The 80,958-nt window shown below is 66.1% G+C and carries 86 protein-coding genes; 54 read left to right on the top strand and 32 right to left on the bottom strand.

The features are described from left to right. On the top strand, positions 1 to 384 hold a 384-nt coding region (locus tag VFH65_RS24285; protein WP_353324936.1), incomplete at its 5' end, for an SDR family NAD(P)-dependent oxidoreductase. A 99-nt stretch (positions 385 to 483) separates the two neighbouring features. Here VFH65_RS24285 and VFH65_RS24280 read toward each other — a convergent pair. Together VFH65_RS24280 and VFH65_RS24275 are read right to left on the bottom strand one after the other, a co-directional pair. After that, complete coding sequence (locus VFH65_RS24280; RefSeq protein ID WP_353324934.1) at positions 484 to 1,533, bottom strand: DNA polymerase IV; 1,050 nt, start codon at positions 1,531 to 1,533, stop codon at positions 484 to 486. Then, positions 1,530 to 2,138, bottom strand: coding sequence for a TetR/AcrR family transcriptional regulator (locus tag VFH65_RS24275; RefSeq protein ID WP_353324932.1), 609 nt, complete (start codon positions 2,136 to 2,138; stop codon positions 1,530 to 1,532). The genes VFH65_RS24280 and VFH65_RS24275 overlap by 4 nt, the downstream gene beginning before the upstream one ends. A 91-nt stretch (positions 2,139 to 2,229) precedes the next feature. Here VFH65_RS24275 and VFH65_RS24270 point away from each other — a divergent pair, with 91 nt between their 5' ends. The 4 genes from VFH65_RS24270 to nrdE all read left to right on the top strand — a co-directional run bounded on the left by VFH65_RS24270 (position 2,230) and on the right by nrdE (position 6,078). Continuing rightward, entirely contained in the window at positions 2,230 to 2,772 is a 543-nt protein-coding gene (locus tag VFH65_RS24270) for an NADPH-dependent FMN reductase (RefSeq protein WP_353324930.1), read from the top strand. A 450-nt stretch (positions 2,773 to 3,222) separates the two neighbouring features. Continuing rightward, positions 3,223 to 3,465 (top strand): redoxin NrdH, encoded by a 243-nt coding sequence (locus VFH65_RS24265; RefSeq protein ID WP_192721343.1) that lies wholly within the window; start codon positions 3,223 to 3,225, stop codon positions 3,463 to 3,465. A 31-nt stretch (positions 3,466 to 3,496) separates the two neighbouring features. Beyond that, the gene (gene nrdI / locus VFH65_RS24260) at positions 3,497 to 3,940 is read left to right on the top strand and encodes a class Ib ribonucleoside-diphosphate reductase assembly flavoprotein NrdI (protein ID WP_353324928.1); all 444 of its coding nucleotides are present in this window, start codon (positions 3,497 to 3,499) and stop codon (positions 3,938 to 3,940) included. After that, positions 3,907 to 6,078: a class 1b ribonucleoside-diphosphate reductase subunit alpha gene (gene nrdE, locus VFH65_RS24255; RefSeq protein WP_353324927.1), complete on the top strand. Its 2,172-nt coding sequence runs from the start codon at positions 3,907 to 3,909 to the stop codon at positions 6,076 to 6,078. Before nrdI ends, nrdE begins: the two co-directional genes overlap by 34 nt. Positions 6,079 to 6,589: 511 nt before the next feature. Here the strand turns inward: nrdE and VFH65_RS24250 are convergent. Together VFH65_RS24250 and VFH65_RS24245 are read right to left on the bottom strand one after the other, a co-directional pair. Continuing rightward, on the bottom strand, positions 6,590 to 6,883 hold the full coding sequence (locus VFH65_RS24250) for a hypothetical protein (protein WP_353324925.1): 294 nt from the start codon (positions 6,881 to 6,883) through the stop codon (positions 6,590 to 6,592). A 173-nt stretch (positions 6,884 to 7,056) separates the two neighbouring features. Then, complete coding sequence (locus tag VFH65_RS24245) at positions 7,057 to 8,244, bottom strand: NAD(P)/FAD-dependent oxidoreductase (protein ID WP_353324923.1); 1,188 nt, start codon at positions 8,242 to 8,244, stop codon at positions 7,057 to 7,059. Between the two features lie 151 nt (positions 8,245 to 8,395). Between VFH65_RS24245 and VFH65_RS24240 the strand changes: the two genes are divergently transcribed. The 5 genes from VFH65_RS24240 (at position 8,396) to nrdF (ending at position 14,189) form a co-directional block, all read left to right on the top strand. Further along, on the top strand, positions 8,396 to 9,136 hold the full coding sequence (locus tag VFH65_RS24240) for a TetR/AcrR family transcriptional regulator (protein ID WP_353324921.1): 741 nt from the start codon (positions 8,396 to 8,398) through the stop codon (positions 9,134 to 9,136). Positions 9,137 to 9,206: 70 nt separating this feature from the next. Continuing rightward, on the top strand, positions 9,207 to 9,953 hold the full coding sequence (locus VFH65_RS24235) for a hypothetical protein (RefSeq protein WP_353324919.1): 747 nt from the start codon (positions 9,207 to 9,209) through the stop codon (positions 9,951 to 9,953). 31 nt (positions 9,954 to 9,984) lie between these two features. Continuing rightward, positions 9,985 to 11,535: an HD domain-containing phosphohydrolase gene (locus VFH65_RS24230; RefSeq protein ID WP_353324917.1), complete on the top strand. Its 1,551-nt coding sequence runs from the start codon at positions 9,985 to 9,987 to the stop codon at positions 11,533 to 11,535. A 67-nt stretch (positions 11,536 to 11,602) separates the two neighbouring features. Next, the gene (locus VFH65_RS24225; protein ID WP_353324916.1) at positions 11,603 to 13,162 is read left to right on the top strand and encodes a flavin-containing monooxygenase; all 1,560 of its coding nucleotides are present in this window, start codon (positions 11,603 to 11,605) and stop codon (positions 13,160 to 13,162) included. A 64-nt stretch (positions 13,163 to 13,226) separates the two neighbouring features. Further along, complete coding sequence (gene nrdF / locus VFH65_RS24220; protein WP_414688499.1) at positions 13,227 to 14,189, top strand: class 1b ribonucleoside-diphosphate reductase subunit beta; 963 nt, start codon at positions 13,227 to 13,229, stop codon at positions 14,187 to 14,189. Positions 14,190 to 14,427: 238 nt separating this feature from the next. On the opposite strand, the gene VFH65_RS24215 is transcribed toward nrdF, so the two are convergent. The 5 genes from VFH65_RS24215 to VFH65_RS24195 all read right to left on the bottom strand — a co-directional run bounded on the left by VFH65_RS24215 (position 14,428) and on the right by VFH65_RS24195 (position 20,213). Further along, the gene (locus VFH65_RS24215) at positions 14,428 to 16,023 is read right to left on the bottom strand and encodes an APC family permease (RefSeq protein ID WP_353324912.1); all 1,596 of its coding nucleotides are present in this window, start codon (positions 16,021 to 16,023) and stop codon (positions 14,428 to 14,430) included. A 130-nt stretch (positions 16,024 to 16,153) separates the two neighbouring features. Further along, positions 16,154 to 17,539 carry a cytochrome P450 gene (locus VFH65_RS24210; RefSeq protein WP_353324911.1) on the bottom strand — a complete coding sequence of 462 codons (1,386 nt, stop codon included), beginning with the start codon at positions 17,537 to 17,539 and terminating at the stop codon, positions 16,154 to 16,156. Between the two features lie 122 nt (positions 17,540 to 17,661). Further along, positions 17,662 to 18,711, bottom strand: coding sequence for an NAD(P)-dependent alcohol dehydrogenase (locus tag VFH65_RS24205; protein ID WP_353324909.1), 1,050 nt, complete (start codon positions 18,709 to 18,711; stop codon positions 17,662 to 17,664). Between the two features lie 115 nt (positions 18,712 to 18,826). Beyond that, positions 18,827 to 19,102, bottom strand: a complete 276-nt coding sequence (locus VFH65_RS24200) for a YciI family protein (RefSeq protein WP_353324907.1) — start codon at positions 19,100 to 19,102, stop codon at positions 18,827 to 18,829. A gap of 13 nt (positions 19,103 to 19,115) precedes the next feature. Continuing rightward, positions 19,116 to 20,213 carry an iron-siderophore ABC transporter substrate-binding protein gene (locus VFH65_RS24195; protein WP_353324905.1) on the bottom strand — a complete coding sequence of 366 codons (1,098 nt, stop codon included), beginning with the start codon at positions 20,211 to 20,213 and terminating at the stop codon, positions 19,116 to 19,118. Positions 20,214 to 20,385: 172 nt separating this feature from the next. Between VFH65_RS24195 and ctaD the strand changes: the two genes are divergently transcribed. Next, complete coding sequence (gene ctaD / locus VFH65_RS24190) at positions 20,386 to 22,116, top strand: cytochrome c oxidase subunit I (RefSeq protein ID WP_353324948.1); 1,731 nt, start codon at positions 20,386 to 20,388, stop codon at positions 22,114 to 22,116. A 22-nt stretch (positions 22,117 to 22,138) separates the two neighbouring features. Further along, positions 22,139 to 23,374, top strand: a complete 1,236-nt coding sequence (gene serB / locus VFH65_RS24185; RefSeq protein WP_353324903.1) for a phosphoserine phosphatase SerB — start codon at positions 22,139 to 22,141, stop codon at positions 23,372 to 23,374. Here serB and VFH65_RS24180 read toward each other — a convergent pair whose 3' ends face one another. Beyond that, positions 23,375 to 23,782, bottom strand: coding sequence for a winged helix-turn-helix transcriptional regulator (locus VFH65_RS24180; RefSeq protein WP_353324901.1), 408 nt, complete (start codon positions 23,780 to 23,782; stop codon positions 23,375 to 23,377). A 98-nt stretch (positions 23,783 to 23,880) separates the two neighbouring features. Here VFH65_RS24180 and VFH65_RS24175 point away from each other — a divergent pair, with 98 nt between their 5' ends. After that, entirely contained in the window at positions 23,881 to 24,786 is a 906-nt protein-coding gene (locus VFH65_RS24175; protein ID WP_353324900.1) for an NADP-dependent oxidoreductase, read from the top strand. On the opposite strand, the gene VFH65_RS24170 is transcribed toward VFH65_RS24175, so the two are convergent. Together VFH65_RS24170 and VFH65_RS24165 are read right to left on the bottom strand one after the other, a co-directional pair. Next, positions 24,787 to 25,719, bottom strand: a complete 933-nt coding sequence (locus VFH65_RS24170) for a DMT family transporter (protein WP_353324899.1) — start codon at positions 25,717 to 25,719, stop codon at positions 24,787 to 24,789. Between the two features lie 3 nt (positions 25,720 to 25,722). Next, positions 25,723 to 27,165, bottom strand: coding sequence for a PLP-dependent aminotransferase family protein (locus VFH65_RS24165; protein WP_353324898.1), 1,443 nt, complete (start codon positions 27,163 to 27,165; stop codon positions 25,723 to 25,725). A 63-nt stretch (positions 27,166 to 27,228) separates the two neighbouring features. Here VFH65_RS24165 and VFH65_RS24160 point away from each other — a divergent pair, with 63 nt between their 5' ends. The 10 genes from VFH65_RS24160 (at position 27,229) to VFH65_RS24115 (ending at position 34,323) form a co-directional block, all read left to right on the top strand. Beyond that, positions 27,229 to 27,384 carry a hypothetical protein gene (locus tag VFH65_RS24160; protein WP_353324897.1) on the top strand — a complete coding sequence of 52 codons (156 nt, stop codon included), beginning with the start codon at positions 27,229 to 27,231 and terminating at the stop codon, positions 27,382 to 27,384. A 6-nt stretch (positions 27,385 to 27,390) separates the two neighbouring features. Beyond that, positions 27,391 to 27,525 (top strand): hypothetical protein, encoded by a 135-nt coding sequence (locus VFH65_RS24155; protein WP_353324895.1) that lies wholly within the window; start codon positions 27,391 to 27,393, stop codon positions 27,523 to 27,525. Between the two features lie 81 nt (positions 27,526 to 27,606). Beyond that, a complete protein-coding gene (locus tag VFH65_RS24150; protein WP_353324947.1) occupies positions 27,607 to 28,266 on the top strand; it encodes a YczE/YyaS/YitT family protein in 660 nt (219 codons plus the stop codon). Positions 28,267 to 28,282: 16 nt separating this feature from the next. Beyond that, positions 28,283 to 28,999, top strand: coding sequence for a nucleoside/nucleotide kinase family protein (locus VFH65_RS24145; RefSeq protein ID WP_353324893.1), 717 nt, complete (start codon positions 28,283 to 28,285; stop codon positions 28,997 to 28,999). Between the two features lie 9 nt (positions 29,000 to 29,008). Then, entirely contained in the window at positions 29,009 to 29,878 is an 870-nt protein-coding gene (locus VFH65_RS24140; RefSeq protein ID WP_414688496.1) for an ABC transporter ATP-binding protein, read from the top strand. A 107-nt stretch (positions 29,879 to 29,985) separates the two neighbouring features. Continuing rightward, positions 29,986 to 30,741: an NUDIX hydrolase gene (locus VFH65_RS24135; RefSeq protein ID WP_353324945.1), complete on the top strand. Its 756-nt coding sequence runs from the start codon at positions 29,986 to 29,988 to the stop codon at positions 30,739 to 30,741. Continuing rightward, positions 30,738 to 31,385: an enoyl-CoA hydratase gene (locus VFH65_RS24130; RefSeq protein WP_353324890.1), complete on the top strand. Its 648-nt coding sequence runs from the start codon at positions 30,738 to 30,740 to the stop codon at positions 31,383 to 31,385. The genes VFH65_RS24135 and VFH65_RS24130 overlap by 4 nt, the downstream gene beginning before the upstream one ends. A gap of 11 nt (positions 31,386 to 31,396) precedes the next feature. Then, positions 31,397 to 32,401 (top strand): class I SAM-dependent methyltransferase, encoded by a 1,005-nt coding sequence (locus tag VFH65_RS24125; RefSeq protein WP_353324889.1) that lies wholly within the window; start codon positions 31,397 to 31,399, stop codon positions 32,399 to 32,401. A 26-nt stretch (positions 32,402 to 32,427) separates the two neighbouring features. Next, entirely contained in the window at positions 32,428 to 33,561 is a 1,134-nt protein-coding gene (locus VFH65_RS24120; protein ID WP_414688498.1) for a THUMP-like domain-containing protein, read from the top strand. Between the two features lie 69 nt (positions 33,562 to 33,630). After that, positions 33,631 to 34,323: an esterase gene (locus tag VFH65_RS24115; RefSeq protein WP_353324887.1), complete on the top strand. Its 693-nt coding sequence runs from the start codon at positions 33,631 to 33,633 to the stop codon at positions 34,321 to 34,323. Here the strand turns inward: VFH65_RS24115 and VFH65_RS24110 are convergent. Next, entirely contained in the window at positions 34,320 to 35,603 is a 1,284-nt protein-coding gene (locus VFH65_RS24110; protein ID WP_353324885.1) for a PQQ-binding-like beta-propeller repeat protein, read from the bottom strand. The genes VFH65_RS24115 and VFH65_RS24110 overlap by 4 nt on opposite strands. Before the next feature lie 91 nt (positions 35,604 to 35,694). Between VFH65_RS24110 and VFH65_RS24105 the strand changes: the two genes are divergently transcribed. Further along, entirely contained in the window at positions 35,695 to 36,432 is a 738-nt protein-coding gene (locus tag VFH65_RS24105) for an acyltransferase (protein ID WP_353324884.1), read from the top strand. Between the two features lie 30 nt (positions 36,433 to 36,462). On the opposite strand, the gene VFH65_RS24100 is transcribed toward VFH65_RS24105, so the two are convergent. The 6 genes from VFH65_RS24100 to VFH65_RS24075 all read right to left on the bottom strand — a co-directional run bounded on the left by VFH65_RS24100 (position 36,463) and on the right by VFH65_RS24075 (position 41,786). After that, positions 36,463 to 37,224 carry an ArsR/SmtB family transcription factor gene (locus tag VFH65_RS24100; protein ID WP_353324882.1) on the bottom strand — a complete coding sequence of 254 codons (762 nt, stop codon included), beginning with the start codon at positions 37,222 to 37,224 and terminating at the stop codon, positions 36,463 to 36,465. Then, entirely contained in the window at positions 37,217 to 37,711 is a 495-nt protein-coding gene (locus tag VFH65_RS24095) for a hypothetical protein (protein WP_353324880.1), read from the bottom strand. The genes VFH65_RS24100 and VFH65_RS24095 overlap by 8 nt, the downstream gene beginning before the upstream one ends. Further along, on the bottom strand, positions 37,711 to 38,058 hold the full coding sequence (locus VFH65_RS24090; RefSeq protein WP_353324878.1) for an MFS transporter: 348 nt from the start codon (positions 38,056 to 38,058) through the stop codon (positions 37,711 to 37,713). Before VFH65_RS24090 ends, VFH65_RS24095 begins: the two co-directional genes overlap by 1 nt. Positions 38,059 to 38,102: 44 nt before the next feature. Next, a complete protein-coding gene (locus VFH65_RS24085; protein WP_353324876.1) occupies positions 38,103 to 39,344 on the bottom strand; it encodes a glycosyltransferase family 4 protein in 1,242 nt (413 codons plus the stop codon). A 136-nt stretch (positions 39,345 to 39,480) separates the two neighbouring features. Further along, the gene (locus tag VFH65_RS24080) at positions 39,481 to 41,007 is read right to left on the bottom strand and encodes a glycoside hydrolase family 57 protein (RefSeq protein WP_353324874.1); all 1,527 of its coding nucleotides are present in this window, start codon (positions 41,005 to 41,007) and stop codon (positions 39,481 to 39,483) included. Continuing rightward, the gene (locus tag VFH65_RS24075; RefSeq protein WP_353324872.1) at positions 41,004 to 41,786 is read right to left on the bottom strand and encodes a class I SAM-dependent methyltransferase; all 783 of its coding nucleotides are present in this window, start codon (positions 41,784 to 41,786) and stop codon (positions 41,004 to 41,006) included. The genes VFH65_RS24080 and VFH65_RS24075 overlap by 4 nt, the downstream gene beginning before the upstream one ends. Positions 41,787 to 41,981: 195 nt before the next feature. Here VFH65_RS24075 and VFH65_RS24070 point away from each other — a divergent pair, with 195 nt between their 5' ends. The 6 genes from VFH65_RS24070 to mnmA all read left to right on the top strand — a co-directional run bounded on the left by VFH65_RS24070 (position 41,982) and on the right by mnmA (position 47,921). Beyond that, positions 41,982 to 42,782, top strand: coding sequence for an electron transfer flavoprotein subunit beta/FixA family protein (locus VFH65_RS24070; protein WP_353324871.1), 801 nt, complete (start codon positions 41,982 to 41,984; stop codon positions 42,780 to 42,782). 59 nt (positions 42,783 to 42,841) lie between these two features. After that, complete coding sequence (locus VFH65_RS24065) at positions 42,842 to 43,798, top strand: electron transfer flavoprotein subunit alpha/FixB family protein (protein WP_353324869.1); 957 nt, start codon at positions 42,842 to 42,844, stop codon at positions 43,796 to 43,798. Between the two features lie 132 nt (positions 43,799 to 43,930). Then, positions 43,931 to 44,767 (top strand): GNAT family N-acetyltransferase, encoded by an 837-nt coding sequence (locus VFH65_RS24060; protein ID WP_353324867.1) that lies wholly within the window; start codon positions 43,931 to 43,933, stop codon positions 44,765 to 44,767. Beyond that, the gene (locus tag VFH65_RS24055; RefSeq protein ID WP_353324943.1) at positions 44,761 to 45,594 is read left to right on the top strand and encodes a lysophospholipid acyltransferase family protein; all 834 of its coding nucleotides are present in this window, start codon (positions 44,761 to 44,763) and stop codon (positions 45,592 to 45,594) included. Before VFH65_RS24060 ends, VFH65_RS24055 begins: the two co-directional genes overlap by 7 nt. A 45-nt stretch (positions 45,595 to 45,639) precedes the next feature. Next, positions 45,640 to 46,836, top strand: coding sequence for a cysteine desulfurase family protein (locus tag VFH65_RS24050; RefSeq protein WP_353324865.1), 1,197 nt, complete (start codon positions 45,640 to 45,642; stop codon positions 46,834 to 46,836). Continuing rightward, positions 46,836 to 47,921, top strand: a complete 1,086-nt coding sequence (gene mnmA / locus VFH65_RS24045) for a tRNA 2-thiouridine(34) synthase MnmA (protein ID WP_353324864.1) — start codon at positions 46,836 to 46,838, stop codon at positions 47,919 to 47,921. The genes VFH65_RS24050 and mnmA overlap by 1 nt, the downstream gene beginning before the upstream one ends. Here the strand turns inward: mnmA and VFH65_RS24040 are convergent. From VFH65_RS24040 to VFH65_RS24030, 3 genes are all read right to left on the bottom strand, one after another. Further along, the gene (locus VFH65_RS24040; protein ID WP_353324862.1) at positions 47,918 to 48,886 is read right to left on the bottom strand and encodes a helix-turn-helix domain-containing protein; all 969 of its coding nucleotides are present in this window, start codon (positions 48,884 to 48,886) and stop codon (positions 47,918 to 47,920) included. The two genes, mnmA and VFH65_RS24040, sit on opposite strands and share 4 nt — an antisense overlap. 282 nt (positions 48,887 to 49,168) lie before the next feature. Further along, positions 49,169 to 49,357, bottom strand: coding sequence for a hypothetical protein (locus tag VFH65_RS24035; RefSeq protein WP_353324861.1), 189 nt, complete (start codon positions 49,355 to 49,357; stop codon positions 49,169 to 49,171). A 104-nt stretch (positions 49,358 to 49,461) separates the two neighbouring features. After that, positions 49,462 to 50,106 carry a sensor domain-containing protein gene (locus VFH65_RS24030; RefSeq protein WP_353324859.1) on the bottom strand — a complete coding sequence of 215 codons (645 nt, stop codon included), beginning with the start codon at positions 50,104 to 50,106 and terminating at the stop codon, positions 49,462 to 49,464. Between the two features lie 53 nt (positions 50,107 to 50,159). On the opposite strand from VFH65_RS24030, the gene VFH65_RS24025 reads away from it, so the two are divergent. From VFH65_RS24025 to VFH65_RS24010, 4 genes are all read left to right on the top strand, one after another. Continuing rightward, positions 50,160 to 51,170 carry a methionine synthase gene (locus VFH65_RS24025; protein WP_353324857.1) on the top strand — a complete coding sequence of 337 codons (1,011 nt, stop codon included), beginning with the start codon at positions 50,160 to 50,162 and terminating at the stop codon, positions 51,168 to 51,170. A 68-nt stretch (positions 51,171 to 51,238) separates the two neighbouring features. After that, entirely contained in the window at positions 51,239 to 51,733 is a 495-nt protein-coding gene (locus tag VFH65_RS24020; protein WP_353324856.1) for an SRPBCC family protein, read from the top strand. Continuing rightward, complete coding sequence (locus VFH65_RS24015) at positions 51,730 to 52,062, top strand: ArsR/SmtB family transcription factor (protein WP_353324854.1); 333 nt, start codon at positions 51,730 to 51,732, stop codon at positions 52,060 to 52,062. Before VFH65_RS24020 ends, VFH65_RS24015 begins: the two co-directional genes overlap by 4 nt. Before the next feature lie 123 nt (positions 52,063 to 52,185). Then, complete coding sequence (locus tag VFH65_RS24010) at positions 52,186 to 52,905, top strand: hypothetical protein (protein ID WP_353324852.1); 720 nt, start codon at positions 52,186 to 52,188, stop codon at positions 52,903 to 52,905. Here the strand turns inward: VFH65_RS24010 and VFH65_RS24005 are convergent. Both VFH65_RS24005 and VFH65_RS24000 read right to left on the bottom strand, forming a co-directional pair. Continuing rightward, entirely contained in the window at positions 52,902 to 54,509 is a 1,608-nt protein-coding gene (locus tag VFH65_RS24005) for a 4-coumarate--CoA ligase family protein (RefSeq protein ID WP_353324851.1), read from the bottom strand. The two genes, VFH65_RS24010 and VFH65_RS24005, sit on opposite strands and share 4 nt — an antisense overlap. A gap of 36 nt (positions 54,510 to 54,545) precedes the next feature. Then, on the bottom strand, positions 54,546 to 54,950 hold the full coding sequence (locus VFH65_RS24000) for an MmcQ/YjbR family DNA-binding protein (RefSeq protein ID WP_353324849.1): 405 nt from the start codon (positions 54,948 to 54,950) through the stop codon (positions 54,546 to 54,548). A 73-nt stretch (positions 54,951 to 55,023) separates the two neighbouring features. Between VFH65_RS24000 and ligA the strand changes: the two genes are divergently transcribed. From ligA to VFH65_RS23980, 4 genes are all read left to right on the top strand, one after another. Continuing rightward, positions 55,024 to 57,096: an NAD-dependent DNA ligase LigA gene (ligA, locus tag VFH65_RS23995; RefSeq protein WP_353324941.1), complete on the top strand. Its 2,073-nt coding sequence runs from the start codon at positions 55,024 to 55,026 to the stop codon at positions 57,094 to 57,096. A gap of 170 nt (positions 57,097 to 57,266) precedes the next feature. Beyond that, positions 57,267 to 58,514, top strand: coding sequence for a hypothetical protein (locus VFH65_RS23990; protein WP_353324847.1), 1,248 nt, complete (start codon positions 57,267 to 57,269; stop codon positions 58,512 to 58,514). A 24-nt stretch (positions 58,515 to 58,538) separates the two neighbouring features. Next, on the top strand, positions 58,539 to 58,694 hold the full coding sequence (locus tag VFH65_RS23985) for a hypothetical protein (RefSeq protein WP_353324846.1): 156 nt from the start codon (positions 58,539 to 58,541) through the stop codon (positions 58,692 to 58,694). Between the two features lie 19 nt (positions 58,695 to 58,713). After that, a complete protein-coding gene (locus VFH65_RS23980) occupies positions 58,714 to 58,968 on the top strand; it encodes a hypothetical protein (RefSeq protein WP_353324845.1) in 255 nt (84 codons plus the stop codon). A gap of 3 nt (positions 58,969 to 58,971) precedes the next feature. Here the strand turns inward: VFH65_RS23980 and VFH65_RS23975 are convergent, their stop codons facing one another. Beyond that, positions 58,972 to 59,631, bottom strand: a complete 660-nt coding sequence (locus tag VFH65_RS23975; protein WP_353324843.1) for an amino acid-binding protein — start codon at positions 59,629 to 59,631, stop codon at positions 58,972 to 58,974. 90 nt (positions 59,632 to 59,721) lie between these two features. Between VFH65_RS23975 and gatC the strand changes: the two genes are divergently transcribed. From gatC to VFH65_RS23960, 3 genes are read left to right on the top strand one after another with little or no spacing between them, the layout of a single operon-like run. Continuing rightward, positions 59,722 to 60,021, top strand: a complete 300-nt coding sequence (gene gatC / locus VFH65_RS23970; RefSeq protein ID WP_353324841.1) for an Asp-tRNA(Asn)/Glu-tRNA(Gln) amidotransferase subunit GatC — start codon at positions 59,722 to 59,724, stop codon at positions 60,019 to 60,021. Further along, complete coding sequence (gene gatA / locus VFH65_RS23965) at positions 60,018 to 61,502, top strand: Asp-tRNA(Asn)/Glu-tRNA(Gln) amidotransferase subunit GatA (RefSeq protein ID WP_353324839.1); 1,485 nt, start codon at positions 60,018 to 60,020, stop codon at positions 61,500 to 61,502. Before gatC ends, gatA begins: the two co-directional genes overlap by 4 nt. Before the next feature lie 17 nt (positions 61,503 to 61,519). Next, entirely contained in the window at positions 61,520 to 62,551 is a 1,032-nt protein-coding gene (locus VFH65_RS23960; protein ID WP_353324838.1) for an ATP-dependent 6-phosphofructokinase, read from the top strand. Between the two features lie 20 nt (positions 62,552 to 62,571). Here the strand turns inward: VFH65_RS23960 and VFH65_RS23955 are convergent, their stop codons facing one another. Next, on the bottom strand, positions 62,572 to 63,267 hold the full coding sequence (locus tag VFH65_RS23955; RefSeq protein ID WP_353324836.1) for an NAD(P)-dependent oxidoreductase: 696 nt from the start codon (positions 63,265 to 63,267) through the stop codon (positions 62,572 to 62,574). A gap of 74 nt (positions 63,268 to 63,341) precedes the next feature. On the opposite strand from VFH65_RS23955, the gene VFH65_RS23950 reads away from it, so the two are divergent. Further along, on the top strand, positions 63,342 to 63,815 hold the full coding sequence (locus VFH65_RS23950) for a MarR family winged helix-turn-helix transcriptional regulator (RefSeq protein WP_353324834.1): 474 nt from the start codon (positions 63,342 to 63,344) through the stop codon (positions 63,813 to 63,815). A gap of 24 nt (positions 63,816 to 63,839) precedes the next feature. Next, the gene (gene gatB / locus VFH65_RS23945) at positions 63,840 to 65,354 is read left to right on the top strand and encodes an Asp-tRNA(Asn)/Glu-tRNA(Gln) amidotransferase subunit GatB (protein ID WP_353324833.1); all 1,515 of its coding nucleotides are present in this window, start codon (positions 63,840 to 63,842) and stop codon (positions 65,352 to 65,354) included. Here gatB and VFH65_RS23940 read toward each other — a convergent pair. Continuing rightward, complete coding sequence (locus VFH65_RS23940; protein WP_353324831.1) at positions 65,351 to 65,971, bottom strand: TetR/AcrR family transcriptional regulator; 621 nt, start codon at positions 65,969 to 65,971, stop codon at positions 65,351 to 65,353. The two genes, gatB and VFH65_RS23940, sit on opposite strands and share 4 nt — an antisense overlap. Positions 65,972 to 66,058: 87 nt before the next feature. On the opposite strand from VFH65_RS23940, the gene VFH65_RS23935 reads away from it, so the two are divergent. Together VFH65_RS23935 and VFH65_RS23930 are read left to right on the top strand one after the other, a co-directional pair. Then, positions 66,059 to 66,799 carry an SDR family NAD(P)-dependent oxidoreductase gene (locus VFH65_RS23935; RefSeq protein ID WP_353324829.1) on the top strand — a complete coding sequence of 247 codons (741 nt, stop codon included), beginning with the start codon at positions 66,059 to 66,061 and terminating at the stop codon, positions 66,797 to 66,799. A 5-nt stretch (positions 66,800 to 66,804) separates the two neighbouring features. Then, positions 66,805 to 67,122 (top strand): DMT family transporter, encoded by a 318-nt coding sequence (locus tag VFH65_RS23930; RefSeq protein WP_353324828.1) that lies wholly within the window; start codon positions 66,805 to 66,807, stop codon positions 67,120 to 67,122. 35 nt (positions 67,123 to 67,157) lie between these two features. Here VFH65_RS23930 and VFH65_RS23925 read toward each other — a convergent pair whose 3' ends face one another. Further along, positions 67,158 to 68,279, bottom strand: coding sequence for a PQQ-dependent sugar dehydrogenase (locus VFH65_RS23925; RefSeq protein ID WP_353324826.1), 1,122 nt, complete (start codon positions 68,277 to 68,279; stop codon positions 67,158 to 67,160). Between the two features lie 138 nt (positions 68,280 to 68,417). On the opposite strand from VFH65_RS23925, the gene VFH65_RS23920 reads away from it, so the two are divergent. Beyond that, positions 68,418 to 69,245 carry a DoxX family protein gene (locus tag VFH65_RS23920; protein WP_353324825.1) on the top strand — a complete coding sequence of 276 codons (828 nt, stop codon included), beginning with the start codon at positions 68,418 to 68,420 and terminating at the stop codon, positions 69,243 to 69,245. A gap of 14 nt (positions 69,246 to 69,259) precedes the next feature. Here VFH65_RS23920 and VFH65_RS23915 read toward each other — a convergent pair whose 3' ends face one another. Further along, positions 69,260 to 69,610, bottom strand: a complete 351-nt coding sequence (locus VFH65_RS23915) for a PH domain-containing protein (protein WP_414688497.1) — start codon at positions 69,608 to 69,610, stop codon at positions 69,260 to 69,262. A 316-nt stretch (positions 69,611 to 69,926) separates the two neighbouring features. On the opposite strand from VFH65_RS23915, the gene VFH65_RS23910 reads away from it, so the two are divergent. The 3 genes from VFH65_RS23910 to ilvC are packed head-to-tail and all read left to right on the top strand — an operon-like array spanning position 69,927 to position 73,359. Then, positions 69,927 to 71,792, top strand: coding sequence for an acetolactate synthase large subunit (locus tag VFH65_RS23910; RefSeq protein ID WP_353324822.1), 1,866 nt, complete (start codon positions 69,927 to 69,929; stop codon positions 71,790 to 71,792). Beyond that, a complete protein-coding gene (ilvN, locus tag VFH65_RS23905; protein ID WP_353324821.1) occupies positions 71,792 to 72,301 on the top strand; it encodes an acetolactate synthase small subunit in 510 nt (169 codons plus the stop codon). The genes VFH65_RS23910 and ilvN overlap by 1 nt, the downstream gene beginning before the upstream one ends. A gap of 56 nt (positions 72,302 to 72,357) precedes the next feature. Beyond that, positions 72,358 to 73,359, top strand: coding sequence for a ketol-acid reductoisomerase (gene ilvC / locus VFH65_RS23900; protein ID WP_353324939.1), 1,002 nt, complete (start codon positions 72,358 to 72,360; stop codon positions 73,357 to 73,359). Between the two features lie 61 nt (positions 73,360 to 73,420). On the opposite strand, the gene VFH65_RS23895 is transcribed toward ilvC, so the two are convergent. Together VFH65_RS23895 and VFH65_RS23890 are read right to left on the bottom strand one after the other, a co-directional pair. After that, the gene (locus VFH65_RS23895; RefSeq protein ID WP_353324819.1) at positions 73,421 to 74,854 is read right to left on the bottom strand and encodes a phytoene desaturase family protein; all 1,434 of its coding nucleotides are present in this window, start codon (positions 74,852 to 74,854) and stop codon (positions 73,421 to 73,423) included. Between the two features lie 3 nt (positions 74,855 to 74,857). Continuing rightward, positions 74,858 to 75,274 (bottom strand): DUF2628 domain-containing protein, encoded by a 417-nt coding sequence (locus VFH65_RS23890; protein WP_353324817.1) that lies wholly within the window; start codon positions 75,272 to 75,274, stop codon positions 74,858 to 74,860. 76 nt (positions 75,275 to 75,350) lie between these two features. Between VFH65_RS23890 and serA the strand changes: the two genes are divergently transcribed. The 3 genes from serA to VFH65_RS23875 all read left to right on the top strand — a co-directional run bounded on the left by serA (position 75,351) and on the right by VFH65_RS23875 (position 78,536). Then, the gene (gene serA, locus VFH65_RS23885) at positions 75,351 to 76,937 is read left to right on the top strand and encodes a phosphoglycerate dehydrogenase (RefSeq protein WP_353324816.1); all 1,587 of its coding nucleotides are present in this window, start codon (positions 75,351 to 75,353) and stop codon (positions 76,935 to 76,937) included. After that, the gene (locus VFH65_RS23880) at positions 76,934 to 77,944 is read left to right on the top strand and encodes a 3-isopropylmalate dehydrogenase (RefSeq protein WP_353324814.1); all 1,011 of its coding nucleotides are present in this window, start codon (positions 76,934 to 76,936) and stop codon (positions 77,942 to 77,944) included. The genes serA and VFH65_RS23880 overlap by 4 nt, the downstream gene beginning before the upstream one ends. Before the next feature lie 73 nt (positions 77,945 to 78,017). Continuing rightward, positions 78,018 to 78,536, top strand: coding sequence for a hypothetical protein (locus tag VFH65_RS23875; protein ID WP_353324937.1), 519 nt, complete (start codon positions 78,018 to 78,020; stop codon positions 78,534 to 78,536). Positions 78,537 to 78,547: 11 nt separating this feature from the next. Here the strand turns inward: VFH65_RS23875 and VFH65_RS23870 are convergent, their stop codons facing one another. Continuing rightward, positions 78,548 to 79,732, bottom strand: coding sequence for an MFS transporter (locus VFH65_RS23870; RefSeq protein WP_353324813.1), 1,185 nt, complete (start codon positions 79,730 to 79,732; stop codon positions 78,548 to 78,550). Positions 79,733 to 79,838: 106 nt separating this feature from the next. Between VFH65_RS23870 and VFH65_RS23865 the strand changes: the two genes are divergently transcribed. Both VFH65_RS23865 and VFH65_RS23860 read left to right on the top strand, forming a co-directional pair. Then, a complete protein-coding gene (locus tag VFH65_RS23865; RefSeq protein WP_353324811.1) occupies positions 79,839 to 80,627 on the top strand; it encodes a fumarylacetoacetate hydrolase family protein in 789 nt (262 codons plus the stop codon). Further along, positions 80,624 to 80,958 (top strand): glutamate--tRNA ligase family protein (locus VFH65_RS23860; protein WP_353324808.1); only part of this gene is annotated, 335 nt, incomplete at its 3' end. The genes VFH65_RS23865 and VFH65_RS23860, both read left to right, overlap by 4 nt.

Below are 80,958 nucleotides of genomic sequence, written 5' to 3'. Positions count from 1 at the left end.
TACAGCGCTAGCAAGTACGGTCTGCGCGGCCTGAGTGAGGTGCTGCGCTTCGACCTGGCCCGGTACGGCATCGGAGTGTCGGTGGTGGTGCCCGGCGCGGTGAAAACCCCTCTGGTGCAGACGGTTCAGATCGCGGGCGTGGACCGTGACGATCCACGGGTGAAGCGGTGGACGGACCGCTTCGCCGGACACGCGGTCTCGCCTGAGCACGTCGCCGACAAGATCCTGCGCGGGGTGCGGCGCAATCGGTTCCTGATCTACACCTCGCCGGACATCCGGGCGCTGTATACGTTCAAACGCGTTGCGTGGTGGCCGTATAGCGTCGCGATGCGACAGGCCAACGTGCTCTTCACGCGTGCGTTGCGGCCGGCATCGCGGTCCTGACGTCATTTGTGCCACGTGCAGCAGCATGGCCGGCCGGTTGCTACCACTTTGGTGCCAACCTCACTACCAACGCCACCAATCCGCCATCGCACCGGGACACTAATAACCGCCTTCGGGCGGGGCCAACTCCAGCCGCACGCCGAGTAGCCGGATGGGCCGATCGAGTTCGAACTGGCCGAGCAGGTCCAGCGCCGTCCGCGTGATGATCTCCGCATCGATGCTTGGAGACGCCAGCTTGCGGATCTTTGTCCGGGTGTAGAAGGTCTTCGTGCGCACCGTCACCGCGACCCTGATGGCCACGCGACGTTCCGCCACGATTTCGGTCAGTGTCTGTTTCGCGAGATCGACGACGGCGGAATCCATTTCGGTGCGGTCGGTGAGATCGCGGGGGAAGGTGATGACGTGACTGCGTGACCGCGGTACCCAGGGTTGGGCGCTGACGTTGGTGTCGCCACCTCCCTTCGCCAGCAGCAGAATCCAGAGCCCGGTCGTCGGACCGAAGGTCGACGTGAGCAGTGTGGCGTCGGTGGCGGCAAGGTCGGCGACCGTCGTAATGCCCATTCCCGCAAGCTTTTTCGCCGTCTTCGGGCCGACTCCCCACAGGGCGTCGACCTCGCGGTCGCCCATCACCGTCATCCAGTTCTCGTCGGTGAGCATGTAGACGCCTGCCGGCTTGCCGAACCCCGTCGCGACCTTGGCCCGCTGTTTGTTGTCACTGATGCCGACCGAACACGACAATCCCGTCTCGGCGGCGATCACCTCCCGGATCTGGGTGGCGAGTTCGATCGGTTCGTCTGAATCCTCGAGGTCGGCGCCGACGTATGCCTCGTCCCAGCCCCACACCTCGACGGGGTGGCCGAGGTCGCGCAGCAGGTTCATCACCTGTTCGGACGCCTCGTCGTAGGCGTCGGTGTCCAACGGCAGGAACGTCGCGTCCGGGCACTTGCGGGCGGCCGTGCGCAACGGCATGCCTGCGTGGACACCGAATTTGCGCGCCGGGTAGGACGCACAGGTGACGACCTTGCGGGGTTCACTCGGGTCGCCGTTGCCGCCGACAATGACTGGCAGACCGGCGAGTTCGGGGCGCCGGCGCACTTCGACCGCGGCCTGAAACTGGTCGAGGTCGACGTGCAACACCCAGCGCGTCATGTCCCGCTGAGTTTGCGCGCAACGCTTTCCCACGCGTCGCCGAGAGTTTCCAGGGTCTGGCCGCGTTCGTTCAGTTGGTGATGCACGTAATCCGCATCGAGCAACGCGACGAGGGCGGCGGCCTGCGCGTCGAGGTCCCCGGTGGTGCCCGCCGCCTCCAACAGGACCAGGACGTGTCGGTAGTGCAACGTCGCCGGGGCGTTGAACCGCATCTGCGGGTCGCGGTTGGCGTCGGAGAGCAGACCGTAGTGGGCATGCACGAATCTGAGCCGGTCGCGTCCATACGCCACCAGCCGATCCAGCGGCGGTGCGCCGGGGCCCAGCGGCGGCGGACCGAACATGAACGCCTGCTGCTCGGCCTTCTCGTCCTCGTCGAGGAGCACGATCATCAGGCCGGCCCGGCTGCCGAACCGGCGGAACAAGGTGCCCTTGCCGACCCCGGCCGCCACGGCGATGTCGTCAGTGCTGACCGCGTCGGCGCCCCGCTCGGCTATCAGGCGTCGCGCAGCATCCAGAAGTAGCGTGCGGTTACGTGCGGCATCGCCTCGCTCCTGCGGCGCCTGATCCGTAAGCGGCAGCTGGTGCAGCTCGGGAGTGGCGGCCATGTCTGCAGTTTAGTTCAGACGGAATAAATCGGACCACAGTCCGGTTGGTTCGTGCGAGGATCGACCAGAGCTATGGGAAGGGAACAGGGAGATGTCCGACATCAACGTATTAGTGCTGGTGGGCAGCCTGCGTGCGGCGTCAGTCAACCGCCAGCTCGCCGAGTTGGCGGTCGACAGCGCGCCGGACGGGGTGAGCCTTCGGCTGTTCGACCGGCTCGGCGAGCTGCCCTTCTACAACGAGGACATCGACAATGAGGATGTGGCGGAGCCGGTGACCGCGCTGCGCCAGGCGGCGGCCGACGCAGACTCGACCCTCATCGTCACCCCCGAGTACAACGGCAGCATCCCTGGTGTGCTCAAGAACGCGATCGACTGGCTGTCCCGGCCGTATGGCGACGGCGCGCTGAAGGACAAGCCGCTCGCTGTCGTCGGTGCGGCGCTGGGCCAGTACGGCGGGGTGTGGGCACACGACGAGACGCGCAAGTCGTTCGGCATCGCCGGTCCGCGCGTGGTCGAGGATCTGAAGTTGTCGGTGCAGACGACCACATTCGACGGGAAACATCCGCGGGAAAACGCCGAGGTCGCCGCCAGGCTGCGCGACATCGTCGGCAAGTTGGCCGCCGAAGTCGCCTAAGCGTTTCCTCTCAAGGCCGCCGGCCGGGTCCGATCGTGACCCGCCGGCGGCTTTGCTGTTACGTCACGGTGACGGTACCAGTCGGGTTAGGTGTCGGTGCCAGCTGGTAGACCTGTCCATAGCACGCGAAACACCCCTGTGTGTGACGCGCGACACGCCGAATGGGCAATCCGCCCTGAGCTTACGACCTGGGAATTTCAAAAATGTTATTCAGAACATCTGGTATCCCTTCTGAATGTCAGCCACTAGGTGTAGTGTTTCGAACACCGACAGACCCCCACGGTTCGGAGGTCGGCCGGAGGCCAGCAATCCGGTGGTGTCGGTTCCCAGGCGCATCGGGACAAGGTCCCGGACGCCAGGAATTTCAAGGGTCTCCGGACCGCTGAATTTCAGCGATATGCAGTACTCGAGCAGTTGCCAGTCCCAGTTCGCAGAGGAGCCGTACCGCAGATGACCGTCACCGTGTACACCAAGCCCGCATGCGTGCAGTGCAACGCCACCTACAAGGCGCTGGACAAGCAAGGCATCGCCTACGAGAAGGTCGACATCAGCCTGGACAGCGAGGCGCGTGACTACGTCATGGCGCTGGGCTACCTACAGGCGCCCGTCGTCGTGGCCGGCAACGACCACTGGTCGGGGTTCCGGCCGGACCGGATCAAGGCGCTTTCGGGCGCAGTCGCAGTCACGGCGTAGGGGTATTCAGACGGGCAGGAAGGAGAAAATGATGAGCAAGGTCGTCTATTTCTCCAGCGTGTCGGAAAACACCCACCGCTTCGTCGAGAAGCTGGGCCTGCCCGCCATCCGGATCCCGCTGCACGGGCGCATCGAGGTCGATGAGCCGTACGTGCTGGTGCTGCCCACCTACGGCGGTGGGCGGGCCACCCCGGACATCAACGACGGCGGTTATGTCCCCAAGCAAGTCATCGCGTTCTTGAACAACGAGCACAATCGATCGTTGATCCGCGGCGTCATCGCCGCGGGCAACAACAACTTCGGTGCGGAATTCGCCTACGCGGGCAATGTCGTATCCGGTAAGTGCGGCGTGCCGTACCTGTATCGCTTCGAACTGATGGGGACCCCGGACGACGTTGACGCCGTCCGGGCGGGTCTCGCCGAATTCTGGAAGGACCAGACGTGCCACCAACCGTCACAGCTGCAGAGCCTGTAACCCCCGCCGCGCACAATGCGCTGCCCGGCGAGACGGATTACCACGCGCTCAACGCGATGCTGAATCTGTACGACGCCGACGGCAAGATTCAGTTCGACAGGGACCGCGAGGCCGCGCATCAGTACTTCCGCGAGCACGTCAACCAGAACACGGTCTTCTTCCACAACTACGACGAGAAGCTCGACTACCTGATCAAGGAAAACTACTACGAGCGTGAGGTGCTCGATCAGTACTCGCGCAATTTCGTCAAGAGCCTGATCGATCGGGCGTACGCCAAGAAGTTCCGGTTCCCAACGTTTTTGGGTGCGTTCAAGTACTACACCTCGTACACGCTGAAGACGTTCGACGGAAAGCGATACCTGGAGCGGTTCGAGGACCGGGTGTGCATGGTCGCGCTGACGCTGGCGGCGGGGGATACCTCGCTGGCCGAGAAGCTCGTCGACGAAATCATCGACGGCCGGTTCCAGCCGGCCACCCCGACCTTCTTGAACTCGGGCAAGAAGCAGCGCGGCGAGCCGGTGAGTTGCTTTCTGCTGCGCATCGAAGACAACATGGAGTCGATCGGCCGGTCCATCAACTCGGCGCTGCAGCTGTCAAAGCGCGGCGGCGGGGTTGCGTTGCTGCTGAGCAACATTCGTGAGCACGGCGCGCCGATCAAGAACATCGAAAACCAGAGCTCGGGCGTCATCCCGATCATGAAGCTGCTCGAGGACTCGTTCTCGTATGCCAACCAGCTGGGGGCGCGTCAAGGTGCGGGCGCGGTGTATCTGCATGCGCACCACCCGGACATCTACCGGTTCCTGGACACCAAGCGGGAGAACGCCGACGAGAAGATCCGCATCAAGACGCTTTCGCTGGGTGTGGTGATCCCCGACATCACGTTCGAGCTGGCCAAGAAGAACGAGGACATGTACCTGTTCTCGCCGTATGACGTCGAGCGCGTCTACGGTGTGCCGTTCGCCGACATGTCGGTGACCGAGAAGTACTACGAGATGGTTGACGACGCGCGGATCCGCAAGACGAAGATCAAGGCGCGCGAGTTCTTCCAGACGCTGGCCGAGCTGCAGTTCGAGTCGGGCTACCCGTACATCATGTACGAGGACACGGTGAACCGGGCCAACCCGATCGAGGGCAAGATCACCCACAGCAACCTGTGCTCGGAGATCCTGCAGGTGTCGACGCCGTCGGTGTTCAACGAGGACTTGACCTACGCCCAAGTGGGCAAGGACATTTCGTGCAACCTCGGATCGCTGAACATCGCCAAGACGATGGACTCGCCCGACTTTGCGCAGACCATCGAGGTGGCGATCCGCGGGTTGACGGCCGTGTCCGATCAGACGCACATCTGGTCGGTGCCGTCGATCGAGCAGGGCAACAACGACTCGCACGCGATCGGGCTGGGGCAGATGAACCTGCACGGTTACCTGGCGCGCGAGCGGATCTTCTACGGCTCCGAAGAGGGTGTGGACTTCACCAACATCTACTTCTACACGGTGCTGTATCACGCGCTGCGAGCGTCGAATCGCATTGCGATCGAACGTGGTACGGCGTTCAAGGGCTTCGAGAAGTCGAAGTACGCGAGCGGCGAGTTCTTCGACAAATACACCGAGCAGGTGTGGGAGCCGAAGACCGACAAGGTGCGGCAGCTGTTCACCGACGCCGACATTCGCATTCCGACGCAAGAGGATTGGGTAAGGCTCAAGGAGTCGGTGCAGGCGCACGGCATCTACAACCAGAACCTGCAGGCCGTTCCGCCGACGGGGTCGATCTCCTACATCAACCACTCGACCAGCTCGATCCACCCGGTGGCGAGCAAGATCGAGATCCGCAAGGAAGGCAAGATCGGGCGGGTCTACTATCCGGCGCCGTATCTGACCAACGACAACCTCGAGTACTACGAGGATGCCTACGAGATCGGCTACGAGAAGATCATCGACACGTATGCCGCGGCGACGCAGCATGTGGATCAGGGTTTGAGCCTGACGCTGTTCTTCAAGGACACGGCGAGCACGCGTGACGTCAACAAGGCGCAGATCTACGCGTGGCGCAAGGGAATCAAGACGCTGTACTACATCCGGCTACGCCAGATGGCTTTGGAGGGAACAGAAGTCGAGGGTTGCGTCAGCTGCATGCTGTAGGGCGATCGAAACTTGGACTGGAGTGGTTTGGAAGATGATCGAATCACAACTGACGGTTCCTGATCTGCGAAAGCGACTCAAACTAGCTGGCTTTCGAGGAAGTGTGCGCGCATTACAGGCGCTTGGACCCATTGAAAGCGCCGATATGCTATGCGCGTACCTGCGTTGCTCTAACACCAGTCCCCACGCTGTATTCATCAACACAAAGGTGATCTGCGATCACCATCATCTCACCGTGGACGTGATGGACCTTGTTACCGCGTTCAAGAATGGAAATTTTGATCGTGGTTGGAACCAATTGCCGAATGGCGACGCCACCACTGGCGTCCTAACTCGGGAAGCTGCTGCGCGTGCGCGAATCCCTGCGAGCCACTGGGCAACAAACCCGTACCGCACGGTCGGTTAGGGCTGCCAGTTGACGGCTGGAGAGCACAGACTTCGACGCCGAGTGTGGAGTTGATGCACGCGGATGCGGGGTTGGGCGTGCAATAAGTCCACACCCGACGGAGCGCTAGCCCAGTGCGTAGACGGGCAGGCGGTCGACGCGCGTGAGCACGGGATGCTTCGGCGGAACGCTCGGGCCGGTGTTGGCCTCCTCGACGGTGGCCTCCTCGACCCAGCAGATCCCGCTGCGTTCGTCGTAGTCGCCGCCGTAGAAGACGCAGCAGACGCCGATGTCGTCGGGATGGTCGCCGGCGCATTCCCAGAAGTCGTCGCTCACCGGTGCGGCGTTGGCGGTAGCGGCAAGCCCGAGGGCCAAGCCGACGGTCATCGCGGCTGTCGCCAGAAGTCGTGTGATGGTCATGCCGCTAAGCCTGCGCGGCAGGCGTGGTCACCGAAACGGGGTGCACGCCTCGAACCCGCCGCTGCGCCTACGGGATGCGGCCGCGACACCCGTTAGGGGATTAGGGGCTCGTCGAGTGGCCACTTAATGCACGCGAAACGCGATGTCGCGTGACATAAGCGGCCGCTCGGCGCCTACTTCTTGATGATGTGCTGCGGGCCTTGGGCGTTCTTGTACAGCGCCTTGAGCATCCGGTCGCGGAACGCCGCGTTGTCGATCAGCTTGATGCCCGCATTGGCCAGCTTCGGCTGCCCGAGCAGTTTGTGGAAGTAGCGTCCCCGCTTGTACTCCCGGCCCCACGCCTCTTCCATCCGTAGCGCATAGTTCGTGAAGTCGTCGGGCCCACCGTTCTGCAGCGCCGCGATCGCACACTCGCCCGCGGCGAGCCCGGATTCCAGCGCCTTCGAGATGCCCGCGCCGGATGCCGGCTTGCCAGCGCCCAGCGAGTCGCCGGTGAACAGCACGCCCGGTCGCCACGGCGGCCACGCGGTGAAGCCCATCGGCAAACGCCACGCCCGCACGCTCTTGTTCTTCTTCAGCTCCTCGATCGGCGGCAGCTCCCACTCCGGCGGCAGCGTCCGCAGAAACTCGCCGAGGAACTGGGTGGCGTTGATCGACTGCCAGTTCTTGTAACTGTTGACGTAGCCAAGGCCGATGTTGAAAACACCGCTGCCCATGGGGAACACCCAGCCGTAGCCCGGCAACTGGTCGCCCTCGAACACCAGCTTCAGGTAGATGTCGAGGCTGTCGGAATCCGGCCGGTTGGCGTGCATCTCGGAACGGATCGCGATTGCCGAGTAGCCGTTGTACTCCGAATCGATCTTCAGCGCCCGCTTGATTGGCGAGTACGCGCCGTCCGCCGCGATAACCGCGTCGCCGTAAACCTTTTCACCACTCTTGAGTGTCACACCGACGACGCGGCCACGCTCGTCGAGCTCCGGGCCCGTCACCTCCGCCGACTGCCGGACTTCGGCGCCCGCCGACTCCGCGTGCTTGAGCAGCAGGGTATCGAGTTCGGTGCGGCTGACGGTATGGCCGTGATCGGGCATGCCGGGGCGGCGCGGGAACGACAACTCCCACGCGCTTGGGCTGAACACCGTGACGCGGTTGACCCGATGGAATTTCGCGACCTCGTTGGCCAGCCCCATCTTCTGCAGGTAGCTCACCGCCCTAGCGGTCAGCCCGTCGCCGCATGGCTTGTCGCGCGGGAATTCGGCCTTGTCCAGGACCACCACCTTGGCCCCGGTCTGCGCGGCCTGCCACGCCGCGGCCGAACCCGAGGGCCCGCCACCGGCTATGACCAGGTCGTATCGCTGCGTCATAACACTCTCTCGTTGATTGGCTGTCCAGGAATAGTACCCAAGCTGGCGTTACCCATCTCGTCAGCCGAAGTTGGCAGGCCAGGACCCATGAACAGCCGTGTTGCGGCACGGTCTGAGCAGGTCAGCGACCTCTGGGCGGTACAGTGATCGGGTGCGACGAGGGTCGAGGTCACGTTCCAGCGGCGAGCCGGGTGTCAAAGTGGACGCCCGCAGCGAGCGCTGGCGTGAGCATCGTAAGAAAGTGCGGTCGGAAATCGTTGACGCCGCCTTCCGTGCGATCGACCGCCTGGGGCCGGAATTGAGCCTGCGCGAGATCGCCGAGGAAGCCGGCACGGCGAAGCCGAAGATTTACCGACATTTCACCGACAAGTCAGATCTCTTCCAGGCGATCGGCGAGCGGCTTCGGGACATGTTGTGGGCGGCGATCTTCCCGTCCATCAACCTCCCCAGCGACCCGGCCCGCGAAGTCATTCGCCGCAGTGTCGAGCAGTACGTGCGGCTGGTCGACGAGCATCCCAACGTCCTTCGCTTCCTCATCCAGGGCCGCTTCGCCGAGCAGAGCGAATCGACGATGCGCGCACTCAACGAGGGCCGCGAGATCACGCTGGCGATGGCCGACATGTTCGACAACGAGCTGAGAGATATCGAGCTCGACGCGGCGGCACTTGAACTCGCCGCGTATTCGGCGTTCGGGTCGATCGCGTCGGCCACCGACTGGTGGCTGGGTGTCGAGCCGGACAGCCCGCGCCGGATGCCGCCAGACGAGTTCGTCGCGCATTTGACGACCATCATGGTCGGTTCCATCAACGGGACATGTGAGCTGTTGGGTATCAAGATCGACCCCGACGTGCCGTTGCACGAGGGCGTCCGTCGCCGCGAGCACGTCGCCTGAGATTCAGCCTGCCTCGATTTGAGGCAATTGCCCCATGTGGCGGGGTTGGCGCGGGCCCGATCATCGGCGCATGACAAAAACACCTACACCACAAGAGGCCGCCAAGGCCGTCATCGACCGCCCAGCTTTGCCAACCGGAGACGACGAGCGATTCGCCGGCTTCGGTGTGATGGGCCTTCCCTTCAGCAGCGGCCACTACCTGGCGCTGAGACAGTTCCCGGCGGCGTCCTTCGCGCCCGCGTACGTCTCTGTGTGGCATCGCGATCCAGCCGGAAATTGGACGTTCTACGCCACGACACCGGCCGCGAACAGTTGTGCTCGCTACTTCAGTTCTGCGACAAGCAATTCCGCGGTCCAGTGTGAAATCGAAATCACCTGGGTCACACCTTGGTGGTTCCGTGCGACCATCCCCGGACTGCTCGAGTGGTCCGTTCACATGCAGTCGACATTCGGGACTCGGCTCTTGAGCACGGTCGCCGCGTGGTTGCCAGAGCGGACGTGGACCAACCCGACGATGCTCCGTGCCATCGGCAGCGTCGCTGGTGTGATGTTGCGCGCCGGTGATGTGCGGCTCACCGGGGCCGCGCCTAACGGTCAGCGGTTCATGGTCGCGCCGAAGACAATGTGGGCCGTCGCGGCCTCACGTGCCGTCCTGTGGGGTGAGGATCTCGGCCCGATCGGTCCCTTGGAACAGCAGGCGCAACTCGGTGATTTCCGCCCTCCACAACGGGGCATCGCCGTCATCACCAGCGGTCACTTCGAGAATTTCGACGCCGGTAGACACGTCGCGGCGGGTCCTACTGCGGTGATCGGCTGACCTAGTGGTGGCAGCCGGGCACAATCGGCCAATGGCGTCACCGCGCCCGGCAAGCCGGGCAGAGGTACTGGCCGCGTTGTCGGTGGCGATCGACCTCGGCCTGGGCCAGCCGGCCGAGCATGTGCTGCGCTCCGCGCTGATCGCGACCCGCATCGCCGATCGACTCGGACTCAGCAGCGCCGACCGGGACTGCACGTACTACACCACGCTGGTCATGTGGATCGGATGTCACGCCGACTCGCATGAGTACTCCCGTTGGTTCGGCGACGACATCGCGGTGCGCCACGATTCGTATCTGGTCGACTGGTCGGGCCTGCCGTACCTGAAGTTCCTCTTCAGCAACGTGGGCCGCGGCGAGCCGCTATTGCACCGCGTGACCGCGATGGCGGCGCTGTTCGCCAATGCACGCGGCCAGTTGGCCAAACTGATTCACTCGCATTGCATGTCGGCGGCCATGCTCGCCGAACGCATCGGGCTGAATGTTGATGTCCGCCAAGCGCTGGCCTTCACCTTCGAGCGTTACGACGGCGGAGGTCTGCCCACCGGTGCGGCCGGCGACGCGATACCGCTACCGATCCGGGTGGCACAGGTCGCCGACATGTTGGAGGTGCACCAGCGCGCCTACGGCGTCGAAGGGGCGATGGCGATGGTGCGTGCCCGGCGCGGTGGCCAGTTCGACCCGCAGGTCGTCGACGTGGTTCTCGCCGAACCTGACGTGATCATGGCTGGACCGCCGACCGGAGACGCCTGGGCGGCCGCGTTGCGCGAGGCACCGGATCGCGACCAACCGCTGACGGACGAGGCGCTGGACGCGTTGATCGTGGCGCTGGGTGACTTCGTCGACCTGAAATGTCCGTTCGCCCTTGGCCATTCGCGCGCGGTCGCCGAATTGGCTGCCGACGCCGCGACTTCGGCTGGCCTGGACGACGACGTGGTCGCGCTGATACGCCGCGCAGGCCATCTCCACGACCTCGGCCGCATCGGAATCTCGAACCAGATCTGGTCCAAACCGGGGCCGTTGACGGCCGCCGAGTTCGAGCGGGTGCGGCTGCATCCATATTTCACGGTGCGCATCTTGAGTCGGGTTGCCGGGCTGGAGGGGGTGGCGCAGTTGGCCGGCAACCACCATGAGGCGCCCGACGGGTCGGGTTATCCGCGTGGGCTCTCCGGCGCCATGTTGAGCGTGCCCGATCGCCTGCTGGCCGCGGCGGTGGACTATCAGTCGGCACTCGAGCCCCGGCCGTACCGCGAGCAGATGCCGGCCGATGCCGCGGCGCGGCGACTTCGCGACCGTGTGCGCGCCGGCGCGCTCGACCCCGTCGCCGTGGACGCGGTGCTGCATGTCGCCGGTCATCGGGCCGGACGGCCGAACCCGCGCCCCGACGGGCTGACGCCCCGCGAGGTCGAAGTGCTTGGCTTGATTGCGCGCGGCGCCTCCAACAAAGAGGTCGCATCCGCCCTGGTGATCTCGGAGAAGACGGCCCGCAATCACGTCGAGCGGACCTACGCCAAGATCGGGGTCTCCAACCGGATCGGGGCGAGCATGTATGCACTCAAGAATGGCCTCGCCGGTCCCGTTTGAACCGCTCGCTGACACGGTACGGTGGTGTGAAGTACCCGGTACCGGCGTTCCCAGGAAGGACCGATCCATGACCGTTGCCGAGCAGGCGGCCGAGAACACCACCCAACAGCCCGTGCACACCCGCGCGCTGATCATCGGCACCGGCTTCTCCGGCCTCGGCATGGCCATCGAGTTGCAGCGGCGGGGCGTCGAGTTCCTGCTCCTGGAGAAGGCCGACGAGATCGGCGGCACCTGGCGCGACAACACCTATCCGGGATGCGCGTGTGACATCCCGTCGCACATGTACTCGTTCTCCTTCGAGCCGAAGCCCGACTGGGAGCACATGTGGTCGTTCCAGCCGGAAATCTTCGACTACCTCAAGGGAGTGACCGACAAGTACGGCCTGCGCCGCTATATCCGGTTCGACTCGCACGTCGACCGCGCGCACTGGGACGACGACGAGCTGCGTTGGCATGTGTTCACCAAGGGCGGCCGCGAGTTCGTCGCCCAGTTCGTGGTTTCCGGCGTCGGCGGCCTGCACATCCCTTCGATTCCCGATTTCGACGGGCTCGACGAATTCGCCGGTGCCACATTCCATTCCGCGCAGTGGGACCACACCGTCGACCTGTCCGGAAAACGGGTCGCGGTGATCGGAACGGGTGCCAGCGCGATCCAGATCGTGCCGGAGATCGTCAAGGATGTTGGCGCGCTGCAGCTGTATCAACGCACTCCGGCGTGGGTGATGCCGCGGCCCAACAACCCCATCCCAGAGTGGATGCGCAACACGTTCACCAACGTCCCCGGCACCCGCGCGTTGATGCGCGCGGGCATCTATTGGATTCACGAGGCCGTCGGTTTCGCGATGACGCGGCAACCGCGGCTGCTGAAAATCGGTGAGCTGATGGGCAAATGGAACATCCGGCGCTCGGTCAACGACCGCGAACTGCGCCGCAAGCTCACCCCGAACTACCGTGCCGGCTGCAAACGGATCCTCAACTCCGACACCTACTACGTCGGTGTCGCCGATCCCAAGACGGAGGTCGTCACCGACGGCATTGCCCGGTTCACGCCGCGGGGCATCGTCACCGCCGACGGAACAGAACGCGACGTCGACGTCGTCGTCTTCGCCACCGGCTTTCATGTCACCGACTCCTACACCTACGTCGACATCAAGGGACCCGGGGGCGAGGACCTGGTGGACCGGTGGAACCGCGAGGGTGTCACCGCGCATCGCGGCATCGCCATCGCCGACATGCCGAACCTGTTCTTCCTGCTCGGCCCGAACACCGCGCTCGGGCACAACTCGGTGGTGTTCATGATCGAGTCGCAGATCCGGTATGCGGCGCAGGCGATCGCCTCGGCCGATAAGGCGGGGGCGCAGGCGCTGGCGCCGACGCGCGCCGCGCAGGACGCCTACAACAACGAGTTGCAGTCCCAGTTGGCCGGCACGGTGTGGAGTACCGGAGGTTGCCGGAGCTGGTATCTCGACGAGCACGGGGTGAACCGGACGCTGTGGAGTGGGATGACATGGCAATACTGGCTGGCCACCCGCAAGTTCAGGGCGTCGGAGTACAAATTCTTCGGTCCTGGCCGCGACACGCCAACACAAGATGTCGCGGTTCCGGCCGTTGTCGGGCCCCAGGGGTAGTGTCGGAGTAGCCGTTCAGGCAAACATACTTCTGCGGTGGAATGGGGTTCTGGTGTCCGAAGGAATGAAGCTGGTTGACCGTGTTTCGGCGATCAACTGGAACCGCCTGCAGGACGAAAAAGACGCCGAGGTGTGGGAGCGGTTGACCGGCAATTTCTGGTTGCCAGAGAAGGTTCCGGTGTCCAACGACATCCCGTCGTGGAACACGCTGACCGCCCACGAAAAGCAGCTGACGATGCGGGTCTTCACGGGTCTGACGCTGCTGGACACCATCCAGGGCACCGTCGGCGCGGTCAGCCTGATCCCCGACGCGCTGACCCCACATGAGGAAGCGGTGTACACCAACATCGCGTTCATGGAGTCGGTGCACGCGCGCAGCTACAGCAACATCTTCTCGACGCTGTGCTCCACCGCCGAGATCGACGACGCCTTCCGCTGGTCCGAGGAGAACCCCAACCTTCAGCGCAAGGCCGAGATCGTCATGCAGTACTACAAGGGCGACGAGCCGCTGAAGCGCAAGGTGGCCTCGACGCTGCTGGAGAGCTTCCTGTTCTACTCCGGCTTCTACCTGCCGATGTACTGGTCGAGCCGGGCGAAGCTGACCAACACCGCCGACATGATCCGGCTGATCATCCGCGACGAGGCTGTGCACGGCTATTACATCGGCTACAAGTACCAGCGCGGCCTGGCACTGGTAGATGACGCCACCAAGAACGAACTCAAGGACTACACCTACGAGCTGCTCTTCGAGCTTTACGACAACGAGGTCGAATACACGCAGGACCTCTACGACGAGGTCGGCCTCACCGAGGACGTCAAGAAGTTCCTGCGCTACAACGCCAACAAAGCTCTGATGAATCTCGGCTACGAAGCGTTGTTCCCGCGCGACGAGACCGACGTGAACCCAGCGATCCTGTCGGCGTTGTCGCCCAACGCCGATGAGAACCACGACTTCTTCTCGGGCTCGGGCTCGTCGTATGTGATCGGCAAGGCCGTCAACACCGAAGACGAGGACTGGGACTTCTAAGAGGCCCTATTACCAAGTCTGCGTAGCCTTCGTTCATGAGTGCCGCAGCCTTGGTCAGCATGTCGTTAGCGGTCATTGTTGTGATCGCGGTTGCCATTTCGGTGTCTGGCCGGGGGAGCTGCGGCGGCCGCGGAGGCTGCTAGGTCCTCGCCACCACCAGCTCTTCGGGCCAGCCCGAGCAGACGCAAATGTCCCCAAACGCGCGGCGTGTCGGGGACATTTGCGTCTGCTCGCGCTATTAAGTCTCGCTCCGCTCGTGGGTGTCTTCCATGACGGTGCGGCCGATTTCGCCGTAGGCCTCCGGCTTGGCGAAGCGCATCCACACCGCGTAGGCCAAGCCGATGGCGAACACCCCCAGGATGACAAACGGGAACGACTTGAACACCAGCGAGTTGGCTGCATAGCCGGCGGCGAACGCGCGGTTGTCCCACAGCGTCCACACCACCCACAACATCGCCACACCGCCGACCAGAGGGGCGATCAGTGTCGTGATCACGTTGCCGCGGTGCGTCTTTCGCACCCAGAAGTACGAGATCACCGCCGCCGAGCAAATGGCCTGCACGAGCAGAATCGCCGCGGTGCCGACCAGGGCCAGCAGACCGTAGACGTTGGTGTAGGGCACCAGCGACGGGGTGTCGACCGGATTGCCGCCTGCGTCGGGCACCTGCACCGCCGTGAACCCGGCGAACAGCAGCACCAGCACCAGCGTGACCGTGCTCTGGATCGCCGACGCGATGTGCGGCGAACCGTGCTTGAGGTGTGTCGCGCCGATGGTCGAGCGCACTTTGTCCGACGGAATCTCGCGGCCGAGTGCGTACAGGTACCGCGATGCGGCGTTGTGGAAGGCCAGCGCGCACGCGAACGAGCCGATGACGAGCAGGACCTTGTAGATGTCGAGCAGGACACCACCGAGGTTGGCGTCAACCAGGCCGAAGAAGAGCTCCAAAGGCGCTGCGCTGGTGGAGGTTTCCACCGACGCCTTGGCGCCGTTGCCGGCAAGCACCATCGCGGAGATGAAGGTGTAGAACACACCAAGACCGATCACCGCGATGAGCGTGGCCCGCGGGATGATCTTCTTCGGATTGCGGGACTCCTCGCCGTAAACGGCGGTGGTCTCGAAGCCCACCCAGGACCAGAACGCGAAGAACAACCCGAGCGCCATCGAGCCCGCGGCGGCGGCGCTGCCGAACGCGCCCTCAGGCAGGCCCTCGAATGCGCGCTGTAGCGACACCGTCTGGTTCAGCATGAAGCCGTCCGGGCCTGGGCCTTTGAAGATCACCGAGAATGCCAGCGCCAGCAGCACGACCACTTCGGATACCAGGGTCACGCCGAGAACGGCCGCGGCCAGGCTGATATCGAAATAACCGAACAGGGCGATGATCACGATCGCTGCCACACCGAACACCAGCCACGGCACGTTGACGTTGAGAATCGTGTTAACCGCGTCGTTGGCGAAGTAGGCGAAGGCGCCGATCAACGAACCTTCGAAGACGACATAGGCGAACGTGGCGAGCAGGCCGCTGGCCATGCCCCAGATCTGGCCAAGCCCATGAGAAATGAAGCCGTAGAACGCGCCTGTCGTGGTGATGTGCTTGGCCATGGCGACGTAGCCCAGCGCGAAGATGGTCAGCACGATCGTGGCGAACAGGAAGCCGGCTGGCGCGCCGAGCCCGTTACCGAAGCCCACCGCGATAGGCACGTTGCCCGTCATCGCGGTGATCGGCGCGGCGTTGGCGACCGCCATGAAAATGACCGCGACGATGCCGATCGCGCCCTTCTTCAGACCGGCCGGCGCGGCGCTAGTGGTCTCGACGGCTGCGGATTCAGTGGTCACCGCGGGCCTCCTGCTTCGGATCAGAGTGCGTGAACGGCCTGCGACGCCGCAGTCCGCAGAGAGCCTCGCACCATTAGGTCAACTCGACAACCGGAGGACACACGTTGTTAACACTGCGCTTCGGCAGGGGTCAGGATCGTGGCTCGGTGACAGGGCAGGCCTGCGTGTGTGCCTCGGCCGCCGAGGCGGGTCCGACCGGCCGGATCGCCCTGACGCGGACGCGTGCGCCGCGGTGCGGCACGAGGATGACGTGCTTGACCTTCTGTCGTTCGCCCGCGGCGGTAGTGGTGCAGAACTCCACCCGTCGCAGCACCTCGCGCAATACCACTCGCATTTCGACCAAGGCGAAGGTGGCGCCGAGACACCGGCGGTTTCCGCCACCGAACGGGAACCACGTGGTGGGGCTCAACGTGGCGCCGAGCATCCGGTCGGGGTCGAACCGGTCGGGATTGGGATACTGTTCCGCGCTGGCGTGCACCAGCCCGATCGGCGGAACCACCATCACTCCAGCAGGCAGACGGTAGCCGGCGATCCTGACCGGTTCGGTGAGGATGCGTCCGACGTCGAACACCACGGGACGGATCCGCAGCGTCTCCTTGGCCACCGCGTCGAGGTACTCGTCGCCATCGGGGTCGCCCGCCGCGCTGGCCTCGGCGGCCTTCACTGCCGTGTCGAGGATGGCCGGGTGTCGGGTGAGACGCTCCAGCGCCCAGGACAGGCCGGTCGCGGTCGTGTCGTGCCCGGCGACCAGCAGCGTCATGAGCTGGTCGCGCAACTCGCGGTCGGTCATCGTGCGCCCGTCGTCGTCGCGCACCAGCATCGCCAGCGCGTCGGTTCGCGAGTCCAGGTCGGGATCGGCGCGACGGTCCGCGATCTCGGCGTACAGAAGGCGATCGGCTTCGTCGATTCGCTGCCGCATCGGTCGCCAGGGGCGGCGTCTCTGCAGTTCCGGGTTGGCGATCGCCAGCGACGCGAACTGTCCGAGGTTGAGCAGCCGTGGCATAACCTCCCGCAATGCGGCGAGCCGGGACGGGTCGCTGGCGCCGATGACCGTTCGCAAGATCACCTCGAGCGTGATCTGCGACATCCGTGGTGCCACCGCGAAATCCCTGCCCACCGGCCAGGTCTCGACGTTTGCGGCAGCGATATCGGCCATGGTGGCCGATTGGCGCGCAACGGCTTGACGTTTGAATGGCGCCAGCATCATGCGGCGGCGCTCGGCGTGGACATCGTCGTCGACCACGAGTACCGAGCTGTCGCCGAGCATCCCCTTCAGCATCGAATTCGCTTCGCCCGCATGGAAGATACGCGGATCGCCTGCAAACACTTCTTTGATGTCGGCGGGGTTGGCCAGATACACCATCGTGCCCCCGAACGACATGCGCAGCGTGAACGCGTTGCCGTAGCGGCGCCGGCACGCCGCGATGAAATACGGCCAGTAGCGCATGAGGAGTGCGGCCTGAACCGGCTTGGGAAGTGGCGGTCCCGGTGGTAGGGCAGTGTCGGCTTCACTCATCGTCGTCAGCCTACGAGCGGCGAGTGGTTCCGCGACGGTAAATGACCAGTGAATGAGGGCCAGATCGCCGCCAAAGCGGCCGCGGCCTGGTGGCCGCTGGCCGGCGTTGACGACCCAGCGGCCTAGTTCCGCAGTGACTGCGTGTCGATGACGAACCGGTAGCGCACGTCGCTGGCGAGCACGCGTTCGTAGGCTTCGTTGATGTAATCCGGTGCGATGACCTCGATTTCAGGCTGCACGTTGTGTTCGGCGCAGAAGTCGAGCATCTCTTGGGTCTCGGGTATGCCGCCGATCAACGAGCCCGACAGGTTGCGCCGCATGAGCAGCAACGGGAATGCAGGCACGCTCATCGGATGCTCAGGAGCACCCAGTTCGACCAGCGTTCCGTCGACGGTAAGCAGGTTCAGATAGTCGCCCATGTCGAGGTTGGCCGACACGGTGTTCAGGATCAGATCGAACGAACCTGCCAGCTTGGTGAACGTCTCGGGATCCGATGTCGCGTAGTAGTGGCTGGCGCCGAGGCGCAGCCCGTCTTCCATCTTCTTCAGCGACTGGCTCAGCACCGTGACGTCGGCGCCCATCGCTTTGGCGATCTTGACGGCCATGTGGCCGAGCCCGCCCAGGCCAATGACCGCGATCCGCTTGCCAGGGCCTGCGTTCCAATGGCGCAGCGGCGAATAGGTGGTGATGCCCGCGCACAGCAGTGGGGCGGCCGCTTCCAGCGGGAGCGAATCGGGGACGCGCAGGACGTAGTTCTCGTCGACGACGATGGCGCCGCTGTAGCCGCCCTGCGTCGGCTGGCCGTCCGCACCGACAGCGTTATAGGTGTCGACCTTGCCGGTGCCGGTGCAGTACTGCTCGAGGCCGGCCAGACAGCTGTCGCATTCTCGGCAGGAGTCGACGAAACACCCGACGCCGACCCGGTCACCGACTTTGTGCTTCGTCACCTCCGGGCCGACCTCGGTCACTACGCCGGCAATCTCGTGACCCGGGACGAGCGGATAGTACGGCTGGCCCCATTCACCGCGCACGGTGTGGATGTCGGAGTGGCAGATGCCTGCGAACTCGATCTTGATGGCCACGTCGTTGGCGCCGACTGCACGGCGCTCGATCGTGGTCTTGGTCAGCGGCTCGGTGGCCGATGTCGCGGCATAGGCGGTAACGGTGCTCATGACAGCCTTCTTCGTTTTCTTTTGGCATGCGAATTCGCCGCAACGCTGCGGCCTACCGAGGACACAACGGCGTCGCGCGCCGCCTTTAATCCCGGATTTTGCTGTGAATTGCAGCCTAAAGCCCTGGTGCCCGGAATGCGCCGTTGAACGAGACCAGGTCGTAGCGGGCGGCCCCGGCCGGTGTGTACGGGTCGCGATCGACGATGTCCTGCGCTTGTTCGGTGCTGATGTCACCGGTGATCAGGACCGCACCGGACTCGTCTTCTAGACGGCCGGCCAGCAGGATGCGGCCTGCGGTGACCTCGCCCTTGAGCCATTCCAGGTGGGCGGGGCGGGTCTGGGCGACGACGTCGGCCGGCTGCAGGTACGTCGATTTCAGGACGTGGAACACCCGGGCGAGACTACTAGTTGATCGGCGCGTTGACCCACCGCAGATCGGCCAGTATGCCGCGAGCCGCGACGATTCCCTCGCCGGACTGCCACACCTCGTTGTTGACCGCGAACACGCGGTTGTCGCGAGTGGCAGACAACTTCTTCCACTCATCGCTTTCGAGCACGGCGGGTGCGCGGTCCTTGGCAGCTGGCGACGCGAACGAGATATAGACGATGTCGCCGTCGGCGAGTCGGAAGTCGGGTGAGTTGTCCAAATCGGTGTCGCTGATTCCGATCTCGATATACGGCTTGTCGGTAAACCGTTGCGCCGCAGGACGATCCACGCCGACATCGGCGAGCACGCTGCCCGGGAAGTTATCCGCGCCGTAGACCCGCATTGTGGTGTCGGTCAGCTGCACCACCGACGCCTGGAAGTGGGTGGCGTCGTTGTCCGCGCCGGTCTTGTCGGCGGCCTGGCCGAACCCGTCGATCTGTCCGTTGGCGGCATCGAGGCGTCCTGTCGCCGCGCCCACCGTGCGCAGATTCTCCTGCCACGCCGCGCCGGGTGCGCCGGTGAACACCGTCGGCGCGATCTCGGACAGGGATCCGAACGCCTGGGGCGTCAGCGCTTGCGAGCCCAGGATCAGGTCAGGGGCTGCTGCGCGGATCCCGTCCAGATCCGGTGTGCTGCGGGTGCCGACGCCGGGGACGTCGTGGATGACGGTGCCGAGATACGACGGCTGGGTGGTGGAGCCGTCGGGCAACGCGGCGGCGACGATGCGTGACTGCAGGCCCAGCGCGCACAGCGCGTCGAGTTGGTCTCCGGACAGCACCACGATGCGCTGCGGGTCGGCACGAACCTGGGTGGTGCCCGCCGCATGACGGACCTCCCGTTCCGGCGGGCCCGGGTCGAGGGGGACAGGCTCGGGTGCGCACGACTCGTCGGGTCTGCGCTGATTGCCGAGCACGCCGGCACCGGCGATCCTGGTGGTGCTGGTGATCACCGACTGCTGGGCAGGTGACGAACTCTGGCTCGGCGAGCCGCAGCCGCTGATGGCCGTCAGCGAAACCGCTGTACAAATGGCGGCAATAGCGGCCAGAAGACCCGCTCGCCGTCCGCTGATCAGCACGTCGCCGACGTTAACATCCGGCCAGCTTGCGACCGCTCGTACGGCGACCAGGACGGGGCGGGACGCGAATACGACCGTTTGTAGGACCACCCAGACTTCGGGCCCCGCCGGGAGATAGGATTCGAACACGAAGTCTGCGGGGAAGTCCCGACTGGATTGTTTGGAGGACCTGTTGGTAGCCGAAGCGCCCCCAATCGGAGAACTCGAGGCTCGCCGTCCGTTCCCGGCCAGGCTCGGGCCCAAGGGCAACCTGGTCTACAACCTGATCACGACCACCGATCACAAGCTGATCGGCATCATGTACTGCGTCGCCTGCTTCGTCTTCTTCTTCATCGGCGGACTGATGGCGCTGTTCATGCGCACCGAGCTCGCCCTGCCCGGCCTGCAGTTCCTGTCCAACGAGCAGTACAACCAGCTGTTCACCATGCACGGCACGGTGATGCTGCTCTTCTACGCCACCCCGATCGTGTTCGGTTTCGCCAACCTGGTGCTGCCGCTGCAGATCGGTGCCCCCGACGTGGCCTTCCCGCGGCTGAACGCGTTTTCCTTCTGGTTGTTCCTGTTCGGCGCGACGATCGCGATCGCGGGCTTCATCACCCCCGGCGGCGCGGCCGACTTCGGCTGGACCGCCTACAGCCCGCTGACCGACGCGATCCACTCGCCGGGCGCCGGCGGTGACCTGTGGATCATGGGCCTGGCGGTCGGTGGTCTCGGCACCATCCTCGGCGGCGTCAACATGATCACCACCGTGGTCTGCATGCGCGCACCCGGCATGACCATGTTCCGGATGCCGATCTTCACCTGGAACATCCTGGTGACGTCGATCCTCGTGTTGCTGGCGTTCCCGCTGCTGACCGCGGCGCTGTTCGGTCTGGCTGCCGACCGCCACCTGGGCGCTCATATCTACGACCCGGCCAACGGTGGCGTGCTGCTGTGGCAGCACCTGTTCTGGTTCTTCGGCCACCCCGAGGTGTACATCATCGCGTTGCCGTTCTTCGGCATTGTGTCCGAGATCTTCCCGGTGTTCTCCCGCAAGCCGATCTTCGGCTACACGACGCTGATCTACGCGACGTTGTCGATCGCCGCGTTGTCGGTGGCGGTGTGGGCGCACCACATGTACGCAACGGGCGCTGTGCTGCTGCCGTTCTTCTCGTTCATGACGTTCCTGATCGCCGTGCCGACCGGAATCAAGTTCTTCAACTGGATCGGCACAATGTGGAAGGGCCAGTTGACCTTCGAATCACCGATGTTGTTCTCGGTGGGCTTCCTGGTCACCTTCCTGCTCGGCGGCCTGTCGGGTGTGCTGCTGGCCAGCCCGCCGATCGACTTCCACGTGACCGACAGCTACTTCGTCATCGCGCACTTCCACTACGTGTTGTTCGGCACGATCGTGTTCGCCACCTACGCCGGCATTTACTTCTGGTTCCCGAAGATGACGGGACGCCTGCTCGACGAGCGGCTCGGCAAGCTGCACTTCTGGCTGACGTTCATCGGCTTTCACGCCACGTTCCTGGTGCAGCACTGGGTGGGCGACGAGGGCATGCCCCGCCGCTACGCCGACTACCTGCCGTCCGACGGCTTCACCACGCTGAACATCGTCTCGACGATCGGTGCATTCATCCTCGGCGCGTCGATGATTCCGTTCGTGTGGAACGTGTTCAAGAGCTGGCGCTACGGCGAGCCGGTAACGGTCGACGACCCTTGGGGCTACGGCAACTCGCTCGAGTGGGCGACCAGCTGCCCGCCGCCGCGGCACAACTTCACCGAACTGCCCCGGATCCGTTCGGAGCGCCCGGCATTCGAGCTGCACTATCCACATATGGTGGATCGAATGCGCGCCGAGGCTCACGTTGGGCGCGATCACCATCCGGCGGATCCCAAGCCGGTTGACCAATCCAGCTGATGGTCCGTCGCAGCGTCCACGGGTGAGCACGCCCAGGGTGTCGGTGCTGATCACCGTCACCGGACACGACCAACCGGGTGTCACCTCGGCTCTGTTCGAGGTGCTGTCCCGGCACAAGGTCGAGATGCTCAACGTCGAACAGGTCGTCATCCGCGGCCGGCTGACGCTGGGAGTCCTCGTTGCCGGAGCGCCGGAAGTGGCAGGCGGGCACCAGCTGCGCGACGAGGTCGAAGCCGCCATTCACGGTGTCGGCCTTGATGTTTCGATCGAGCGCAGCGATGACCTCCCGGTCATGCGGGAACCGTCGACACACACCATCGTCGTGCTGGGGCGGCCCATCACTGCTGAGTCGTTCGGTGTCGTGGCCCGGCAGGTGGCGGCGCTAGGCGTCAACATCGACTTCATCCGCGGCGTCTCCGACTACCCGGTGACCGGCTTGGAGCTACGGGTTTCGGTGCCGCCTGGCGCGGTGTACGCGCAGCTGCAGGCCACGCTGGCGCGGGTCGCGGTCGATGAGGCAATCGACATCGCACTCGAGGACTACAGTCTGTCGCGACGGGCCAAGCGGCTCATCGTCTTTGACGTCGACTCCACGCTGATCCAGGGCGAGGTCATCGAGATGCTGGCCGACCGCGTAGGCGCGCACGCCGCCGTCGCCGAGATCACCGAGGCCGCCATGCGCGGCGAACTCGATTTCGCCGAGTCGCTGCATCGACGGGTAGCGACCCTGAAAGGTCTGCCGGCCGAGGTGCTCGAGGAGGTGGGCGAGCAGATCGAGCTGACGCCCGGGGCGCGCACCACGCTACGCACGTTGCGGCGCTTGGGATATCACTGCGGCATTGTGTCCGGCGGGTTCCGCCAGGTCATCGACCCGCTCGCGCACGAGCTGATGATGGACTTCGTTGCGGCCAACGAACTGGAGATCGTCGACGGGAAGCTGACCGGTCGCGTGATCGGCCCCGTGATCGACAGGCCAGGAAAAGCCAAGGCGCTCAGGGACTTTGCGCAACAGGCCGGTGTGCCTATGGAGCAAACGGTGGCCGTCGGCGACGGCGCCAACGACATCGACATGCTCGCCGCCGCAGGCCTCGGGGTCGCGTTCAATGCCAAGCCCGCATTGCGTGAAGTCGCCGACGCGTCGCTGAACCATCCTTATCTGGACACCGTGCTGTTCATCCTCGGCATCACCCGCGGTGAGATCGAGGCCGCCGACAAGATGGACGGCTTGGCGCGCCGCGTCGACATCCCCGAAGAGTGATCAGCTTGAGCTCGGCCGCGCGTCGTATTCGGCGCGGGCACGGTCGACCTCGGGCATGTGCTGTTCAGCCCACGTCTTGATCTGGCCCATGACGTCGGCGAGTGACTCACCCATCGGCGTGAGCTCGTAATCCACCCGGACCGGGACCGACGGTGTCACGGTGCGGGTGAGCATGCCGTCCCTTTCGAGGCTGCGCAGCGTCTGGGTGAGCATCTTCTGGCTGACCCCGACGAGCTGGTGCGACACCTCGGAGTAGCGCTTGGGGCCGTCGGCCAGCGACTTCAGCACGAGCGTCACCCACTTGTCGGATATCCGGTCGAGGAGCTTGAAGCTCGGACACGACGCCACATACGCATCGAACTCGACCCTGGCCACGTCACGTCGTTTCTGGGCCGTCATCGTCGCCATGGCTCTCCTCCAGGTATGCACACCACTTTCAGGTGCCTACTTCCCAAGAGAGAGTACGTCGCCGACGCTGGTGTTGTCCATCACCGAAGGAGGTCTTCATGTCCGCACTACGCGCATACTCCACCAGCGTTTCGCCCGTGATCGAGGAGGTTTCACCGCCAGAGCTCGGGCCCACCGACGTTCGGATCCAGGTAGCCGCAGCCGCGGTCAACCCGGTGGACGTCGGGGTGCTGACCGGGCCAATTCGTTCGTTGACCGGGCTGCCGGACCCGGTCGGCCTCGGCTGGGACGTCAGCGGCGTCATCACCGAGGTCGGCAGCGACGTCGCCGATATACGGGCGGGTGATCGGGTGGCCGGCATCCTCCACGTCATCGGCCTCAAGCCGAGTGTCGGCACGCACGCCGACGAAACGGTTCTGCCGGCCGCAGCCGTCGCGCGTGTCCCTGGGGCGCTCGACCTGGTCGATGCCGCCTCGCTGCCGCTGACCGCGCTGACCGCTCGCCAGGCCGTGGACCTGCTCGGCCCCGCCAAGGGCCGCACTCTGCTCATCACCGGCGGCGCAGGCGCGGTCGGCGGACACGCCATCGTCCTGGCCGCCCGGGCAGGCTGGCGGGTCAGCGCCCTGGCCCGCAACGCCGACGCGGACTTCGTCGCCCGTGCCGACGCGGAACTGGTGACCGAACTGCCCGGCCCGTCCTTCGATGCCGTGCTTGACGCGGCGGTGCTGCTGTCGTCTGCCCTGGCGGCGGTCCGCGACGGCGGCTCGTTTGTCGGGGTGGCCCCCGGATCGCCGGTGGCCGCCGAACGCGGAATAGAGGTGCACACCGTCAGCGTCGAACCCGACAGCGAGGCGATCGCCGAGCTGCTGGGACTCGCGGCGGAGGGCACGCTGGAGATTCGTGTGGCCGGACGGGTGCCGTTGCGTGAGGCCGCGAAGGCGTACGACGAGGTCGCCCGTGGCGGCCAGCGTGGCCGCTGGCTCCTCATTCCGAACCCGCGCTAGCTAGTTCGTTTGGACTTCTTTGCGGCCCAAGCGAATTCGGACGGCGAGGCTGGCGCACGCAACGACGGCCGCGCCGCCGAGGATGGTTGACCACGTCAGCTGCTCGCCAAGCAGCAGGGCTGCCCAGACGATGCTGAGCACCGGCTGGACCAGCTGGACCTGGCTGACCTGCGCCATGGGCCCGATGGCCAGACCTCGGTACCAGGCGAAGAAGCCGAGGAACATGCTGACCACGGCGAGGTAACCCAACGAGGCCCACTCGAAAGGCGTCGCCGACGGCGGCTCAGCGGCCATCGAGACGGCGGCCAGCGCAATCATCAGTGGCGAGGCAAGCACCAGCGCCCAGGACACCGTCTGCCACGAGCCGAGTTCTCGGGACAGCAGTCCGCCTTCGGCATAGCCGATCGCCGCGGCGACGACGGCGCCGAACAACAACAGATCGGACCACTGCAGCTGTCCGAACCCGCCGCCGTGCAGCATTGCGAACACCAACGCGGCGAGCGCGCCGACCGCTGCCATCAGCCAAAACGACAGCGGCGGGCGCTCTTTGCCGCGGACTACCGCCATCACCGCGGTTGCCGCGGGCAGCAGGGCGATGACCACGGCGCCGTGGCTGGCCGGGGCTGTGATGAGCGCATATGACGTGAGCAGGGGGAAGCCGACCACGATGCCGCCGGCGACCACGGCCAGCCGCGCCCATTGCATGCCGGTGGGCAGGCGCTGCTTGGTCAGTGCGAGCGCGGCGGTCGCCAGCAGCGCGGCAATGACCGCCCGTGCGGAGCCGACGAACAACGCGGACAGGCCACCGACGGCGACGCGGGTGAAGATGACGGTGAACGAGAACGCCGCCACACCAAGCAGTCCCCACCACAGGCCCGCCCGCGATGACGACAGCGACGCTGCCGGATTAACCGTGACGTTGCTGTGTGTCACTCCCTAGACGACCATCGCGTGTGGTTCTGGCCCCGTCACACCCGTAACGGAACGCCATGCGCGGGCAAGCAATTCGACCGCCTCGCCGAGCTGATCATCGGGCAGCGTATACGGCACGCGCACGAATCGCTCCAGCGTGCCGTCGACGCCGAACCGCGGGCCGGGAGGAATTTCCAGCCCCATTCGTGACGCGGCCGCCGACAGCGCCGAACTCATCGGCGCGGGCAGCCGCACCCACAGCGCCATTCCGCCGGTACCGGGAACGGGACGCCAGTCGGGCAGGTGTTCAGCGAGCAGCGCCAGCAGCAGTGCGCGGCGCGCCCGCAGGATCTCGCGCCGTTCCGGCAGCACGTCGTCGGCTACGGCGAGAAGCCTTGCCGCCGCGAGCTGTTCGACGATCGCGGTACCCATGTCGATGGCTGGACGTAGGGCCGCGATGGTCGCTAGCGTGCTGCGTTCCGCGCGGATCCACCCGATCCGCAACCCGCCCCAGAACGACTTGGACGTCGAACCGATCGTCATCACCAGGTCCCGCCGTGCCGTCATCGCCGTAGCCACCGGCGGCGGAACAGGTTGATCCAGCCAGACGTCGGTCATCGTCTCGTCGATGATCGTGCGAGTGCGTGTCTCGGAGATGATGTGCGCCAAGCGTTTCCGGTCCGGCTCCGGCATCGTCAGGCCGGTGGGGTTCTGATTGTCGGGGACGAAATAGGCAAGGCCGGGCGCCAACTGGCGGATCGCGGCATGCACGGCGTCGAGATCCCAACCGTCCTGCGTCATCGCGACCGGGACAGGCCGCGCGCCCGCAGTCGTGATGGCCGACAGCGCGCCGTGATAGGTGGGCTGCTCGACCAATATCCGGTCACCGGGCTGCGCGTACGTGGCCAGGATCAAGGTAATGGCTTGCACCGCACCGGTAGTGACCATGATCTCGTCGGGCTCAGTGGGAAGACCTCGCGCGCAATATCTTTCGGCGATCGCGGCGCGCAGGGCCGGGACTCCGGTGAGCTCGTGACCTGTTTTGTGCAGGAACGGTGTGACCTGATGGACGGCTTGCGTGAACGCATCGAGCACCGCCGCGGCGGGTGCGGCCAGCGCAGCAGCGGCCAGGTTGACGGTGGCAGGTGCGGCGGGGACGGGGGCCGTTGGTGTGACAGGCAGTGCGGTGGTGCTGCGGGCGCCTCGCCTGGCGTTCAGATATCCGTCGTCGCGCAGCTGCGTGTAGGCGGCGGTGACCGTCGTGCGCGACACCCGAAGCGCGTCAGCGAGCGCCCGTTCGCTGGGCAGCCGAGCGCCGACCGGGAGCCGGCCGTCGATGATCAGCATCCGGATGCCATCGGCAAGGCCCTGGTAGGCCGGCCCGCTGCGACTGGACGTGCGCCAATTGCCCAGCTCGCGGGCCAAAAGGTCCACCTCGAGGATACGGGCACCCATTTCTATCGTCATTAGAGGCCAGTATGCGCTGACTGGCTATTGAAAGGCAAGCCAGTCTGGCGCCAATATCGAGTCATGACCACGAACTGGATATCTCGACTGGCCCAGGAACTGGCAGGGCTCTTCAGCTCGCCGGACTGGGATGGCCTCTACGTCGACGGTGATGCCGACTCTCGCCGGATGCGCAGCGACCTGGACGCGATCCGCGTCCGCTTCCCGGATCACGCGTAGGCGACCATGAGGATCAACTGGATGTTGCGGCTCGCCCAGGCGGGTGCCGCGTTGTTCCCCGAGCCGACGCGTGACGCCGACGACCGCCACAGCAGCGGCGAGCTGGACCGGATCACCGTCCGCTTCCGTGAGCACGGCTGACCGGGAGTGACCTCACGGTTCGTTCCCGCGACGCTGCGGGGTGCCGCGCTGCTGGTCGGCCTTTGCGGCTACGGGTTTTCGATGGCCGTGATGGTGCGGGCCGGTCTCGGACTGGATCCCTGGGACGTGTTCCATCAAGGTCTGGCCAACCACACACGCATGACGATCGGCATCGCGTCGGCGGTGGTCGGGGTGGCGGTGCTGTTGGCCTGGATTCCACTGCGGAACCGGCCGGGTATCGGCACGATCGCCAACGTCATCGTCATCGCGATCACGGTTGACGTGGGCATGTGGCTGCTGCCGAGCCCAACGTCGCTGGGAGTGCGCATCGCGATGATGGTCGGCGCGGTGGTGCTCAACGCGTTCAGCACGGTCGTCTACGTCGGCGCCGGGCTGGGCCCCGGTCCGCGTGACGGATTGATGACCGGGCTCGTGGTGCGCACCGGGTGGTCGGTTCGGCTGGTGCGCACGTCGATCGAGGCGACCGTGCTGGTCGTCGGGTGGCTGCTCGGTGGCACCGCCGGCGTCGGCACCGTCGTCTACGCCTTCGGAATTGGCCCGCTCGTCCAGCTTTTCGTGCGAATCACGCCGGAGCGTCTGCTGGCGGTCAGCGGCTGGGCCGCGGTTGCCGAAGCCAGCGAGTTGGGCGTGAAAGGTAGCGCCGAGCGTTACCGAGCACGCCGAAGTCGTGTCGCCACGTCGGCAGAGTTGAAGGCGATGCGCCCGACGCCGATCTGCTGATCGTCATGGGATATTGATGGAGCTGAATATCGAGGAGAACGGCTTGGTCACACCCGTGCACGAACTCGGCGACGAACGCCTGGCCTCAATTGATCTGCTGGCCCGCGACGCGAGCGCATTGGTCCGTGATGACTCTCGCGCGATTCTTGGGATCACCGGCAGCCCAGGCGCCGGGAAGTCGACGCTCGTGAACCTGCTGTTGGCGCGGATCAGGGTCGCTAACGGTGACGAATGGGTCGCGCACATCCCGATGGACGGGTTCCATCTCGCCGATGTTCAGCTGGACCGGCTGGGCGCGCGTGCCCGCAAGGGCGCGCCGGACACCTTCGACGTCGCCGGCTATGCGCACCTGCTCGAGCGCGTCAAACGGGAGACCGACACCCCGCTGTACGTGCCGGGCTTCGACCGGACGCTGGAGCAACCGCTCGCCGCGGCGCTCGTGGTGCCTCCCGCCGCGCGCCTCGTGATCACCGAGGGCAACTATCTCCTGCTCGACGACCCCCTGTGGGCACGGGCGCGTCGCGCCATCGACACCATCTGGTTCGTCGCCAGCGACGAGGACGCGCGCATCGAGCGTCTCGTCGCGCGCCACCTCCAATTCGGCAAGAACCCCGAAGAGGCACGGGCCTGGGTCTCCTCAACGGATCAGCGCAACTCCGATCTGGTTGCGAGCACCTACAGGAAGGCCGACAGAGTCATCGTCAACGGCGGCGCGGACTGGAGCTTCGCCTAGAGATTTGAGTTGAAATCGCTTGACTACGATGGGCGAGTGCCAGACGCCGAAGTAGACGCAGCCGACCCCGACCTGCTGATCGACTTCGCGAAGGTTTCATTGCGACGCGGTGGTCAGGTTCTGGTGGGGCCCGTCACCTGGTCGGTCGAACTCGACGAACGCTGGGTGGTGGTCGGGCCGAACGGCGCGGGCAAGACGTCGCTGCTGCGCATCGCCGCCGCTTTGGAACATCCATCGTCTGGCACGGCCTACGTGCTCGGCGAGCGGCTGGGCCGGGTCGACATGTCCGAGCTGCGATCGCGTGTCGGGCTGTCCAGTTCCGCACTTTCACAGCGGGTGCCCGACGGAGAAGTGGTTCGCGACCTCGTCGTATCGGCGGGTTACGCCGTGATGGGGCGTTGGCGCGAGCGCTACGACGACGTCGACTACAACCAGGCCGTCGACATGCTCGAGAGCGTGGGCGCCGAGCATCTGGCGGACCGCACGTACGGCACCTTGTCCGAGGGCGAGCGCAAGCGGGTGCTGATTGCGCGGTCGATGATGACCGACCCCGAGTTGCTTCTGCTCGACGAACCCGCAGCGGGGCTTGACCTCGGCGGCCGCGAAGAACTGGTGGCGCGGCTGGCCGACCTGGCCGCCGACCCGGACTCACCCGCGCTGGTGCTGGTGACCCACCATGTCGAGGAGATCCCGCAGGGGTTCAGCCACGCGCTGATCCTGTCGGAAGGCAAGGTCGTCGACTCGGGGCTGCTTTCGGAGGTGTTGACTGCGGAGAACCTCTCCAAGGCATTCGGGCAGTCGATCGCCCTCGAGGTCATCGACGGGCGCTACTTCGCCCGTCGGACCCGCACGCGGGCGGCGCACAGGAGGCGGACGTGACCATTCCGGAGGGCAGGAGCGATGGGGGCACCACCCGCCCGGAGGGCAGGGGGACGACCGGGGGAGAAGACCAAGATCCATTGACCCCAAGGCCCGCGGCGACGGTGATGCTGATCCGCGATACCGCCGACGGCATCAAAGTTTTCCTGATGCGCAGGCACTCCGCGATGGACTTTGTCGCGGGGGTGATGGTCTTCCCCGGCGGCGGAGTCGACGACCGTGACCGCAACGCCGACGTGGCCTGGTTCGGCCCCGGCCCGGCATGGTGGGCCGAGCGGCTTGGCGTCGAACCAGATCTGGCCGAAGCGTTGGTGTGTGCAGCCGCCCGCGAGACGTTCGAAGAGTCCGGCGTGTTGTTCGCCGGGCCCGCCGATGACCCCGACGGCATCGTCGGCGACGTGTCGATCTATCGCGAATCCCGGATGGCCCTGGCGCAAGGATCGCTGTCCTTCGGCGAGTTCCTCCGCCGGGAAAACCTGGTGCTGCGCGCGGATCTGCTACGGCCGTGGGCGAACTGGGTGACGCCGAAGGAGGAGCGCACCCGCCGCTACGACACCTACTTCTTCGTGGGTGCGTTGCCGGAGGGCCAGCGCGCCGACGGCGACAACACCGAAACCGACAAGGCCGACTGGATCACCCCCGAGGCCGCGCTCGAGGACTTCGCCGAGGAACGGACTTTCTTGCTGCCGCCGACGTGGACGCAGCTCGATTCGCTGGCCGGCCGTACCGTCGCCGACGTGCTGGCAGTGGAACGCCAGATCGTCGCGGTGGAGCCACATTTGGCCGTCCACAACGGCAACTGGGAGATCGAGTTCTTCGACAGCGACCGGTACAACCAGGCGCGCAACCGGCGATCACCATGAACGAGTTCGTCTCCATCCACACCAGCGACGAGCAGCCCGGCATCGCGACCCTGTTGCTGTCACGTCCGCCCACCAACGCGCTGACACGACAGTTGTACAGGGAGATCGTCAGTGCATCAGAGGAACTGGGCGGACGCGACGACCTCAACGCGGTGATCGTGTTCGGTGGCCATGAGATCTTCTCCGCGGGCGACGACGTGCCCGAGCTGCGCACGCTGAACGCCGATGAAGCCGCCGTGGCCAACCGGGTGTGCGCCGAGGCTGTCGACGCATTGGCCGCGATCCCCAAGCCCACCGTCGCCGCCATCACCGGCTATGCGCTCGGCGGCGGGCTGACCCTGGCCCTTGCTGCGGATTGGCGCGTCGCAGGCGACAACGTGAAGTTCGGCGCGACGGAGATCCTGGCCGGGCTGACCCCGGCGGGAGGCACGTCGCGGCTGGCGACGGCGGTCGGTGTGAGCAAGGCCAAGGATCTGGTCTTCAGCGGGCGGTTCGTCGACGCCAGGGAGGCGCTGGCGCTGGGCTTGATCGACGAGATGGTCGCGCCGGACGCCGTGTACGACGCGGCCGTGGCCTGGGCCAAGCGTTTCCTCGACTATCCACCGCAGGTACTGGCTGCCGCCAAGGCCGCGTTCGACGTTTAGGCTGCCCTGTTATGAGCTTTGAGGAAACCGACACTGTCTCTGATGTCGCCGCCGGGGCGGCTCCGGTCCCCAACCCGCATGCCACGGCGGAGGAGGTCGAGGCCGCCCGCCACGACAGCAAGCTCGCCCAGGTGCTGTACCACGACTGGGAGGCCGAGAGCTACGACGACAAGTGGTCGATCTCCTACGACAAGCGCTGCGTCGACTACGCGCGTGACCTCTTCGACGCGACCGTGCCTGCTGAGGAACTGCGTGACCTGCCCTACGACCGCGCGCTGGAGCTGGGCTGTGGGAGCGGTTTCTTCCTGCTCAACCTGATCCAGGCCGGCGTCGCCCGCCGCGGCTCGGTGACCGACCTGTCGCCAGGAATGGTCAAGGTGGCGACCCGCAACGGCGAGAACCTGGGGCTCGAGATCGACGGCCGCGTCGCCGACGCCGAGGGCATCCCGTACGACGACGACACCTTCGACCTCGTCGTCGGCCACGCCGTGCTGCACCACATCCCCGACGTCGAGCTGTCGCTGCGCGAGGTGGTCCGGGTGCTCAAGCCCGGCGGCCGGTTCGTGTTCGCGGGAGAGCCGACGACGGTCGGCAACGGCTATGCGCGGTCGCTGTCGACGGCGACATGGCGCGCGGTGACCAACGCGACCCGCCTGCCCGGTCTGACTGGCTGGCGACGCCCGCAGGCGGAGCTTGACGAGTCGTCGCGCGCCGCTGCGCTTGAGGCGGTCGTCGACCTGCACACCTTCGATCCGGCAGATCTGGAGCGGATGGCGGCCAACGCCGGCGCCGTCGACGTGTCGACCAACACCACCGAGTTCACCGCCGCCATGCTGGGCTGGCCGCTGCGGACCTTGGAGGCCGCGGTGCCACCGGGGCGACTCGGTTGGGGCTGGGCCAAGTTCGCGTTCGGCAGCTGGACCACGTTGAGCTGGGTCGACGACAACCTTTGGCGCCGTGTGGTGCCCAAGGGCTGGTTCTACAACGTCATGATCACCGGGGTTAAGCCGTCGTAGATTTCCGCGTCGAACACGTCGCGTATCTGCAAAGCGACGTGGGGGAGCGGGCGCTTCGCGAAGTCGACGGCCTCAGGCTGACCGACGCCACGCTGGTCGCCGACATCGCTTCTGCCCGTGCCCGTTTCGGTGACCACGCGGCCGTGTTGGTGGAGACCACACGGTTGCGGCGAAGGGCGGCGGCGAAATTCGCCGACCCGTCGCGATGGCTGTTCACCGACGAGGCGCTGCAGCAAGCTACCGCCGCGCCGGTTGCCGCGCATCGGGCGCGTCGGCTGGCCGGGCGTACCGTGCACGACGCGACCTGTTCGATCGGCACAGAGCTTGCGGCACTGCGAAATTCGGCCGACTACGTGATGGGCAGCGACGTCGATCCGGTGCGGCTTGCGATGGCCCGTCACAACGTCGCGGATGTGGGCCTGTGCCGGGCCGATGCGCTGACACCGGTCAGCCGCGACGCCGTCGTCCTCGTGGACCCGGCGCGACGCAGCAGGGGGCGGCGGCGGTTCGACCCTCGCGATTACACACCCGCGCTGGACGCGCTGCTGGACGTCTACCGAGGCCGTGACTTGGTTGTAAAGTGCGCTCCCGGAATCGATTTTGACGAGCTGTCGCGGATGGGGTTCGTCGGCGAGATCGAGGTCACCTCACTGGCAGGCAGCGTGCGCGAGGCGTGCTTGTGGTCGGCGAGCCTGTCCGGCGCGGGCGTTACCCGCAGGGCCACCATGCTGGATACCGGCGAGGAGATCACCGACGCCGAACCCGACGACTGCCCGGCCGCACCGGCGGGGCGCTGGATCGTCGATCCCGACGGGGCGGTGGTGCGCGCGGGATTGGTTAGGCATTACGCCGCCCGGCACGGGCTGTGGCAGCTCGACCCGGACATCGCATACCTGTCCGGTGACCGGCTGCCCGACGGGGTGCGCGGATTCGACGTGCTCGAGGAGCTCGGCTACAGCGAACGGCGACTGCGCCAGGCGCTTTCGGCCCGTGACGCCGGCGCGGTCGAAATATTGGTCCGCGGCGTCGACGTCGACCCGGATGCGCTGCGGCCTCGGCTGCGGCTGCGCGGCTCGCAACAGGTTTCGGTCGTCATCGCCCGCATCGGGTCCGGGCCCGCAAGCCGGGCAACGGCATTCATTTGCCGACCCTCACGTTGAAGCGCCACGTACCCTGGCAGTAATGCGCCGGTGCCGAACGCCGGTGCCGGCTCGCGAGGACGTCCGACGATGCGCATTCTCACGATGACTGCTTTGGTTGCCGGTGTCGTCTCCGGCTGGATCGTTGTTCCGTCGGCCGCGGCGGAGTCGGCCTGCGTCGACCTTGGCGGCGTCGTCGGGCACGACCAGATCTGCCGCGTTCATGCCGCCAACTCCACGTACACACTCGACTTGAGCTTTCCCAACGACTACCCGGATCAGGCGCCGCTGACCGCGTATCTGACGCAGGCGCGCGACGGTTTCATCAACGTCGCGGAGATGCCCGGCTCGTACAACCTGCCTTATCAGCTCGACGCGAAGGGCGTCGGCTACCGGTCTGGGCCGGCCACGGGCGGCACCCGCAGCGTGGTGTTCACGGTCTGGCAGAACGTCGGAGGCGTTCATCCGCAGACGTTCTATCAAGCCTTCAACTGGGATTTCGCCAAGCGCGTGCCGCTCACATTCGACAGTTTGTTCAAGCCGGGCACCAAGCCGCTCGACGTGATCTACCCCCAGGTCAACCGGTACCTGCAGAAGGAGCAGGGGATGATCGACGTGATACCGCCGGTCGACGGGCTCGATCCGGCCAATTATCAGAACTTCGCGCTGACCGACGACTCGATCATCTTCTTCTTCAGCCAGGGGGAGATGTTCGCGGAATCCGCGGGCCCCGTCGAGGCCACGGTGCCGCGCACGGCGATCGCGCCGCTGCTGGCCCGCTAGGGGGCGAAACCGTAGACCTGGCCGTCGCTGGTGGCGGCAACGACGCGACGGTCGTGGCCGATGGATACCCCGACGGGCCAGCCCGTCGCGTTGGGCAACGGATATCTGTTGACGGTGTGACCGTCGCCGAGGTTGACCACCGTGAGCGCCTGGCCGTTCTCGCCGTCGCGCGCCACGGTGTAGGCGACGTCGGTGCCTGCCTGGCTCGACGTGGACAGCGGTACGACGTCGTCGCGGGTCCACACCACCTCGCCGCGGTCACCGGCGTCCTTGATCGCGACGAGCTTGGCACCCGGGCCGCCGCCGGCCAAGATCACACCATCCGGTGATACCGAGGGCGGGGTCTGCGCCAAATAGTCCAGCGGCACCGACCATTTCGGTTTGCCGTCGGCGGAGTGCAGCGCCCACAGCCTTTCGTCGCGCCCGTTGACGTAGATCGTCGAACCGTCCGCGGACAGCACAGGGCTGGACAGTGGTCCACCGCCGACCGCGTCGCTCGTCCACTCCTGCGTCAGGAGCGGGCTCTGGCCGGCCCGATAGCGCAGCCCGACAAGTTTCGGGGACTCGGCGTTGGGTTCCCACAACCCGAGCACGATCATGCCGGTCGCTGCGGCGAAGGCCGGCGCGGCGGCCACCGGGCACCGAGGGCGGGCGGACCGGCAATCGGCAAGCCCGCGGTTGGAGTCAGTCGGATCGACACCGGCGACCAGGTCCAGCGGCGTGCCGACGACCGTGCCCTGATGCGCGTCGAACACGAGGACCTGACCGAGGTGCGTCACCACCAGCAGGTGTCCAGGGTCGAGAATCCTTGGGGTGGTAGGCATTCCGATAACCGGCTGACGCCAGCGGATCCACTGCGTCGGCGGGAAGGACAGCATCGCCCCTGGCTGGCCGATGTAGACGTTGTCGAATCCATCGAACAGCGGGCTGGACAGCCCGCCGCCCTGGACCAGCCGCGTGCACCAGCGCTGGCGGGCGTTGTTGTCGGCCTCCCAGACCATCAGCGAGCAGCCGCCGGGCGTTTGGGCGTTAACGGCCAGATACCTGCCCGACCCGAGGGCGACGGCGGCGCCCAAGTCACCCTTGACCGAGCGCATCCATTCCAGCCTGAGTCGGTCGGCTCCTGGCGTCGGCTCGTAGCTGCTGTTGCTCGCGTCGCCGTACTGCGCGGCCCAGCCGGATGCGGCGTGTGCCTCCACCCAGGAATCGGTGTTCTGACAACCGGCCAAAGTACCCGTGATCAGCACTGTTGATGCCAGCACGACCAATTGCCGGAACACTGGGTCCTTTCCAGTCTTGCGCTGTTCCTGTTCTACAGCCCACGTGAGGGTAACCAATTGAAGTTCGGCCGCTCGCGTAGGCTTTCCGGCCATGACGACGATGTGGGGCGCGCCGTTACACAAGCGCTGGCGGGGTTCGCGGTTGCGGGATCCGCGCCAGGCCCGGTTCCTCACGCTGGCCTCGCTGAAGTGGGTGTTGGCCAACCGCGCGTACACACCGTGGTATCTGGTGCGCTACTGGCGGCTGCTGAAGTTCAAGCTCGCCAACCCGCATGTCATTACCCGCGGCATGGTGTTCCTCGGCAAGGGCGTGGAGATCCAGTCGACCCCCGAGCTGTCGCAGCTCGAGATCGGCCGCTGGGTCCACATCGGTGACAAGAACACGATCCGCTGCCACGAGGGGTCGCTGCGCTTCGGCGACAAGGTCGTCCTCGGCCGGGACAACGTCATCAATACCTATCTCGACATCGAGTTGGGCGACTCGGTGCTGATGGCCGACTGGGTCTACGTGTGCGACTTCGACCACAAGATGGACGACATCAACATGCCGATCAAGGACCAGGGGATTGTCAAGGGCCCGGTGCGGATCGGGCCCGACACGTGGATCGCCGCCAAGGTGACGATCCTGCGCAACACCACCGTCGGCCGGGGCTGCGTGTTGGGTTCGCATGCGGTGGTCAAGGGCGACATCCCCGACTTCTCCATCGCGGTCGGTGCGCCGGCCAAGGTGGTCAAGAACCGCAAGCTGTCGTGGGAAACGTCGGCGGCCCAGCGGGCCGAGCTGGCCGCCGCGCTGGCGGACATCGAACGCAAGAAAGCCTCCCGCTAGCCTCTGCTGCCGTTCGGCGAACCCCCGCAATCAGTCCGACCAGTCGATGCCGAACACGTCGGCCAACGCCGTGCGGCCGTCGTCGGTGACCGTGAGCGCCCGTCCGCGAGGCACTCGCTTGACCCACCCTGCGCCCACGAATCGATCGAAGACCGCGCGACCCAGACCGCCCGACAGGTGATGTCGCTGCTCGGTCCAGTCGACGCAATAGCGCACGAGTGGTCTTCGGCCAGTTGGCAATTCGATGCCGATGCCGTCGAGGAAGCTCCGGCCGGGGTCCGTCAGCTCGTAGCGGATGTCGTGGCCGGGGCTGCTGAGCGCGTCGTGGCTGTCGCGGTCCGGGTCGTAGCGGCCGTCGCCGCCGATAAGCACGCCGCGCTCCAACAGGCTGCTCATCAGCGCAACGCCGAGCCTGCCGGCCACGTGGTCGTAGCAGGTGCGGGCCGAGCGCAGCCGCGCCGCACGGGTGCCCTCGCGCAGCGATCGCACTGGACCCGGCGGCGCCAGACGGCCCAGCTGCTCCAACAGCTCGCCGACCTGCGGACTGGCCAGCCGGTAGTAGCGGTGCCGGCCGTGCGTTTCCACTGCAAGCAGGCCGGCGTCGGTCAACTTGGCCAAATGGCTGCTTGCCGTCGGCCGGCTGATGCCTGCCTCGTCGGCGAGCACGCTGGCCGCAAGCGCGCGCCCGTCGTCGAGCGCGAGCAACACCTTGCACCTGGCGGGATCGGCGAGCAGGGAAGCCACGGCCGCGATATCGACGTCGCCCGTTGACAATTCGGCAGCGTCACGCATGGCACACCTCCTTCTCTACGGGCGCTGGCGCATCCGGCCGCGCCCATCTCAACGCCGCCGCGGCGCCGATCAACTGGACGACGCCGCCGATCGCCATGGCCGTCCGCGCACCGTCGACACCTCCGATGGCCGCCAGCGCACTACCCAACACCGCGACACCCACAGTGATACCCAACAGCCGAGCCAGGTTCACCACGCCCGAAGCCAGCCCGGACCGTTGTACCGGCACGGCCGACATGGCCAGGCTGACTGCAGGAGCTGTGGTGAGCGCAAGGCCCGCGCCGGCGAGCAGGAACGACAGTTCAAGCACCCACAGGTCGGCCTGCGGCCCCACCACCGCGTAGAGCGTGTCGGTCAGCACCCCGCCGAGGATCGGGCCGATCGCCGTGCTCATCGCGGCCGCCATCGCCCACGCCGCGGTGGCCCTGGCGCGCTCGACCGGATGGGGAAACGCAGCGGCCGTGATCGCAAGGCCCTGCGGCAGCATCAGCGCGGCGCCGACCCTTGCACTGCCCGGCCCGCGAGAACCAGTGGCAGCGTGGGTGCGGCAGCGCACATGAGGGACGCGGCGACGAAGGTCACGAGGCCGACGCGCAACAACGAGCGCCTGCCGTATCGGTCGCCGAGCGAGCCCGAGGTCAGCAGCGTGGCCGCGAAGGTGATGTTGTAGGCGTCGATTGTCCATTGGGCGCCAGAGATGCCGCCGCCGAGATCGTCGCGTACGGCCGGCAGGGCGAGGTTGATCGCGTTCGCGTCGATGAGTCCGACGAATAGCCCAAGGTAGGCCGCGATCAGGGTCAGTGTGGTGTCGAAAGAGAACCTTTTCGAGTCCATATCCGCACGCTAGGTGCGTAATGATTCGACGCCCGTCGAAGTGTCTAGCGGTCGGGTAGCGCGTGCTCGACGATCGTGCGGCGCCGGTGCGGTTCGCGTTCGCGGCGCTTGGCGGCCAGGTAGACCTGCGCGGTTTCGCTGGCGACGGTGTGCCAGTCGAAATCTGACGTAAGCCGTTCGCGGGCAGCGATCGCCCTCTGCTGAGCGGCGTCCGGATCGTCGAGTACGACGCGCACGGCAGCGGCAAGGCCTGCGACGTCGCGGGGGTGATACGACATCCCGGTCTGGCCGTTGATCACGGCCTCGCCGAGGCCACCGACGTTGGCTGTGACCAGCGGGATGCCCGTCGCCGCCGCTTCCAGCGCGACGATGCCGAATGGTTCGTAATGGCTGGGCAGCACCGCTGCGTCGGCGGTGTGCAGCAGCCCAACCAAGGCTTCATGGTTGAGATGGCCGACGAACGTTGTGGCCTTGAGCACCTTGTATTTTCGGGCCTGCTCGACGAGCCACCGCTGCTGCGTGCCTTCGCCTGCGATGATCAGCGTGGTGCCGGGATGGGTTCGTCTGATCCGTGACAGCGCAGCGATGGCGTCATGGATGCCCTTCTCGTACTCGAGGCGACCGAGGTACAACAGCTGCGCTGGACCCTTGCGTGGCTGCCGTGGCGCGAACGGCCAGAGCGCTGCGTCGATTCCGTTGCGAATCACGCGGGTCTCGGCCAGCCCCGGGCCGAACAGTTCGGTGATCTCGTCGCTCATCGACGCCGAACATGTGATGAGCGAATCGGATTCGTGGACAAGCCACGACTCCACGGCGTGCACCTGGCGGCTGATCGCTCCCGACACCCACCCTGAATGGCGGCCAGCCTCCGTGGCGTGGATGGTGGAAACCAGTGGAACGTCGAAGTATTCGGCCAGCGCGACGGCGGGATGCGCGACGAGCCAATCGTGGGCGTGCACGACGTCGGGCCGCCACGCGTTGCGGCCATCAGTTTTGATAGCCAGCCCGGCGCGGACCATCGAGTGGCCCATCGCCAGCGTCCACGCCATCATGTCGGTGCCGAAGTCGAATTCGTGGGGATCCTGGGCGGCGGCGACAACCCTTACGCCCTCGGCGATCTCGTCGCTCGACGGGTGAGTGCTGGGATCGGTGCCGCTGGGTCGACGGCTGAGCACCACGACTTCGTGTCCGTCCGCGGCCAGCGCCGTGGCCAAATGATGGACGTGGCGCCCGAGGCCGCCGACCACCACCGGCGGGTACTCCCACGACACCATCAGAATTTTCATAGGTCGCTCAACCCTGGGTGGGGGACCTCAAAATGCCAACAATTCGCGGCGTGTCGTGTACTGGGCCCACCGCTTGCGAGGGGAACACGGTCGTCCCCTACTTTCGTGTGGGCCCACGCGGGGGTGGAGGAACGGGTCATCGGGGGAGCCGCCGCGCGTCGAGGGCGCCGAACAAACCGTCGGCGCGGTTCCAGCCGTCGGCCAGGCGCTGTGCGTGCTCGCGTCGGCCAGACGCCAGCGCGCCGGCGATCTCGCGGGTGGCGTGCGCGTGCAGGTGTGCGCGGTAGCGCGCATAGTCGGCGGCGGAGTCCTTGCTGACCATGAACGGCCAGTCGCTGGAAACGGTCAGCAGCGTTTCGCGCAGGATCTGGTCGGCGACGAAATCCCTTGGCGTGGGGGAGCCCAGCGATGCGCTTTGCTCCAATGCCTTGTCCACGGTGGTCAGTGCGGTGTCGACGACTTCACCGTTGAGCTGGACGATATCGGCGACCTGCTCGCCGGCCCATACCTGCCAGTCCTTGCCCGAACCCCAAGAGCTGGGCGGTAACTCGACAGACGAGCCGACGAACCCGTCTGCGACCGCGTCGTTGAGCGTGCCGACGCGCACACCGGCCGCGGGCAGCGCACGCAGTACCCGTTCCAACCACACCGGGCCCTCGTACCACCAATGGCCGAACAATTCGGTGTCGAAAGCGGCCACCACGTGCGCGGGCCGGCCGATTCGGTCGCTCTCGGCGATGAGCCGCTGCCTCACCACATCGACGAAATCGGCGACGTGGACGTCGATTGCCTGGTCTGCGCGCTCCGGGTCGTACGGCGCTTTGGCTTCAGACGGCACGCTGCGGCCGGTGACACGGGCCGGCTTCAGGCCGGTGACGTGGTCGTAGGTGTGGAAGTCGCGATATGCGGCATGGCCGGGGTAGCCGGACTTCGGCGACCACACCCGGTAGCTGACCTGCAGGTCGCGGCCGAACGCGACGACACCGGAGTTCGCAACCGGCCGGCCAAGGGCGGTATCGCCGTGCAGTGACGGGCCGTCGACCATGAAATGCCCGACACCTGCTGCGGCGTAATCGATTTCCATGCCGGGCGCGTACGCACACTCCGGCGCCCAGATGCCTCGCGGTGTGTGCGCGAAGCGCTGCTGGGCGTCGGCCAAACCCTCGCGCAGCGCGAACTCCCGCAGTCGCGGATTCAGCAGCGGTTGGAACGGATGCGACAGCGGGCCGCCGAGCAGTTCGATGGTGCCGGCGTCGAGCAGCTCACGCAGCAGTGGGCTGCCGCCGTGCTGCCACAGCGTCGCGAAATCGTCAAGCTCACGGTCGGCTTCGGCGTGCTCGCGAATCCCTAGCTCTCGCAACGGGTCTCGCAACGTCGTCGCCTCGAGGGCACGTAGCTGCCAGTTGGCCAGCCAGTGATGCATACCCGTCAAGCTGTACGGGTCGTCGAGCTGCGCGGTGACCACCGGCGTCATCCCGAGCGTCAGCAAATGATGACGACCTTCGGCGGCCAGGGTGCGCAGCACCCGCATCAGCGGCAGGTATGCCGCCGACCACGACTGGTAGAGCCACTCCTCGCCGACCGGCCAGCGACCGTGATGCGCCAGCCACGGCAGGTGTGTGTGGAGGACGAGTGTGAACAGACCCGGAGCCTTGTCAGTCACGGCCGCACCGCGATCGCCACCAGATCCAGACTGTCGTCGATATTGCGGTCCGCGGCGTCGACGAGGTCGAAGTCGTCGGTGGTCACCGAGGCGACGTCGGCGAGCAGGTCATCGGGCCACGGCGCGTCGGCCACCGCCCGGGCGATCTGGGCGTCGATGATCGAGCCGCCGTGCCGGGCATCCAGCTCGGCGAGGCGCTCACCATGAAAGACCCCGTACATGCCTTCGATTTGGAACCCGGCGGAGGTGAGCAGCTCCGTCAGCTCGTCGGCGTTGAGCTCGCGCGTGTGGAACGGGTTGATCGGGGTGTCGCGGCCAGGGGAGAAGGTGACCCGGTTGGGTGTCGACATCAGCAGCACGCCGCCTGGCCGCAGCACGCGAAGACACTCGGCGACGAATTGGCCTTGGTCCCAGAGGTGTTCGATCACCTGAAAATTGACCACGACGTCCACGGCAGCGTCGGGCAGCGGCAGTGAAGCCAGATTGCCGTGCAGCATCTCCACCCGCGGATAGCGCGCCTTCACATGCGCCACCGCCGACTCGTCGTAATCCAGCCCGATGACGCGCCGCGCCACGTCGGCGATCAGGTCGGCGCCGTAGCCCTCTCCGCAGCCCGCCTCGAGCACATCGCGCCCGCCGCAGCGGTCGGCCAGGCGCTCATAGACCACCTCATGGCGGCGGAACCAATAGTTTTCCTCCGCCAACCCGGGGATCGTGCGTTCACCCGTCAGGGGCAACGCATCGTCCCCAAGCGGACCGTTGGTAACAGAAGCGCTCATTGGAAGGCAGGCTAACGCGAATCGGCCCGATGGCGAACGGTTCACCGCCTACGGGGAGCCGGAACGCAAACTTCGACCAGCTATGGTGTTCCTGCGAACCCACTTAAGTTACCGGCGAGTAACATGGTGGTGGTTGCTTGAAACGTGGTATTGCAGGCCGGCTGCCGGCCCCTTCGAGGAGGACGAACCAGACTCATGACGAACATCGTGGTCCTGATCAAACAGGTCCCAGACACGTGGTCGGAGCGCAAGCTGACCGACGGCGATTTCACCCTCGACCGCGAGGCCGCCGACGCCGTGCTCGACGAGATCAACGAGCGCGCCGTTGAAGAGGCGCTGCTGATCAAGGAGAAGGAAGCCGCCAACGGCACCGAGAGCACTGTGACTGTGCTCACAGCCGGCCCCGAGCGCGCGACCGAGGCAATCCGCAAGGCGCTGTCGATGGGTGCCGACAAGGCCGTGCACCTGCTCGACGACGGCATGCACGGCTCCGACGTCGTCCAGACCGGCTGGGCGCTGGCCCGTGCGCTGGGCACCATCGAGGGCACCGAACTCGTGATCGCCGGCAACGAGGCGACCGACGGTGTCGGCGGCGCGGTTCCGGCCGTTATCGCCGAGTACCTCGGCCTGCCGCAGCTCACCCACCTTCGCAAGGTGTCCGTCGAGGGCGGCACGGTCAGCGGCGAGCGTGAGACCGACGACGGCGTGTTCACCGTCGAAGCTCCGCTGCCCGCGGTGGTCAGCGTGAACGAGAAGATCAACGAGCCTCGCTTCCCGTCCTTCAAGGGCATCATGGCCGCCAAGAAGAAGGAAGTGACGACGCTGACGCTGGCCGAGATCGGCGTCGAGGCCGACGAGGTGGGTGTCGCCAACGCCGGTTCCAAGGTGCTGTCGTCGACGCCGAAGCCGCCCAAGACCGCGGGCGAGAAGGTCAGCGACGAGGGCGACGGCGGCACGAAGATCGCCGAGTACCTGGTTGCTCAAAAATTGATCTAGCAAATCATCTAGCTCGAGTTCTCCTAGGCCCCAAGACATTAGAAAGACACTGAAGACTCATGGCTGAAGTACTAGTGCTCGTTGAGCACGCAGAAGGTGCGCTGAAGAAGATCAGCGCCGAACTGATCACCGCCGCCCGTGTGCTTGGTGAACCCGCCGCAGTCGTGGTGGGTAAGCCGGGTACCGCCGAGCCGCTCGTCGAGGGCTTGAAAGCGGCTGGCGCCGCCAAGATCTACGTCGCCGAGTCCGACGACGCCGAGAACTACCTGGTCACGCCGTACGTTGACGTGCTGGCATCGCTGGCCGAATCCGCCAGTCCTGCGGGTGTGCTGCTGGCCGCCAGCGCCGACGGCAAGGAGATCGGCGGTCGACTGGCCGCCCGTCTCGGGGCCGGCCTGCTCGTCGACGTCGTCGACGTCAAAGAGGGCGCCAAGGGCGTGCACTCCATCTTCGGTGGCGCCTTCACCGTCGAGGCCCAGGTTCCTGGCGAGCTCGCGGTGATTACGGTGCGCCCCGGCGCAATCGAGGCCGCCCCCGCCGATGGCGCCGGTGAGGTCGTCAACGTCGAGGTTCCGGCGCAGGCCGAAAATGCGACGAAGATCACTGCCCGTCAGCCCGCGGTGGCCGGCGACCGTCCGGAGCTCACCGAGGCCACCGTCGTCGTCTCCGGCGGCCGCGGTGTCGGCAGCGCGGAGAACTTCAAGGTCGTCGAGGATTTGGCCGACTCGCTCGGCGCTGCGGTCGGTGCCTCTCGCGCGGCCGTCGACTCCGGCTACTACCCGGGCCAGTTCCAGGTGGGCCAGACCGGCAAGACCGTGTCGCCGCAGCTCTACATCGCGTTGGGCATTTCCGGGGCGATCCAGCACCGGGCCGGCATGCAGACCTCGAAGACGATCATCGCCGTCAACAAGGACGAAGAGGCGCCGATCTTCGAGATCGCCGATCTGGGCATCGTCGGCGACCTGTTCAAGGTCACCCCGCAGCTGACCGAGGCGGTCAAGGCTCGCAAGGGCTAATTCCTTTCTACGAATTGGGCGTGCTCGGTCGCGGTAGGCGCGACTGGGCACGCCCAACTCGTCACCCAGCGTGCACGGACACGTCACGCACCCGATGCCATCCGGAGACCCGGCTAGGCGACCGTGCTGGCTATGAGCACTGCTTCTGTACTCATCGCCGCAGATCATTCGACCCAAGCAGCAGATACCCCTCGCTACACCCTGCTGCTGTCCACCGACCCTGCGCTCATCGAAGCTGCGCAGCGCCTTCGTCACGACGTGTTCACCTCCGAGCCGGGATTCGACTTGGCGGGTGCTCTCGACGGACGTGACGCCGATCGCTTCGACGAACACTGCGACCATCTCCTTGTCCGCGAGGACAACTCCGGCGAACTGGTCGGCTGCTACCGGATGCTGCCGCCACCGGGCGCCATCGCCGCTGGGAGTCTTTACACCGCAACCGAATTCGACGTCTCCGCGCTCGATGCGCTGCGGCCGTCCCTTGTCGAGATGGGCCGCGCTGTGGTGCGGGAAGACCATCGCAACGGCGCCGTCGTGCTGCTGATGTGGGCCGGCATCCTGGCCTACCTCGATCGCTGCGGCTACGACTACGTCACCGGCTGCGTGTCAGTGCCCGTCCATGGCGCCGACGACGAGACACCGGGCAGCCAGATTCGGGGCGTGCGCGACTTCGTGCAGCGACGCCACGCCGCCCCCGCGGAATACACCGTGCACCCGTACCGGCCTGTCACGGTCGACGGCAGGGGCCTCGACGACATCGCTCCACCGGCCAGGGTCGCCGTTCCGCCGCTCATGCGCGGCTACCTGCGATTGGGCGCGCAGGTGTGCGGCGAGCCCGCTCACGACCCCGACTTCGGGGTGGGCGACTTCCCGGCCCTGCTGGACAAGCGCCAGGCCGACACCCGCTACCTGCGCAGGCTGCGGTCGGTGGGCGCGGCGGCAGCGATGGCCGGCGGGAGCGAATCGTGACCGTCGAGCACGCCTGGCTGCCGCGGGCGGCCTGCGACGCCAGCTGCGTCGCTACGGGCGCGGCAACGTCTGGCCAGCGGGTCGTGGTCGCTTGGCGCGTCGCGATCAGGGCCACTTTCGCGGTGCTGCTGCTGTCGGCAACGCCGTTGCTCGCCGTTCCGATGCCGGGTCGCTCCCACATCCAGCGGGGCTACTGCCGGCTGATGTTGCGCTGCCTTGGCGTGCGAATCACCGTGTCCGGTGGGCCGATTCGCAATCTGTCTGGCGTGCTGGTGGTCAGCGGGCATGTGTCATGGGTGGACATCTTCGCGATCGGCTCGGTCATGCCAGGACGGTTCGTCGCCCGCGCCGATCTCGTCGACTGGATCGGCCTGGGAATGGTGGCCCGCCTGATGAAGGTCATTCCGATCGACCGCGCGAACCTGCGCCGGCTACCCGAGGTGGTGGGCACGGTGGCCGACCGGCTGCGTGCCGGCCAGACGGTGGTGGCGTTTCCCGAAGGCACCACCTGGTGCGGCCTTGCATACGGCCAGTTCCGTCCTGCGATGTTCCAGGCGGCTGTCGATGCGGGCAGGCCGGTCCAGCCGTTGCGGCTGACCTACCACCATCGCGACGGAAGGCCGTCGACCGTCGCCGCCTATGTGGGCGATGACACACTGCTCGCGTCCATTCGGCGGCTCATCACCGCCCAGCGCACGATCGTGCGGGTGCAGGTCGAGTCGCTGCAGTTGCCCGGCACCGACCGGCGGGATCTGGCCGCTCGCTGCGAGGGCGCCGTTCGCGGCGAGGAGTCCCGGGGAGCGCACGGCCACGCACTGGTGGCCTGAGCGGATTCGGGGCGGCCGCTTCCCGGCGCGTATCCTGGAGCGGCTATGACCTCGCCGAAGTCGGTCTATCTCGATCACGCCGCCACAACCCCGATGCATCCCGCTGCCATCGAGGCGATGATCGCCGTGCTCGCGACGGTCGGCAACGCGTCGTCACTGCACGGCACCGGCCGGGTGGCCCGCCGCCGAATGGAGGAGTCCCGCGAGACACTCGCCAAACTCCTAGGCGCGCGTCCGTCGGAAGTGGTGTTCACCGCAGGCGGCACCGAGAGTGACAACCTTGCCGTCAAGGGCATCTACTGGGCCCGCCGTGACGCCGAACCGCTGCGGCGCAGGATTGTGACCACTCCGGTCGAGCATCACGCGGTGCTCGACGCTGTACAGTGGCTCGCCGAACACGAAGGCGCCGAGGTGACCTGGCTGCCGGTTGGTGAAGACGGATCGGTTGCGCCTGCGGCTCTGCGCGAGGCGCTGCAGGACCACGACGACGTTGCCCTGGTGTCCATCATGTGGGCGAACAACGAGGTCGGAACCATCATGCCGATCGCCGAATTGGCCGCCATCGCAGCTGAATTCGACGTCCCCATGCACAGTGACGCGATCCAGGCCGTCGGCCAGATCGCCGTTGACTTCGGTGCCAGCGGGCTGTCCGCGATGAGCATCGCGGCGCACAAGTTCGGCGGACCCACCGGTGTCGGCGCGCTGCTGCTGCGCCGCGACACGGCGTGCATGCCTCTGCTGCATGGGGGCGGTCAGGAGCGCGATGTCCGTTCGGGCACACCGGATGTCGCCGGTGCCGTGGCGATGGCTGCGGCCGCGAAGGTGGCGGTCGACGGCTTGGAGGCCAACGCCGCTCGTGTGCAGCAGCTACGCGACCGGTTGGTCGACGGCGTGCTGTCCGGGATGGACGACGTCCACCTCAACGGCGCGACCGGCGCCGGGCGGCTGCCGGGCAACGCGCACTTCACATTCCGCGGCTGCGAGGGTGACTCGCTGTTGATGCTGTTGGACGCCAAGGGAATCGAGTGCTCGACCGGCTCGGCGTGCACCGCGGGTGTGGCGCAGCCGTCGCACGTGCTGATCGCGATGGGCGCCGACCCGGTCAGCGCCCGCGGATCGCTACGACTGTCATTCGGTCACACGAGTACCGAAGCCGATGTCGATGCCGCGCTGGCGGTACTACCGGCGGCGGTCGAGCGGGCGCGGCAGGCGGTACTCGCCAGTTCGGGAGTGGTCGACTAGTGCGCGTTCTGGTCGCAATGAGCGGCGGCGTCGACTCGTCGGTCGCCGCGGCGCGGATGGTCGACTCCGGTCACGATGTGGTCGGTGTTCACCTGGCGTTGTCGTCGGCACCGGGCACACTGCGCACCGGATCGCGCGGATGCTGCTCGAAAGAAGACGCAGGCGACGCCCGGCGCGTGGCCGATGTGCTCGACATCCCTTTCTACGTGTGGGATTTCGCCGACCGCTTTGCCGAAGACGTCATCGACGACTTCGTCGAGTCCTATGCACGCGGCGAGACACCGAACCCGTGCGTGCGCTGCAACGAGCGAATCAAGTTCTCCGCGTTGGCGGCCCGCGCACTGGCACTCGGCTTCGACGCCGTCGCCACCGGCCACTACGCACGGTTGTCCGAAGGACGGCTGCGTCGCGCCGTCGACGCTGACAAGGACCAGTCGTATGTGCTCGGCGTGCTGACGGCTGATCAGTTGCGCCACGCGGTCTTTCCGATCGGCGACACACCCAAACCGCAGATCCGCGAGGAGGCCGCCAGGCGCGGGCTGGCCGTAGCGGAGAAGCCGGACAGCCATGACATTTGCTTCATCCCGTCCGGCGACACCCGCGCGTTTCTCGGTGCGCGGATCGGCGTGCGCCCAGGCGCGGTCGTCGACGGCAGCGGCAGGGTGCTAGCCGAACACGAAGGCGTACACGGCTTTACCATCGGTCAGCGTAAGGGCCTGGGAATCGCCGGGCCGGGACCCGACGGACGCCCGCGCTACGTGACGGGCATCGACGCCGCCACCGGCACGGTGCGCGTCGGTGACTCCGCGGACCTCGAGGTGTGGGAGCTGACCGGGGAGCGGCCGGTGCTCACCTCGGGTACCGCGCCCACAGGTCCGATGGAGTGCGTGGTGCAGGTTCGCGCCCACGGAGGTCTGGCTGACGGCGTTGCCGAAGTTCGCGACGGGCGGATCGAGGTCGCCCTGCGCACTGCGCTGCGTGGCGTGGCACCTGGCCAGACGATGGTGCTCTACCGCCCAGACCCCGACGGCGATGAAGTGATCGGCAGCGCGACGATCGCCGGGAGTGCGTCCGAGGCAAGCTAGTGCACCTCAGCGAAGCAGCTGCGGTATTCGCTTGGCGTCGTCCGCAACTGGCGGACGAAGTGGTGCCGATACGTCACCGCGGATTCGAAGCCGACCCGCGTGGCGATCTGCTCGATCGACAATGACGACGATTCCAACAGGGCGAGGCTCGCCTGGATCCGTTGTTCGATCAGCCACTTGATGGGCGTGGTTCCAGTAGCTTTCGCGAACTGCCGCAAGTAGCTGCGCCGTGACAACGCTGATTGCGTGGCCAAGTCGTCCAACGTGATAGGCGCGTCCAGATTCGCCAGTGCCCACGCCATTCCCGCAGCGATACGTCCGTCCGCCGTGGGTTCCGGCACCGGAGTTTCGATGTACTGGGCTTGTCCACCGGCTCGGTGGGGTGAGATCACCAAGCGCCTGGCTACGTCATTGGCGATTCGGACGCCGTGATCTGAGCGGACGATGTGCAGACACAGGTCCAAGCCGGCCGCGCATCCTGCACTGGTGAGTACGTTTCCTCCGTCGACATACAGCGGCGCGGGATCGACATCGATCTCCGGATAACGCGCTTGGAGCAGATCCACGTAAATCCAGTGAGTCGTGGCCTGCCGGCCGTCGAGCACGCCCGCGGCGGCCAGCGCGAACGCCCCAGAGCAGATGGACACCAGTCGCGATTTTCGTTCATGTGCGGTCCGGATCGCCTCGATGAGTTCGGGCGACGGCGGCTCCGTCACGTCTCGAACGCTGGGAATGATCACGGTGTCGGCTGCCGCTAGATCGGCCAAACCGTAAGGGGTATGCACAGTGGCGCCACCCAGCATTCGTACCTCGGGTGTTTGCGCGCACAACTTGACCGAGTACCACGGTCGCGAAATGCCGGCAGAGAACATCTCCGACAGTTCAGTGATCCCGAAAATCTCTGCCGCCAGACCAGACTCGAAACCAGACATCCCGTCGTAGGCCAGGATCGCCACCGAATGCATGTCACTATGTTAGCGAACATCGGCACTAGTGCCACTGTTGCCGCGGCCGTATGCGGGTCAGGATCGAAAGATGCTGTATCAGAGGACATCTCTTTGGAGTCGAATCCGTCGCCACCGCGGATTCCAGCTTCTGGCTGCCTTCTTCGCTGGGCTCCACGCCGGTAACGGGCTGGCACATGGCGTGCATCCTCCGCAGAAATCCATGGCCAGGGCCACGCGGAGGTCAGTCGTGCCGGGCAGCGGCCCCCGCGCCTAGAGCTGGAATAGAAACAGCTTGTGCTGCTAGGGCTTTCGGGCGCGCCATCCGGCGAATGCGGTGGCGATTCCGATCAACGCGATGATCGGTCCGAGGATGGACCACGTGGTGGTGTTGCTCATCGGGCTACCGCCCACCGCGCCAAATCCCTGCAGCGTGAACAGCAGACCGAACAGTGCGACGAGCACGCCGATTACAACGATGACAATGCGCATGGCTCGACAGTAGCTGCACTCTCTTGTGCGACGAACGTTCCTTACCATCCGAAAATTGGCCGAAATATCGAGCGGTACGGAACGTTCGCGGCAAGAAACGCAGACTAGTCCGGCACGTTGGCCAGGATGTTCGTCATCACGATGTCGGGCACCGAAGCGGGGAACGCGCACGACGTCACCTCGACCAGCACCACCGACTTCAGCCGGTAGTCGCGCCCGCAGCCGCTGTTGGGAAGGGTCTGCACCGAATCGGCCGTGGCCGTCCACTCGCCGACGAACATGGGCCCGAATGCTGTCGAGCCGCAGCCGTCGACCAAACCGACCAGGCCGTCGAATGCGCGCCGCGCGGTGTCGCGGTCACGGTAGGCCGCCGCACCCTCGGAGATGATGCCGCCCTCGGGCGGATACTGGAACGTCGTCTTGTGAAACTCCTCGACGTCCGGGCCGAAGGTCTGAGTCTCGGCGAAGATCCACTTACATTGCGGCGGAGCGGTTTCCGCGAATTGGTCGATATCGACCGGAATCTTGCCGTCCATGCTCGGGATGATGGTGAGGTCTTGGCCGCCCCCTGTGATCGCGCGCATCTGTGATTGGTCGAGCATGATGGTCTCGACATCGACGGGCGACAACGAGTCGTCGTCGATGCCGGGTATGGCCAGCATTGCGTTACCAGTGACTACGTGCGTGCAGCCCGCCGTCAACAACGCCGCCGCGCACCAGACCATCAATGGTCTGGCCGATATGGACATGGCGCCGTCCCCTTCCCGGATCGACATTAGCCCGATCGAATAGTGTTCAACGAGTGAGCGTTTTCGCGGCGGGGACCGGCATCGGATCGTGGCCGGGAACGTCGCCGCGCGAGGCCGCCGAAATCGTCATCGGAGAATTGCACACTCTGCCGCATCTCGCGGAACTACCTGCCCGCGGCGTCGGCGCCGACATCATCGGCAGGGCCGCCGCGCTGTTGGTCGACATCGGCATCGACACCGTGCCTCGCGGATATCGCATCGCATCCGGACGCAGCGCGGTCGCCCGGCGGGCAATCAGCCTGCTCGACGAGGACATCGACGCGCTCGAGGAGGCATGGGAGAAAGCCGGCCTGCGGGGAGCGTCACGGACAGTAAAGATCCAGGCGCCGGGCCCCATCACCCTGGCCGCACAGCTCGAACTGCCCGGGGGACACCGCGCCATCACTGACGCCGGCGCACTGCGTGATCTCGCCGGGTCACTGGCTGAGGGTGTTGCGGCTCATCGCGCGCAGATTGCCCGACGGCTCGAAACCACGGTCGTCGTGCAGTTCGACGAGCCGTCATTGCCTGCCGCGCTCGAGGGCCGGCTGACCGGGGTCACAAGCTTCAGCCCAGTGCATCCCGTCGACGAATCGGTGGCCACCGCGCTGTTGGACGAATGTGTCGCCACCGTGGGCGCAGAAGTGGTTCTACACAGCTGCTCACCCGAGCTGCCGTGGAAGATGCTGCAGCGCAGCACTATTCATGCTGTATCGGTCGATGTCCAGACACTGAAACCCGCCGATCTCGACGGCATCGGCGAGTTCATCGACTCTGGTCGCACCGTTCTGTTAGGCGTTGTCGCCTCAACCAGGCCCGAAAAGCTGCCCTCAACCGAGGAGCTGGCGAAGTCGACCGTCTCAATCACCGATCGGCTCGGGTTCGCGCGGTCGGTGCTGCGCGAGCGGCTCGGAATCACACCGGCCTGCGGCCTGGCCGCGGCCACGCCCGAGTGGGCACGCAAGGCCATCGAGCTCACCCAGCAGACCGCCGATGCCATCGCCGACGACCCGGACGCCATTTAAGAAGCAACCAAAAGGTTGCGCTTTCCCGGCGACTGCGGCTAGAGTGAGAAGCAACCAGGAGGTTGCATATGGATATGGACCGGATCGAGAAAGAAGTTGTGTTGCGCGCTCCTCTGGAGCGGGTCTGGCGGGCGATCAGCGACGCCGACGAGTTCGGCCAATGGTTCGGGGTCCGCTTCGACGGCCCGTTCGTCCCCGGTGCATCGGTCACCGGCGTCATCACCCCGACGACCGTCGATGACGACGTCGCCAAGGCTCAGGAGCCCTACGCGGGTCAGGCCGACACCTGGCAGATCGTCGCGGTCGAGCCCAAACGGCGGCTGGCGTTTCGCTGGCACCCGTTCGCTGTCGAGTCGGGCACCGACCACTCGCAAGAGCCGACCACGTTGGTGGAGTTCACGCTCGACGAGACCGCCGAGGGAGTGCTGCTGCGCATCGTGGAGTCCGGTTTCGAAGCCATCCCGGCCGACCGTCGGGCGTCGGCGTTCGAGGGCAACAGCGAGGGTTGGGCCGCACAAACCGAACTGGTGCGGAAGTACCTCGCACTCAGCGAGAAGGTGTGAGCGCTTCGGCGGTTTCTGCGGACAAGGCCCCGTTGTTCGACGCGCTCGGCGACCCGAACCGCCTGCGCATCATCACCCGGCTGTGCGACCGCGGACCGTGCTCAACCACTGAGGTCACGCAGGTGGTCGCGGTGAGTCGGCAGGCGGCGACCAAACATCTGGTGCTGCTGGAGGCGGTGGGGCTGGTGAGCAGTCAGCGCAAGGGCAGGGAGCGCATCTGGCGGGTACGTCCGCAACCGCTTAACGACGCCAGCATTTACCTCACCGCGTTGTCGCAGCGCTGGGATCGGGCGATCGACCGGTTGCGCTCCTACGTTGAGGAGGAGTAGCACCGACGATCGCGTCAATTTTGCGTGTTTGTCGGAGACCCCGGGTAGACCTCGCGTCGGCATGTAAGAATGCATTGCGCATGACGTTGGCTGGTCTTTGCCACTAGCGGGGAAGAGGAACTTGTGGCCCGATCCAACCCACGCCTCGTGGTAGGCGTTGGTGCCGTCTCGGCGTTTTTGCTGTTCGGTGGGCCCGGCGTAGCGGCGGCAATCGCCGATCCGGGCCACTCGGGTCGCGGGGACAGAGACAGCTCGGACCGCAATTGGGGCGACGCTGGCAGCGGGTCGAAGCGCGGCGATTACGACCGCGGTGACCGCCGTGGCGGTGGCGGTGACAACCGAAAGTCCGATGGTGGTTTCGGCGGCGACGATGGCGGACCGAGCTTCGGTAACACCGACGGCCCGCAGTCTCGAGTGGGGTCCGGGCGTACCGATGTCCAACAGCTCTCGCCGGAGACTGGCTCCGGGTCCAACGATCGGTCGGGCTCCGATCACCCTGGCTCACCCTCGTCGAAGTTCGAGCCGCCGAAGGTGACTGTCGGAAACGGCCGGTCGCCCGGCATTCAGGACGACGACCGCGAACCCCGCAACTGGGCCCCCGCGCCCGAACCCGCGCCTGAACCTCCACCGCCCCCGCCGCCCGCGCCGGCACCGCCGTCGTGGGTCGACCGGATCTACACGCCGCCGGCGATGCCGAAGCAACTGGGCGTCACACCGGCGTCGAGTCTGGCCGACCCGCTGTGGGGCATCGCCGGGCTGTTGCTGATACCTGCCGCGGGCGCGGTGCTCGGTTACCGCCAGGCCCGCGCGGCGAAAGCGGCCGCGGAGCTAGGCCGGCATTAACTGGCCCGCAAGTCCTTGCGCAGGATCTTGCCCGAGGCCGACTTCGGAATGGCCTCGATGAACTCGACCTGACGCACCTTCTTGTACGGCGCGACTTGACCGGCGACGAACTCCATCACCTGGTCCGCGGTCAGATCCTCTCCGGATTGCTTGACCACGAACGCTTTTGGCACCTCTTCACCCTCGTCGTCATTGACGCCGACCACCGCCGCGTCGGCGATCGCCGGATGGCTCAGCAGCACCGCCTCCAACTCGGCGGGTGGCACCTGGTATCCCTTGTACTTGATCAGCTCCTTGAGGCGGTCGACGATGTACACGCAGCCATTCGCGTCGACCTGGGCGAGGTCGCCGGTGTGCAACCAACCGTCGTCGTCGATGGTCTCCCTGGTGGCCTTCTCATTGTTGAGGTATCCGGCCATCACATTGGGCCCCTTGAACCACAGCTCCCCGGTCTCGCTGAGACCCTCTGTGGGAACATCGATTTCGTCGCCGGTCTCCGGGTTGATGATCTTGGAGGCGGCGTTGGATACGGTCCACCCGACCGAGCTCAGCGGCGCGGTCGTCTTCATGTCGTGCGCGCCGGCGTCGAACGGGGTGATGTGGCTGACGGGGCTCAGTTCGCTCATGCCGTAGCCCTGGACAACGCGGCAGCCCAGTCGCGCCGCGACGGCGCGGCCGAGATCTGCGTCCAGCGGGGCGGCGCCCGACATGACGGTGTTCAGCGACGAGAGGTCGTACTCGTCGATCAGTGGGTGCTTGGCGAGCGCGACGGCCACCGGAGGCGCGATGAACGCGATGGTGCACTTGTGATTCTGGATATTGGCAAGGAATTCGCCGAGGTCGAAACTGGGCATGATCGCCAGCCGGGCGCGAGCGTGCAGAGCGGCGTTGAGCAGCACCGTCATTCCGTAAATGTGGAAGAACGGCAGCACGGCGAGGACCACGTCGTCGGTGACCATCCCGATCAGCGGCCGGATCTGCGCGACGTTGGCAACCAGGTTGCGGTGAGTCAGCATCACACCTTTGGGGTTGCCGGTGGTTCCGGAGCTGTACGGCAGCACCGCCAGATGCGACGACGGGGCGAAGCTCACGTCTGGCGGCGGCAAACCCGGCCCCATCAGATCCTCGGCATTGGGGTGACCGCTTGCCGCCAGCCCGTCACCGTCGAGCACGACCAGGTCGCCGTCGGCCAAACCAACGGCCGCTGCCGCTTCTTTGGCCTGAGCCAGCAGGGGTGTAACCGTAACCAGCACCTTGGCTTTCGAATCGGTTAGCTGCTTGGCGATGTCCTTGGCGGTGAACAGCGCGTTGATGGTCGTTGCCGTCGCGCCCGATCGCAGGATGCCGTGGAAGGCGACCGCGAAGCCCGAGCTGTTCGGAGAAAGCAGGCCGACGACGTCGCCGACACCGATGCCGCGCCCGGCCAGTGCGCCGGCGAACGCGTCGATGCGGCCGATCATCTCGCGGTAGGAGGTCGTGCGGTCCGACTTCGTGTCGATCAGCGCCACCCGGTCCAGATCGGCGTCGTCGATGCTGCCGAACAAGTAGTCGTAGACGCTCGTGGAGGGGATGTCGACTTCAGGGAAGGGGCTCGCGAAGCTCATGGTCAACGATCGAACCATGGCATCGCGGCCGCTGGGTCAGGCTTGGTCGAGGAGCTTGATGAGTTTCTTCGGAGCGACCATCCGGAACGACGCGTCGATCAGCTCGTGTACCTCGTCCCAGTCCACCTTCTTCTTCGCCGTCAGGTCCAGCCCCAGCCATCCCGACGGGCCCATGTAGGCGGGGAAGAAGAATCGCCGGTCTTGCTCGAGGGCCTTGCGGTCGGAGTCGTCGACCTTGACCAGAATTGAGTGCGGATACTGGAGGTACTCACCCAACGTGTCGGTCTTGGCGCTGCCGCCGTACATGACGAAGATCTTCGGCGCGCAGAACACCGGCCTGCCCCACGAGATCTTCTCGAACGCCTCGGGGAAGCCCAACGCGATCTTTCGGAGCTCTGCCAGGCCGAGGTCGTCGTCGCTGAACATGATCGGGTGCGGCATGGGTTTACCCTGCCAGGCTGTCGGCGTGCTCGGCTAGCCTGCCAGGGTGAGCTCGAAGGACCCGGAAACAGCGTTGGCCGAACAGGCCGACGAAGCCCCGGACGCCGATGTCCGCCGCCGATGGCAGGAACTCGCCGACGAGGTGCGCGAGCACCAGTTCCGCTACTACGTGCGCGACGCCCCAATCATTTCGGACGCGGAGTTCGACAAACTCCTTCGCGAGCTGCAGGCGCTCGAGGACCAGCACCCCGAGCTGCGCACCCCTGATTCCCCGACGCAGCTCGTCGGCGGCGCCGGGTTCGCGACCGATTTCACGTCCGCCGACCATCTCGAGCGGATGCTCAGCCTGGACAACGTGTTCGCTCCCGAGGAGCTTGCGGCCTGGGCCGCGCGCATCAAAGGGGAGATCGGTGACGATGCGCAGTACCTGTGTGAGCTGAAGATCGACGGGGTCGCGCTGGCGCTCGTGTACCGCGACGGCCGGCTGGTTCGGGCGGCAACCCGGGGTGACGGCCGCACCGGTGAGGACGTCACGCTCAACGCCCGCACCATCGACGATATCCCCGAAAAGCTCACCGGCACCAAGGAATTCCCGGTCCCGCGCGTGCTCGAGGTGCGCGGCGAGGTGTTCTTCCGGGTCACCGACTTCGAGGATCTCAACGCAGGCCTGGTCGCGGAGGGCAAGGCGCCGTTCGCCAACCCACGCAACAGCGCAGCAGGGTCGCTGCGGCAGAAGAATCCCGCCGTCACCGCCCGGCGCAAGCTGCGGATGATCTGTCACGGCCTCGGCCATGCCGAAGGCTTCACCCCGAAGACGCTGCACGATGCGTACCGCGCCCTGAAGGCGTGGGGGCTGCCGGTATCCGAACACACCGCGAAGGTGAAGGGGCTGGACGCCGTCACCGAACGCATCGCTTATTGGGGCGAGCACCGCCACGACGTCGAGCACGAAATCGACGGTCTGGTGGTCAAAGTCGACGATGTGGCGCTGCAGCGCCGCCTCGGGTCGACGTCGCGCGCGCCGCGCTGGGCGGTGGCCTACAAGTATCCGCCAGAAGAGGCGACCACCAAGCTGCTCGACATCCGGGTCAACGTCGGGCGGACCGGTCGGGTCACCCCGTTCGCCTACATGGAGCCGGTCAAAATCGCCGGGTCGACTGTCGGACTGGCGACGTTGCACAACGCGTCTGAGGTCAAACGCAAGGGCGTGCTGATCGGCGACACGGTGGTGATCCGCAAGGCCGGCGACGTGATTCCGGAAGTTCTCGGCCCGGTTGTCGATCTGCGCGACGGCTCGCAGCGCGAATTCGAAATGCCCACAACGTGTCCCGAATGCGGCACGAAACTGGCGCCGGCGAAGGAGGGCGACGCCGACATCCGCTGCCCCAATTCCAGAACCTGTCCGGCGCAGCTGCGCGAGCGCGTGTTCCACGTCGCCAGCCGCGGGGCGCTCGACATCGAGGGCCTCGGTTACGAGGCCGGCATCGCGCTGCTGAAGTCCGGCGTCATCACCGACGAAGGTGATCTGTTCACCATCACAGCCGACGACCTGCTACGCACCGAGCTGTTCACCATCAAGGCGGGTGCAGTGTCGGCGAATGGCCAACGGCTGCTTGCCAACCTGGGCAAAGCCAAGTCTCAGCCGCTGTGGCGTGTACTCGTCGCGCTGTCCATCCGCCATGTCGGGCCTACCGCCGCGCGCGCACTGGCCACTGAGTTCGGCAGCCTCGACGCCATCAGGTCGGCTTCGGAGGAACAGCTTGCTGCCGTCGAAGGCGTCGGCCCGACGATCGCCGCCGCCGTCGTCGAGTGGTTCGGTGTCGACTGGCATCGCGCCATCGTCGACAAGTGGCAAGCCGCAGGCGTGCGGATGCACGACGAACGCGACACCAGCATCGAGCGAACGCTGGACGGCATGTCCATCGTCGTCACCGGCTCGTTGCCCGGATTCTCCCGCGATGACGCGAAGGAGGCCATCGTTGCGCGCGGCGGCAAAGCGGCCAGCTCGGTGTCGAAGAAGACCGCCTATGTGGTGGCGGGCGATTCGCCCGGCTCGAAGTACGACAAGGCCGTCGAACTCGGCGTGCCGATCCTCGACGAGGACGGCTTCCGCCGGTTGCTGGAGGGCGGTCCGGACGCCGTCTGAGCGGTTAGCCCGCTGAACATTCGTGCGCGAGAGGGCCGCGATGCATGGTTAGAATGCTGCTAATCCATTCGACCGCGCCTGATTAGACGACGGTGTGCAGTTAGCTGAGCGCCGTTCTTGACGACGGGGGACATTCCTGTGCCGCACGCACCACACCTGGGAGTTTTGCTGTGACTGATTGGTCCGGCGGAGGCCATGGCTACGGCGGCCCCAACCCGGCCGGCGGTCCGAATCCGGGCGGAGGGCACGTCCCGGGAGGCGGTTGGGACATCCCGCCGCCGAGCCCGCCGCAGCGGCCCTCCGGCCCGCCGCAACAGCAATGGCCGTCCGGCCCCCCGCAGCAGCAATGGCCCTCCGGACAGCCGCCACAGCAGCAATGGCCGTCGGGCGCGCCGCAACAGCCGCCGCCCGGCTGGCAGCAGCCTCCCGGCCAGCAGTTCGGTGAGTACGCCCCGCTAGGTGGCGGTCCTCGCCGCAATCGAAAAGCGCTCTTCATCACGATTGGTGCCGGTGTGGCCGTGGTCTTGGTGGTCGTGATCGTCGCCGCGATAGCACTGGTCGGGCGCGGTAGCGGCGGCGCGTCGGATGCGGGTGGGGCAGTGCAGGGTTACCTGGAAGCGCTCGCCAAGGGTGATGCGGAGGCCGCGTTGAGTTTCGGTGCCGACCAACCCGCGTCGAAGGAACTCCTGAGCGACGAGATCCTCAAGCAACAGATCGAGGAGATGCCGATCTCCAATATCCGCATCCTCGGCGACGATTCCGATGGCGGGATCGGCTTCGGCCAGGTCCACGTGACGGCGAGTTTCGGTGATCAAACTTCGGACACCACCTTCTTGTTGAAGAAGAACGGCGACGAATGGAGGCTCGACTCCGCCGCCGTGCGCCTGGACTTCTCGACGCAGAGCAGCATCAAGGCCATGGAGACCGTCACCGCTTTCGGCAAGCCGGTGGGCGAGTCGGTGGTCTACCTGTTTCCCGGCTTCGTGGAGTGGGGGTCGAGCAACAAGAACCTCACCGTCGAAGGCAAGCCGGTTCTGTTGGACGCGTTGACGGGTTACGCGGGCGGCAACGTTCCCGAGGTGTCCTTGAGTGACGCGGGCCGCGCTGAAATCGTCTCAAATGTCAAGGCGCTGTTGGACGAATGCGAGCGCTCGCGATCGCTCGAACCAGCGGGTTGCCCCCAGCGAGCTTACGAGTACGGCGCCGTGGATGGCACGGTGACGTGGCGAGCGCCCGACGCAAACGATGTCGAGATCAACTTCTCGCCATACGACATGAGCGCGACCGTAACGATGAGCGGTGACTTCAGCTATTCCGTTGAAGGACGCGACGGCGCGAGAGTCACTGGCACAGCGCCGTCTTCGCTTTTCGGTAAGGCCGACCTGAGTAAGAGCCCGCCCACCGTCGAGTGGAACTGACAAAGCGCTCGCATCGGGTCCGATGTGCTCAATCCGGTTGGGGCAGACCGGCTACCGCAGGGCGGTCAGCCCGTCCTCGGTGATATCAGCGAATTGGTGCTGCTGATGGACGGCGGCGGCAAGGCCGTCGAACTCGGTCGGTGTTTGTCGACATCCGGAGCAGGGAACCCCGTCGGATAACCGAGTTAGGGAGTGTGTGATGGCGATCTGCGATACCTGCGGCAACCACTACGACAAGGCGTTCACGGTGACATGGCCCGATGGCCGCAGCGCGACATTCGACAGCGTGGAGTGCGCGGCCGTCCAGTTAGCGCCGGAGTGCGCGCACTGTGGATGCCGGATTCTCGGCCATGGAGTTGAGACACCGGATGCGATCTTCTGCTGCGCGCACTGCGCCCGCAAAGACACCAATGCCGATGTCAACGACCGCTTCCCGGTGCCGGCTGGTGGCTAAAGCTCAGCTCAGAATCGTCGCGACGATCCCAGCCAGGTAGCCAAGCCTCGCCACCTCCGACGGCCGGAAGGCAGGTCCGCCCGGTCTGCCCAACACGACGGCAGTGCGAGGTCCACCAAGCGGTGCCGCAGCAAGCGTCGTGTCCATGTCGCGCCACACCTGTGGTACCCAATCGGCGGTGGCGTCCAGCGCTTCGGCGTGGTCGAGCGGTAGCCACGGCGTTTCGGCCGCCTGGGTTTCCGGAGCTCCCGGACTGCCGACGACGCGTTTGGGCCCAGAATCAGTCAGCTCGACCACGGTGCACCATCCGACGCGCAGCACGCGCGGGGCCTCGTCGACAAGGACCTGCAGTTGCTTGGGCTTCCCGTCGGCCGCCGCGATGTGATCGATCAGCTCGAGTTCCCGGTGGGCTTCGAGCAGCCCGGTGTGCGGGCGGATCGTGTCGACATACACGCCATTGAGATGCTCGGCGGCCGTGATCAGCATGTCCGGCATCGCGCCTGCCGGCAGTTCGACCACGAGATCATCGACTGCATACCCCGATGCGCGTTCGACCACGTCGAGGGACAAGATGTCGGCGCCCACCGACCCGAGAGCCACGGCCAATGAGCCGAGACTGCCTGGCCGATCCTCTAGCTGGACCCGCAGCAGATACGAAGGCACGCGCAACACTGTTTCACAGGGCGTGCTGCTGAGCATTCCGGGAAGGTGGCGCGAGAGGTGCGGCGGCGGCGGTGACTAGGCTTGCACCTCGTGTCGCAGATCTCCCGAGACGAGGTTGCCCATCTGGCGCGACTGGCCCGCCTCGCCCTGAGCGAGGACGAGCTGGACAGCTTCGCCGGCCAGTTGGACGCCATCCTCGAACACGTCAGCCAGATCCAGGCCGTCGACGTCACCGGCGTCGACCCGACCGGAAACCCGCTGACGGAGGTCAACGTCTTTCGCCCTGATGACGTCGTGCCCAGCCTGGCCCAGGACGAAGCGCTCGCTCAGGCGCCAAAGGCGGTCGACGGCAGATTCGGCGTCCCACGGATCCTGGGAGAAGTCGAATGAGCAGCGAACTGGTCCGGCTCGACGCCGCGACGCTGGGCGCCAAGATCTCCGCCAAGGAGGTCTCCTCGACGGAGGCCACCCAGGCGTGCCTCGATCAGATCGCCGAGACCGACGAGAAATACCACGCGTTTCTGCACGTAGCGGGTGACAACGCGTTGGCAGAAGCGGCCAGGATCGACGCCGCCGTCGCGGCAGGCGACGACCTGCCGTCGCCGCTGGCGGGTGTGCCGCTGGCGCTCAAGGACGTATTCGCCACCACCGACATGCCGACCACCTGCGGGTCGAAGATCCTCGAGGGCTGGACGTCGCCGTACGACGCCACCGTCACCGCACGGTTGCGCGCGGCCGGCATCCCGATCCTGGGCAAGACGAACATGGACGAGTTCGCGATGGGCTCGTCTACCGAGAACTCCGCCTACGGGCCGACCCGCAACCCCTGGAACGTCGACCGCGTGCCAGGCGGATCGGGCGGCGGTAGCGCGGCAGCCCTCGCGGCATTCCAGGCGCCGCTGGCCATCGGCACCGACACCGGTGGGTCGATCCGCCAGCCGGCCGCGCTGACGGCGACCGTCGGAGTGAAGCCCACCTACGGCACGGTGTCGCGGTACGGGTTGATCGCGTGCGCCTCGTCGCTGGACCAAGGCGGTCCGTGCGCCCGCACGGTGCTCGACACCGCGATGCTGCACCAGGTGATCGCCGGGCACGACCCGAAGGACTCCACCTCCGTCGAGGCCGAGGTGCCCGACGTGGTCTCCGCCGCTAGAGAAGGTGCCTCCGGCGACTTGAAGGGCGTGAAGATCGGCGTGGTCAAGCAGTTGCGCGGCGACGGCTACCAGGATGGCGTGCTTGCGTCGTTCAACGCCGCGGTCGAGCAGCTGACTGCGCTTGGCGCGGAAGTCAGCGAGGTCGACTGCCCGCACTTCGACTTCTCGCTGCCGGCGTACTACCTGATCCTGCCGTCAGAGGTCTCGTCGAACCTGGCGCGCTTCGACGGCATGCGGTACGGCGTGCGCGTCGGCGATGACGGCACGCACAGCGCCGAAGAGGTGATGGCGTTGACCCGCGCCGCTGGCTTCGGCCCAGAAGTCAAGCGCCGCATCATGATTGGGACGTACGCACTGTCGGCGGGCTACTACGACGCCTACTACAACCAGGCACAGAGGGTGCGCACGCTGATCGCCCACGACCTCGACGAGGCGTACAAGAAGGTCGACGTGCTGGTGTCGCCTGCGACGCCGACCACCGCCTTCGCGCTGGGGGAGAAGGTCGACGATCCGCTGGCGATGTACCTGTTCGACCTGTGCACGCTGCCGCTGAATCTGGCCGGCCATTGCGGGATGTCGGTGCCCTCGGGCCTGTCGCCCGACGACAACCTGCCCGTCGGCCTGCAGATCATGGCCCCGGCGCTGGCGGACGACCGGCTGTACCGGGTGGGCGCCGCATACGAGATTGCGCGAGGTCCGCTGCCGACTGCGCTGTAACGGGGGAGGATGGGTGCATGCGGATCGGAACACTTACCGGCGGCGGCGACTGTCCTGGGCTGAACGCGGTGATCCGTGCAATCGTGCGGACCTGCGACGTGCGATACGGCTCATCGGTCGTCGGATTCCAGGACGGCTGGCGTGGACTGCTGGAGAACCGCCGCGTCCACTTGGCCAACGATGACCGCAATGACCGGCTGCTCGCCAAGGGCGGAACCATGCTGGGTACCGCTCGGGTTCACCCGGAGAAGCTGCGCGCCGGGCTCGACCAGATCAAGCAGACGCTGGACGACAACGGCATCGACGTGCTGATCCCGATCGGTGGCGAAGGCACGCTCACGGCCGCGCACTGGCTGTCCGAGGAGAACGTCCCGGTTGTCGGGGTTCCCAAGACGATCGACAACGACATCGATTGCACCGACGTGACATTCGGGCATGACACTGCGCTGATGGTCGCCAGCGAGGCCATCGACCGGTTGCACAGCACCGCCGAATCCCATCAGCGAGTGATGCTGGTCGAGGTGATGGGCCGCCACGCGGGGTGGATCGCGTTGAATGCCGGCCTGGCATCGGGCGCCCATATGACGCTGATCCCCGAGCAGCCGTACGACGTCGAAGAGGTGTGCCGGCTGATCAAACAGCGCTTCGTGCGCGGCGATTCACACTTCATCTGCGTGGTGGCCGAAGGTGCGAAGCCCGCTGAGGGCACGATGCAGCTTCGTCAAGGCGGAATCGACGAGTTCGGGCACGAGAAGTTCACCGGGGTCGCGCAGCAGCTGGGCCTCGAGGTGGAGAAGCGGATCAATAAGGAAGTGCGGGTCACCGTGCTGGGGCACGTGCAGCGCGGCGGCACACCGACGCCGTTCGATCGGGTGCTCGCCACCCGCTTCGGGGTGAACGCCGCCGACGCCGCGCACGCCGGTGAGTACGGGATGATGGTGTCGTTGCGGGGCCAGGAGATTGGCCGCGTGGCGCTGGCCGACGCGGTGCGTCAGCTGAAGCTGGTGCCGCAAAGCCGGTACGACGACGCCGCTGAATTCTTCGGCTGAGTTCGTCTCGCGCTAATGCGTTAGGCGCTCTTGAACGCTTCGCGACGGACCATCTGCCACATCGTGGGCGTGTTCTCGGTGGTGGACACGACGACCGTCTTGCCGGCGGCCGAGGAATCGCCGGCGAGCTTGGTCATATAGTCCGCCAGGTCGATCCGGGCTGTGAAACCTCCGATCGGATCAACTTCTCCTGCAACGTAATTCGTCGGTTCGGGCAGGTCGAACAGGCCCGACGGCCGCACGATCGTCCAGTCCACGCCACTATCGCGCACGATCGTCTCCATACGGCGCTGATCGTCGTAGGTGGTCTTGCCGATTGTGCGGGTGATCACCGGCTCGACGATCCGCAACGCGAAGGGCGTGTCCACTCGGTTGGGGTAGTGGTAGGCGCCCGTCGAGCTCACCACCACCAGTCGCCGGACCGCCGTCTTTCGCATCGCGGCGACGACGTTGCGGATGCCGGCCGAGTACGTGTCGATGGCGCGCACACTGAACGGCACCCCCAACGTCGACAGCACGGCGTCGGCTCCGTCGACCACCGACACCAACGACGACGCGTCCCGCACATCGGCACCACCTACCACCAACCGGGCATCGGCGAACGGGAAGCCGTCCGGATTACGAGTGACGGCCACCGCGGTGTGGCCGGCGTCGAGCACCCGACGGGTGAGCAGCCTGCCGGTCTGCCCGTTGGCTCCGAAGATGACAATCCGCATGGCGACTCCTTAATAGTCACTGTCCGTGACTATCACCATAGGTGATCATCACTTGAAGTGCTAATGTCGCTGCTGTGAGTGACCGTCCCACCGGCATCGCGGAGTTGCACCGACGAATTCCCTTCTTGCTCTCCCAGCTCGGTGTGTATCTGGCCGACGACTTCGTGCATCGGTTGGAGCCGTTCGGCGTCGGTCCGCGGACGTACGCGGTCCTGATGGCGCTGATCAGCGACGACGGGCAGTCTCAGCGGCAGTTGTCGGAACGGCTCGGGATCCACCGCAACGTGATGGTGACCGTCGTCGACAACCTCGAGCGTCAAGCCCTGGTGACACGGCTTCCTCATCCCGAGGATCGCCGAGCCTTTGCGGTGACGCTGACCGACAAGGCCCGCGAGCTATTGCCAAACCTGGACGCGCAGGGCAGGTCGCAGGAGAAAGAGATCACCGCGGCGCTGTCGGCCGACGAACGAGCGGCACTTCTAGAGCTGTTACAGCGGATGGCCGTCACGGTCGGCCTGATCCCGGGCGTGCACCCGAAGTTGGTGTAGAACCCCGCCACTAGGATCGGGGCCATGACTGTCGCGGCCAGCTCTTCTCGAGCCGAACTGATCGACTACGACGACGTCGTGGCGCGCTATGAGCCGGTGCTCGGCCTGGAAGTGCATGTCGAGCTGTCCACCGCCACCAAGATGTTCTGTGGCTGCGCCAACAAGTTCGGCGCCGAACCCAACACCCAGGTGTGCCCGGTGTGTCTGGGGTTGCCCGGGGCGCTGCCGGTGCTCAATCAGACCGCGGTGGAGTCGGCGATTCGCATCGGGTTGGCGCTCGGTTGCGAGATCGTGCCGTGGTGCCGGTTCGCCAGGAAGAACTACTTCTACCCGGACATGCCGAAGAACTACCAGATCTCCCAGTATGACGAGCCGATCGCGATCAACGGCCACCTCGACGTCCCGCTCGACGACGGCACCACCTGGCGAGTGGAGATCGAGCGTGCGCACATGGAAGAGGACACCGGCAAGCTGACCCACTTGGGCAGCGACACCGGCCGCATCGAAGGCGCGACCACGTCGCTGATCGACTACAACCGCTCTGGCGTGCCGTTGATCGAGATCGTCACAAAGCCGATCGAGGGCACCGGCGCACGTGCACCCGAGATTGCCCGCGCGTATGTCACTGCGCTGCGGGATCTGTTGCGCGCGTTGGGCGTTTCCGACGTGCGGATGGACCAGGGGTCGATGCGCTGCGATGCCAACATCTCGCTAAAGCCGGCAGGCCAGAAAGAGTTCGGCACCCGAACCGAGACCAAGAACGTGAATTCGCTCAAGAGCGTCGAGGTTGCAATTCGCTACGAAATGCGCCGCCAGGCAGCGGTTCTCGAGGCAGGCGGCCGGGTACACCAAGAGACCCGGCACTTCCACGAGGACGGCTACACCTCGCCGGGCCGCAGTAAAGAGACTGCAGAGGATTACCGGTATTTCCCCGAGCCGGACCTGGAGCCGGTGGCGGCGGCCGGCGAACTGGTCGAACGGCTGCGCCAGACGATTCCCGAGTTCCCGTGGCTGCGCCGCAAGACAATTCAGCAGGAGTGGGGCATCTCCGACGAGGTCATGCGCGACCTTGTCAACAATGGCGCCATCGATCTCGTTGCCGCCACCGTCGAACACGGCGCGTCCAGCGAGGGCGCCCGCGCGTGGTGGGGAAACTTCTTGGTGCAGAAGGCCAACGAAGTCCGAGTGGCCGTGTCCGACTTGCCGATCACCCCGGCTCAGGTCGCTGCGGTGCTCAAGCTCGTCGACGACGGCAAGCTGTCCACCAAGCTGGCCCGGCAGGTGGTCGAGGGTGTACTGGCCGGCGAGGGTGAACCTGAACAGGTGATGACCGACCGCGGTCTCGCGGTGGTTCGCGACGACTCGCTGATCCAGGCCGCTGTCGATGAGGCGCTGGCCGCCAATCCCGACATCGCGGACAAGATCCGCGGCGGAAAGGTCCAAGCGGCCGGCGCGATCGTCGGCGCGGTGATGAAAGCGACCAAGGGTCAGGCCGACGCCGCGCGAGTGCGCGAATTGGTCTTGGCCGCCTGCAGTTAACGGCGATCCGCGAGCCCATCCCACGCGGTGATGGCGGCTTCGGCGACCGCGGAAAGGGTCGATCGATCGGCGCCGTCGCGGGCCTGGATCGCCATGCCGTGGTTGACCGCGTTATAGAACGCGGCGATCGTCGCCGCGTCGGCGCCGGCTGGCACGTCACCGTCGTCGATCCCGCGCTCGATGCGTTTCCGGAAGTCGCGCTCGAGCGACATGCGCCAGTCGGCGAGGTGATCGTGCACCGCGCGGTTGCCTTCCGTGAACGTGGTCGCGGTGAGCACGATCATGCATCCCGTCGGTGTGCTGGGATCGGTGTACGCGATTGCGTTGCGGCGCAGCACCTCTGCGATTGCCTCGCGCGCGGTGGGTACGTCGCGCAATGCCGTGGCGATGTCAGCGCCTTCGATCTCGTTGTAGAGGGCGACCGCCTCGCGCAGCAGCTGCTCCTTGCACCCGAACGCGGCGTACAGGCTGGGGGAGCTGATGCCCATCGCCGCGGCGAGCTCGCTTATCGACGCGCCCTCATAGCCGCGTTCCCAGAACACGGTCATCGCCTGTCGCAGGGCGTCGGCCCGATCGAAGGCACGTGGCCTGCCGCGCATCGCCACGGTGCACCCCATTTCTGTATCGAACGACAGGAAACTCTTTGACGAGTGTAGCCTGGGGACGTAATTATGTATCGAACGACACAGAAATAGGAGGATGGCATGTCGGAACTGACAGGGAAGATGTCGCTGGTGACCGGCGCCAGCAGGGGGATCGGAGCCGCTATCGCGGTGAGGCTGGCCGAGCTGGGCTCGGACGTGGCGATCACCTATGCCCAGTCGAAGGAGCGAGCCGATGAGGTCGTCGACAAGATAAGCGCCCACGGCCGGCGCGGGCTGGCCATCAGAGCCGATAGCGCCGCCGCGGACGAAGTCGTGGCAGCCGTCGACCAGGTCGTCGACGAATTCGGCGGGCTCGACATCCTCGTCAACAACGCGGGTGTCTTTCCGTTCGGGCCGATCGAGGAGGTGTCACTCGACGAGGTCGACCGCACGCTGGGCATCCACGCCCGAGCGGTGTATCTGGCCAGCCAGGCCGCAGTGCGTCACATGCCTGACGGTGGACGGATCGTCAGTATCGGAAGCAATCTCGCTGAGCGCGTGCCGTTTCCGGGTGTCACCCTCTATTCGATGAGCAAGTCCGCGCTGATCGGATTCACCAAAGGGCTGGCCCGTGATCTCGGTGAGCGCGGAATCACCGTCAACCTGGTGCAGCCCGGCTCCACCGACACCGACATGAATCCCGCCGACGGGCCAACGGCAGACGGACAGCGCGCGCTGAGCGCGTTGGGCAGATATGCGAAGGCGGCCGACATCGCGGATGCCGTGGCGTTCCTCAGCGGCCCGGGCGGCCGTAGCATCACCGGGTCATTGCTCACCGTCGACGGCGGCACGAATGCGTGATCACCATGCCCTGGCTCATTCTGATCGCCGCGGGCCTGCTCGAAATCGTCTGGGCGACAGCGCTCAAGCAGTCTGACGGGTTCACCCGTCCGTGGCCCAGCATCATCGGCGTGGCCGGTGCCTTATTGAGTTTCGTGCTGCTGGCCGTGGCGCTGCGACACCTGCCCGCCGGCACCGGGTATGCCGTCTGGGTCGGAATCGGAGCGGTGGGCGTCTCTATTGCCGGCATCATCGCGTTCGGTGAGGCCGTCAGCGTGGCGCGGGTGCTGTTTCTGTCGATCATCGTCGTCGGCATCGTGGGGTTACGCATTGTCGAAGGCTGACTGCAACGCGTTCGCGGCGCGAAATCCGTTGAGCGTCAGGTGTTGTCGGCGTTGCTGCGCGGGAAGCCGCCGCCCTGCGGGAACAGTGGGAAGACGACGTCATCGAGCTTCTCGGCGTCGCCGGACGTCTTGTTGACGGTGGCGCCCCAGACGTTGCCGTCGGGCGAGAGCTGCAGCGCCCAGGCATGACCGTGCTGGTCCTGACGCAGCACCTCCGGCTCGCCGGTGACGGCGCCGGTGTCGGGGGCAAGCCGGACGGCGACGGTCTGCTTGGTATTGACCAGGTTCACGAGCACGGTGCCGTCCAGCGCGGCGCAGCCGGCCACCCCGGGACGGTCGGGCCAGGTCCACACCGTGGACACCTTGGAGTCCTTGGTGATGCGCTGCAGCCGGTCGGCGGTGGGGGTGCGGTCGGTGATGTAGAGCGAGTCGTCGGACGGATCGATGCACATGCCGCCACCGCCGCCCATCCCGCTCAGCGCGGTGGTCGGCGGCGCCGGGTTCACCGTCGTGGGCTGCTCGAGGCGCAGCACCTTGCCCGCCAGCGAACCGGGATCGGCGGCCTGCGCCGGGTTGCCCGCATCGCCGGTCTGGACCACCAGCGTGGTGGGGCTGGTGAAAATCAACGCCCCCATGTTGCCGGTGGCGCCCTTCGGGATGCCGGTCAGGATCGGCTTCACGATGTCGCCGTCGGCGATGCGGACGACCCGGTTGTCGCTCGGGGTGCTGATGTAGGCGTACATCAGCCGGTCCTGCGAATAGGTCGGCGACAACGTGATGTCCATCAAGCCGCCGTCGCCCGACGGGTCGACCGGAATAACCAACTTGACCTTGGGTTCCGCGCGCACCGAAACATCCTTGACCGCGCCGGTCGTCCGTTCGGCCACGAGTGCCGACTGGCTGTCGGGACCCATGATCAGCCCGCTGGTGCTCTCCAGGCAGCCCTGCATGACGCCGGGTGCGGGGCATGCCTTCGGAAACGGCTTCGGCGGCAGCGGCGGTGGGGGCGGCGGCGTCGAAGTGGGGCCGGGAGCGAGCTCGGGCTCGGTGGTGAAGGGCTGCGACTGCGCATCGTCGAAGCGTGCACATCCGGATCCGACCAGCAACGCCGCGCACAGCACGACGAGCACACCCCACATCGGCCGGCGCTGTCTCATGCAGGCCAGGTTACGGATTGTCCGGCGGTGCGCGCCACGCTCACCCCGTTGAAGCTGTGGCCAGCCTCGGCGAATAGTGCAACGAAAGCACCGCGCCAATCCTCGATTCGCGGGTAACTAGCACTTACTCTGGCAATCGTGACCAGTCATCCCCACGACCCGCTCGCCTGGCAGCGGCCCGACGACGCGGCTGGTCGGCCTGTGTCGGCAAGCCTGGTCGACCCCGAAGACGACCTTCCATCCTCGAACTACGCGGGTGATTTCGAAACCACCGCGATCCCGCGATACGACTCGAACAAATCGACAGAGCAGCCGGGTTTCGGGCTGATCAGCGATCCCGAGCCACTGCCCTACGTTCAGCCGGGCGGACGGCACTCCCTCTACGGCGCTGAGCCGACCGAGATCGAATCCGGCGAGGAAGAGCACGCGCGCGCAGCGGACCGGCGGGGCACGCAGGACCTCGGCCTGCTGGTGTTGCGCGTGGCCGTCGGCGCGCTACTGATCGCTCACGGCCTGCAGAAGGCGTTCGGCTGGTGGGGCGGTCCCGGCTTCGACGGCTGGAGAGAATCACTGACCGGCATGGGTTATCAGCACGCCGACATCCTGACCTACGTGGCGACTGCCGGTCAGATCGCCGCGGGAGTGCTGCTGGTGCTGGGCCTTTTCACCCCGCTGGCCGCCGCCGGCGCGCTGGCCTACCTGGTCAACGGTGTGCTGGCAGAAGCGATGGCCGCACACGAAGAGGCCAGGTTGTCGGACTTTCTCACCGACGGCCACGAGTACAAGGTCGTCCTGGTGTGCGTCGTAGCGGCGATCATCCTGATCGGCCCCGGCCGCTACGGTCTGGACGCCGGGCGGGGTTGGGCCCGACGGCCGTTCGTCGGCTCGTTCGCCGCCCTTGTAGTGGGCGTCGGCGCGGGAATCGCCATGTGGGTGCTGCTCAACGGCGGCAACCCGCTGGCCTGAGGATTGCCGGCCGCCTACGTGCGCCGGTCGTAGGGATTGGGCACGCGGCCCCCGCTGGCCTCTGTCAGCAGCGGCAGCGTCACGAACGTCACTGCAGGAAGTCGAAGTTCCCTGCCGTCCTTGAGTTGCGCGAACGCCCACGACCCTCGGCCAAAGCGCAGCCCGTCGATGTCGTCCCAGGCGACCGACTCGCTTCCCAACAGCGAGCGGGCGGTCACTGTGTCGCGGTCTGCAACCGTTCGATACCTAAATATCGATATCGACAACATGACCGGGATGATGAGCAGCAGCGCGACCCATGACGGCCCGGCAAGAACCAGTGCGAGCAGGCCTAGCGCGAAGAAACCGACCGCGAAATGCGCCATCGGCGATACCCGGATGACCACCGGGGCTGGCGGTGCGGCGTCGGATGCTGAGCTCACACCGCCATCCTTGCATTTGCGGGTGAGCCGACCGGAATTTGACCATTGACCAGTGCGGAGGCTACCGTCGACTGTTATGCACACCCCGGGATTGCTCGTAGTAATTGGGAAGCGCGTTGATGCCGCGCTTGCCCTCTGCCGGGCATAGCAACCAGCATCAACGCGCGACCCTCGTACAGCAGCCAGCTGACGGGGGTTTTTTCTTGCCCCAGCATCGATTTGAGACCCTAGAGAACACCACAGAGGTAAAGAGGACACCGTGAGCGCACCCACCACGCGACCACCGGAGCAGTCGGCGACTCCGCCAAACGGGGGACATGCCGCCAAGTCCGCGTCGAAAGCCGGCCAGGCACAACCGAAACGGGTTGCACCGCAACAACTCACCGGCGCGCAAGCGGTGATCCGGTCTCTTGAGGAACTCGACGTCGACGTCATCTTCGGCATCCCCGGCGGCGCCGTGTTGCCTGTCTACGACCCGCTTTTCGATTCCCAGAAGCTGCGTCACGTCCTGGTTCGTCATGAGCAGGGCGCGGGTCACGCCGCCAGCGGTTACGCGCACGCCACCGGCAAGGTCGGCGTGTGCATGGCGACGTCGGGTCCCGGTGCGACGAACTTGGTCACCCCGCTGGCCGATGCGCACATGGACTCCATCCCGGTGGTGGCGATCACCGGCCAGGTCGGTCGCGCGCTGATCGGCACCGACGCATTCCAGGAAGCCGATATCTCCGGCATCACGATGCCGATCACCAAGCACAATTTCTTGATCCGCGACGGCAACGACATTGCGCGGGTGATGGCCGAGGCGTTCCATATCGCAGCGTCGGGCAGGCCTGGTCCGGTGCTTGTCGACATCCCGAAGGACATCCTGCAGGGGCAGTGCACGTTCAGCTGGCCGCCGCAGATCGATCTGCCGGGCTACAAGCCCAACACCAAGCCGCACAGCCGCCAGGTCCGCGAGGCGGCCAAGCTCATCGCGGCCGCCCGCAAGCCGGTGCTCTACGTCGGCGGTGGGGTGATCCGCGGAGACGCGACCGAGCAACTCCTCGACCTCGCCGAGCTGACGGGGATCCCGGTCGTCACGACGCTGATGGCCCGCGGCGCGTTCCCGGACAGCCACCCGCAGAACATGGGCATGCCTGGCATGCACGGCACGGTCGCGGCGGTGGCCGCGCTGCAGCGCAGCGATCTGCTGATCGCGCTGGGCACCCGCTTCGACGATCGGGTGACAGGCAAGCTGGATTCCTTTGCGCCAGAAGCCAAGGTCATCCACGCCGACATCGACCCGGCTGAGATCGGCAAGAACCGCAACGCCGACGTGCCGATCGTCGGCGACGTCAAGGCCGTGATCACGGATCTGATCGAGGCATTGCGCCGTGACGGCACCATCGGCTCGATCAACATCGACAACTGGTGGGAGTACCTGCGCGGGGTGCAGTCGACATTCCCGCTGAGCTATGGACCGCAGAGCGACGGCAGTCTGTCCCCGGAGTACGTGATCGAAACGCTGGGCCGCATCGCCGGGCCTGACGCCGTCTACGTCGCCGGCGTGGGGCAGCACCAGATGTGGGCCGCGCAGTTCATCAAGTACGAGAACCCGCGAACATGGCTCAATTCCGGCGGCCTAGGCACCATGGGCTACGCCGTTCCTGCGGCGATGGGCGCCAAATTCGCCCGTCCCGAGGCCGAGGTGTGGGCCATCGACGGTGACGGCTGCTTCCAGATGACCAATCAGGAACTGGCCACCTGCGCCGTCGAGGGAGCGCCGATCAAGGTCGCCGTCATCAACAACGGCAACCTGGGCATGGTGCGGCAGTGGCAGACGCTGTTCTACGAAGAGCGCTACAGCCAAACGAATCTGGCAACACACTCGCATCGCATCCCGGACTTCGTGAAGCTGGCCGAGGCGCTCGGCTGCGTCGGATTGCGTTGTGAGCGTGCCGAAGACGTCGAAGACGTCATCAGGCAAGCGCGTGAGATCAACGACCGCCCGGTGGTGATCGACTTCATCGTCGGCGCCGACGCCCAGGTGTGGCCGATGGTGGCCGCAGGCACCAGCAACGACGAGATCCAGGCCGCACGCGGAATCCGCCCGCTGTTCGACGATCCGGAAGAAGGGCACGCCTGATGAGCACCATCAATACGCACACCCTCTCGGTGCTCGTCGAGGACAAACCCGGCGTGCTCGCCCGGGTGGCATCGCTGTTCTCCCGGCGCGGCTTCAACATCCAGTCGCTAGCCGTCGGCGCCACCGAGCAGAAGGACATGTCACGGATGACCATCGTGGTCAGCGTGGAGGACTCTCCGCTCGAGCAGATCACCAAGCAGCTCAACAAGCTGATCAACGTGATCAAGATCGTCGAGCAGGACGAGGAGAACTCCGTCGCCCGCGAGCTGGCCCTGATCAAGGTGCGCACCGACGCCAGCACCCGCAGTCAGGTCATCGAGGCGGTGAACCTGTTTCGCGCCAAGGTCGTTGATGTGTCGACGGAGTCACTGACCGTCGAGGCCACCGGAACGCCCGAGAAGCTGGAGGCCCTGCTGCGGGTGCTCGAGCCGTTCGGGATCCGTGAGCTCGTGCAGTCCGGAGTGGTGTCACTGTCGCGCGGGCCGCGCGGCATCGGCACCGTCAAGTAAGCCCCTATCAGTTGGAAGAGAAGGAAAAAGTCACTGTGGCTTCAAACAGCATTGAGATGTTCTATGACGACGACGCCGACCTGTCCATCATCCAGGGACGCAAAGTGGGTGTCATCGGCTATGGCAGCCAGGGCCATGCGCACTCATTGAGCCTGCGCGACTCCGGCGTTCAGGTGAAGGTGGGCCTCAAGGAGGGCTCGAAGTCTCGCGAGAAGGTCACCGAGCAGGGTCTCGAAGTGGACACCCCTGCTGAGGTCGCCAAGTGGGCGGACGTCATCATGCTGCTGGCCCCCGACACTGCCCAGGCCGACATTTTCTCCAACGACATCGAGCCGAATCTGAAAGACGGCGATGCGCTCTTCTTCGGACACGGCCTGAACATTCACTTCGATCTGATCAAGCCGCCGTCCAACGTCACCATCGGCATGGTGGCTCCGAAGGGCCCGGGCCACTTGGTACGCCGTCAGTTCGTCGATGGCAAGGGTGTGCCGTGTTTGGTTGCGGTCGAACAGGATCCGACCGGCGAGGGCCAGGCGCTGGTGCTGTCTTACGCCAAGGGCATCGGCGGCACCCGCGCCGGCGTCATCAAGACCACATTCAAGGACGAGACCGAAACCGACCTGTTCGGTGAGCAGGCCGTGCTGTGCGGCGGCACAGAGGAACTCATCAAGACCGGCTTCGAGGTAATGGTCGAGGCCGGTTACGCGCCCGAGCTGGCGTACTTCGAGGTGCTGCACGAGCTGAAGCTCATCGTCGACCTCATCTACGAGGGCGGTATCGCCCGGATGAACTACTCGGTGTCCGACACCGCGGAGTTCGGCGGCTACCTATCCGGGCCGCGGGTCATCGACGCCGGCACCAAGGAGCGGATGAGGCAGATCCTCTCCGAGATTCAGGACGGCAGCTTCGTCAAGAAGCTCGTCGCCAATGTCGAGGGCGGCAACAAGGAGCTCGAGCGGCTGCGCAAGGAGAACGCCGAGCATCCCATCGAGGTCACCGGCAAGAAGCTGCGCGACCTGATGAGCTGGGTCGACCGCCCCATCACCGAAACGGCTTAGTCAGTGCGATTTGTGGAGCCGCAGCCGCGCTGAGCGCCGGTGCGGCTCCACAAATCGCTGACTACGGCGAGAGGGTCGGCAGGTTTTTGATGCCGAACTCGCGGTGTAGCACGGTGCGGGCGGCGTAGTAGCCGGACATGCCGTGCACGCCGCCGCCCGGCGGTGTGGCCGACGAGCACAGGTATGCCTTGGGGATCGGCGTGCTCCACGGGTTGAGCCGCGGCGTGGGGCCTGCAAGTGCGTGGTACAGCGTATTGCCGCCGACGCCGATGTCACCCCCGACGAGGTTGGCGTTGTGGTCGGCCAGCCGCGCCGCCGGCACGCTACGGGCCGCCACCACGACGTCGCGAAAGCCGGGCGCGAACCGCTCGAAAATCCTTGTGACGGCCTCGGTTTGGTCGACGGGTGAACCCGACGGCACGTGAGCGTACGTCCACAGCGGTCGTCGTCCCTGTGGGTCGATTCGGCCCGGGTCGGCCAGGTGTGGCAACGCGGCGAGCACCATCGGCCATTCCGCGTGGCGACCAGCGGCGGCTTCCCGCTCGGCGTGCGCCATCTGCTCGCGGGTGCCGCCCATGTGCAGGGTCGGCGCATCGGCCAGTCGTGGATCCGTCCACGGAATCTCGCCGGACAGCACGAAGTCGACCTTGGCCACACCCGGCCCGAAGCGGTAGCGCCGCAAGGCCTTTGCATACCCTGGCGGCAGCTTGTCGCCGTAGATGGACAGCAGCGCAGTGGGCGCGGTGTCGTACAGCACGACGCCAACGGGAGGTGACGTGATCTCCTCGCCCGCCGTCACCGTGCCACCGTGTGCCCGTAGGTCGGCCATCAGCGCGTCGGGGATGGCTTGACTGCCGCCGACGGGTATCGGCCAACCCACGGTGTGGGCCAGCATGGCCAGCATCAGCCCCGCGCCAGCGGAAACCAGCGACGGCATCGTCGAAATCGTATGCGCCGCAACGCCGGTGAACAGCGCACGGCCGTCGACGCCGGACAGCGCACGCCAGGCGGGCGTGCCCTGCTCGAGCAACCGCAGACCTGCCAGGACGGCCGCTACGGGCCCGCGCGGAATCGAGCGCTTGTCGCCCAGCAGCAGATTGAGCACCGCGTCGTCACGTTCGACAAGCGGACCGAGCAGGCGCCGCCACGACGCGCCGTCGGACAGTTCGGCGCAGGTGCGGTCCAGGTCGTGGTAGCCGACCGCGGCGGATCGGCCAGGGAGCGGGTTGGCGTACGACACCTCCGGCACGTTGATCGTGACACCGCGCGCCGGCAGATCGAACTCCGCGAGGAACGGTGACGCCAGCGCCAACGGGTGCACCGCCGAACAGATGTCGTGCGAAACCCCGGAAAACTCGGGATCGGCGAGGGTGCGCGCGCCGCCGCCGAGGGTGGACTGGGCCTCGAATACCTGAACGGACAGGCCGGCCCTGGCGCAGATGACCGCAGCGGCCAGCCCGTTGGGGCCACTCCCGACGACGGTGATGTCTACCACCGGCTATGCCTTCGACGACCGACGGCTGAAACCCTCGAACGGGTTGAACGATCGGCTGCCCTTGGCGGCGTGCAGGTAGTAGGCATAGTTGGCGGTAGACATCACGACAGCGGCATAGGCGAACACCAGCACCCGCGACAAAATGTGGTCCGGGCCGTTGAACGCGACCAACACTCCGATGGCAATGGCCTCCGCCAGCAGCACAAGGCCTTTGCGCCACATGCCCTTCACGAAGTAGTAAACGGGCCCGAAGAAGAACGCCAGAAGATTCGTGGTGAGCCGCAGCTTCTTGCCGAACGAAAGCGCCTTGAAAGCCGCCTGCGACTGCGACGACGATCCCGGAAGTCCATAAGCATCGAAGAAGGTGAACCGCTGCTGCCAGACCTGCGGCAATTGATCCACGCGGTACGGCTCTGCCATGGGCCGGAAGTGTATCGGCCAACGCGTCCCCAACCTCCTGTTTGGAGGTGGAGGCAGCCCACTACGCTGTGTGGGCGTGAGTCTTCCCGTTGTACTGATCGCCGACAAACTGGCTGAATCCACCGTCGCCGCCCTCGGCGACCAGGTAGAAGTCCGCTGGGTCGACGGCCCCGACCGAGAAAAGCTACTGGCCGCCGTGCCCGAGGCCGATGCCCTCTTGGTGCGCTCGGCGACCACCGTCGACGCCGAGGTGCTGGCCGCTGCCCCCAAGCTCAAGATCGTCGCCCGCGCCGGCGTCGGCCTGGACAACGTCGACGTGGACGCCGCCACCGCTCGGGGCGTGCTCGTGGTCAACGCACCGACGTCGAACATCCACAGCGCCGCCGAGCATGCGGTCGCGCTGCTGCTGGCCGCCGCCAGGCAGATCGCGCCCGCCGACGCGTCGCTGCGTGAACGCACCTGGAAACGCTCGTCGTTCTCCGGCACCGAGATCTACGGCAAGACCGTCGGCGTCGTGGGCCTCGGCCGGATCGGGCAACTGGTTGCCCAGCGGCTGGCTGCGTTCGGCACCCACGTCGTGGCCTACGACCCGTATGTGTCGGCCGCACGCGCTGCGCAGATCGGCATCGAGCTACTGACGCTCGACGAGCTGCTGGCCCGCGCCGACTTCATCTCGGTTCACCTGCCCAAGACGCCGGAGACAGCCGGGCTGATCGGCAAGGAAGCACTGGCCAAGACGAAGCCCGGCGTGATCATCGTCAACGCCGCGCGTGGCGGGCTTGTCGACGAGGAGGCCCTCGCAGAGGCCATCAGAAGCGGGCACGTGCGTGGCGCGGGCATTGACGTCTTCGCCAAAGAGCCGGCGACCGATAGCCCACTGTTCGATCTGCCTCAGGTTGTCGTCACTCCGCACCTGGGCGCGTCGACCGCCGAAGCCCAGGACCGGGCGGGCACCGACGTCGCCGAAAGTGTGAGGCTCGCGCTGGCCGGAGAGTTCGTGCCCGACGCCGTCAACGTCGGCGGCGGGGTTGTCGGCGAAGAAGTTGCGCCGTGGCTCGACCTGGCCCGCAAGCTTGGCCTCCTCATCGGTGTGCTGTCCAGCGAGCTTCCGGTCTCATTGTCAGTGCAGGTCCGTGGCGAGCTCGCGTCCGAAGAGGTTGAGGTGCTTCGCCTTTCAGCGCTTCGCGGGTTGTTCTCCGCGGTCATCGAGGATCCGGTGACATTCGTGAACGCACCTGCACTGGCCGCCGAGCGCGGGGTGCAGGCCGACATCAGCACGGCCACCGAAAGTCCCAACCACCGCAGCGTGGTCGACGTTCGCGCGGTTTACTCCGACGGCTCGACCACTAACGTCGCCGGAACGCTGTCAGGTCCGCAGCTGGTGGAGAAGATCGTCCAAATCAACGGCCGCAACTTCGATCTGCGCGCCGAGGGCGTCTACCTGATCATCAACTACATCGACCAGCCGGGGACGCTCGGCAAGATCGGCACGCTGCTCGGCGGCGCCGACATCAATATCCATGCGGCTCAGCTCAGTGAGGATGCTGAGGGGCCGGGCGCGACGATCCTGCTGCGCATCGACCGCGGCGTCCCTGACGACGTCCGCGCCGTGATCGCCGAGTCCGTCGGCGCCAAACTGCTGGAAGTGGTGGATCTCTCGTGAGATTGGCGATCATCGCCGGAGACGGCATCGGCCCGGAAGTGGTGAGCGAGGCCGTCAAGGTGCTCGACGCGGTGCAGCCCGGCGTCGAGAAGACCAGCTACAACCTGGGTGCACGCCGCTACCACGAAACCGGCGAGGTGCTGCCCGACTCGGTGCTCGACGAACTGCGGGCACACGATGCGATCCTGCTCGGTGCGATCGGTGACCCGTCGGTGCCCAGCGGTCTGCTGGAACGTGGTCTGCTGCTTCGGATCCGGTTCGAGCTCGACCATCACATCAATCTGCGGCCGGGCAAGCTGTATCCGGGCGTCAACAGTCCGCTGGCAGGCAATCCAGACATCGACTTCGTCGTCGTGCGTGAAGGAACCGAGGGTCCCTACACCGGAACGGGGGGAGCGATCCGCGTTGGCACGCCCAACGAGATCGCCACCGAGGTCAGCGTCAACACCGCGTTCGGTGTGCGCCGCGTCGTGGCCGACGCGTTCCGCCGGGCGCAGCAGCGGCGCAAGCATTTGACGCTGGTGCACAAGAACAACGTGCTGACCTACGCCGGCGCGCTGTGGTGGCGCACCGTGCAGGAACTGGCGACGGAATTTCCCGACGTCGAGGTGGCCTACCAGCATGTGGACGCCGCCACCATCCACCTCGTCACGGATCCGGGCCGATTCGACGTCATCGTCACCGACAACCTGTTCGGCGACATCATCACCGATCTGGCCGCAGCGGTATGCGGCGGCATCGGCCTTGCGGCGAGCGGCAATATCGATGGCACACGGACGAATCCGTCGATGTTCGAACCCGTGCACGGCAGCGCACCCGACATCGCGGGACAGGGCATCGCCGATCCGACGGCGGCGATCATGTCCGTCGCGCTGCTGCTGTCCCACATCGGTGAGGACGACGCCGCTGCCCGCGTCGACAAGGCCGTCGAGCAGCACCTCGCCACACGCGGGGACCAGAAGCTGACCACGGCGCAGATCGGCGAGCGGATCGCCTCGGGCCTTTAGTCGTTCGGTGGCGACACTGCGGCGACAGTGCTGGCTGTTTGCCATCGGTTCGACGTTGTTCGCGATCGCCACGATGCCGGGGACGTCCGCAGTCTCCGGGGCCGGACTGACCAACCTGCTGTGCTTCATTGGCTCGTGGTTCTTCACCGCCGCGGGATGGATGCAGTTGGTGTTGTCCGGGCCTGCCCTGCGGATCGGGTGGCTCTCGGCAGCCACCCAATTCGCCGGTACGGTCCTGTTCAACATCAGCACCGGTGCCTCGTTGTGGGCGCATGCCGTCAGGCCGGAGCGGCACCTGGTATGGGCGCCAGACGCCATAGGGTCGCTGGCCTTTCTGGTGAGCGGGGCGCTTGGCGTCATTGCAGTGACCGCCGTTGTCGGGATCGTCGAGCTGAAATCCCTTGACTGGCAAGCAGAGTGGATCAACATGATCGGGTGCTTGGCCTTCGGGGTGTCGGCACTTGGAGCGTTCGTCACCGAGACGGGTGTGACCGAAGACGCGATGCTGGCCAATCTGGGGACCTTTGTCGGAGCGCTGTGCTTCCTCGCCGCGGCGCTCCTGGTACTGCCGCGACGAAACCGCCAGCAGTGATTATCGTCGAGTTACGGCCGCCGCGACTCGACAGGCACCAATGGCATTGCCGCGAGCGGAAATAGCGCGCACACCGCGAACGCGGCCGGATATCCGGCGACGCCGATTAACGCGCCGAACAGCGGCGGAGCGATTCCTGCGGTCAGTAGTTGGCTGGTGTTCTGGGTTCCCAGCGCCCGCCCGCTCCAGAACGGTCCCGCGATCTCGGCGATCGCGGTGAATGCTAAACCGTTGTCGGACACGGTGATCACTGAAGCGATCACCATCACTGCGACGCTGATCGGGGAGTTCAGCCAACCGGTCAGCGCCAGCAGCGCCATCGACGCGGCCGCTCCCAGCGCGATGGTGCGGATGGGCCGCATCCGAGAGCCGACGACGTCCGACCAGCGGCCCGCAGCGATGCGTCCGCCGGCGCCGAGCACCTGGGCAACCGTCACCATCGCTCCGGCCGATGCCGCCGACCAGCCACGGTCGCTCATCAGCCACACCAGCGTGAACGTCCACACCACGACCTGTGGAACGACGAGCAACACCGACACGGCGTGGATACGCCACAGCATCGCCGACCCTCGGTACGGGTTGGCCAGATCGTCGTCGGTGGCCTCGGCGCGCGGTGGCCGCGGCGGGTCGATCACCGCGACCGCGCACACGACCGCGGACACGGCACACACGATCGCGGGGAACAGCAGGGCCGCCGATACGCCGTGGGTTTCGGCCAGCTGCGGAATCACCAAGGCGCCCAACGCGACTCCCAGCGGTTGCGCGGTCTGGCGGATTCCCATCACCAATCCGCGCCGCTCGGGCGGGAACCATCCGACGACGAGGCGGCCGCTTGCCGTGTTGCTGCTGGCCGCCGCCATTCCTCCGAGCAGAAGGAACACACCGACGGCGATCAGCGACTGCGCAGACGCCGCCGCGAATGCCGCGGACGCGGTCAGCGCCGACCCCAGGGCCAGCACGATCCGCTCGCCGATCCGGTCGACGACGTATCCCCACGCGATCAGCGTGACAACCATGCCGAAGCTCGGCATCGACGACAGCAGACCGGCCTGCGCGAGATCCAGCCCGCGTTCACTGTGCAGGGTGGGGATGAGGAAGGCGGCACCGTTGATGAACACGTTGGCGCAAAGGGTCGTGCTCAGCGCGACGCCCAGCATCGACCAGCGCCGCAGCGTGCTGATCGATTCGACGGACACGCGCCCCATCGTGGCACAGCACGTCTCAGCATGCTGAACTTCTTTCTCAATCAGTGAGACGGGAGCGGCCCGCGGCCGCCACCACCACGGCCACTAGGCTTGACTCATGCGCCTTGGCCGAATCGCCAGTCCCGACGGGGTCGCCTTCGTCAGCATCGAAGGACCGACCGACGACCCGAACCAGGCAGTCGCGAAGGAGATCGCCGAACACCCCTTCGGAACGCCCACCTTCACCGGCAGGCAGTGGCCGCTGGCCGACGTGCGACTGCTGGCGCCGATCCTCGCCACCAAGGTGGTCTGCATTGGCAAGAACTACGCCGCCCACATCGAGGAGATGGGCGGCGGGTCGTTCTCGGACCCGGTCATCTTCATGAAGCCCAACACCGCGATCGTCGGACCCGGCGTGCCGATTCAGCTGCCGGCAGATGCCAATCCGGTGCATTTCGAGGGCGAACTGGCCGCCGTGATCGGCCGGCCGTGCAAGGACGTCCCTGCCGCGCGGGCAGCAGAGAACATCCTCGGTTACACGATCGCCAACGACGTCTCAGCGCGCGATCAACAGAAAAAGGATGGCCAATGGACTCGCGCCAAGGGCCATGACACGTTCTGCCCGATCGGGCCGTGGATCGTCACCGACGTCGACCCGGCCGACCTCGCACTGCGCACGGAGGTCAATGGTGAGGTCAAGCAGAACAGCCGGACGTCGTTGATGGTCCATGACATCGGTGCGATCGTCGAGTGGATTTCGGCGGTGATGACGCTGCTGCCCGGCGACCTGATCCTGACCGGCACGCCAGAGGGCGTCGGGCCGATCGAGGACGGCGACACCGTGAGCATCACCATCGATGGCATCGGGACGCTGACCAATCCCGTTTCGCGTAAAGGAAAGTCATGACGGTAAGAGTTCGGTTCTGCCCATCGCCAACGGGTACGCCGCACGTCGGTCTGATCCGCACCGCGTTGTTCAACTGGGCATATGCTCGCCACACTGGCGGAGCTTTCGTGTTCCGGTTGGAGGACACCGACGCCGAACGCGACAGCGAGGAAAGCTATCTCGCGCTGCTCGACGCGCTGAACTGGCTAGGCCTCAACTACGACGAGGGTCCCGACATCGGCGGGCCGTACGCCCCCTACCGTCAGTCCCAGCGCAGCGAGATCTATCGCGATGTCGTCGCGCGACTGCTGGACGCCGGCGAGGCGTACGAAGCGTTTTCGACGCCGGGGGA

The sequence above is a fragment of the Mycobacterium sp. genome (assembly GCF_035697385.1).
In the GTDB taxonomy this organism is placed as follows: Bacteria; Actinomycetota; Actinomycetes; order Mycobacteriales; family Mycobacteriaceae; genus Mycobacterium.
This window is presented reverse-complemented; position numbering and strand designations above follow the sequence as displayed.

Bases quoted from the DNA above. Each gene is read 5' to 3' on its own strand.
- VFH65_RS24230 (WP_353324917.1), top strand. From the start codon at position 9,985: ATGGCGTCACCGCGCCCGGCAAGCCGGGCAGAGGTACTGGCCGCGTTG.
- VFH65_RS24065 (WP_353324869.1), top strand. From the start codon at position 42,842: ATGGCTGAAGTACTAGTGCTCGTTGAGCACGCAGAAGGTGCGCTGAAG.
- VFH65_RS23980 (WP_353324845.1), top strand. From the start codon at position 58,714: ATGGCGATCTGCGATACCTGCGGCAACCACTACGACAAGGCGTTCACG.
- VFH65_RS24155 (WP_353324895.1), top strand. From the start codon at position 27,391: ATGAGGATCAACTGGATGTTGCGGCTCGCCCAGGCGGGTGCCGCGTTG.
- VFH65_RS24125 (WP_353324889.1), top strand. From the start codon at position 31,397: ATGAGCTTTGAGGAAACCGACACTGTCTCTGATGTCGCCGCCGGGGCG.
- VFH65_RS24160 (WP_353324897.1), top strand. From the start codon at position 27,229: ATGACCACGAACTGGATATCTCGACTGGCCCAGGAACTGGCAGGGCTC.
- VFH65_RS23960 (WP_353324838.1), top strand. From the start codon at position 61,520: ATGCGGATCGGAACACTTACCGGCGGCGGCGACTGTCCTGGGCTGAAC.
- VFH65_RS24035 (WP_353324861.1), bottom strand. From the start codon at position 49,357: ATGCGCATTGTCATCGTTGTAATCGGCGTGCTCGTCGCACTGTTCGGT.
- VFH65_RS24030 (WP_353324859.1), bottom strand. From the start codon at position 50,106: ATGTCCATATCGGCCAGACCATTGATGGTCTGGTGCGCGGCGGCGTTG.
- VFH65_RS24000 (WP_353324849.1), bottom strand. From the start codon at position 54,950: ATGCCGCACCCGATCATGTTCAGCGACGACGACCTCGGCCTGGCAGAG.
- VFH65_RS24060 (WP_353324867.1), top strand. From the start codon at position 43,931: ATGAGCACTGCTTCTGTACTCATCGCCGCAGATCATTCGACCCAAGCA.
- VFH65_RS24250 (WP_353324925.1), bottom strand. From the start codon at position 6,883: ATGACCATCACACGACTTCTGGCGACAGCCGCGATGACCGTCGGCTTG.
- VFH65_RS23915 (WP_414688497.1), bottom strand. From the start codon at position 69,610: ATGGCGCATTTCGCGGTCGGTTTCTTCGCGCTAGGCCTGCTCGCACTG.
- VFH65_RS24095 (WP_353324880.1), bottom strand. From the start codon at position 37,711: ATGCTGCCGCAGGGCCTTGCGATCACGGCCGCTGCGTTTCCCCATCCG.
- VFH65_RS24225 (WP_353324916.1), top strand. From the start codon at position 11,603: ATGACCGTTGCCGAGCAGGCGGCCGAGAACACCACCCAACAGCCCGTG.
- VFH65_RS23865 (WP_353324811.1), top strand. From the start codon at position 79,839: ATGCGCCTTGGCCGAATCGCCAGTCCCGACGGGGTCGCCTTCGTCAGC.
- VFH65_RS23890 (WP_353324817.1), bottom strand. From the start codon at position 75,274: ATGGCAGAGCCGTACCGCGTGGATCAATTGCCGCAGGTCTGGCAGCAG.
- gatA (WP_353324839.1), top strand. From the start codon at position 60,018: ATGAGCAGCGAACTGGTCCGGCTCGACGCCGCGACGCTGGGCGCCAAG.
- VFH65_RS24265 (WP_192721343.1), top strand. From the start codon at position 3,223: ATGACCGTCACCGTGTACACCAAGCCCGCATGCGTGCAGTGCAACGCC.
- VFH65_RS24115 (WP_353324887.1), top strand. From the start codon at position 33,631: ATGCGCATTCTCACGATGACTGCTTTGGTTGCCGGTGTCGTCTCCGGC.
- VFH65_RS24050 (WP_353324865.1), top strand. From the start codon at position 45,640: ATGACCTCGCCGAAGTCGGTCTATCTCGATCACGCCGCCACAACCCCG.
- VFH65_RS23925 (WP_353324826.1), bottom strand. From the start codon at position 68,279: ATGAGACAGCGCCGGCCGATGTGGGGTGTGCTCGTCGTGCTGTGCGCG.
- gatB (WP_353324833.1), top strand. From the start codon at position 63,840: ATGACTGTCGCGGCCAGCTCTTCTCGAGCCGAACTGATCGACTACGAC.
- ilvC (WP_353324939.1), top strand. From the start codon at position 72,358: ATGTTCTATGACGACGACGCCGACCTGTCCATCATCCAGGGACGCAAA.
- VFH65_RS24085 (WP_353324876.1), bottom strand. From the start codon at position 39,344: ATGAAAATTCTGATGGTGTCGTGGGAGTACCCGCCGGTGGTGGTCGGC.
- VFH65_RS24245 (WP_353324923.1), bottom strand. From the start codon at position 8,244: ATGACGCAGCGATACGACCTGGTCATAGCCGGTGGCGGGCCCTCGGGT.
- VFH65_RS24075 (WP_353324872.1), bottom strand. From the start codon at position 41,786: ATGAGCGCTTCTGTTACCAACGGTCCGCTTGGGGACGATGCGTTGCCC.
- VFH65_RS24135 (WP_353324945.1), top strand. From the start codon at position 29,986: ATGCTGATCCGCGATACCGCCGACGGCATCAAAGTTTTCCTGATGCGC.
- VFH65_RS24280 (WP_353324934.1), bottom strand. From the start codon at position 1,533: ATGACGCGCTGGGTGTTGCACGTCGACCTCGACCAGTTTCAGGCCGCG.
- nrdI (WP_353324928.1), top strand. From the start codon at position 3,497: ATGAGCAAGGTCGTCTATTTCTCCAGCGTGTCGGAAAACACCCACCGC.
- ilvN (WP_353324821.1), top strand. From the start codon at position 71,792: ATGAGCACCATCAATACGCACACCCTCTCGGTGCTCGTCGAGGACAAA.
- VFH65_RS24235 (WP_353324919.1), top strand. From the start codon at position 9,207: ATGACAAAAACACCTACACCACAAGAGGCCGCCAAGGCCGTCATCGAC.
- VFH65_RS24105 (WP_353324884.1), top strand. From the start codon at position 35,695: ATGACGACGATGTGGGGCGCGCCGTTACACAAGCGCTGGCGGGGTTCG.
- VFH65_RS24130 (WP_353324890.1), top strand. From the start codon at position 30,738: ATGAACGAGTTCGTCTCCATCCACACCAGCGACGAGCAGCCCGGCATC.
- VFH65_RS24210 (WP_353324911.1), bottom strand. From the start codon at position 17,539: ATGAGTGAAGCCGACACTGCCCTACCACCGGGACCGCCACTTCCCAAG.
- VFH65_RS24165 (WP_353324898.1), bottom strand. From the start codon at position 27,165: ATGACGATAGAAATGGGTGCCCGTATCCTCGAGGTGGACCTTTTGGCC.
- VFH65_RS23940 (WP_353324831.1), bottom strand. From the start codon at position 65,971: ATGGGGTGCACCGTGGCGATGCGCGGCAGGCCACGTGCCTTCGATCGG.
- VFH65_RS24270 (WP_353324930.1), top strand. From the start codon at position 2,230: ATGTCCGACATCAACGTATTAGTGCTGGTGGGCAGCCTGCGTGCGGCG.
- VFH65_RS24275 (WP_353324932.1), bottom strand. From the start codon at position 2,138: ATGGCCGCCACTCCCGAGCTGCACCAGCTGCCGCTTACGGATCAGGCG.
- VFH65_RS24020 (WP_353324856.1), top strand. From the start codon at position 51,239: ATGGATATGGACCGGATCGAGAAAGAAGTTGTGTTGCGCGCTCCTCTG.
- VFH65_RS24090 (WP_353324878.1), bottom strand. From the start codon at position 38,058: ATGGACTCGAAAAGGTTCTCTTTCGACACCACACTGACCCTGATCGCG.
- VFH65_RS23875 (WP_353324937.1), top strand. From the start codon at position 78,018: ATGCCGGGGACGTCCGCAGTCTCCGGGGCCGGACTGACCAACCTGCTG.
- VFH65_RS24180 (WP_353324901.1), bottom strand. From the start codon at position 23,782: ATGGCGACGATGACGGCCCAGAAACGACGTGACGTGGCCAGGGTCGAG.
- VFH65_RS24005 (WP_353324851.1), bottom strand. From the start codon at position 54,509: ATGAGCTTCGCGAGCCCCTTCCCTGAAGTCGACATCCCCTCCACGAGC.
- VFH65_RS23930 (WP_353324828.1), top strand. From the start codon at position 66,805: ATGCCCTGGCTCATTCTGATCGCCGCGGGCCTGCTCGAAATCGTCTGG.
- VFH65_RS24100 (WP_353324882.1), bottom strand. From the start codon at position 37,224: ATGCGTGACGCTGCCGAATTGTCAACGGGCGACGTCGATATCGCGGCC.
- VFH65_RS23955 (WP_353324836.1), bottom strand. From the start codon at position 63,267: ATGCGGATTGTCATCTTCGGAGCCAACGGGCAGACCGGCAGGCTGCTC.
- VFH65_RS24040 (WP_353324862.1), bottom strand. From the start codon at position 48,886: ATGCATTCGGTGGCGATCCTGGCCTACGACGGGATGTCTGGTTTCGAG.
- VFH65_RS23935 (WP_353324829.1), top strand. From the start codon at position 66,059: ATGTCGGAACTGACAGGGAAGATGTCGCTGGTGACCGGCGCCAGCAGG.
- VFH65_RS24205 (WP_353324909.1), bottom strand. From the start codon at position 18,711: ATGAGCACCGTTACCGCCTATGCCGCGACATCGGCCACCGAGCCGCTG.
- nrdF (WP_414688499.1), top strand. From the start codon at position 13,227: ATGAAGCTGGTTGACCGTGTTTCGGCGATCAACTGGAACCGCCTGCAG.
- VFH65_RS24145 (WP_353324893.1), top strand. From the start codon at position 28,283: ATGGAGCTGAATATCGAGGAGAACGGCTTGGTCACACCCGTGCACGAA.
- VFH65_RS24175 (WP_353324900.1), top strand. From the start codon at position 23,881: ATGTCCGCACTACGCGCATACTCCACCAGCGTTTCGCCCGTGATCGAG.
- VFH65_RS24150 (WP_353324947.1), top strand. From the start codon at position 27,607: ATGGCCGTGATGGTGCGGGCCGGTCTCGGACTGGATCCCTGGGACGTG.
- VFH65_RS24070 (WP_353324871.1), top strand. From the start codon at position 41,982: ATGACGAACATCGTGGTCCTGATCAAACAGGTCCCAGACACGTGGTCG.